The sequence below is a fragment of the Paenibacillus sp. ALJ109b genome, from assembly GCF_010747435.1.
Taxonomy (GTDB): domain Bacteria; phylum Bacillota; class Bacilli; order Paenibacillales; family Paenibacillaceae; genus Paenibacillus; species Paenibacillus taichungensis.
In genome coordinates this window covers 1-110,254 of the sequence record NZ_JAAIFP010000033.1, presented here as the reverse complement: position 1 = coordinate 110,254, position 110,254 = coordinate 1, and the positions used below count along the sequence as shown (strand labels likewise).

The 110,254-nt window shown below is 46.5% G+C and carries 102 protein-coding genes, 3 pseudogenes and 1 other annotated feature; of the genes and pseudogenes, 23 read left to right on the top strand and 82 right to left on the bottom strand.

Annotation, left to right across the window (positions count from 1 at the left end; translation table 11 throughout):
* Nucleotides 1-81 precede the first annotated feature (81 nt).
* Entirely contained in the window at nucleotides 82-1,146 is a 1,065-nt protein-coding gene (gene spoIIP, locus G3352_RS27485) for a stage II sporulation protein P (protein ID WP_240343249.1), read from the bottom strand.
* A gap of 162 nt (nucleotides 1,147-1,308) precedes the next feature.
* Nucleotides 1,309-2,310, bottom strand: coding sequence for a GPR endopeptidase (gpr, locus tag G3352_RS27480; RefSeq protein ID WP_163761281.1), 1,002 nt, complete (start codon nucleotides 2,308-2,310; stop codon nucleotides 1,309-1,311).
* Between the two features lie 175 nt (nucleotides 2,311-2,485).
* Here gpr and rpsT point away from each other — a divergent pair, with 175 nt between their 5' ends.
* Nucleotides 2,486-2,758, top strand: a complete 273-nt coding sequence (gene rpsT, locus G3352_RS27475) for a 30S ribosomal protein S20 (protein WP_024628504.1) — start codon at nucleotides 2,486-2,488, stop codon at nucleotides 2,756-2,758.
* 168 nt (nucleotides 2,759-2,926) lie between these two features.
* Here rpsT and holA read toward each other — a convergent pair whose 3' ends face one another.
* The 3 genes from holA to G3352_RS27460 all read right to left on the bottom strand — a co-directional run bounded on the left by holA (nucleotide 2,927) and on the right by G3352_RS27460 (nucleotide 6,005).
* Nucleotides 2,927-3,943, bottom strand: coding sequence for a DNA polymerase III subunit delta (gene holA / locus G3352_RS27470; RefSeq protein WP_076288065.1), 1,017 nt, complete (start codon nucleotides 3,941-3,943; stop codon nucleotides 2,927-2,929).
* Between the two features lie 257 nt (nucleotides 3,944-4,200).
* Nucleotides 4,201-5,460 (bottom strand): zf-HC2 domain-containing protein, encoded by a 1,260-nt coding sequence (locus G3352_RS27465; RefSeq protein ID WP_163761280.1) that lies wholly within the window; start codon nucleotides 5,458-5,460, stop codon nucleotides 4,201-4,203.
* The gene (locus G3352_RS27460; protein WP_024628507.1) at nucleotides 5,457-6,005 is read right to left on the bottom strand and encodes an RNA polymerase sigma factor; all 549 of its coding nucleotides are present in this window, start codon (nucleotides 6,003-6,005) and stop codon (nucleotides 5,457-5,459) included. Before G3352_RS27460 ends, G3352_RS27465 begins: the two co-directional genes overlap by 4 nt.
* Before the next feature lie 459 nt (nucleotides 6,006-6,464).
* Between G3352_RS27460 and G3352_RS27455 the strand changes: the two genes are divergently transcribed.
* Nucleotides 6,465-6,767, top strand: coding sequence for a hypothetical protein (locus G3352_RS27455; RefSeq protein ID WP_053781298.1), 303 nt, complete (start codon nucleotides 6,465-6,467; stop codon nucleotides 6,765-6,767).
* Between the two features lie 623 nt (nucleotides 6,768-7,390).
* Here G3352_RS27455 and G3352_RS27450 read toward each other — a convergent pair.
* The 3 genes from G3352_RS27450 to G3352_RS27440 form a co-directional block, all read right to left on the bottom strand.
* A complete protein-coding gene (locus G3352_RS27450) occupies nucleotides 7,391-10,252 on the bottom strand; it encodes a ComEC/Rec2 family competence protein (protein WP_163761279.1) in 2,862 nt (953 codons plus the stop codon).
* Nucleotides 10,253-10,356: 104 nt separating this feature from the next.
* The gene (locus G3352_RS27445) at nucleotides 10,357-10,878 is read right to left on the bottom strand and encodes a deoxycytidylate deaminase (RefSeq protein WP_163761278.1); all 522 of its coding nucleotides are present in this window, start codon (nucleotides 10,876-10,878) and stop codon (nucleotides 10,357-10,359) included.
* A 95-nt stretch (nucleotides 10,879-10,973) separates the two neighbouring features.
* A complete protein-coding gene (locus G3352_RS27440; protein WP_240343248.1) occupies nucleotides 10,974-11,561 on the bottom strand; it encodes a ComEA family DNA-binding protein in 588 nt (195 codons plus the stop codon).
* A 186-nt stretch (nucleotides 11,562-11,747) separates the two neighbouring features.
* Between G3352_RS27440 and comER the strand changes: the two genes are divergently transcribed.
* Nucleotides 11,748-12,593 (top strand): late competence protein ComER, encoded by an 846-nt coding sequence (comER, locus tag G3352_RS27435; protein WP_163761277.1) that lies wholly within the window; start codon nucleotides 11,748-11,750, stop codon nucleotides 12,591-12,593.
* Here the strand turns inward: comER and leuS are convergent.
* The 17 genes from leuS to spoVAC form a co-directional block, all read right to left on the bottom strand.
* On the bottom strand, nucleotides 12,574-15,018 hold the full coding sequence (leuS, locus tag G3352_RS27430; RefSeq protein ID WP_163761276.1) for a leucine--tRNA ligase: 2,445 nt from the start codon (nucleotides 15,016-15,018) through the stop codon (nucleotides 12,574-12,576). The two genes, comER and leuS, sit on opposite strands and share 20 nt — an antisense overlap.
* A gap of 71 nt (nucleotides 15,019-15,089) precedes the next feature.
* Nucleotides 15,090-15,356: a binding site (T-box leader), on the bottom strand.
* A gap of 98 nt (nucleotides 15,357-15,454) precedes the next feature.
* On the bottom strand, nucleotides 15,455-16,411 hold the full coding sequence (locus G3352_RS27425) for an aminoglycoside phosphotransferase family protein (protein ID WP_163761275.1): 957 nt from the start codon (nucleotides 16,409-16,411) through the stop codon (nucleotides 15,455-15,457).
* A 176-nt stretch (nucleotides 16,412-16,587) separates the two neighbouring features.
* On the bottom strand, nucleotides 16,588-17,358 hold the full coding sequence (locus G3352_RS27420) for a class I SAM-dependent DNA methyltransferase (protein ID WP_090998008.1): 771 nt from the start codon (nucleotides 17,356-17,358) through the stop codon (nucleotides 16,588-16,590).
* A gap of 139 nt (nucleotides 17,359-17,497) precedes the next feature.
* Complete coding sequence (locus tag G3352_RS27415) at nucleotides 17,498-18,403, bottom strand: CvfB family protein (RefSeq protein ID WP_163761274.1); 906 nt, start codon at nucleotides 18,401-18,403, stop codon at nucleotides 17,498-17,500.
* A complete protein-coding gene (gene rsfS, locus G3352_RS27410) occupies nucleotides 18,400-18,747 on the bottom strand; it encodes a ribosome silencing factor (RefSeq protein WP_072734522.1) in 348 nt (115 codons plus the stop codon). The genes G3352_RS27415 and rsfS overlap by 4 nt, the downstream gene beginning before the upstream one ends.
* Before the next feature lie 22 nt (nucleotides 18,748-18,769).
* Nucleotides 18,770-19,336 (bottom strand): bis(5'-nucleosyl)-tetraphosphatase (symmetrical) YqeK, encoded by a 567-nt coding sequence (gene yqeK, locus G3352_RS27405; RefSeq protein ID WP_163761273.1) that lies wholly within the window; start codon nucleotides 19,334-19,336, stop codon nucleotides 18,770-18,772.
* Nucleotides 19,320-19,910, bottom strand: coding sequence for a nicotinate-nucleotide adenylyltransferase (locus tag G3352_RS27400; protein ID WP_063567270.1), 591 nt, complete (start codon nucleotides 19,908-19,910; stop codon nucleotides 19,320-19,322). Before G3352_RS27400 ends, yqeK begins: the two co-directional genes overlap by 17 nt.
* A gap of 15 nt (nucleotides 19,911-19,925) precedes the next feature.
* Nucleotides 19,926-20,219, bottom strand: a complete 294-nt coding sequence (gene yhbY / locus G3352_RS27395; RefSeq protein ID WP_063567269.1) for a ribosome assembly RNA-binding protein YhbY — start codon at nucleotides 20,217-20,219, stop codon at nucleotides 19,926-19,928.
* Nucleotides 20,220-20,310: 91 nt separating this feature from the next.
* A complete protein-coding gene (aroE, locus tag G3352_RS27390) occupies nucleotides 20,311-21,174 on the bottom strand; it encodes a shikimate dehydrogenase (RefSeq protein WP_163761272.1) in 864 nt (287 codons plus the stop codon).
* A gap of 41 nt (nucleotides 21,175-21,215) precedes the next feature.
* Nucleotides 21,216-22,343, bottom strand: a complete 1,128-nt coding sequence (gene yqeH / locus G3352_RS27385) for a ribosome biogenesis GTPase YqeH (RefSeq protein WP_024628522.1) — start codon at nucleotides 22,341-22,343, stop codon at nucleotides 21,216-21,218.
* Nucleotides 22,340-22,867, bottom strand: coding sequence for a YqeG family HAD IIIA-type phosphatase (locus G3352_RS27380; protein WP_076288052.1), 528 nt, complete (start codon nucleotides 22,865-22,867; stop codon nucleotides 22,340-22,342). The genes yqeH and G3352_RS27380 overlap by 4 nt, the downstream gene beginning before the upstream one ends.
* A 109-nt stretch (nucleotides 22,868-22,976) precedes the next feature.
* Nucleotides 22,977-25,190: a DUF4129 domain-containing transglutaminase family protein gene (locus G3352_RS27375; RefSeq protein ID WP_163761271.1), complete on the bottom strand. Its 2,214-nt coding sequence runs from the start codon at nucleotides 25,188-25,190 to the stop codon at nucleotides 22,977-22,979.
* Entirely contained in the window at nucleotides 25,187-26,362 is a 1,176-nt protein-coding gene (locus G3352_RS27370) for a DUF58 domain-containing protein (RefSeq protein WP_240343256.1), read from the bottom strand. The genes G3352_RS27375 and G3352_RS27370 overlap by 4 nt, the downstream gene beginning before the upstream one ends.
* A gap of 75 nt (nucleotides 26,363-26,437) precedes the next feature.
* Complete coding sequence (locus G3352_RS27365) at nucleotides 26,438-27,394, bottom strand: AAA family ATPase (protein WP_053781313.1); 957 nt, start codon at nucleotides 27,392-27,394, stop codon at nucleotides 26,438-26,440.
* Nucleotides 27,395-27,600: 206 nt separating this feature from the next.
* Nucleotides 27,601-27,951, bottom strand: a complete 351-nt coding sequence (spoVAE, locus tag G3352_RS27360; protein ID WP_163761269.1) for a stage V sporulation protein AE — start codon at nucleotides 27,949-27,951, stop codon at nucleotides 27,601-27,603.
* A 3-nt stretch (nucleotides 27,952-27,954) separates the two neighbouring features.
* Nucleotides 27,955-28,971, bottom strand: coding sequence for a stage V sporulation protein AD (gene spoVAD / locus G3352_RS27355; RefSeq protein ID WP_076288049.1), 1,017 nt, complete (start codon nucleotides 28,969-28,971; stop codon nucleotides 27,955-27,957).
* Nucleotides 28,968-29,471, bottom strand: a complete 504-nt coding sequence (gene spoVAC / locus G3352_RS27350) for a stage V sporulation protein AC (RefSeq protein ID WP_240343247.1) — start codon at nucleotides 29,469-29,471, stop codon at nucleotides 28,968-28,970. Before spoVAC ends, spoVAD begins: the two co-directional genes overlap by 4 nt.
* Before the next feature lie 615 nt (nucleotides 29,472-30,086).
* Here spoVAC and G3352_RS27345 point away from each other — a divergent pair.
* The 3 genes from G3352_RS27345 (at nucleotide 30,087) to G3352_RS31520 (ending at nucleotide 31,819) form a co-directional block, all read left to right on the top strand.
* Complete coding sequence (locus G3352_RS27345) at nucleotides 30,087-31,160, top strand: M42 family metallopeptidase (protein WP_163761267.1); 1,074 nt, start codon at nucleotides 30,087-30,089, stop codon at nucleotides 31,158-31,160.
* A 202-nt stretch (nucleotides 31,161-31,362) separates the two neighbouring features.
* Nucleotides 31,363-31,680 (top strand): hypothetical protein, encoded by a 318-nt coding sequence (locus G3352_RS27340; RefSeq protein ID WP_163761266.1) that lies wholly within the window; start codon nucleotides 31,363-31,365, stop codon nucleotides 31,678-31,680.
* 16 nt (nucleotides 31,681-31,696) lie between these two features.
* The gene (locus tag G3352_RS31520; protein WP_275898463.1) at nucleotides 31,697-31,819 is read left to right on the top strand and encodes a hypothetical protein; all 123 of its coding nucleotides are present in this window, start codon (nucleotides 31,697-31,699) and stop codon (nucleotides 31,817-31,819) included.
* Nucleotides 31,820-31,897: 78 nt separating this feature from the next.
* Here G3352_RS31520 and G3352_RS27335 read toward each other — a convergent pair whose 3' ends face one another.
* A complete protein-coding gene (locus tag G3352_RS27335; RefSeq protein ID WP_163761265.1) occupies nucleotides 31,898-32,605 on the bottom strand; it encodes a metal-dependent hydrolase in 708 nt (235 codons plus the stop codon).
* A gap of 287 nt (nucleotides 32,606-32,892) precedes the next feature.
* Between G3352_RS27335 and nirB the strand changes: the two genes are divergently transcribed.
* The 4 genes from nirB to G3352_RS27315 all read left to right on the top strand — a co-directional run bounded on the left by nirB (nucleotide 32,893) and on the right by G3352_RS27315 (nucleotide 37,374).
* Nucleotides 32,893-35,322 carry a nitrite reductase large subunit NirB gene (gene nirB / locus G3352_RS27330; RefSeq protein WP_163761264.1) on the top strand — a complete coding sequence of 810 codons (2,430 nt, stop codon included), beginning with the start codon at nucleotides 32,893-32,895 and terminating at the stop codon, nucleotides 35,320-35,322.
* A gap of 70 nt (nucleotides 35,323-35,392) precedes the next feature.
* On the top strand, nucleotides 35,393-35,719 hold the full coding sequence (gene nirD, locus G3352_RS27325; RefSeq protein ID WP_076288043.1) for a nitrite reductase small subunit NirD: 327 nt from the start codon (nucleotides 35,393-35,395) through the stop codon (nucleotides 35,717-35,719).
* A gap of 54 nt (nucleotides 35,720-35,773) precedes the next feature.
* Nucleotides 35,774-36,556 (top strand): formate/nitrite transporter family protein, encoded by a 783-nt coding sequence (locus G3352_RS27320; RefSeq protein WP_163761263.1) that lies wholly within the window; start codon nucleotides 35,774-35,776, stop codon nucleotides 36,554-36,556.
* A gap of 188 nt (nucleotides 36,557-36,744) precedes the next feature.
* Nucleotides 36,745-37,374, top strand: a complete 630-nt coding sequence (locus G3352_RS27315) for a YfbR-like 5'-deoxynucleotidase (RefSeq protein WP_163761262.1) — start codon at nucleotides 36,745-36,747, stop codon at nucleotides 37,372-37,374.
* A gap of 52 nt (nucleotides 37,375-37,426) precedes the next feature.
* Here G3352_RS27315 and G3352_RS27310 read toward each other — a convergent pair whose 3' ends face one another.
* On the bottom strand, nucleotides 37,427-37,654 hold the full coding sequence (locus G3352_RS27310) for a helix-turn-helix domain-containing protein (RefSeq protein WP_256716752.1): 228 nt from the start codon (nucleotides 37,652-37,654) through the stop codon (nucleotides 37,427-37,429).
* A 76-nt stretch (nucleotides 37,655-37,730) separates the two neighbouring features.
* On the opposite strand from G3352_RS27310, the gene G3352_RS27305 reads away from it, so the two are divergent.
* Both G3352_RS27305 and G3352_RS27300 read left to right on the top strand, forming a co-directional pair.
* Entirely contained in the window at nucleotides 37,731-38,156 is a 426-nt protein-coding gene (locus G3352_RS27305) for an Rrf2 family transcriptional regulator (RefSeq protein WP_063567255.1), read from the top strand.
* Nucleotides 38,157-38,295: 139 nt separating this feature from the next.
* Nucleotides 38,296-39,153, top strand: coding sequence for an SDR family oxidoreductase (locus G3352_RS27300; RefSeq protein WP_163761261.1), 858 nt, complete (start codon nucleotides 38,296-38,298; stop codon nucleotides 39,151-39,153).
* 193 nt (nucleotides 39,154-39,346) lie between these two features.
* Here the strand turns inward: G3352_RS27300 and G3352_RS27295 are convergent, their stop codons facing one another.
* The 27 genes and pseudogenes from G3352_RS27295 to G3352_RS27165 form a co-directional block, all read right to left on the bottom strand.
* Nucleotides 39,347-39,883 carry an RNA 2'-phosphotransferase gene (locus G3352_RS27295; protein WP_163761260.1) on the bottom strand — a complete coding sequence of 179 codons (537 nt, stop codon included), beginning with the start codon at nucleotides 39,881-39,883 and terminating at the stop codon, nucleotides 39,347-39,349.
* Nucleotides 39,884-39,966: 83 nt separating this feature from the next.
* Complete coding sequence (imm48, locus tag G3352_RS27290) at nucleotides 39,967-40,410, bottom strand: Imm48 family immunity protein (RefSeq protein ID WP_163761259.1); 444 nt, start codon at nucleotides 40,408-40,410, stop codon at nucleotides 39,967-39,969.
* Nucleotides 40,411-40,551: 141 nt separating this feature from the next.
* Nucleotides 40,552-41,454, bottom strand: coding sequence for a nucleotidyl transferase AbiEii/AbiGii toxin family protein (locus tag G3352_RS27285; protein WP_345940813.1), 903 nt, complete (start codon nucleotides 41,452-41,454; stop codon nucleotides 40,552-40,554).
* A gap of 42 nt (nucleotides 41,455-41,496) precedes the next feature.
* Nucleotides 41,497-42,078 carry a hypothetical protein gene (locus G3352_RS27280; protein WP_163761257.1) on the bottom strand — a complete coding sequence of 194 codons (582 nt, stop codon included), beginning with the start codon at nucleotides 42,076-42,078 and terminating at the stop codon, nucleotides 41,497-41,499.
* A gap of 217 nt (nucleotides 42,079-42,295) precedes the next feature.
* Nucleotides 42,296-42,577 (bottom strand): annotated as a pseudogene (locus G3352_RS27275) (RHS repeat-associated core domain-containing protein); the annotation flags it as partial.
* Between the two features lie 128 nt (nucleotides 42,578-42,705).
* Nucleotides 42,706-43,134: a SecY-interacting protein Syd gene (locus tag G3352_RS27270; protein WP_163761255.1), complete on the bottom strand. Its 429-nt coding sequence runs from the start codon at nucleotides 43,132-43,134 to the stop codon at nucleotides 42,706-42,708.
* Nucleotides 43,135-43,548: 414 nt separating this feature from the next.
* Nucleotides 43,549-44,067 (bottom strand): hypothetical protein, encoded by a 519-nt coding sequence (locus G3352_RS27265; protein WP_163761254.1) that lies wholly within the window; start codon nucleotides 44,065-44,067, stop codon nucleotides 43,549-43,551.
* A 12-nt stretch (nucleotides 44,068-44,079) separates the two neighbouring features.
* On the bottom strand, nucleotides 44,080-44,532 hold the full coding sequence (locus G3352_RS27260) for a hypothetical protein (RefSeq protein ID WP_163761253.1): 453 nt from the start codon (nucleotides 44,530-44,532) through the stop codon (nucleotides 44,080-44,082).
* A gap of 148 nt (nucleotides 44,533-44,680) precedes the next feature.
* The gene (locus tag G3352_RS27255) at nucleotides 44,681-45,331 is read right to left on the bottom strand and encodes an RHS repeat-associated core domain-containing protein (RefSeq protein ID WP_481856338.1); all 651 of its coding nucleotides are present in this window, start codon (nucleotides 45,329-45,331) and stop codon (nucleotides 44,681-44,683) included.
* Nucleotides 45,332-45,601: 270 nt separating this feature from the next.
* On the bottom strand, nucleotides 45,602-46,105 hold the full coding sequence (locus G3352_RS27250) for an SMI1/KNR4 family protein (RefSeq protein WP_062330035.1): 504 nt from the start codon (nucleotides 46,103-46,105) through the stop codon (nucleotides 45,602-45,604).
* A 27-nt stretch (nucleotides 46,106-46,132) separates the two neighbouring features.
* Nucleotides 46,133-53,572: an RHS repeat-associated core domain-containing protein gene (locus G3352_RS27245; protein ID WP_240343253.1), complete on the bottom strand. Its 7,440-nt coding sequence runs from the start codon at nucleotides 53,570-53,572 to the stop codon at nucleotides 46,133-46,135.
* Nucleotides 53,573-53,618: 46 nt separating this feature from the next.
* Nucleotides 53,619-54,095: a DUF4280 domain-containing protein gene (locus tag G3352_RS27240; RefSeq protein ID WP_163761250.1), complete on the bottom strand. Its 477-nt coding sequence runs from the start codon at nucleotides 54,093-54,095 to the stop codon at nucleotides 53,619-53,621.
* Nucleotides 54,092-54,628: a hypothetical protein gene (locus G3352_RS27235; protein ID WP_163761249.1), complete on the bottom strand. Its 537-nt coding sequence runs from the start codon at nucleotides 54,626-54,628 to the stop codon at nucleotides 54,092-54,094. Before G3352_RS27235 ends, G3352_RS27240 begins: the two co-directional genes overlap by 4 nt.
* 44 nt (nucleotides 54,629-54,672) lie before the next feature.
* A complete protein-coding gene (locus G3352_RS27230) occupies nucleotides 54,673-55,806 on the bottom strand; it encodes a pentapeptide repeat-containing protein (RefSeq protein WP_163761248.1) in 1,134 nt (377 codons plus the stop codon).
* 48 nt (nucleotides 55,807-55,854) lie between these two features.
* Nucleotides 55,855-57,381, bottom strand: coding sequence for a contractile injection system protein, VgrG/Pvc8 family (locus tag G3352_RS27225; RefSeq protein ID WP_163761247.1), 1,527 nt, complete (start codon nucleotides 57,379-57,381; stop codon nucleotides 55,855-55,857).
* Nucleotides 57,378-58,004, bottom strand: coding sequence for a hypothetical protein (locus G3352_RS27220; RefSeq protein ID WP_163761246.1), 627 nt, complete (start codon nucleotides 58,002-58,004; stop codon nucleotides 57,378-57,380). Before G3352_RS27220 ends, G3352_RS27225 begins: the two co-directional genes overlap by 4 nt.
* Nucleotides 58,005-58,031: 27 nt before the next feature.
* Nucleotides 58,032-58,808 (bottom strand): DNA and RNA helicase, encoded by a 777-nt coding sequence (locus G3352_RS27215; protein ID WP_163761245.1) that lies wholly within the window; start codon nucleotides 58,806-58,808, stop codon nucleotides 58,032-58,034.
* 38 nt (nucleotides 58,809-58,846) lie between these two features.
* Nucleotides 58,847-61,492, bottom strand: coding sequence for an acetate and sugar kinases/Hsc70/actin family protein (locus G3352_RS27210; protein WP_163761244.1), 2,646 nt, complete (start codon nucleotides 61,490-61,492; stop codon nucleotides 58,847-58,849).
* Nucleotides 61,493-61,540: 48 nt separating this feature from the next.
* Nucleotides 61,541-62,230 carry an iron-dependent peroxidase gene (locus G3352_RS27205; protein WP_163761243.1) on the bottom strand — a complete coding sequence of 230 codons (690 nt, stop codon included), beginning with the start codon at nucleotides 62,228-62,230 and terminating at the stop codon, nucleotides 61,541-61,543.
* On the bottom strand, nucleotides 62,227-63,540 hold the full coding sequence (locus tag G3352_RS27200) for a normocyte-binding protein (protein ID WP_163761242.1): 1,314 nt from the start codon (nucleotides 63,538-63,540) through the stop codon (nucleotides 62,227-62,229). Before G3352_RS27200 ends, G3352_RS27205 begins: the two co-directional genes overlap by 4 nt.
* Entirely contained in the window at nucleotides 63,540-65,384 is a 1,845-nt protein-coding gene (locus tag G3352_RS27195) for a SpoIIE family protein phosphatase (protein ID WP_163761241.1), read from the bottom strand. Before G3352_RS27195 ends, G3352_RS27200 begins: the two co-directional genes overlap by 1 nt.
* Nucleotides 65,385-65,424: 40 nt before the next feature.
* Nucleotides 65,425-66,282, bottom strand: coding sequence for a PP2C family protein-serine/threonine phosphatase (locus G3352_RS27190; protein WP_163761240.1), 858 nt, complete (start codon nucleotides 66,280-66,282; stop codon nucleotides 65,425-65,427).
* Nucleotides 66,283-66,290: 8 nt separating this feature from the next.
* A complete protein-coding gene (locus G3352_RS27185) occupies nucleotides 66,291-66,824 on the bottom strand; it encodes an FHA domain-containing protein (RefSeq protein ID WP_053781358.1) in 534 nt (177 codons plus the stop codon).
* Between the two features lie 42 nt (nucleotides 66,825-66,866).
* Nucleotides 66,867-67,418, bottom strand: coding sequence for an FHA domain-containing protein (locus G3352_RS27180; protein WP_163761285.1), 552 nt, complete (start codon nucleotides 67,416-67,418; stop codon nucleotides 66,867-66,869).
* 42 nt (nucleotides 67,419-67,460) lie between these two features.
* Nucleotides 67,461-67,922, bottom strand: coding sequence for a J domain-containing protein (locus G3352_RS27175; protein WP_163761239.1), 462 nt, complete (start codon nucleotides 67,920-67,922; stop codon nucleotides 67,461-67,463).
* Nucleotides 67,923-68,048: 126 nt separating this feature from the next.
* Entirely contained in the window at nucleotides 68,049-68,474 is a 426-nt protein-coding gene (locus G3352_RS27170) for a hypothetical protein (RefSeq protein ID WP_053781361.1), read from the bottom strand.
* 182 nt (nucleotides 68,475-68,656) lie between these two features.
* A complete protein-coding gene (locus G3352_RS27165; protein WP_064636265.1) occupies nucleotides 68,657-70,825 on the bottom strand; it encodes a hypothetical protein in 2,169 nt (722 codons plus the stop codon).
* Between the two features lie 578 nt (nucleotides 70,826-71,403).
* Here G3352_RS27165 and G3352_RS27160 point away from each other — a divergent pair.
* Nucleotides 71,404-73,470 (top strand): VWA domain-containing protein, encoded by a 2,067-nt coding sequence (locus tag G3352_RS27160; RefSeq protein WP_240343246.1) that lies wholly within the window; start codon nucleotides 71,404-71,406, stop codon nucleotides 73,468-73,470.
* Between the two features lie 180 nt (nucleotides 73,471-73,650).
* On the opposite strand, the gene G3352_RS27155 is transcribed toward G3352_RS27160, so the two are convergent.
* From G3352_RS27155 to G3352_RS27100, 12 genes are all read right to left on the bottom strand, one after another.
* On the bottom strand, nucleotides 73,651-75,243 hold the full coding sequence (locus G3352_RS27155; RefSeq protein ID WP_163761238.1) for an FAD-dependent oxidoreductase: 1,593 nt from the start codon (nucleotides 75,241-75,243) through the stop codon (nucleotides 73,651-73,653).
* Nucleotides 75,233-76,186: an ROK family protein gene (locus G3352_RS27150; protein ID WP_163761237.1), complete on the bottom strand. Its 954-nt coding sequence runs from the start codon at nucleotides 76,184-76,186 to the stop codon at nucleotides 75,233-75,235. Before G3352_RS27150 ends, G3352_RS27155 begins: the two co-directional genes overlap by 11 nt.
* Nucleotides 76,187-76,214: 28 nt before the next feature.
* Entirely contained in the window at nucleotides 76,215-77,042 is an 828-nt protein-coding gene (locus G3352_RS27145) for a MurR/RpiR family transcriptional regulator (protein ID WP_163761236.1), read from the bottom strand.
* The gene (locus G3352_RS27140; RefSeq protein WP_205525092.1) at nucleotides 77,029-77,736 is read right to left on the bottom strand and encodes an N-acetylmannosamine-6-phosphate 2-epimerase; all 708 of its coding nucleotides are present in this window, start codon (nucleotides 77,734-77,736) and stop codon (nucleotides 77,029-77,031) included. Before G3352_RS27140 ends, G3352_RS27145 begins: the two co-directional genes overlap by 14 nt.
* A gap of 17 nt (nucleotides 77,737-77,753) precedes the next feature.
* A complete protein-coding gene (locus G3352_RS27135) occupies nucleotides 77,754-79,307 on the bottom strand; it encodes a DUF4127 family protein (RefSeq protein ID WP_163761235.1) in 1,554 nt (517 codons plus the stop codon).
* Between the two features lie 27 nt (nucleotides 79,308-79,334).
* Nucleotides 79,335-80,153, bottom strand: coding sequence for a carbohydrate ABC transporter permease (locus G3352_RS27130; RefSeq protein WP_163761234.1), 819 nt, complete (start codon nucleotides 80,151-80,153; stop codon nucleotides 79,335-79,337).
* Between the two features lie 26 nt (nucleotides 80,154-80,179).
* Nucleotides 80,180-81,061, bottom strand: a complete 882-nt coding sequence (locus tag G3352_RS27125; protein WP_090903667.1) for a carbohydrate ABC transporter permease — start codon at nucleotides 81,059-81,061, stop codon at nucleotides 80,180-80,182.
* A 69-nt stretch (nucleotides 81,062-81,130) separates the two neighbouring features.
* Entirely contained in the window at nucleotides 81,131-82,444 is a 1,314-nt protein-coding gene (locus G3352_RS27120; RefSeq protein WP_345940811.1) for an ABC transporter substrate-binding protein, read from the bottom strand.
* A 253-nt stretch (nucleotides 82,445-82,697) separates the two neighbouring features.
* The gene (locus G3352_RS27115; RefSeq protein WP_163761233.1) at nucleotides 82,698-83,687 is read right to left on the bottom strand and encodes a serine/threonine protein kinase; all 990 of its coding nucleotides are present in this window, start codon (nucleotides 83,685-83,687) and stop codon (nucleotides 82,698-82,700) included.
* 156 nt (nucleotides 83,688-83,843) lie between these two features.
* Entirely contained in the window at nucleotides 83,844-84,713 is an 870-nt protein-coding gene (locus tag G3352_RS27110; RefSeq protein ID WP_076288017.1) for an alpha/beta fold hydrolase, read from the bottom strand.
* A 195-nt stretch (nucleotides 84,714-84,908) separates the two neighbouring features.
* The gene (gene rnhA, locus G3352_RS27105) at nucleotides 84,909-85,571 is read right to left on the bottom strand and encodes a ribonuclease H (RefSeq protein WP_163761232.1); all 663 of its coding nucleotides are present in this window, start codon (nucleotides 85,569-85,571) and stop codon (nucleotides 84,909-84,911) included.
* 76 nt (nucleotides 85,572-85,647) lie between these two features.
* Nucleotides 85,648-86,139 carry a HEAT repeat domain-containing protein gene (locus tag G3352_RS27100; protein ID WP_163761231.1) on the bottom strand — a complete coding sequence of 164 codons (492 nt, stop codon included), beginning with the start codon at nucleotides 86,137-86,139 and terminating at the stop codon, nucleotides 85,648-85,650.
* Nucleotides 86,140-86,340: 201 nt separating this feature from the next.
* Between G3352_RS27100 and G3352_RS31320 the strand changes: the two genes are divergently transcribed.
* Nucleotides 86,341-86,487: a YetF domain-containing protein gene (locus G3352_RS31320; protein ID WP_163761230.1), complete on the top strand. Its 147-nt coding sequence runs from the start codon at nucleotides 86,341-86,343 to the stop codon at nucleotides 86,485-86,487.
* A 238-nt stretch (nucleotides 86,488-86,725) separates the two neighbouring features.
* On the opposite strand, the gene ssuD is transcribed toward G3352_RS31320, so the two are convergent.
* A complete protein-coding gene (ssuD, locus tag G3352_RS27090; RefSeq protein ID WP_163761229.1) occupies nucleotides 86,726-87,886 on the bottom strand; it encodes an FMNH2-dependent alkanesulfonate monooxygenase in 1,161 nt (386 codons plus the stop codon).
* Between the two features lie 230 nt (nucleotides 87,887-88,116).
* Between ssuD and G3352_RS27085 the strand changes: the two genes are divergently transcribed.
* A complete protein-coding gene (locus G3352_RS27085; RefSeq protein WP_163761228.1) occupies nucleotides 88,117-88,719 on the top strand; it encodes a TetR/AcrR family transcriptional regulator C-terminal domain-containing protein in 603 nt (200 codons plus the stop codon).
* A gap of 222 nt (nucleotides 88,720-88,941) precedes the next feature.
* Here the strand turns inward: G3352_RS27085 and G3352_RS27080 are convergent, their stop codons facing one another.
* Complete coding sequence (locus G3352_RS27080) at nucleotides 88,942-89,709, bottom strand: ABC transporter ATP-binding protein (RefSeq protein WP_063568424.1); 768 nt, start codon at nucleotides 89,707-89,709, stop codon at nucleotides 88,942-88,944.
* Between the two features lie 2 nt (nucleotides 89,710-89,711).
* Nucleotides 89,712-90,788, bottom strand: a complete 1,077-nt coding sequence (locus G3352_RS27075; RefSeq protein WP_205525089.1) for a FecCD family ABC transporter permease — start codon at nucleotides 90,786-90,788, stop codon at nucleotides 89,712-89,714.
* Between the two features lie 273 nt (nucleotides 90,789-91,061).
* Here G3352_RS27075 and G3352_RS27070 point away from each other — a divergent pair, with 273 nt between their 5' ends.
* Nucleotides 91,062-91,484 carry a MarR family winged helix-turn-helix transcriptional regulator gene (locus G3352_RS27070; RefSeq protein ID WP_163761226.1) on the top strand — a complete coding sequence of 141 codons (423 nt, stop codon included), beginning with the start codon at nucleotides 91,062-91,064 and terminating at the stop codon, nucleotides 91,482-91,484.
* Between the two features lie 53 nt (nucleotides 91,485-91,537).
* Nucleotides 91,538-92,371 carry an alpha/beta hydrolase gene (locus tag G3352_RS27065; protein ID WP_163761225.1) on the top strand — a complete coding sequence of 278 codons (834 nt, stop codon included), beginning with the start codon at nucleotides 91,538-91,540 and terminating at the stop codon, nucleotides 92,369-92,371.
* A 25-nt stretch (nucleotides 92,372-92,396) separates the two neighbouring features.
* Here G3352_RS27065 and G3352_RS31315 read toward each other — a convergent pair.
* From G3352_RS31315 to G3352_RS27035, 7 genes and pseudogenes are all read right to left on the bottom strand, one after another.
* Nucleotides 92,397-92,666: pseudogene (locus tag G3352_RS31315) on the bottom strand (sigma factor-like helix-turn-helix DNA-binding protein); the annotation flags it as partial.
* Nucleotides 92,667-92,866: 200 nt separating this feature from the next.
* Entirely contained in the window at nucleotides 92,867-93,568 is a 702-nt protein-coding gene (sigK, locus tag G3352_RS27055; RefSeq protein ID WP_064636235.1) for an RNA polymerase sporulation sigma factor SigK, read from the bottom strand.
* A 129-nt stretch (nucleotides 93,569-93,697) separates the two neighbouring features.
* Nucleotides 93,698-93,877 (bottom strand): hypothetical protein, encoded by a 180-nt coding sequence (locus G3352_RS27050; protein WP_063565447.1) that lies wholly within the window; start codon nucleotides 93,875-93,877, stop codon nucleotides 93,698-93,700.
* Nucleotides 93,878-93,926: 49 nt separating this feature from the next.
* Nucleotides 93,927-94,136, bottom strand: a complete 210-nt coding sequence (locus G3352_RS30965; RefSeq protein ID WP_205525087.1) for a hypothetical protein — start codon at nucleotides 94,134-94,136, stop codon at nucleotides 93,927-93,929.
* A 148-nt stretch (nucleotides 94,137-94,284) separates the two neighbouring features.
* Nucleotides 94,285-95,358: a DUF3298 and DUF4163 domain-containing protein gene (locus G3352_RS27045; protein WP_163761224.1), complete on the bottom strand. Its 1,074-nt coding sequence runs from the start codon at nucleotides 95,356-95,358 to the stop codon at nucleotides 94,285-94,287.
* 153 nt (nucleotides 95,359-95,511) lie between these two features.
* Nucleotides 95,512-96,762: an MFS transporter gene (locus tag G3352_RS27040; protein ID WP_163761223.1), complete on the bottom strand. Its 1,251-nt coding sequence runs from the start codon at nucleotides 96,760-96,762 to the stop codon at nucleotides 95,512-95,514.
* A 25-nt stretch (nucleotides 96,763-96,787) separates the two neighbouring features.
* Entirely contained in the window at nucleotides 96,788-97,711 is a 924-nt protein-coding gene (locus G3352_RS27035; protein ID WP_163761222.1) for an ADP-ribosylglycohydrolase family protein, read from the bottom strand.
* A 524-nt stretch (nucleotides 97,712-98,235) separates the two neighbouring features.
* Between G3352_RS27035 and G3352_RS27030 the strand changes: the two genes are divergently transcribed.
* Nucleotides 98,236-98,904 carry an HAD family hydrolase gene (locus G3352_RS27030; RefSeq protein ID WP_163761221.1) on the top strand — a complete coding sequence of 223 codons (669 nt, stop codon included), beginning with the start codon at nucleotides 98,236-98,238 and terminating at the stop codon, nucleotides 98,902-98,904.
* Nucleotides 98,905-98,951: 47 nt separating this feature from the next.
* Nucleotides 98,952-100,124 (top strand): mannitol-1-phosphate 5-dehydrogenase, encoded by a 1,173-nt coding sequence (locus tag G3352_RS27025; RefSeq protein ID WP_163761220.1) that lies wholly within the window; start codon nucleotides 98,952-98,954, stop codon nucleotides 100,122-100,124.
* A 138-nt stretch (nucleotides 100,125-100,262) separates the two neighbouring features.
* Here the strand turns inward: G3352_RS27025 and G3352_RS27020 are convergent, their stop codons facing one another.
* The 3 genes from G3352_RS27020 to G3352_RS27010 form a co-directional block, all read right to left on the bottom strand.
* On the bottom strand, nucleotides 100,263-101,150 hold the full coding sequence (locus G3352_RS27020; RefSeq protein WP_163761219.1) for a hypothetical protein: 888 nt from the start codon (nucleotides 101,148-101,150) through the stop codon (nucleotides 100,263-100,265).
* Between the two features lie 142 nt (nucleotides 101,151-101,292).
* Entirely contained in the window at nucleotides 101,293-101,946 is a 654-nt protein-coding gene (locus G3352_RS27015; protein WP_163761218.1) for a YkyA family protein, read from the bottom strand.
* Nucleotides 101,947-101,987: 41 nt separating this feature from the next.
* Nucleotides 101,988-102,890: a polysaccharide deacetylase family protein gene (locus G3352_RS27010; protein WP_256716748.1), complete on the bottom strand. Its 903-nt coding sequence runs from the start codon at nucleotides 102,888-102,890 to the stop codon at nucleotides 101,988-101,990.
* Between the two features lie 229 nt (nucleotides 102,891-103,119).
* Between G3352_RS27010 and G3352_RS27005 the strand changes: the two genes are divergently transcribed.
* From G3352_RS27005 to G3352_RS26990, 4 genes and pseudogenes are all read left to right on the top strand, one after another.
* Nucleotides 103,120-104,064 (top strand): DMT family transporter, encoded by a 945-nt coding sequence (locus tag G3352_RS27005; RefSeq protein ID WP_163761217.1) that lies wholly within the window; start codon nucleotides 103,120-103,122, stop codon nucleotides 104,062-104,064.
* A gap of 99 nt (nucleotides 104,065-104,163) precedes the next feature.
* Nucleotides 104,164-105,000, top strand: coding sequence for a sulfurtransferase (locus tag G3352_RS27000; protein WP_163761216.1), 837 nt, complete (start codon nucleotides 104,164-104,166; stop codon nucleotides 104,998-105,000).
* A 665-nt stretch (nucleotides 105,001-105,665) separates the two neighbouring features.
* Entirely contained in the window at nucleotides 105,666-106,931 is a 1,266-nt protein-coding gene (locus G3352_RS26995; RefSeq protein ID WP_163761215.1) for a hypothetical protein, read from the top strand.
* Between the two features lie 172 nt (nucleotides 106,932-107,103).
* Nucleotides 107,104-107,226, top strand: a pseudogene (locus G3352_RS26990) (sulfurtransferase); the annotation flags it as partial.
* A gap of 62 nt (nucleotides 107,227-107,288) precedes the next feature.
* Here the strand turns inward: G3352_RS26990 and G3352_RS26985 are convergent.
* From G3352_RS26985 to G3352_RS26975, 3 genes are all read right to left on the bottom strand, one after another.
* Complete coding sequence (locus G3352_RS26985; protein ID WP_163761214.1) at nucleotides 107,289-107,876, bottom strand: imm11 family protein; 588 nt, start codon at nucleotides 107,874-107,876, stop codon at nucleotides 107,289-107,291.
* Between the two features lie 136 nt (nucleotides 107,877-108,012).
* On the bottom strand, nucleotides 108,013-109,053 hold the full coding sequence (locus G3352_RS26980; protein WP_163761213.1) for an NAD(P)/FAD-dependent oxidoreductase: 1,041 nt from the start codon (nucleotides 109,051-109,053) through the stop codon (nucleotides 108,013-108,015).
* A 361-nt stretch (nucleotides 109,054-109,414) separates the two neighbouring features.
* On the bottom strand, nucleotides 109,415-110,254 hold an 840-nt coding region (locus tag G3352_RS26975; protein WP_275898462.1), incomplete at its 5' end, for an exosporium glycoprotein BclB-related protein.

The following is a 110,254-nucleotide window of genomic DNA, read 5'->3' as shown; positions in this document are numbered from 1 at the left end:
GTTGGGAGAAAGGGTCTGGTTATATTCACCATTGTTGGCCCCGCCGCCGTCCTTGCCCCAGACCCCCCGAGACACCCCTGGCTATTTTGCTTCTAGTTTCTTATGAATTTTGGCCGCAAAGGCTTCATTCTGCTGCCAGTTTGGATTTTCATGTCCTATAATAAAATATACTTTGGCATAACCCAGATTATTAATGGTCGTCGTTGTTTTGTTATGACGTTGTGAGTCACGGTGGATATCGATGAGATACGTAAGATCGTCATTTTGAGCGAGTGCAGTTTTCACCGTCTGACGAGAGTATTTATAGGAATAATTCCAGTTATAATCCTTGACCTTGGTTGGATAATCTTCTTGCGCATGTTCCACCCCAATTCCCAGCTTCTCCAAACTGTCGGACAAGTAGGTTCCCACTTGAAAAACATTGCCAGTCGATTTACCAGAGGAAGGATTGTCACTCTTCGTGCCCAAGAGAGGATTGTATCCTTCACGTGGATGGGAATGGTACACAAGAATCGCTTTTTTTCCTGTCGTTGGTTTGCTCGGTTCATCTTTACCGCCACTCTTCGGTGGGGGATCACCCTTTACTTCACCATCACCCGGATCCTGCGGATCAGATGGATCGGGGTTATCCTGACCTGGTGGGATATGCTGCTCGCCACCTGATTTCCCTCCGCCTGCCGAGGCCGTATCAATGAGTCCAGGACCCGGCTGATAATCTTCTGGAGCTTCAGCTTTTTCATTTCCCGAGCCCGGTCGCAGCAATACGGGTTGATTGGAACCCATGCCAGGCATTTCTCTAGCGATCAGGCTTTTGGGGTCTTGCGGATTCACATTCGTCAGCAGTTGGAATACAAACGAAGTCAGATTTTCACCAGAAAATGCAGATGCTTGTTCTTTCTGAGTTAGATGCGGCATTTCCATGCCGAGCATGTCCACAAAAAAGCTGCTTGAAACGGCTCCCGCAAAACCTTTCATAGAAGAAACAGGTGAGCTATTCAAACGCTTCTCTGCCATGCCCCCCAGACCGAGTACAACAAAAAACAAAGCAGATATGATCATAAGCAACAACAACGTACGGCCCATGGCCAGCACGTGCAAACATCTCTTTTTCCATTTACCAATATTCCAGGCCAATATTTTGTTCATTGCTTCTGTCTCCTTCCCTGCTGGACAACGCTTATACTTCAACTCTATGAGCCTGCCAGATTTGATAGAACAGGAAAAAGAAGATTGCACAAAAAAAGAAAGTCCGATAGATTCGGACCTTCTTCACAGGAGTCTCAAGCATTTTAAATTTCAAAATGTTAATTAATGGGTGTAGGCAGCTACATTCTCAGCATTTACCGCTTCATGGAGCGCTGCATTCAGACCTGTTGCAATAATATTGGCAATATCTTCGACAAATTCATCGATTTCTTTGGGGGTAACGATCAGATCATGACCTAGTGGCTCCAACACCTCTTTTACCAAACTGAGACGGTCATTTTCGCCGATATCGTCCAGCATGCCCATAATCTGTTTCGTTTGATCAGTCTCTTGCCGGAAATGAGTACGCATCATTTCGATGACGTTATTCACGATGGTCGATGCATAACATACGGTAGGTACACCGATGGCAATGCAGGGAACACCCAATATTTCACGTGTCAGTCCACGTCGTTTGTTCCCAATACCTGAGCCAGGATGAATGCCGATGTCTGCCACCTGAATCGTTGTATTAACACGTTCGAGGGAGCGTGAAGCCAGCGCATCAATCGCAATAATCGCATCCGGCTTCGTTCGATCCACGATCGCTTGTACGATGTCACTGGACTCAATACCTGTTGTACCCAGCACACCTGGCGCAATAGCACTGACTTCCCGATAACCTGGTGCAACCTGATCCGGTACAAGCTCAAAATACTGGCGGGTAACCATCAGATTCTCTACTACCAGCGGACCAAGTGAATCAGGCGTGACGTTCAGGTTGCCTAAACCCACAATCAGCACCTTGGACGTCTTGTTAATTCCCGCTTTGGCCAAAAAATCTTCCATCTCTCGCGTGAATTCTGCCGCCACCCGCTCCTGAAGATCGGTATCCCCGTTACGAAGCGATGGAACCTCCAAAGTGACATAGTGCCCCTTTACACGCCCAATTGCTGTAGCGGCTGCATCATCAAGCACATCAATACGTGTGATTTTGATACCGTCTTTCTCATCCACATCCTCCCGCAGCCCGGGAATCGTCTGTTTCTGCCCCCCTTGAGCCATCTCCTTGGAGTCAATTGCCAAGTCGGTACGAACTGCATAATTTTGCAAATCCAGTGTCATCTGTCCCTGCCTCCCTTACCGCATTTGAGCATATTGTGTGGGAAAATGGTGTGCTTTATGCAGCACTATCGAACATCATAGGAAAATCTGTTGCAATTTGCATGCCAGCGTGCTAGAATATTTTAAGTTGTGAAACGTTTGTATTCATGCAAATGCCTTACAGGAGGTGAATGTAATGCCAAACATCAAATCCGCTGTTAAACGCGTAAAAACGAGCGACAAGCGCCGCGCACTCAACGCTTCCCAGAAATCTGCACTCCGTACAGCTGTTAAAGCTGCTGATGCTGCTCTGGTAAGTAACGAAGTTGATACTGCAAAAGCTGCGATTCAAGCTGCTTCCAAAAAGCTGGACAAGGCTGTAACTAAAGGTCTGGTTCATAAAAATGCTGCAGCCCGCAAAAAGTCTCGCTTGGCGAAAAAACTGAACGCTCTTTCCGCACAAGCGTAAGAAGCGTTACTTATACGATCTAATGGAAAAATCCTGAACAGCACGAGCTTTCAGGATTTTTTAGTATCTGATTCTATAAGCACTTTATTGAAACGGAGCGGCCTTTATTCCGATGATCTCACCATCAACGGAATAAAGGCTGCTTTGTGTTACCGTTATATCTAAGTTTTAGGCTCCGAGCCTTAACAAGAAAAGCTCCAGTCCGAGCACTTTATCCACTGCCCCGGTCTTCATCTGATAATCCAGTTCACTGAGGTGACTAAGAATCAGCCTCAAACGTTCTGCCTGAAACTTGCGAGCCTGTTCACCAGCAATTTTAACAGCATATGGATGCAGACCAAGCTGGCTGGCAATTTGCTGTTGGGAGTAACTCTGCTGCCCTAACTCTTTTACCTGAATCATAATTCGAAATTGACGGGCAATCAAGGCAGCAATTTTGATCGGTTCTTCACGCTGCTTCAGCAACTCATAAAAAAGACCCAACGCTTTCTCCAGCCGCAAGTTAGCAAGCTCCTCTACCAGCGCGAACACATTCTGCTCGGTACTTCGCGCCACCAGTGATTCGATATCCGCGCGTTTAATCGTACCTCCGTTACCAGCGAACAAACATAACTTGTCCACTTCCGCAGATAACGTCTGTAAACCTGTTCCTGCATAACTCACAAGCGTGTCTGCCGCTCCAGCCTCAAATGATACATCCCGTTGCTTCGCCAGCTTTACAATCCAACCCAGCAGCTCCTCACCACTTAACGGAGCAAATGCAAGGACAACGGCTTGTTTCTTGGCTGCCTTCACTAGTTTTTTACGCTCGTCCAGTTTATCTCCTTGGGCCAGAAACACAATCGTACTATAATCTGCCGGATTGTCCATATATGTAAGCAGCCGATCAATCTGGTGATCAATTTTGGAATCCTTGCCTGCTGTAAACAAATTAGCATCGCGAACAATAATGAGTTTACGTGGAACAAGAAAAGGAACCGTCTCCGCTTCTTCAATGACCACCTCCACAGGTGTCTCAGAGAGATCATATGGAATGATCGCAAATTCTCGGTGCTCTTCTTCAATTACCTGTTGTTTTAACATATCCGTAAATTGCTGTATCTGATATTTCTCCGTTCCGTACAGCACATATACCGGAGCCGTTTCTCCATTACGTATTGCCTTTGTCGCACTCTTTACATCCATCACGGCGCCCCCTTATCCCTCTTATCCTACCAGAAAACGTGACAGACAACAAAGGGGCCTTACATCCGGTTAACGGATGAAGGCCCCTGTCCTACATCTATATAAACGCTGACACCAACAATTCTAGAAAAAGCTGGTGCGCGGTCATACGACGTCAGTTATGCCAACTGAGATAGGACGTTGTTGTTACTTTCAATATATTCTTGATACAACAGAAATGTTCGGCAAGTCTTGAGGCCAAACGTATAATTTACAGCCTATTTGGCAGAGGTTCCGCTTGAGGCAGTGGACACGTTAAACGATTTTTTCACAGTTGTTCCATCTTGATCTGTCTCGTAATTAAATACAGCGCTATCCTGAGACCAGCTCGCAGATTTTAGTGTACCCTCCACATTACGTTGCTCGACCAGATTAAGCACATCCGAGTCAGTGGTAGGTTTAGAGTAGATGCTGATCTGATCGCCGAGCAGCATGACCAGATAGGAGCCATCGGGTGACTTCCATTCTTTTGGAGTCGTGGTGCCAAGTGCACCTGAATCCGTAGCAGCCAATCCCTTATTTCCTCCCGCTGCATCCATGCCTGTCTCGGAATCAGGACTCGTCACTCCCTCTGTCGGCTCTTCTACCTTAACATCAGGCATATCCTGAGAAGTAGTGAATGATTGTGCATCCCCATTTTCAGGCTCTGTTGCTCCGCTCTCAGTAGAACCTGCCAAAGGTCCGGTAGCAGTTCCCGAATCCTGACTTTTTTGCTGATCTGCACTCTTGGTACTATCAACAGGATTGGAACTGGAAGGGGCGTTTTTCCCTGTATCACTTTTGTTCAACTCTGAACCCTTATCCGGCTGTTTAGGAGTTTGGTCTTCCTTCAATTCAGGTTCCTGCACCTTCTCTGAAGGGTCTTCTTTAGGGCCAATCTCTTGAGCTTGTTTATCTTCAGCGGATGGCTTACTTTCCGAACTATCAACCCAGACACTGTTATCGCTCTGTAGAGAGGAGGAAGGATCTTCATTGTTGATCTCTCTGCTCAGTGGATTTTGATCCAGATTCCCGCCTTCTTGAGAACTTCCCGTACTCATCATTACTTCAGCATTTTCTACTTTCTCTGGCTGATATCCAAAGATTGCAATTCCGAGTACAACAGCAGCAGCTGCTGCACCCATGGACATTCGGCCTGCCATGGAATTCAACCATTTTTGCTTCGTTTTCCGTTCACTTGAACGCTGTAAATTCTCAAACGCAGCAGGGACAGGACTCATTTCCTGTATAGTACTGCTTTGTTCCCTCTTCGCTTCGTCAATTGCATCCAATTGCGGCATAATGGCATCAACCAGACTGAATCTTGGGGTCACCTGCGGCAAATCTTCCAGTTCTCTGGAGAGAGCTCTGAGCAAACTAAAATTTTCGGCGCACTCCGGGCACTTCGCCACATGCTGTAGCATTTGCGCAGTTTCCGCCTCGCCCAGATCATGATCCAGATACCGGTGCATCCATTCCACCACCTCTTCGCATTTCATCCTGTCACACCACCTTTCTGATACTCCTGTAGTAGATTCTGTAATTGCTGTCTGGCTCTAAATAAATAAGATTTAACCGTATTCAACGGAAGATCAAGGCAATCCGCAATTTCGTTATAGGATAAGTCCTGCAAATATCTTAGAACAATAACGGTACGATGATGCTCAGGCAACTTGTTAATAGCATCCTGAATATCCTTTGCCACATATGTGGACATCACTTCGAATTCCACATCCTGATTGTCCTGAAAAACCATATCATGCTCGTCAATGGAGACAGACGGTTTGGTTCTTCTGAATTTATCAATACAGATATTCGTGACGATGCGTTGAACCCATGTCTTAAACTGGGCTTTTTCCTCATATGAATTAATCTTGGTGTAAATTCGGATCAACGCTTCCTGAGCAGCATCCAAAGCGTCCTGTTCATTATTTAGAATGTAATATGCGGTCCGATAAACATGCTGTTCAATGTCCCGCAATAGGGTAATTAGAGCGTCGCGATCGCCCGATTGAGCGGCTCTGATGAGTTCCGGCTCTACCACAAAGGATCCCCCTCTCCCTGCAACCTTACAGACGTGACCATCAATAAAATTGTTGCAAAGTTAAGTATTTTTTTTAGATATCATAAAGTAAAACTTCGGAGATTCCGCGTCCTGATATTGCGAGAAAAACTTCCACTAAACGCGGTCTGTCTCCCCTGGGGTACGTGGATAGACGTTTTTCTTATATTGCCATAACAAAATAACGGCTTATGTATTCGGGCCGCTGAAATCTTCTCTTAGAATAACAGAAATTGCATAATGAGTCATCAAGCCAGCTCAAAAGTCATTCCAGTACTTACACGACTCAATTTAATGACAATGGCATACATTATAGCTAACCACACTTATAGCATTGAAAATAAAAAAATTCCAATTTCGTACAAATTTAAGCTCATTTTAATGTAATTTTCATGAAAACAGTGTATTGTAAATTTACATTCATAACACGAGGTGATGAGCATGCCAGCTCTTGCAAAAATTCAAGCGTTAAAAGAACAAATGCCCAAAGAATATCAAAGCATATCCCATTTTGTGGAACATGCGTTGCAATCTATTGATACCCTGGTTGAGGAACATCGGAAATACACCGCTGCACAGGCATTATACGGCGATAAAATCGTCGGATCGGAAGAACGCTTGTACAGAGAAACCGTGCTTGATGTCAGAGCACAACTCTTGCTTACGCTTGAGAAAACCGTAGAAGATCTGTTGCACAAAGGCGACAAACATTGGAGTAAACACTTCAAAGATGGCGTTGAATAATTCATTGTTATAAGTCATTCCAAAATTAGCCCGCTTTCCGGCATTCTCCCCGAGGAGTATACCGGAAAGCGGGCTTTTGGTTTCATTCTACGAGCAAATGAAGTGCTTCATACAGAAAATTAATAAATGACAATTAGTTGTGGACTGGGAATGTGTAGATGTTATCTTTATAGAGCGAGCATCAATGAACACAGAAGTATTACACATCTTACACGAAATTTTACATTAGTTTCACATAAAATGCATAATTAATCCCATTTTATAACTTATAATAGAAAATATAGGTACGTAGAGGAGATAAATCAGACAACTAACGGAAAATCGGGACACTATTTTTATAGTAATTCAAGCCGCACAAACAAGAAATAGAATCCACAACGGTGCAACAAAATTTATAAACGGATATGAGGCGGATTTATGAATTTGAAAATCTTCTTAAAATACTTCCTAGGATTTTTTCTACTCTGTAGTCTATCATTTATTCTATTCAATATGATAATACGCCATAAAAATTGGGATGAAATCGATCACACGCTTAACTTATTCAGTGCGACTATAATTAGCTTAATAGTCGGTATTTCAAAAAAAGAGAGTAATCCATTTTAGTCAAGTCCCACAAAAATTCATGAATCATCCATCGTCAACTTGTAGCGCACATCAATCTTCCCATCTTTGATCTTCATCTGAATCTCCCCCATTTGATCAGTACGATAGATATCTGTACCCGAATCAACAAGACGTTCAAGCACACCAGGATTGGGATGTCCATATGTATTGTTGGCCCCAGCAGATATCACGGATGCGGATGCATTCCAGTACTGTAACCAAGCTTCGGTTGACGATGTTTTACTACCGTGGTGTGCAACTTTTAATACATCTATGGTAACAGGAACCTCATGTTTCTCCCCCGAGTGACGTGTGAACATCTCCTGAACAGTACCATCTACTAATGTAGCATCTGCATCGTACTGTCCAAACGAGGCTGCAAGCGATCCATCCTGAATCATAAAGAGCAGATCCTGCTCGGCTGCAGCATCCATGTCTCCCGTGAACAATAAGGAGGCGCCTGCCATTTCCAGCATAAAGACAACCGAATCATGATTCTGATGTTCTGAGACGGGCAATCTTTCTCCTGTATCCATCGCTTTCTCCAGATCCGGATATATAAAATGTAGTCTGGTCTCCCCATCAGGAGCGTAGGACATCCCTTGGCGAATGGCATATAACGGGATCTGCTTGTCTATAACGGTGTCCAGTAATTTCTCAAAATTTGCTGTACCACTGGTTGTCCCATTGAACATGAATCGTTCCACCGGAATCTGTTCGAGCACGGCCTGTAATCCCCCAGCATGATCCTGATCAGCATGGGTTACGATTACGGCGTCCAGCCGATGAATGCCCCGCTTTTTCAATAAAGGAACTACCACCTTAGCCCCTACTTCGTATGGATCACGTCGTGTCTTCCAGGATTGTTCAGACTTCCCGAATTGAACTGTACCTCCACCATCGACCAATATATGTTTACCTTCAGGTGTTGTAATAAGTGTACTGTCCCCTTGTCCGATATCCAAAAACTGCACCACTCCGGTCCCCGCAGGCTGCGGTGTCTGGTACGCCCACCATAATCCCACCACAAAGCTGAGAGCTAGCAGCGCACACATCCATTTGTGGAAGACGTTCATCCGTTCACCAGAATAAAAACCCGCCCCTCGCGCAGCAAATGCACTTGTATACTCCGGCCAGGCAATACTTGCACTTAATGTTGTCATCGAACCAGGACTAGCCTCGCGTCCACCTTTGTTTAATCCTTGTGATGATACATTAGACAATCCAGACAACCCCAGAGCCGCATTAGGCGTTCCCCCAACATATCGGTGATTCAGCGGAGCCGTATCCTCTTCTGTGCTCTGAACAACAGACTGGTCACCTTGACCGCGATGAAGGACTCGCAAAAGTGCATAGAGAACGACATAATATGCTGCAATCCACAGTAGCGAAGGGGTAGCCCAGATCAGCACAAAACCAGGCAAACTATTCATCCACTCGACACTTACAAAGGTCAATTTGTTCAGCATAATAGCAATCCACGCCAATGGTTTAGCCAGAGGTATCCAAATAAACGATAAAATCAGAGCGACCGTTCCAAGAGGAAGTACAATGGCACTGATCAAAGATACAAGCAGGAAGTTTGCGACAAATGAAAGCAGTGAAAACTGGTTGAAATACAGAATCGTGACCGGAAAAGAAATGAGCTGTGCGGTTACCGTCACCGAAGCTGTTGCTGCAAGACCCTTGGGCCAACTGCTAAATATCCGATTAATCAATGGCATGTAAATCATCAGCCCAGCTGTTACAAGAAAAGATAGCTGAAAGCTCACGCTTAGTAAAAAATACGGGTTCCACCACATCATCAACAACGCTGCTGCACTGATCATCTGCAATCCATCCCTCGCAAGCCCGCGCCGGGCCATATACAAACCAATCATGGACATGATACCCGCACGAATGACCGATGGCGAACCGCCAGACAACAGTACATATGCAGGTATTAGCAGCAACACAATGGTGAGCGAGGTTTCTCGGGTTAACCTAAGCCAGGATAAAAGGAGCAGCAGCGATGCCACATACACCGCGACATGTGTTCCGGAGATCGCCAATATATGAGTTAAACCAAGCTGTGAAAATTGTCCATATGTATCCGGATCGATATCATTAGCCATCCCGATAATCAGACCTTTCATATAGCCCGCATGAGGTTCGGGAAAAATCCGTTCTACCGCTGCCCCAAGCTTATACCTGACGATGTCATTCCACCGAAGGATGTTGAGTTTCCCCAGCCCTTCAGGCGGAACGGTGGTTACTGAACTGGCCCCCTTCACTTTAAACAACCAATGGATATGACGAGTCTTTAAGTAATTTCGATAGTCAAACCCACCAAAATTTCTGGCTTCGCCGGGAAGCGCAAGCGCACCCGTTAACGTGATCGAATCTCCTCGCTTCCAACCTGCTGCTACTTGCTGTTCTTCTTCCTCAGCCAGGCGAACTTGTACCATTAGACGTTCTCTCACGTTAGGCGCAGTTCGCGCTTTCGACACTGGTGCCGAGGATACATCTGATAGTGGAAGCATTGACGTGACCTGCAATTCAAAATCGGCCCTATCCCCATCTATGCGTACATCCGACATAAGGTTTCCTTCGAATGTAGCTGCATAACCATCCAAATCCTCCGCAGCCGTATGTGTGATATCGGGCAGACTGCTCCGATTCCGCGCATCATTCCATTCCCAGTGCACAGCACCGCCAACGAGTGCTCCGATCAGTAACAAGATGGACCAACCTCGTATATCAATCCATCGTAGTAAAAGAGGCAGACAAACGAATGCCCCGATCATTCCCACGATCAAGGACCAACCCGATAATGCACATGCCATCCCGCTACCGCATAACCAGCAGACGGTAAATACCAGTAAAGGTCTGCCTTTCATTTTCTCCCCCTCCTTTGTGTCACCCGTATGAACGCAGAAAAACCCCCGGCAGCTGATACAGCAACCGGAGGTTCTTCCCCGCAAATTTGAATATTATATTGGTTCTAATTACTTACCGTCATCATCGTCTCACGTGGAGGCTGGTAATTTTCCAGCTTACGAAACGTAATGCCTTTTTGCTTCATCATATTTGTCACCTTGCCTGTGTCCTTGGGATACGGGCGATGAAACACGATTTCTGTAATACCGCTATTCGCGAGCATATTGGAGCAAGTCCAGCAAGGTTCATCCGTGACATATACAGAAGAGCCTTCGCGGTCAATCCGATCAGTGAACAAAAGCAAATTCTGCTCCGCATGAATGGTACGAATGCAGCGCTGCTTTTTAACCATTTCCTCCTGACCGTCGGTTACCACCAGCTCATATTCTTCCGAGATCATGCATCCTGCTTCAGAGCAGTCCGGAACCCCCATGGGCGCACCGTTATAGGCTGTTCCAAGCAGTTTCTTCCCCTGCACAAGTACGGCGCCAACATGACGGCGTGAACAGCGGGAACGGGTAGAGACCATATATGCAATGTCCATGAAATACGTATCCCAGTCTTTGCGTACGTCTGCTGTACTCATAACCGTTTCCCTCCCATCTGATACAAGTTGAACCCATACATCGTTCTTATGTCATTTCCAATTCAACTTATATCCTAATATTTAATATTGCGTGATTACCTGATCTGCACATAAGGAGCCATTTTCTCCAGCATCTTCATTCCGATTCCTTTCACCTTGGTCAGATCACTGACTTTGGTAAAAGGACCATGGGAATTACGATAATCAATAATGGCTTGCGCCTTTTTCTCCCCAATTCCAGGAAGGTCCATAAGCTTCGCTGCCGGAGCTGTATTGACATCAATTTTGCCATTGTCGACAGCTTCATTGCTCACCAAAGCTTGGTTATTGTCTGGTAAAACAACCGCTGCCTCGGATTTCGTTTGTGTCCCATCCGTAGGAGTATCCGTTTGCTTAACTTCAACTGTCTTATCAGCCACTTTCCCTACTGTGGCATCAACCAGATTAGTCTCTACTGGGGCCTCTGTTGTTGACGATCTCTGTTCTGCATCGGAAGGCTTCGTTTGTTCCTGAACCAAAGTAGCCGACTGTACAGCAGGGGTTTCCTGCTCTATCGTCGGCTTCTCGGTGGCGAGCTGCATAGGTTCCCAGCCAGAAGGCGGCTGTTCACTTTTGCCCGACCATAATATTAGTATACATCCGACCACCGCCGCAGCAATGGTCATCCCCTTGTTCCATCTCATTTCTTCCACACCTCTCCCTGGATTCAAAATAAATCTATTCTGAACACGGGCGGTGCTTCCGAACCGTTGGACTTGCCTGGTAAACCAAGCTGTACTATTTTCATGTCATGTGAAGCAGGTCCTGACGCATACACTAGAGGGAAAGAACTGCGCCATTACCGTAAAGCATGAAAGGAGGCCTGAACAATGAAGGTTGGATTTATCGGAACCGGCAGCATGGGCAGCCTGCTGATCTATGCCTTGATTCAATCCGGTGCACTTGAGCCACGGCAGATCACCGCCAGCAATAGAACCCCTTCCAAAGTACGGCAGTTATCCCTCCGTTACCCCGGTCTGCATGAATCACAGAGCAACCGGGAAACCGTCATCCGCAGTAATATCATCTTTTTGTGCGTGAAGCCACTTGAATTCAAACATGTCATTGACGAGATCCTGCCTGTCGTGAATCCCAATCATATAATCGTCTCGATCACCAGTCCCGTGCAGCTGCGCCATCTGGAATCTTCACTTCCTTGCAAAGTCTCCAAAGTTATCCCCAGCGTTACGCACCAGGTCGGCAGCGGAGCGTCCCTGTGTATTCACGGTGAGCGAATGACTACCGAAGACCGCGCTGTGCTGGAAGGGCTGCTCAGTCATATCGGCAGACCCTATCAAGTGGATGAAGCTTGTACCCGGATCACATCCGACTTCTCCAGCTGCGGACCTGCATTCATATCGTTCTTTCTGGAGCAATGGATTGAGAGTGCCGTCAAGCTTACAGGCATCAAACGAGCCGACGCCTGCGCTCTTGCCGGCGAGATGCTCCTGGGAACAGGCAAGCTGCTCACCGAAGGAGGATACACCCCGCAAGAACTTCAGGCTCGCGTGGCTGTACCTGGCGGCATCACCGCACAGGCACTTGCCCTGCTAAAGGTCAGTCTGAATGGTGTTTTTGACAGCCTAATCCAGACGACTCATGACAAATATGATGAAGATTTGTTGAAGCTGGATGAACTATTCAAAGCCGGCGAGATTAACCGGCAACAATATTAACCAGTTTGCCTGGAACGGCAATGACCTTGCGAATGGTCTTGCCTTCCAGTGCCTGTTTCACAGGTGCCAGTTCCATTGTAAAGTCCTGCATGCCCTGTGCGTCCAGATCCTTCGCGATCGTAGCACGGGTTACAATTTTGCCATTCACTTGAACAACAATCTCCACTTCAGCATCTACCGTCATGGACTCATCATACTCAGGCCAAGCTACATAAGAGATTCCACCTTCATGACCGAGACGGCTCCACAGCTCCTCTGCCATATGCGGTGCCAGCGGTGACAACAACTGTACAAAGTTCTCCATGGCTTCACGCGGCAGCGTATCTGCTTTGTATGCATCGTTGATGAAGATCATCAACTGGCTGATCGCTGTGTTGAAACGCAAATGTTCCAGATCCTCTGTAACCTTTTTGATTGTCTTGTGTGCAGTCCGCTTGAACTCATCGGTTCCACCATCGGCTGTAATCTTGTCATGGATTGCACCTGTATCTTCATTGATGAACAGACGCCATACACGGGACAGGAAGCGGTGCATGCCCTCAACCCCGTTAGCGTTCCACGGTTTTGTCGCCTCCAGAGGCCCCATAAACATTTCATACAGACGCAATGTATCTGCACCGAATTCATTGACGATCTCATCCGGGTTAATAACATTACCACGGGATTTACTCATCTTCTCATTGTTGGTTCCCAGGATCATACCTTGGTTGACCAGTTTGTGGAACGGCTCTTTGGTATGCACCACACCCAGATCATACAGCACTTTATGCCAGAAACGAGCGTACAGCAAGTGAAGCACCGCGTGCTCTGCTCCCCCGATATACAGATCAACCGGCAGCCACTGCTGCTGTTTCTCTTGAGAGATCAGTTCCTTGTCATTGTGCGGATCGATAAAGCGCAGGTAATACCAGCAGCTACCGGCCCATTGTGGCATTGTGTTCGTCTCGCGACGTGCTTTCATTCCCGTTTCCGGATCTACGGTGTTAACCCATTCCGTAACATTCGCCAGCGGTGATTCGCCAGTGCCCGAAGGTTTGATCTGGTCAATATCCGGCAGCAGCAAAGGCAATTGATCTTCCGGCACCGTCTTCATCGTTCCGTCTTCCAGATGCAGAATCGGGATTGGTTCACCCCAGTAACGCTGACGGCTGAACAGCCAATCGCGCAGACGATAGGTTACCTTGCCTTGTCCCTTACCGTTCTCTTCCAACCAGGCGATCATTTTCGCAATCGCTTCTTCGTTGTTCAATCCGTTCAGGAAATCGGAGTTCACATGCGGTCCGTCTCCGGAATACGCTTCTTGTGTCACGTCGCCACCCTGTACAACCTCGATGATGTCCAGACCAAACTGTTTTGCAAACTCCCAGTCACGAGCGTCATGTCCCGGAACGGCCATGATCGCCCCTGTGCCGTATCCAGCCAGAACATAATCGGCAATCCAGATTGGCACCTTCGCTCCGTTTACCGGATTGATTGCATAAGTTCCTGTGAACACACCCGTTTTGTCTTTAGCCAAATCAGTACGTTCCAGATCACTCTTGCGAGCAGCCTGTTCCTGATATGCCTTGATTGCTTCACGCTGTTCAGCTGTTGTAATGACTTCAACCAGCTCATGCTCAGGTGCCAATACAGCATAACTTGCACCAAACAAAGTATCTGCACGTGTCGTAAACACTTTAATAACTTCTTCATAACCCTCAATGGCAAAAGTAACTTCTGCCCCGGTTGATTTGCCAATCCAGTTGCGCTGCATATCCTTGATACTTTCCGACCAGTCCAGCTCTTCCAGGTCTTCCAGCAAACGCTCTGCATATTCCGTAATTCTCAATACCCATTGGCGCATCGGTTTACGAACGACCGGATGTCCACCGCGCTCACTCTTACCGTCGATAACTTCTTCGTTCGCCAGTACCGTTCCCAAAGCTTCGCACCAGTTCACAGGCACTTCATCTACATAAGCCAGGCCTTTATTGTACAACTGGATGAAGATCCATTGCGTCCATTTGTAATAGTCAGGGTCTGTTGTGCTGATCTCCCGATCCCAGTCATATGAGAAACCCAGTGATTTGATCTGGCGACGGAAATTGTCAATATTGCGGAATGTAATATCCCGTGGATGCTCACCAGTATCCAATGCATGCTGCTCAGCAGGCAGGCCGAAAGCGTCCCAACCCATTGGATGCAATACATTGAAACCGCGCATACGTTTGAAACGGGATACGATATCCGTTGCCGTATATCCTTCAGGGTGACCTACGTGCAGGCCTGAGCCAGATGGATACGGAAACATATCCAGGGCATAAAACTTCGGTTTAGCCGGGTCTTCACCCGTTTTGAACGTTTTGTTATCATCCCAGTATTGCTGCCAACTTTTCTCCATGTCTTGTGGCTTATAGCCGTGTTTCGGCTGTTGATTCTCACTCATCTATTGTTCCTCCTCTGGTTATTCGCATTTATTGCAACAAAAAAACCTCAGCATCCCGTAGCGTTTGCAGCGCTAGGGACGAGAGGTTGAATTCCCGTGGTACCACCCTAGTTAGCGGACGATCGTGCTTCGTCATCCACTCCCTTTGGACCTGTAACGGCGGTTAACCGATGCGGATTTCCATTCCTGAACCTGAGTGTTAATCAGTCGGTTGCAAGATGGTGTAATCACCGCATTTCTCCAAGGCGAGTTCGTGAAATACTGTCAACCGACTTGCACCAACCGCCGGCTCTCTGTCATGTACAGGACTCACTACTGATCCTTATCATCGAAATATGTATACGATATGATCGGAAACATTATATAAAAAAGCAGCATTAAAGTCAATATTACACTGTCTGTTGAGTATAAGCAATGCTATGCATCAGTATACACATTAAGACGACTGGAATCGCTTGATTCCTTCTTCTAGGTTATCAATCGCCCACTGAATGTGTTCCTTGTTATCGTATTGACGATATGGACACTCGATTCTCAGCGCCAGATCAAAGTACAGATCATATAAACTTCTTCTTTTTCGTTCACTGTCTGTTGTAACTGTTCTACCATATCCTTTGAGGAATCCCGGTGTATTATTAAAATGACTGAAGTAATGCTCCATCAGAGGATCTGCCCAAAGGGAACGTTCAAAATCGATAATGGCCGTGATTTTCCCCGCCTCCACAAATACATTCCCATCCCACAAATCCCAATGTACAAGCACAGGCTCTTTGACATCATCCAGCACATCCGATTTTTCTTGAATCAAACGCTCCAGTTCCTCATAACGAATCGCAAAATCCACACCCGCTGCTTTGCTATCTGTAAGCATATCATCCATTAGGCACAGGAAAGCTTCTTTCCACGTCGTATAATGCGGTTTCTTTGAGGAAAAGTAACCAAACTTCTCTCCTTTAATTTCATTGATTCGACGATTGTAGGCACCCAGCTGCTGCTCTATGGATTCCTGCTCTTCTGCACTGTACTGATCTTTAACTTTGTTATACGGCGTTCCCGGCATGTACTCCATAATAAAATATTCTGCCGGAACCAGGGTAAGCGATGGATCATAGGCCAATACCCGTGGAACGGGTACATCCTGAAGTTCTGCCACAAGTCGTAGTGCCTCAACCTCAGCAACCATAACTTGCTGTTCACAGCGCATCAGCTTAACGCCATTAGAAGGAGCTATTTTGAGTACAACCTTCTGTCCGTCTTTCTTGGTGATAAAGTAAGCGTGGTTTGCCCACCCATCAATCATCTCTTTGTATTCTTGGATACCTGTGTTAAAGTGCTGCTGCACAATTCTGTCTAATTGTTCGGATGTCAGCCTTGTTTTGTATGTACTTTCCATTCTGCACCCCACCCGGAATTTTAATTTTCAGGATTCTAACTAATTAGAAAACGTTTTCCATTCAACTATTATGGCTTCCTTTAACCCCACTGGCAATAACTTTTATTACATATAAAAAACATTCTTACACAAAGAACTGCCCTTATACATCATAAGGACAGTTCTATATCATACTCCTATTTCACGGCTACATAGAATAGACGCTGTGCGCCTTCTCCCGCCTCTTTCCACTCAAAATCAGCATATACACGTACATCTCTGAAGCCTGCCTTCGTGAGCTCAAGCTTCATCCAGTCCGGATCATACGCACGCTGAACATGAACCTCTTCAAACCGTTGGTACATATCCTTGCCGCTCTCAGCCACACGCGAAAAGATACTTAGATGATGCTCAATCTCACACCGATCATGATCCATATCACAGGTCCAAATATACGATACGGAGCGTTCGTCCAACACAAATGGTTGCTCCTCTTCGTATCGAATAAGGGTATTCGGATGATGTACATCGAACAGGAATGTGCCCTCCGGCTTTAGCATCTCGTAAGTACGCTGAAAGGTACGAACGACATCCTCTTTTTCAAGCAGATAATTCACGCAATCACAGAACGATATCACCGAGTCCACAGGCTCCGGAACTCTCCAGTCCCGCATATCCTGCTGCACCCAGCGGACACTGCCTTCCCGATATAAGCGGTGGCCTTGAGGTGTGGCCTCCATTTTACTGCGCGCAACAGACAACATGTCCGCCGACAGGTCAATACCTGTAACTTCAAAGCCGGAGTTCACCAGTGGGATCGTAATTGAGCCGGTTCCACAGCCCAGTTCAGCCACACTTTTCGGCATGCCATGCCGTTCCCAAGCCGTTCTCGCAAACCTTATCCAGTCCGGATAAGGCATATCCTCCATTAATTCATCGTACACATAGGCAAATTTCCGGTAAGACATGTCAGGCACCGCACTTTCAATTTCATTTTTGAATCTCTTTTGAACAAAAGAAAAAGCAGGGGCGTCCGGAGTTCACCCAGCCTTGCCCTGCCTTTACTTGTGGATTCAAGCGCATACTTGATCCATGATACCCGTTTGTCTACTTTTCCTCGTTCTGATCCTGAGGTACAGACTCTGTCAGATAGGTCCAGTTTTCCTTTTGAGTTACCAGACCGTCCTTCATCAGTTTGCCCAAGGCCCGCTTGAAAGCGGATTTACTGATACCAAAGCGCTGCTTGATGATGTCCGGCGGGGTTGCATCCGAATACGGCATGCCGCCCGTAGGGCGCTCTTTCATGAAAGCAAGCAGTTTGTCTGCATCTTCATTGCGACCAACCTCTTTGAGAGGAGACATCGCCAGATTGACACGTCCATCTTCACGTACCATGGTTACCCGGCATTTCACCTTTTCACCCAGACGCAGCATACGATTTCGTTCCGAGGAATGAATCATGCCAATAGCGCCAAAGCCCAGCACACCACCGTCAACAAGTACAAAAGTACCCATCTGAAGTGGCTTGTACACCGTTGCTTCAACCCATTCGTTGACCCAGGAGGTTGGTGCATGGAAGGACAATGGTGCAAGCTCACGTTCCCCAGCCAATTTCGCCCGCAAACGTCCTTGCTTGTCATGCTCCATAAGGACAAAAACTTCATCGCCTACATGAGGACGTAATTCTTCCAACTCAGGCAATTCACGAATCGGGAGCAGCAATTGCCGCCCAAGCCCCATCTCGAGGAAACAGCCGAGGCGTGGGTGAATATCAGCCACAACCAGACGTGCCATTTCGCCAAGAGTGAGATATGGTTTTTTCATGGTTGCCGCCAGGCGATCTTCCGTATCAAAGAACAGAAAGACCTCCAGCGTTTCTCCAATTTTCACGTCCCGTGTGAGCTCCGTATAGTGAAGCAGTACATCTTCCGATCCTGTCGTCAAAAAGTAGCCAAACGGAGACACTTCACGTGAAACCGGCAAGTTGACGACTGTTCCTGCGATCAAACTCATACCGTTTCCACCACTTTGGCATCAGACCACAGTCGTTCAATGTTGTAATACTCACGCTCGTCGCGGTGGAAGATATGAACAACCACATCACCCATATCCATCAATACCCAACGTGCCGAATCCATACCTTCGATGCCTTTGATGTTCACGCCGGCAGCATGCGCCTGTTTACGAATCTCTGTTGCAATCGCCTGCACCTGAGTATCGGAATTCCCGTGACAGATAACAAAATAGTCCGCTACCAGCGAGATACCAATCAGATCCAGCGCTACAATATTGGATGCCTTTTTATCGTCAGCGGCCGCAACCGCCATATTCATAAGTTCTTTCGATGATACTGTCATGAACCAACCTCCATAATCTAATCTATAAATGTGCAATCAAGTCATTCCGCGACAACATGGTCAAAGGGTAAATGACACGGCGCTGCGAGATCAATAAGCTGATCGTCGAGTCAAAACCGGCAATTAAACCTTCTTCCAGACTGTGCTCAGCCTGTTCGCGAATATGATTTACTCCCGGGAAGTCTCTTCCCGGTTCAATATAATCCGCAAGACATACCACTTTATCCAGCAGGCTCATGCCTACTCGACCTGAGGTATGCCAGCGAATAGCATTAATAATTTCTTCATCATCAATGCCGTAGTCACGCTCGGCAACAAAGGCTCCCACTTCGGAATGCCAGAGCTGCTTGTCATGCTGCAAAAGTTCTTCGTTCAATCCATTGTCACGGATGACCGCTTCCATCTCGGATACGGGCCAATACTTGACCACATCATGCAGTATGGCTGCCAAATCCGCTTTTACAGGATCAGCACCATATTTTTCGGCCAATAACACTGCCGACTCCATGACACCCAGGGTGTGCTTCCAACGCTTCTCCGGCATTTGACCGGAAACTGCGCGGATCAGTTCGTCACGGCTTAGTCCCATATAAACCGCTCCTTACAATGTATTGGTGCACCTCATCAGGAATCATGAAACGTACCGAATGACCTTTGGCAAGACGTCTGCGTACGGCTGTGGATGATATATCCACTAGGGGCATCTCAGCCAACAATACCCGATCCTGCAACGCGTCCGGCAGGTCATCCAGATGTAACTGGAATCCCGGTCTTCCCACACCGATGAAGGTTAAACGTTCGGCGAGCTCTTCGATCTGTTCCCATTTGGGAAGATAGTTCACCATATCCGCTCCAACAATGAAGTAAAATTCATGCTGCGGATAGCGGCGCCAAAGCTCCTTCATGGTATCAATGGTATAGGACACACCGCCAAGTTCCATCTCGATACCCAGCACCTCATATTGCTGCACACCTTTCACAGCCGCTTCCGTCATTTCGAGACGTTGCTGTCCCGAAGCTCCGGCGCCGCGTTTGTGAGGTGGAACATGGGAAGGCATGAACCAGATCTCATCCAGTGCATGCGAATCCCTTGCCGCTTCAGCTGCCAGGAGGTGTCCCATGTGGATCGGATCAAACGTACCACCCATGATACCGATCTTCACCCGCGTCACACTCCCTTATCTAGGTAGTTCGATTTGTTTGTTATCGCGCGATTCTTTGTACAGGATGATTGTGTTACCGATGACTTGTACAAGCTCACTACCCGTTTCACGGGCAACTTCTTCGGCCATCTCTTTTCTGTCCTCGTCATTGTTGTTGAGCACTTGCACTTTCATCAATTCGCGCTTCTCAATTGCATCTTCGATGTGACGGAACAGGTGCTCATTCGTTCCCCCTTTGCCGATTTGAAATACAGGGGTCAGATGATGTGCCTGTGAACGCAAAAAGCGCTTTTGTTTACCGTTTAACATGAATACTCCATACTCCTTATGGTGAGCAAGCCTCAGCAACAGCACAATGACTGTCGGGGCCTGACCGTTCAATTATATTTTCACAACAATATTAAAAACTGTCTAACACAGCTCGCCGCATCATCTCCACGGGCGCCGGGATGCCGAGCCAGTGCTCGAAGGCTACCGCGCCCTGGTATATAAACATACCCAGGCCACCATGCACAGTACATCCATGCTCCCTTGACTCGCGAAGCAGGCGTGTTTCCAGCGGATTGTAGATCAGGTCGCTTACTGCTGCGCCTGCTCGAATGAGTGCAGGGTCGACAGGTACGTCATCTACATGCGGATGCATGCCTGCGGCCGTCGTGTTAATCACGATATCTGCCGAAGCCAGTACCGCAGCAGCCTCTTCCATTCCACTACCCGTGATGTCGCCCAGTCCATGAGCCCGCAGATCGGAAGCAAGGGCAACGGCTCTGTCGGCTGTACGGTTAAGAATACTAATCTGTTCAGGCTTTTCCAATGCAAGGGCGTATATCACACCTCTCGCTGCTCCGCCAGCCCCCAGTACAGCGATACGTTTGCCTGCGAGTTCAGGAACAGCTTCTTCCTTCAAGGAACGCACATAACCGATGCCATCCGTATTATACCCGGTCAGCTTGCCTTCTTCATTAACAATGGTGTTCACCGCGCCAATCAGGCGTGCACTTTCATCAATGACATCAAGATACTGCATGACCTGTTCTTTGTGCGGAATGGTTACATTCACACCACGATACCCCAGCGCCACAATGCCTCGAATGGCTGATTCCAGCTGCTCGGGACGAACATGCAGTGGCATATACATTCCGTTCACTCCCGCAGCCTGCAGAGCCGCATTATGCATGGCAGGCGATTTGGAATGTGCAATGGGATCACCCATGACGCCAAGCAGGACAGGGAGTGAAGGATTTGTTTTTTTCTGTTCCGACATACTTCCGCCTCCGATCTGATGAAAATGCTGCTGTGATTACATTAGATCAAGGATGGGCGGATCAGTACACGAATACCTTTTGGAGCATGAACAGCTACAAGGGCCCCATTCTCACCGTTAACCTTAATCCAGCCCAGTCCGGAGATGAATACATCCGACTGACTGCCACGTTTGATTCGGAATTCATGTCTGGTCCATTCAGGCATATCTGCTGCATCTTCACGCGTTGGTGGAGACAGCAACTCACCCAGATGGTCACGATACAAGTCGTCTGCACGTTCCAGCTTCGTCCGGTGAATATCAAGCGCAGTGCTGATAAAACAAGTGAAGGACTGACGATCCCCCTCCACAAAGTCAAAACGAGCCATGCCGCCAAAGAACAGCGTCTGACCAGAATTCAATTGATAAACGGCGGGTTTAAGCGGTTTTTCCGGCATAATGGCAGCCAGATCCTTACGGGATACAATCTCACTGAAACGCCAAGGGTATACAATTCCCGGTGTATCAATAATAGCTTTTCCATCGTCCAGTGGAATATTAACCATATCCAGCGTCGTCCCCGGATAACGGGATGTTGTGAGTTCCTGCTCGAGATCACTGTAGTCACGAATCAGACGGTTAATCAGTGTGGATTTGCCCACATTGGTACCACCAACCACGTATACGTCACGATCTCCGCGATACGTCCCAACAAGCTCAAGCAGTCGGTCGAAGCCCTGATTTTGCTTCGCACTGCACAGAACGACATCTACCGTACGCAAACCTTGTTCTTTGGCCTGTTTCTGCACCCAGTTGCGAACCTTGTTCCAGTTGGTTACTTTTGGAAGCAAGTCCGTTTTGTTCACGGCAAGCAATACCGGATTGTTGCCTACAAAACGCTGCAAACCAGAGATGATACTGCCATCAAAGTCAAACAGATCAACGATATGGATGACAAGTGCATCCTTATCCCCGATTTTGCTCAGCAGGGCCAGGAACTCGTCCTGATCCACTGTAACGGATGATGACTCATTGTAATTTTTGATACGGAAACAACGCTGGCAAATGACGGGTTCACGATCCAACGCTTTTTCGGGGATAAATCCTGGTAATTCCGGGTTTTCCGTTTGCAGATGCACTCCGCATCCGCTGCACCTTACGGCAATATTGCCGTTATGCGGTTCTGTCATTTCTTCTTTTCCTCCTCAAGCCATAAGCCTTTCTTGCGCAAACTCGTTAGAGCAATCCGTTCCACGCGCCGATTGAAGCGGGTCATGAAGCCTTCATCTCCGATGGAGATAGGCAACACCAGAACCGTATAAAGTCCCAGTCGATTACCTCCAAAGACATCTGTAAGCATCTGATCGCCTACGACAATCGTTTTTTCAGGAGTTAACTCCATCATCTTCATAGCTCTACGAAACGGAACATTCGATGGTTTGCGTGCACTATGCACAAACTGGATATCCAGTGGCGTCGCAAACAGGGATACACGATTCAAATTGTTATTGGACACAATCATGAGCTGGAAACCAGCCTCTTTGACACGTGCGAACCACTCGATCAGTTCGGGCGTGGCGTCAGGAGCTTTGGCCCCAACGAGTGTATTGTCCAGATCAGTTATAATTCCACGGTAGCCTTGAGCGTATAGCTCTTCCAGATTAATGTCAAAAACCGTGTCTACACGCAGCTTGGGCATTAACATTTCAAACAAAGAAGTCACCTCAGTTTCATACGACACACTATATCACAAATCCGTCTTTCCTGAAAATGCATACAGCGCCTGATGGCATAGGAAAAAAGGAAAAACGGGACGGGCGACATTACGCCCGTTCCGCTTTAAGTTCCTTACGCAGCTTCGAAGCAGTCTGATAGACGGCCTTCCAGTCGTCCGCGGTTACAGACGCTGGACTATAGCGAGTCTGTTCAAACTTCGCTAGAAGTTCATGCAATGTCGCTGCTGCAGCTGGTTTCGCCTGGCTCCAGCGGGTTACGGATTCACGAAGTGTCTCGTCCCCGCTCCGGGTCAAACCTTTGCGCTTCGCATAACGTATCCAGCGTTCGGTCTCTGCCACTACCTTTTGTTCAGGCGTTAGCGGTCCACCTGTCCGCAGACGAAGCACGAAGAATCGAAGCGAGAGGCGGTTTCGCCAGAACATATAAGCCACCCACAATACGATGATGGCTCCCGCAGCCCAGATTACAAAAGCCGGGATGCTGGATGAAGCCTGTTCAGGCGCAGGAGTCTGCTCTTCCTCTTTTACCGGTTCCTCTTCAGGTTGTTCTTCAGGCTCATCTACAGGCTGTACATCTGGTTGTTCCGTGAGCAGCGGCATGTCAAAGCCCGGCGTCGCTTCAACCGGAATCCAGCCATACTCGCCAAAATAAACTTCAGCCCAAGAATGCGCATCTGCATTCGTTACAGTGTACGTCGTCTCGATCTCAGCCCCAGGTTGGCGCGGAGCCTGCATGTCAGAATTCAGTGACAGTTGTCCAGGCGCGTACCCTTTCACCCAACGAGCGGGAATACCCTCGGAGCGTGCCATCATAACCAGCGCAGTCGAGAAGTAATCACAATACCCTTCACGAATGTCAAATAAAAATCCTTCCACAAAATCACTGCTTACTTTTCGGGATAAATCCGGATTGTTTGTGTAATCAAAATTTTGTTGTAAATAGTTTTGCAGTAATGCCACTTTTTCATACGGCGTATTTGCTGATGCTGTAATTTCAGCGGCCAGGTCCGTCACCCGATCAGGGAATCTGGATGGCAGCTGCAGGTACATATCATCTGCCGGGTCGCTCGTATACAGATCATCAAAAGATTTGGTACGAAGTTCATCTTCCACAATAACTGGCGCTTCGGATACAATCGTATACGTCTTCGGATATTGTGGTTGCTGACGGTCTGTTACGACATGAAGTTCTGCCTGCTCTGGATTCCATAACATCCGGTTCGAATTTGCTTCACCATTGACAGATGTCACTTCCGAGATGGAATAGGCTCCAAAGAGAATCGGATACACGTTGTCATTCAACATCGTCACTTTCTGAGTGACTTGCTTGGTGGTTACATTTCCAGATTCGTCATTCTCCAGAGCCTGTCCCGCCTCAACATCCTCTGTCGCACCTCGTCCGCGATCATCCCAGCCTGTTCCTGTATACTCTGCGCGCGTCTCACCACGCCAGTAACTGCGCTCATTGGTAGTGACGGACATGACAGGTGTATAGTCAAAGTTAAATCCTCCGCCAAGCTGGTTGTCTTCCCTGCTGTATCCTGACTCGGTAGCTGCCGGAATGTCCAGTGTTCCGTTACCTGTCTGACTCCCCGAACTTCCGGTGTAGTTACGCCACGCAGTATAAGGATCAGTAAGGGTAGGAGGAACTTCCGGCATATTCACACTGGCTACGATAATCAAAGAAAATATAATTGCAATGTTGGCCAGAATTTTATAGGGATATCGGATAATACGCTTCCACCCTTGTGGATATTGCAGTTGGAAATTACGGAAGTGCTGACATACCAGCCACCCCATTCCCGCAAACATAACCCAGGCGATTTCAATCCAGAGTGGAAACTGGGTAAAAGAGTCCAGAATTCCCATCGAGATAATGTTAATGCCCAGAAAAACGAGAATTCGGCGCGTTGTAGTCACCAGACGAAGGGCAGCTTCAAGCATTACCCATGCGCACAAGGCGAACCAGATGTAAGGTGTCAGGTGCAGCACAAATTGCTCTGTACGCTCCATTAACGTGCCGTAAGGAATATAAACCGTGTAGTCGATTAATGTCTTATGCAAAATATATACAAGGACAACCGCCTTGATTATGGTTCGAATCATGATTTTGAAAGGCAGTATCACTTCCAGAATGCTGACCGCTGCGAGCGTCCACAGCACCAATGAAGTGGTCTCGGTATACCAGGATTCCTGTGTAAATGATATCCACTGCATGCCAATCAGGAAAATCCAGAGCAACGAAGCCGCATGATACCAGGATCTTCTCCCCACTGTCAGCTCTTTGCCTTTAGTACTCATACACTACCTCCCCCCATAACCGTTGGAAGCTCCTGCAAATGGGAAACGGTAAAGGATCTTGTTCCTCTTCCACGCAGCATCGCATTCCACTCGGAACTCCGGCGGGAATCAGTGGGTTCAATCAGAATATGACAAGGAGTCATCCCCCGTGTGTCAGCCCATCGGAGCAGTTCGAGAACTTTTTCATCTTTCTGGGGAGAAATCACTACAAAATACGCGCCTTGAGGAAACTGACGTGACATCTTCTCGACACCTGGCAGCAGCCGATTCTCCTGGCCGTTATATTGGATATCTACCAGATGATGAATCATCTTCTGCCGTTCCATCGGACTTTCGCTGGGAGCAAAAAATGATGTCTTCTCCGACAGTGTCAGCAGCCCCATACCCATTCGTTCTCTTGTGCCATATTCCAGCAGGGAGGCAGCCGTGGACACAGCCAGTTCAAAGGCCTCACCATGTTCAAAGCTGCCTGACAGCGCATCCAGCACCAGAATCGTTTTCGGCACTGACTCATGTTCAAATTCCTTGGACTTCCACGTTCCCGTCTTAGCCGTTGCATTCCAGTGAATGCGGGAAAGGCGATCCCCATAAACGTAGTCACGCACGCCGTTAATCTGGGTCGTTTCCCTGCGCGAGCGAGTCAAGGCTGTCTGTGGACCAGATAACCGTGATTTGCGGTCATACAGCTGCCAGTACGGTATAAATACCGTGCGCGGCAGCACCCGGAATTCCCCTTTAGCTTTGAACGTTCCCCGATGCTCGATCAGACCAAAGATGTCCTCGCTGGCACATTCCGTTTCAGAAAAGACATACTTTCCTCGCTCCAGCGGTGGGGTCTGAAATGACAATTCACCATACCCTCGCATGCTTGGAATGAGGCTTTCTTTGAAAGACCAGGATTCTCCGTTATGCCGATGCAGCATTTCGCGTACAACCACATATGGAAGTGGTAAAAATCCCGGGATGTTCAGACTTAACTTTACCTGTACCTGATCACCCGCATGCAGCAGCTCTTCATGATCCTGACCAGAAGAGAGCTTGCGCACGCCATGAGTACGCCGTACACCGCTAAAACCAGAAATCGCAAGGTAAACACAAAGCAGAGTCACCATCGACAGCAACATCAGGGATGTCTTCCCGCCCTGAAACAAAACATAAGCCAAACAGCACATCCACACCGCCGCGATGCTCCATACGCGGGGGTGGCGTATTCCCCTTCTGACTGTACTCAAAAGCGGCTTCATCAATTATTGCCCCATGGAGACGGGCACTCGAACCTGCTGAAGTACGGAATTTAATACAGCTTCGGAGCTCATGCTGTCCAGTCTCGATTCGGGACGCAACACAATCCGATGGGAGATGACATAAGGTGCCATCGTTTTCACGTCATCCGGAAGCACGTAGTCACGTTCTTGCAAAAAGGCAAAAGCCTTCACGGCCATCATAAATGAAATGGCTGCCCGTGGGCTGGCGCCCAGCAATACGGATGGGTGGGAGCGAGTTTTGCGAACGACATCAAGCAGATAATCCATGACCGGATCACCGATGAATACTTCCTTGATTTCCTGTTGAATGGCTGATATCTGATCCATATGGGTTACGGATTCAAGCCGATCAACAGGCTGACCCGACTGATGCTGTTTCAGCAACGTTTTCTCGATATCCTTGTCGGGATAACCCAGACTTATTTTCAACATAAACCGGTCCAATTGCGCTTCCGGTAATGTGTATGTTCCTTCAAAATCGATTGGATTCTGGGTTGCACAGAGCATGAATGGATGAGGCAGATCATACGTATCACCATCTACTGTCACACTCCGCTCCTCCATGACTTCCAGCAAAGCGGACTGCGTTTTCGTTGTTGCCCGGTTAATCTCGTCTGCCAGCAAAATGTTGGTCATGACCGGACCTGGACGGAAGTAAAAACGCTCATCACGTGGATGGAACACGGATACCCCTGTGATGTCACTTGGCAAAATATCAGGATTACATTGAATGCGGCGGTATTCTCCGCGCATGGATTTCGATAACGCTTTAACCAACTGCGTCTTGCCTGTTCCTGGTACGTCTTCAATCAGAACGTGTCCGCCTGCAAGCAAAGCTGTGAGCAAAAGTTGAATTTCAAAGGATTTCCCCATTATGCATGATTCCAGATTAGAACGAACTGCTGATATGATTTGGATCGACTCTTTGCGCACAGGCATGTGGTCTAACCTCCTAAATAAGCATACAGATTTCCTTTTATTGTACATGATCCACGGGCGCGAGTACACTCGAAGGAACTCATAATTTGTTTCCAGCCGTCAGATTCACCGCAGTTATCGCATGATTACAACAAAAAGAGGCTCGGATAAAAGTTATCCGAAGCCTCCGTTGAATCCATATATATGACTTGCTCTACCATACGCTGTTACCCTTTGGGCCGAACTACTAATGCCGCGAGAAAAGAAAAGATAATCGCTGAGGAGATACCCGCCGCGGTCAAATCGAATATCCCCGTAATGACACCGATCCATCCATCTTTCTCCAGTTCCGTCAATGCCCCGTGCACGAGGGAGTTACCAAAACTGGTAATGGGGATGGAAGCGCCTGCCCCTGCAAATTTGACGAGTGGATCATACAGCCCAAACGCATCCGCAACCGCACCAGCCACAACAAGTGTACTCATCGTATGTGCAGGAGTCAGTTTGACACCATCCATCAGAAGTTGTCCCACGACACATATCAACCCGCCAACAATAAATGCCCATAAAAACTGCATCCTTTAACCCTCCTTTTCTATGGCTACGGCATGCGCAATACAAGGAATGCTCTCACCCTGCTGATATGAAAGTGGAGACAACAGTGCACCAGTAGCGACCACCAATACCTTATTGAGTTCACCCTTTTGCATCCGGTTCAAAATATGACCGTAAGTAACGGTCGCTGAACATCCACAGCCACTTCCTCCAGCCACAACCTGAGGCTGCTTTTCCAGGTTATATATCATCAGGCCACAATCATTGAAGACCGTTTGTTCCATTGGAACACCTTCTTTATGCAAAAGCTCTTTAACAATGGGTAATCCAACCGAAGCAAGATCACCCGTAACGATCAGATCATAATAACCCGGTTCCAGACCTGTATCCCGGAAATGCGAAACAATGGTATCTGCTGCCGCAGGAGCCATCGCAGCTCCCATGTTAAAGGGATCTTTGATACCCATATCCATAATTCGGCCAATTGTCGCTTTGGTAACTACCGGGCCTTCACCAGTACGTGAGACTACACCACAGCCAGAACCTGTGACTGTATACTGCGCATATGGCGGCTTCTGGGAACCATACTCTGTTGGATACCGAAATTGCTTTTCCACCGTACAGTTGTGACTCACCGTACCTGCCAGTACATAATCCCCTGCACCCGAATCCACAATGAGTGAGGCTAAAGCCAACGTTTCCATAGAAGTTGAACAAGCACCAAATACCCCCAGATAAGGTACACCCAGCTTACGGGCCGAAAAGGAACTACTGATAATCTGGTTCATCAGATCCCCGCCAACAAAGAACTGCAGCTCTTCCTTCGTGATATTCGCATTGATTAATGCCATTTGAGAAGCCTGTTCGAGAAGCTTGCGCTCTGCTTTTTCCCAAGTCTTCTCTCCAATCTCCAAATTGTCATATACATAATCGAAATCAGATACCAAAGGCCCTTGGCCTTCATCTGGCCCAACGACTGCTGATTTGCCAATAATCCGTGGACGGTTCTCAAATTGCCAGGTTTGTTGGCCCAAGCGTTTCATAAATGTCCTCCTCCAAAGCCGAGAATGGCGTATACGATTCCCACGATAAAGGCAGCAACAACACCAAACACGATGACCGAGCCTGCCAGTTTGAACATGTTGGCACCAACCCCAAGCACCAGTCCCTCGGCACGATGCTCCAGTGCTGCCGAGCACATCGAGTTGGCAAATCCCGTGACAGGTACAGCCGTCCCTGCACCAGCCCATTGCGCCATTTTATCGTAGACACCGAGACAAGTCAGGATGACTGAAATAAGGATCATGACCGCAACGGTTGGACTGGCAGCTTCCTTTGATGTCATGTCAAACCCGGCTATAAACGCTTCCTGGATAGCCTGTCCAATGACACAAATCAATCCGCCAACGAGGAATGCCTTAAAACAGTTCGCCCAGATTGGACGGGCAGGCTCATGTTTTTTGGCGACTTTTTTATATTCCTGTTCACTGATGGACAGGGATGATGATGATTTTTTACTGCTACCCTTAGTTTGAGCTGGCAAGATACTGAACCTCCTTGTAATGAAAATGAGCCAACAGATGTGACTGCAAGTACTGTGTGTAATCCTGTATTCATTGTTTGTTAAGGTTGGGAAAGTTATGTATCCGGCGAAAGACAGCATTTGTTTCCAGCACGATGAAGCTGCTGAATCAGATGAGTCGCTGAGCGTCGGATCAGAGGTCTGGTGAAATTTATAAATAAAGCAGAATGATTACGAGCAAAATAAAAAGGACGATACAAAGCATGGTTTCATTGCCTTCATCGGGTGGCTTCATCTATTGTCCCAGCTCCTTCCTTTTGTCAGGCAAGTGAAATTAGTATCTAATTAAATACCTCATGGAGATAGGTTAAGCACAATGGTTCCTCACTCTATGCATATTCAATGTTGCTGCTTGTCGACTGTGTTTGGTGCAGATTTAATGACCCTATGAATCATCAAACGATCAGGCATTTATGCCTGAAATACGTGACATAGCCATGGACAATTACTTTCGCAAGGTTCATACTGTAGTGTGACCAGTGGTTAAATAAAACGTTCTTCTCTTTCGAAGGACAACAGTCCGGCAGCCGTTCTGCTGAGACCTGATCTACATACAAGCAGAGGAGTTGTCGACACATGAATCAAAAAACGTTGGAAATGTTTCGGACGTTAACGGAATTCCCTTCCGTTTCAGGGTTTGAACGCGAGCTTCGCGGATGGATGAAAGAACAAATGTCTGCTTATACGGATGAATTTGTCCAGGATCGCCTGGGTAGCCTTTTTGGTGTATTGCGAGGAGAAGTGTCTGGACCCAAAGTCATGGTTGCAGGTCACTTCGACGAAGTTGGCTTCATGACCACAGGCATTACGGAAACAGGCATGATCAAATTCCGCCCACTCGGTGGATGGTGGAGTCAAGCTGTATTGTCCCAACGTCTGGAACTCATCACTCCGGATCGCCGGATTCCAGGGGTTGTCGGTTCAACACCTACTCATCTTCTCGATGAATCCCAGCGCAACAAACCGGTTGATCTTAACCATATGTACTTGGATATTGGTGCAGATAACCGTGCAGAAGCAGAGTCGTGGGGCATTCACCCAGGCATGCAGATCGTGCCGATCTGTGAGTTCACACCGATGGCTAATCCGAAGAAAATTATGGCAAAAGCATGGGATAACCGTTACGGCGTAGGCCTTGCACTTGAGCTGATTGAAGCATTGCATAAGGAAAAATTGCCAAATACCCTCTATTGCGGTGCAACAGTCCAAGAAGAATTGGGGCTACGCGGTGCACGCACGGCGGCCAATCTGATTGAACCGGATATTTTCTTTGCACTGGACTGCAGTGCTGCGAATGATATGACAGGAGACAAACAGTCATTCGGACATATTGGACAAGGCGCTTTACTGCGTATCTTCGACCCGGGTATGTTCACCCATCGCGGTATTGTTGAATATGTTCAGGACACAGCATCATCCAATCAGATCAAAATGCAATATTTCATCTCCCCTGGTGGTACGGATGCCGGAGCGGTACATTTGAGCGGTATCGGTGTACCTTCCACGGTAATTGGCATCTGCGCCCGCTACATTCATACTTCTTCTTCCATTATTCATACGGATGACTATGATGCGGCAAAAGAGTTGCTCGTGAAGTTGGTAAAGGGTCTGGATCAGACTACACTGAACACAATTATCGGAAACGCGTAACTTTAGATTCAAAGCAGAATCTTGAGCTACATTTGCTTCATTGCTTAACTTCATTTAAATTAATAAGTTCAAGAGATATCCTGGTCATCAGGGTGTCTCTTTTTTTGGTGCAACTAGTTTAATAGCTAGAACATTTATAGAAAAGATACATAAGATACAACAACGGAAGAAGCACTAAACACCAAGCAGTGGGGGACCTGTTATGGCAGTGGGAAGGAATGGAAAATCAAATAAAGGTTCCAAAAAAACAAATGCTGCAAATACCCTTCTCAACGGCAACCTAAAAGGAAAAAACCTGGAAATTATCGTTGCAGCATTGCTCGTAAGCGGTAAATTAAGAGTGGATGCCGTTACGTTGTTTCGAGAAGCCACACTTGTCGTTGAGCTAGTTGGACAGTATAAAACACTTAAAAATATTACACCGTCGAATGCAGATAAATTAGTCCAATTTCTTGACGAAATCGGCGACGTGACTCTGGATGATGTTATACGGGCTTTTCAGAAAAGAATAAATTCCTGAATGGAATGAGGTTGGAATGATGTCTGATTTTGACGGCACGGGCTTCGCCGAACTGCTAATTGTAGTCATTCTTGTTGTGTTGTTTGTATTTGGTTCTACAGATATTGATGGACTGACCGATTCACCATCGTCGTCCTAATCAATAGGCTATCATTAATTAAAGAAATAACTACAAAACGCCAGTCCCATAGTTGTGGACTGGCGTTTTTTTTTGAAATTACAGAAATAAAGGGGAGAATGCAATCCAGGCCACAATAAGAGCCAGCACAATGCACACATTTTCCACAACGGCCCCATGTTTCGTGCCCGTACTCATGAGATTAATCCTTATACGCCACTTAAGTGGTGGCAGTGGACGAATGCCGCGATTCGTCAACGAATCTGCCAATAGATGCATGACATAGGCTGTACCTCCGGCTACCCAGATCTCTGGCCCCTGCAAATGAGTTGTACTGTAGAGCAACCCAGTCCATACGGCGGTTCCATATAATGTGTGTGTCAATCCCCTGTGGGTTAACGTGGTACAGAGCATTAACAGACTGCCAGCAATTAGATTCCATGGTGCGAAGGCATGCCCATAGAATACAAGTCCCAATCCGATTGCAAACATCAACACTTTGCGCAGAGAACGCGACGGCAGGAATGATACCATCGCAATCAAAATGGCGAGCAGCAGATTCCATGGTTTCGCCTGAACATAGAAGTACACAAATACAGCGACAGGCAGCAGGATTGTCTGTAACAGCCGAATGAGGCTGTTCGGCAATGCTTTGGATACCAATAGCGAATTCGGCTCATCAATGTCTGGCAGCAGCGAACCGATCAGAGCCACGGTAACCGCCGGTGCAGTCACAGGCATACCGGCCAATTGCAGAACAGAGAGGGATACAGTGGTCCCGATAATCAGGTGGGATCTTCCCATCATGGTGCAAAAACTTCCTTTCGAAGAAATAGGGAACATAAACCGTCCACTCCAGATTTTACAACGAAAACTATATAAGAACAATAGTTCGCATTTCTTATTTCAATTATATTCTTCCTCCATCGAATACTCCTGCGCACCTTTACTATAGATATTCTGAACAAGCCTGCTTTATTATCATTATTAGTGAAATTAATCACATATAATGTCAACATTGAACGGTATGATTTAAATATAATCCACTAAAAATGCTGGTAACGTAAAGTGTCCACTAAAGGAGGCATACAACCATGAACGGAAATAAAGAAAAACTGGTTATCATCGGTAATGGTATGGCAGGCATAAGTACAGTTGAACAAATTTTGAAATTGAGTTCAAAGTTTGAAATTACCGTCTTTGGCACAGAGCCCTATCCCAATTACAATCGGATAATGCTGTCCTATGTATTGGAAGGAAGCAAAACAGTTGATGATATTGTGCTCAATGATCTGCATTGGTATGAGGATTATGGTATCACCCTCCATACGGGTACAACCATAACACGGATTGATTCCAAGAGCCATGAAGTTGTAACTGCGGAAGGCTTACGCTTCCCTTACGATAAAGTCATCATCGCAACCGGCTCCAGCTCTTTCATTCTTCCTGTACCGGGTCATGACAAACAAGGAGTAGTTGGCTTCAGGGATATAGCGGATTGTAACGTCATGCTGGAAGCAGCGAAACAATATAAAAAAGCGGCTGTCATTGGAGGAGGTCTTCTCGGCCTCGAAGCTGCCAAAGGCTTGGTCCAGCTCGGCATGGAAGTTACAGTCGTGCATCTGATGGAGGATTTGATGGAACGCCAGCTTGACCCTCAGGCGTCCGCGATGTTAAAAGCCGAACTTGAGCGTCAGGGCATCCGGTTCAAGATGGGCACACAAACCGCAGAGCTTCTTGGTGGCGAACGGGTAGAAGGTATTCGTTTTGCGGACGATTCCGTGCTGAACACCGATTTTGTTGTCATGGCCGTAGGCATCAAACCCAATACGGGTGTAGCCCGGGAAAGTGGCCTGGAAGTTAACCGCGGCATTGTAGTGGATGACTATATGCAGACGTCACTAAATAACGTGTATTCCGTCGGAGAATGTACCGAACATCGCGGTGTATGCTACGGCCTCGTTGCCCCACTATTTGAACAGGGCATGATTCTGGCCAAACATATATGCGGTGTTGATACAGCTCCCTATGAAGGTTCTGTGGTATCCACTAAATTGAAAATTTCGGGCGTAGACGTCTTTTCAACCGGTGAATTTATCGACAGTCCCGAACATACGGTCATTGCACATAAAGACGACTGGAAACGCACATACAAAAAAATTCTGCTTCGGGATAATATCATAGTTGGCGCTGTACTTTTTGGTGATATTACGGATTCTGCCGAATTACAGAAATTGATTAAACAACAGGCTGAGATGACAGATGAACTGTATGCTTCACTGATGGGTACAGGCTGCGGTGGGCACAAAAAAGCCACATCCGTGGAAACCATGGCTGAAGACGAAATTGTCTGTGGATGTAACGGAGTAACCAAAGGAACCATTGTCGATGCCATTACGAATGAGGGATTGACCAGCGTAGACGAAATAAAAGCCTGTACGGGTGCAACCCGCTCTTGTGGCGGCTGTAAACCGGTTGTTGAACAGATTTTGCAATATGTGCTTGGAGACAACTTTACAGCGGGTGCCAAACAGGGAATCTGCGCTTGCACCTTCCTCAGCCGGGATGAGATCGTATCGGAGATTAGACAAAAAGGATTGCAAACGACCAAAGAGGTCATGCATGTTCTGGGTTGGAATCAACCCGAAGGGTGTTCCAAATGCCGCCCGGCCATTAACTATTACCTTGGTATGATTGCACCAGATACTCATGTGGATGAAAAGGAATCCCGTTTTGTCAACGAACGTATGAATGCCAATATTCAAAAAGACGGCACGTATACGGTGGTACCGCGCATGTATGGCGGCGTCACAACGCCGGAAGACTTGAAACGCATTGCCGACATTTCCGTCAAATACGATGTAAAAGCCGTCAAAGTGACTGGAGGTCAGCGGCTGGACCTGATTGGAGTCAAAAAAGAAGATCTGCCCAAAGTCTGGGCTGAATTGGATATGCCTTCAGGCTATGCATACGCCAAATCGCTGCGTACAGTCAAAACATGTGTCGGCTCACAATTTTGCCGCTTCGGCACGCAGGATTCCATGGCGATGGGTGCTCTGCTAGAACGCAAGTTCGAACGTCTCGATCTACCTGCCAAGTTCAAATATGCCGTAAACGGTTGCCCTCGTAACTGTGCAGAGTCGTGTACAAAAGATATCGGAATCGTGGGCAATGACGGCGGCTGGGAAATATTTATTGGAGGCAATGGCGGCATCAAGGCCAGACTGGCTGACTCTCTGTGCAAGGTGAAGACCGATGAAGAACTAGTTGAGCTTTGTGGAGCGATCATGCAGCATTATCGGGAGACAGCCAACTACCTGGAGCGGACTTCCGAATGGGTGGAACGTGTTGGGCTGGAGCAGATTCGGGCCGTTGTTGTCGAAGACGTAAAAGAGCGCAAGGCGCTTATGGAACGAATCGAATTCGCTCTTGAGCAAGTGGAAGATCCTTGGAAAAAAGCACTGCGTAACGAGGAAGGCCAGAACAAACTTTTCCATGGCATAGAAGTTTCTGCTCGACCGTAGTCCTCTGTCTCTGCCATTATGATATATATTGACCCTGTAACGTAAATGTGATAATGAAGGAGATGTTCATATGACAACACAGCAATCGGCCATCTACTATCCTGCCGGAGAGATCGAAGAATTTCTGCCGCAGATAGGTAGAGTGGTTGAGATCAAAGACCATGAACTAGCTGTATTTCGCACCTCAGATGGCACCATCTTTGCTGCAGAAAATAGAAATCCTCATCCCAAGGGTGGACCGCTGGCGGAAGGGATTGTCTCCGGGTATTATCTGTACGATCCACTGTATGATTGGAAAATCGACCTAAACACAGGTCTTGTGCAGGCCCCCGATCAGGGACAAGTGCAGATGTATCCCGTGAAGGTCGAGAACGGACAGGTCTGGGTCGCTTTATAGCAATATAAGATTTTCACTGTCAACGACAGATGCACCATAATGGGGGAAATCGTCATGTATACATCAAATGTTGAAGGAATTATTGAAGCAGCGGTTAAAAAACGAGATCAAATGAACGCAAGCCTGCCACGTTACATGGTTGCCGCTTTGATGGCTGGCGCATATGTAGGCCTTGGCATCATTCTGATATTCAGTATCGGTGCCCCACTGCTTGCTGCTCAGTCCCCACTGCAGATGATGCTGATGGGCATGTCTTTTGGACTGGCCCTCACACTCGTCATCTTTGCTGGATCGGAGCTGTTTACTGGTAACAATATGTTCTTTACAATGAGCACACTAGCTGGTCGGACTACTATTCGGGATACTCTCAAAAACTGGGGACTCGTCTTCCTTGGCAATCTGATCGGTGCCGTTCTGCTCAGTCTGCTTATTGTGGGCAGCGGTCTCTTCAAGACTGCGACACAGGAACATCTGCTTTTTGTCGTTTCTGCCAAAAAGATGGCTGCTCCCGTTAGTGAACTTTTCTTCCGTGGCATCCTCTGTAACTGGCTGGTCTGTCTAGCGATCTGGATGGCGGCCCGTTCAAAAGAAGATATTGCCAAACTCGTCCTCATCTGGTGGTGTCTGTACGCCTTTATTGCGAGTGGATATGAACACAGCGTCGCCAATATGACTTTGCTCTCCTTGTCCTGGTTGTTGCCAAACCACCCGGAAACAATTACTCTGGCAGGCTGGATGCATAACATGATTCCGGTCACGCTCGGTAATATTATCGGCGGTGCGCTGTTTGTAGGTATGGCGTACTGGTTTGTTTCGCCCGTGAGGAAGAAAGGCTAGCCCAATTCCCATCTTCTCAACAAAAGCTATCACGTTCTCTCATTCTACATTCGGGAGGACATGATGGTTTTTTGCTATTTAGCGATTCGACTTCTACTTTACCTTCGGCTGTATCAGGGTTAATCTGTAGTTGACATAATCAAGTTATAATTAGTGCATACTTATAACTAAAAAGGATGATTGCACACATGGGAATTCATACGTACTTTAGATCACTCAACGATCTCGAACGCATTATTCGTACCCCGGGAAAATTCAAGTTCGAGGAACACAGCGTATCCGCCCACTCCTGGAAAGTCGTGCAGTATGCCAAAACACTCGCCGATATTGAGGAACAGCATGGGGTCGCCATCGATTGGAAGAAGCTCTATGAGATCACCAGCAGTCATGATTATGGCGAAATTTTCATCGGTGATATCAAAACGCCGGTTAAACATTATTCACTGGAGCTTCGTTCGATGCTGCAGCAGGTAGAAGAAGGCATGGTTGAGCATTTTATTAACGAAAATATTCCTGAAGAGTTCCAGCCTATTTTCCGCAGACAGCTGCGTGAAGGCAAAGATAACTCAGTCGAAGGACTTATTCTGGAAGTGGCCGACAAAATGGATCAAGTGTACGAAGCGTTTGCTGAACTGCAACGTGGCAATACAGAAAAGGAATTTATCGTGATGTACCGATATGCCCTGATCAAAATCAAGAATATTGACCTCCACTGTGTACACTATTTCCTCGAATATATTCTCCCCGACATCATTGAGGAAGGCAACCGGTCGCCATTTGATATCCGTCAAATCACGGAAGATGCTTTGTCACAATAATTAGCTCCAGTCATCGTGGTTCTTCAAGAGCCATGGACAGGGCTTTTTTTCGTTATTGTAACCTTTGGCGATACTCGCTCGGATACAGTCCCGTCTTGTTTTTGAAAATACGGCTAAAATAATGGGAATCACTATATCCCACCGCTTTACCTACTGTCTTGATATCCATATCTTCAAAGGCCGCGAGCATGCGCTTTGCTTCGTTGATTCGAAGCCCAGTCATGTATTTGAGCGGGGTTTCACCCGTCACCTTTTTGAAACACTTCCCCAGGTAATCCACACTTGGCTACTTCAAAATCTCTCATTGACATCGAGTTAATTTGTAACTATTATAGTTACAATGGTGGTGATTATCCATGAAACAAATCAGCAGCCGCTTTTCCATTGCGGTTCATACGTTGTCCCTGGTCGCTGTTGTGCCCAATGAGTGCACGGGAGATTTTATCGCCAAAAGCGTGAATACCAATCCCGTCATTATTCGGCGCATTATGTCCAAGCTGAAACAGGCCGGCCTGATTGAGGTCAGACCCGGTGTTGGCGGTGCTTCTTTGTTAAAGGACCCCGCGGACATTACCCTTTTGGATATATATCGTGCACTTGAGGTTGTGGAGGATGGCGAGTTGTTTAACTTCCACAAGCATCCGAACCCAAATTGTCCGGTTGGCAGCATGATCGAACAAACCTTGCGTGCCGAACTTATTGAGGCTCAGCTAGCTATGGAGCAGCGTTTGAAACGTGTAACGATACAACAGATGATGGATCAGGTTCACGTCTCTGAATAAAAAAAAGCTCATTACGAGCTTTTTTTAAACCTTTCGTTGTAATCACACCTGTTATAACACATACGATTACATCCATTCATGTAGATTGACATTTCACATTAGTGTCGACACAAAACATACCTTATAGGAGGAAAATACAATGAAAATTTTAGTTACTGGAGCAACAGGTCACTTGGGTTCACTGGTCGTAGAAGCACTGTTACAAACGGTATCTGCTGGGGATTTGGCTGTAAGTGTACGCAACCCGGAGAAAGCGGAAGCATTGCGCGCTCAAGGTGTTGACGTTCGTCAAGGTGATTTCGATCAACCGGAAACGCTGGAAAAAGCATTTGCAGGCGTGGATCGGCTGCTGCTGATCTCCACAGACGGTGACAATGAAACCCGTATTCGCCAACATCAAGCTGCAGTAGACGCTGCCAAAAAGGCAAGCGTTGGATTCATTGCTTATACCAGCGTTGTGAATGCGGAGAAAAACAGCCTTTCACTGGCTGAAGTACATCGTGCCACAGAACAGGCTATCCGCGAATCCGGCATTCCTTATGCCTTCCTGCGCAACAACTGGTACCTGGAAAATGAAGCAGGCAGCGTTCAAGCAGCTACCCAGGGCGCACCTTGGGTGCATGCAACTAACGCCAGCCAAGTGGGCTGGGCTACTCGCAGTGATTATGCGCATGCTGCCGCTGCAGTACTGACAGGTGAGGGACATGAGAATTCAGTATATGAGTTGTCTGGTAAACTTCGTACTCAAGCTGAGCTTGCAGCCATCGTTGGGGAAGTGCTTGGACAGGATATCAACGTGCAAAACGTGGATGATGCTGCTTACGCTGACATTATGAAAGGTGCAGGTCTGCCTGACTTTGTAGTCTCCATGCTCGTTGATATGCAAAGTGCCATCCGTGAAGGCGCACTGGCTGTAGAGAGCGATACATTGGAAAAATTGCTTGGCCGTTCAGCTCAACCATTGAGTGAGGGTGTAAAAGCAATTGTAGGCAAGTAAGTCTAAATAGAAGATAATAGAGTGGGAATCACAAAGGGACACACCAATGAATGTTGGATGTGTCCCTTTTGGTGTTATAAAACAATCTTTAAAACGATATAGCAGTTAATCGGATAACTGTACATTGAACCGGTCCGATTGCGACTTGAATTCTCGATTTAGATATCGGTAGTCTCAATAACCGTTACATCGATTATTGCTCGATATATCGTGCCGGAATGTGATCGGCCAGCCAAATATTTTCGTTTCCATGATAGAAAAGAATTCCGTCCTTGAACGCTTGAGCCGCATTAATTTCCAGTATTACCGGCCGGTCATCACGTCTTCGTCCCACCTGTTTGGCGGTGTCCATATCTGCGGACAGATGAACATACTGCCTCTGCCGAGGCTGCAAACCTTGCTCCATAATGGAAGCAACCGACCGCAGTGGCGTGCCATGATAGAGTATCTCCGGTGGATCGGCAGGTGTTTTGGATATCTTTTGCGGAGTCGAATGACCATATAATGCCCGGATGCGGCCAGAACAGATTTCATGTCTCTTTTTCTCAGAAGCTTGAATCATCTGCTCCAGATCCGCCTCCGTGACGTCCTTCCACTGTGGACTCTCATGTAAAGCCACCAGCAATTGCGGAATCTCCACCCAACCCTCTTCGTCCAGCTCCAGCTCATACTCCCAAGGGGCGTGACGCAAGGCGTAGGAAAGTTCCTTGCTTAATTTCATCAGATCCATTGCGATCATCTCCCAATAAGTTAACAATTCATTAGACATATACTGTCTGTACCACTACATGAAAGGGTGAACGCTCTGCTTCTTCAGGTTCTCTCCGGTTGTACCGCCGCTAAAATCTCCTGAATGTTACGGCTCAACCCTTCATCATCTTCCTGATTAAACTGGCGGTGTCCATCGATCCCACGATGAATAATCGTGTTCATCACCGGATGAACTTCCCGGTCGGAAGCCACCCGGATCAGATCATCGGCAAAATCTACAGCCTGCTGCTCACTATAGTTAAACGGTTTAATCAGCATACGGATGCTCAGTGCATGAGCCTGTGGCTCCGCCAGCTGATCCCGATGAGTGATGCCATATACCGCACCAAATCCAAAAGCAGCAATTACCTGACGCTCCAGTTCCGTTGTCTGTTCCAAAGGCGTACCGATCAGTTCACATATTTTGCCCACCATCTGCTCCAACTCTGAAGCCGCCGCAGCCAAAATCACGTCGTTAATATCGTCAGCGTTGATAAAATCAGTCATATTGTAATTCTCCATTTCTGAGCCGTATTGAATCCATTCTCTCAGACTCTATGAGAACATTGTATCGGAGATAGGGTGTTCCTTTCAAATTCATCTACGGTTAGACAAACAATGATTCAGCTTACTTGTAAATGAGAAGCTCTATTTGTGCGTAGTACAACTTGGTAAATGATCATACGCGTAACTATTAATCCCGGCGAGATTCATCGTTTTGCGGAGCTCCGAAACAAACTCCATAAAGTACACTTCAGGACTGCGACTTCCGGCATAATATTGCAGGTCATAATCGTAATTTAACCTCGAATACACATCATGCAGATCGTTAACCAGTACCTTTTTCATATCCTCTCTTGTAATTGCTGGATCCATATTGCACTCATTGACCAGGGTCTGTAGTGTCTCCTGCAGAGCCTGTTGATCGTATGACGGGTTAGACAACAGATGCTGCAAATCATACAAGTCTTTGAATCGGGGCCTCACTATCGTTTGATGCAGCTTCCAAGCGATTTGAATGGAGAGTGGCACGGTGTGAGGAACGACAAAAGCTTCTCCAACCATAGGTTGGTACGATAGAGCGATAGACTTCTCATTCAATTCGAGGTTAAAGGATATATCAAGATGCAGCTCATCCTCATCTTCATACTCATTTTCGCTCCTTGGTTCACTATCAATATAAAAGGCAAGCTCCGTGTTCACCGTTGGAAAATCATCCGCCATCGCGTAGTCAATTCTGCGCCAGAAGGCATTCTCACTAAAGCTTCGGAATACGATACCGTCATTCAGGTCCATCTCCGTTACCCGGATCATCCAGTCTGTAAATATTTCATTGGCCTGGTCCTCGGTCTCAATTCGACCTAAATACAAAAAGTCGATATCATCAACATAACGAACATTGGGATTCTCCAAATACTGTCTTGTCAATAAGCTTCCTTTTAATACAAATGGACTATTCACCAGAGAAGCACGCTTCAATAGAGCTTCTAACACAACAATGAATCTCTCATCCTCATTCAAGCTATGTACTTGTACATTTTTCCCAGACACCTGTTCTCCTCCTCTATTCATCTCATCGTACTCAACATTCAGTTAGATCCATCCACGATCCAGTTCTTCCCGACTGTCATAGATGCACAGTTCATATTGCTGTTTTAACAGTTCGATTTTGTTCTGCTGTAAGATATTATGTATCTTCTCTACTCTGCTGTAGAATTTTTCAGAACTATTGTATTCTCTGACCGTAACAAATCTAATTTTCCCATTCGCATTCAGCGAGTTCCGTGAGATATGCCCACCATCGCCTTCACATAGCTCCTTTAATCTTTCTACATCATCCACCTGTACTTTGCCATGCCATTCAAAATACGGGGTAGAATGCGCAACTATTCGCTGATGAAAATACTTCTCTTCCTTCGCTGGAACCTCTACCTTTGTTCGTACAACTGTAAAGTCGTTACCTTGGAACCTTGTGACCAACTGTTTAATGATGCTGTTCACTTCATCAAAATCAGTACTATGTATTAAGCCCGTAATCATTGGCTGATGGATGTATTCACCATGATCCAGCTCGATCATAACCGGTTTAACTTGCTCCACCTGACACAGTTCAATAAAGCTTTCCTTCTCTTCAAACGTTAAATCATTCACTGTAATATGAAACTCAAATTCCATTTGCTCACTCCCTGTCATTTCTCTATGATGCTATATGTAATTGTTTTTTGTCATCGAAGTTTCTGAATAACCTTCTAAATTATTCATCGGTTTCCTGTTTTATATTGTTCAGCTATTTTCATAATCTTAATTATATTAAGTCATCACAACATAGAACTTCGTATATTCTTTATTCAAGTGTTGGCACTCCGTAGTATAGAATTTTTGGAGACAAAAACTAACTTGCCGTCTTGCATTTCTCCCGTATATTAGAAACGGCTTGCTTCCCCTTTACCTCACACATATACCCACTCGGGTCTACATATCGGATCGGGTTGTTAGCCACATAAGCATATAAGTTCAGACCGTCTCTACGATACGTGTCTTCCTGCGTGAACCGAGCAATCAGCGGGTTATAAAACCGGGCGCGCAGGTAGTAATGTCCTGTCAGCGCATCCTGCATTTCTCCCGCATAACGGAACGAATTTCCGCGTTGCTCTCTTGCAGAAAGCATGTTCCCGAAGGCGTTGTACGTGTATGTATTTGGGTTCTATCTCTTTTATCCTGTTCGTTGCGGCTCAATTTAAAGCAATAATGAGAGCTTAGAAGGTAAGTGTAATTCTACTCCCTAAGCTCTTATTATTGTTTTTATTTGGTTATTCGAAGACTATCAATTAATTCTGATAAAGAGGAGGATACTGGTAAACGTTCATTAGTCTCGTAATCTTCTCTAACTATTCCCCCAGTTCTATTATCCAATAGCAAGCCTTGATCATCTGGAGAAATGTACCCTATAAGAATATAATCAAACTTTCTCTGTGCGCTTACTTCAAAATTCTTTTGATTGATAAAAAAAGCACCAATATCCTTGTTTGGAGTCACTTCTTCTAATGTGATTCGATTAGGTCCGTAAAATCCTTGTAGGTTTAGAAACCAAAATGAGTCAAAATATTCTTTAATTGAAGAGTGCAACTTCATTCCTAATTCTCTTTCTATTAAAGTAAAATCTTCTTTAGTTGTTTTAAGTCTTGGCCTCCATTGGATACTTTCTTCCTCATCCGGTACTCCAACATACATCCAACTTTCAATAATTTTTCAAAAGAGATCTTAGGAATGCTTGAGAACTGATCCTCCCAAAAAAACAATAACTTATTGAAGTAATGTTCCATTGCTTGGGTTACTTTCATTTTTTTAACCGCCTCCTAGATTTTCATCAATAAATGCTTGAAGCCTTCCCTAAAAATTCTGATCCTCTCCCCATATCCATAAATTTTTCTTATTATTGTGTATGCCTCCACTGCCTCCACTCCCTGGATGCAAAGGTGCAGGAATTTCCATAGACTGACCAACACCATCAATATGATGATCTAGTCAAGGCTCGGCTTCTCTATACTCTTCTACTTATTGGTTTTATGAAAAGAAGCCTTGAGATGTAAAAATAACAAGTCAAGGCATTGCAACTCTCTTATTACTGAAATAATGCTACTTCTATTAACGATTAGATTGACTCCTTGAGTCACTCAAATGTGGTACACCAGAATACATTATTTTAGGCATTTCAGTTAATTGATTGAAATATAGATAAATTTCCTGCTGATCACCGCGTATTTTTGAATCAGGCAAGTTACTGAAAACAGTGATATGATAATACCCATTATCAAGACGAATGACTTGCTCACCTGGTAATTCGCTAGTCCATTCCATTAAATCATACAAGTCTCTAATACATAATTCGTGATTGCGTACTTCTAATCCCAATCTCAAAACAAAGTCAAACTCATCTAGAATTTTTTCATCGGGATACCCTGTCCTAACCCGTAAATTATAATCTCCCGGTGATCCTGTTGAAAACCCAACAATAGTTCCTCGATTGACATGGTCTGCTACTTGTTGAGCAGACATATAATTTTGCGTTAAATAATCCTCTTCTTCATTAATATGTACTACTGAAAAGGGAGAATATACAATAATACCAAGCCCATCAATTTGGATATTTATATCTTTATACATCTGATTGATCCCTCATTCTTTTTTGTGGTTATTTTTTTTATATTCTGCTCCCCATTCTAACAATTTTGTATATGCCTCACCAGGAGTAAGTTTATCACCAACGATTAATTTACTGTCTGGAGTCCGTAACGCCCCTAATATCCCTTCTAACTCTGAATCATTGTAGGCCGCCTCATACTTTTTCAAAAGTACATCGTCAGTTAAAGTGGGATTCCCTCCCCTTAATTTTATCCCTGCTTTCTTAGTAGAAGCATGAAGCCTGATATGCGCTTGACCAGCGTTTTCTGGAGATCCAGCAGGGTAGAACCTTGGAGTGTTTTTTTGATCAAAGTGTTCAAAATCAAGTCTATTTCTCACATTTACTCTTTCAATCAAGTGTGCTCCATCCCCATTTACTGCAAGTGTCCAACTTTTTGCTGGTAGAGTTCCTGCTGGTAGAGTTCCGTCATAATCTGCATCACCCATAATTTTAATTGTTGTAACAAAATAGCTGAATAAAAAACAGGTTAATCATAGTAGTATTCACCATAATCAACCTGTTAAATTTTATAAAATCAGATTATACCTGTCCAATGATAGCTTCTAGCGAGAATAAGTTATAAACCACCTGCTACTAATCCAGAAGAATTCCTTCTTTGCGTTGCTGTGGTACCTGAACCATGTGTGCACCCTTTTTCACACAAGACGCAGGACTTGCTCCACTTGCCGCTTTGGCATACCCACTCGGGTCTACATATCGTATCGGGTTGTTGACGACATACACATACAGGCTCAGACCGTCCCCACGGTACGTGTCTTCCTGCGTGAACCTCGCTATGAGTGGGTTATAAAACCGGGCACGCAGATAGTAATGTCCTGTCAGCGCGTCCTGCACTTCTCCCGCATAACGGAACGGATTGCTACGTTCCTCTCTTGCCGATAGCATGTTCCCGAAGGCATCATACGTGTACGCGTTCAGAATCTGGCCCTGTGGTCCGGTCAGGTGAGTTACATCACCGTGGATATTATTTACATAATAAGCCACATCGCCCTGATCGTCCAGTTGTGTTAGCCATTCATGACCACGGATATATGATGCCTGCACCCGTGCCGCTTCGTCGAGTTCGTTGACGACATGCCAGCCGTCATGTACGAAATGGCGTACAGTTCCGTTCGTATCCAGTCTGCTTCGCAAACCTTCCAGGTCGTAACCGTGCTGTATAACACCGCCATCTGCTTGCTCGACTCGAATGGTACGGTTGAATGCATCATAAGTGTAGGTTATTCGTCTGTCTACAGCATCACCGAATTGAGTTCAGTTCTGAACCACAGATTATAAAACAGGCCTATCCCTAATAGGAATAGACCTTCGACATAATAAAGTGATTGCTTGATCAATTAAAATTTCGAGCACATTTTGCGCTTCATACTACAATCAAGTATCAACTCAATGTACTTTCTGAACGGAAGATATATTAACTATCTCTTCCTATATAAAAATCTAAAGCAGACAAACAACACAAGTGATATTTATAAACCGTACCACGTTACAACTCTATTCATTCGTTAGATTATCATATGCGTCTCCTAATGGTTCAAAATCATCTTCATCCCAAAACCATGTAGTCCCTTGCCCCTTCGTTTCAACAAGATTACTCAGTAATTCTGTAAAGCTATTAGAAATGATCGCACAACTTCCTGCAACAGCATGTGTATCCCAGTGACTATCGTAACATCTTCCTAATCTATCTTTATGAAGATCAATTGTAAGAAAATCTCCATTACGATCATCAGCTATAATGTACCAATTAGAAGAAATATCATATTCGCACAACTCATTAACTATGACCGGGTTTGCCAAAACAAATTTTTCTGGAGAAACAATATCAACTCCAAAATCTTTCCCTTCAAACAGTTTTATCCCTCCACATATTTGATAAAACTCTTTCACATCTTCAGGAAGTATATGGTTCTCACTGAGTCTAGGTAAACCTATAGGAGGAGAAATCATACAATCATCGAATTGTTCAATTTGTTTAACAATTGTTTTTATTTTCATTTATTATTCTCCTTTGTGATTGTATTTTCACCTATAAATTAGATCCCTTATTTGATTTGAAAATTCCATTTTCTGAGTCCTACTCGTTACCCCAGACGAAGGTAAATTGTACAAAAATTGATTCAACGTTCTGTAATATTCTCTACGTGCAGAATCGGGAGTTTTAGAAGCATTAAACATATCTTCAGAAAGTTTTTGAATTTGTTGTGGAGACATCTTAGTCCATTCAATCTTAGCCCCAACTGGTCTACCGTAATTTTCTCTACTCCATTCTCTAAAAATCTCTTTGGTCAGCTTATGGTTGTCTACACTTAAAGCTACTGTAGGAGACACGTTTACAAATGTAGTATATCCCGGTACATTTTGTTTAGCCCATTCATTCATTACACCATGATGATTTTCAAGCCCATATTTCCCAGTTGTCGGTCTATAGGGTACCACATCATACTCTTTAACAACTTTATCTTTTGGATTAGCATACGTTTCACCCTTCACCTCACACATATACCCACTCGGGTCTACATATCGGATCGGGTTGTTGGCGACATACGCATACAGATTCAATCCATCGCCACGGTACGTGTCTTCCTGCGTGAACCGAGCAATCAGCGGGTTATAGAACCGGGCGCGCAGATAGTAATGTCCCGTCAGCGCATCCTGCATTTCTCCCGCATAACGGAACGGATTGACACGTTGCTCTCTTGCAGACAATGTGTTCCCGAAGGCATCATAGGTATACGCGTTCAGGATCTTGCCCTCTTGTCCGGTAAGGTGGGTTACGTCACCGTGAATATTATTTACATAATAAGCCACATCCCCCTGATCGTCCAGTTGTGTTAGCCATTCATGACCGCGTATATAAGATGCCTGCACTCGCTCCGTTTCGTCCAACTCATTGACGACATGCCAGCCGTCATGCACGAAATAGCTTACAGTTCCGTTCGTATCCAGTCTGCTTCGCAAACCTTCCGGGTCGTAACCATGCTGTACAACACCGCCATCTGCTTGCTCGACTCGAATGGTACGGTTGAATGCATCATAAGTGTAGTTTATCGCCCGCTCTCCTTGATGCTCTCGGATCAGGTTTCCATGCGCATCATATTGATAACGGGTGTTGCTCGGGGTTATTGGTTGTTCCCCATTTTCTTTCTGCAATGCTTCCTCAATCAGGCTGAGCAGGCGGTTCCTTGTATCATAGGTATAGCTTGTCCGTTGTCCGTTCCAGTCACGAGAGACTCGGTTTCCTGCGGCGTCATAAGCGAGTTGCTCCGTGCCGTATCCGGCATACTGGGCTTCCACCAGTCGATCTAGTGCATCGTAACGGTATTCCGTGCGATCTTCCATTCCATAACAGCCAACCGTATTCCCGCTTTGGTCATACGCATATCGGTTGTCTAGCAATACTGTTCCATCCGCTGCACGGGTGTGGAGCCGCGATACTTGTCCTTCTGGCGTATACTCATACGCCGTCTGCACACCGTTGCCGTACAGCATGGACGCGATTCGGTTGCCTGCTGCATAGGTGTACTGAGCCAGGTCTTTCTCACCTTGCCGGATGGCAACAACCCGCCCCACCGGATCATGCGCGTATTCGACACGCATTCCGCCAGCATCCGTGCGGGCCACCGTTTGGCCTTCTGCATCATACTCGTAGCGCAACACTAGACGCGGAGTGGTGTCCTTTGCCTGTTTCGTCAGGTCACCGATTCGGCTCTGATATTTGGCCGTGAGCAAACCGTCTTCGTTATAGTCGTAGTCATAACGCACTTCGCTATTCGCGGCCGAGATCAGCAGGCCATCTTCGCGGTAAGTGTACGTTTCTTCTTCGCCGCTGGACAGCTCCCGTCTGCGGACGAGTTGGTCATTGAAATTGTAGACCATGTCCAGTACCCGCTGGTTTCGATCCTGCTGCTTTGCCAGGCGGCCTTCCCGGTCATACTGGTACGTCATGGGTAAGCCGTCCGGGCCTGTTATCGCAGACACTTCACCCAGGGAATTATACGCATATTGAGTCGCATGTCCCTTCGCATCCGTAGAACGAGTCAGGTTACCCGCAACGTCATAGTCATAGTGCTCCATCGTGCCGTCCGGCCGCGTCAGTGCCGTAATGTTGCCCCATCCGTCCAGTGTACGGCGCGTCATTCGCCCTTCGCCATCCCGAACCCCTACGACATGTCCTGTGGCATCATACTCATATTCCTGTCGTAGCACCATGGTGCGATCTGGGCCATTGCCCCACACTTGATGTACCTGACCAGCCAGCGTATAGGCATACCTCGTTTCGACGCCGTATTCCGTCACGGCTTCCTGCTCCCCATAACGGTTATAGGCATGCTGCTGAATGATCTCACCCAGCGGGTTCCGAATGCAGGTCAAGTGGTTCAGCACGTCATACATATATTCCGTTCCTGCCCCATCATCGCTCGCTGCATCGTACAATCCGGGAGTGACCTTCTTCGCCAGTTTCCCCTCGGCAGTGTAGAACAGTCTTGTCATGCCGCCACGCTTGCCCACATAACGGATCGGACGGTTCCTGACATCGTAGGCATACTTCACCCGATGCCCCAGCGTATCTGTTTCTTCGGTCACGTTGCCGCTGCGGTCATACTTCAGGTACATGGAACTGGCCTTCGCTCCTGTATGCTCCCGGCGGCTGATCTGTACGATCCGGTCTGTGCTATCATAGCTAATCTCCGTTTCGTACCCTTCGGGCGAACGTATATACGTAATGTTCCCGTTACGATCATACCCATATTTGGTCTCTGCCGAGACCGTTCCCTGGCGTTCATCACGCAGGTCTTCCCCATCGAGTACATCTAGCTGGCGCAATAGCCTGCCCGCTTTGTCATATTCGTAACGGATGTATCGCTCCTTGCCTTCACTCAGCTTATAACGTTCGGAGGTCCGCTGATTCAGACAATCGTATGTATATCGAATGTCCGCTCCTGTGTCATCCGTGATGCGAGTTACACGCAAATTACGATCATAGGCATACGTAATACCATGATACGTCGCCGGATATCCCTCCCGTGTAACAAACTCCGACGTTCGTTCTTCCTTCACCAGGTTTCCGGCAAGGTCATATTCATAACGGGACAAGCGGTACATCACCTGCCCAGATACCGCAGGCTCACTCTCAGAGGATATCCCTTCCTGAACAGGTTCCCGTTTTTCGATTAACCATCCTGCCATATTGTAACCATACAATGTGCCGAACCGTTCGGCATCTTGGTCACCACTGTCCACTGCCTTGCCGTCCATTTCTTTGATGACCCGTCCTGCGGAATCATAGGCGTACCGCCGTTCGATGTGCCCTTCTGCATTGGTCACCTGAACCAGACGGTCCATGGCATCATATTCGTATTCCGTTCCCAGGCCATCATCCGTCGCTGGGTCATATTGCTCTAGACCGATGGACTTCACGAGATTCCCGGCGGCATCATATTTGAAGCGCTGAATCCCTCCATCGGGCAATATGGTCTGGATGCGGTTTCCACGATGATCATATACATGCTCCGTGCCTTGACCATCATCCAATACCGGATCATATTGGTTCGGCTCCACCTCTTTGAGCATATGATCGTACATGTCGTAGTGGTACCTTTGGGTTTGCTGAAGCGGATCGGTGATGCGAATGAGATGATCCAACGCATCGTAGCGGTACTCCGTTCCTTTACCGTTATCGATTCGTTCCACGTAATCATTGGGCTGCACCCGCTTGATCATGTTGCCCATCTTGTCATAGAACATCAGCGTAGTATTGCCCTCTGCATCCACAATACGGGTTCTTTTGTTCAGATCGTTGTACTCGAATTCAACGGTTCCATACGCTGTCGTTATGCCGGTGACCCGGCCCGCATCATCCAATGTATATCGATACTCTTGGCCCTCGGCATCCCTAACATAAGATGGTGTATCCGTATGATTGACTTCATAAGCATACGTAGTCACGTGACCCAGCGCATTCTGGCGTGTGAGAGTCCTTCCGTGTGCATCATAGGTATAGGCAGTGACAGCCCGACGCTCCGCATCAATCGCTTGCGTCTCTTCCAGTACGCGTCCGAACGTGTCATAGGCATACGTCTTTTCCACGATATTATTGACTGACACGGAGATACGGTTGAATTGTTCATCATAGACCTGACTATGCTGTGTGCCATCAGCTGCAATCTCCGTCAGTAGCTGCCCATTAATATCATACTCCCACCGAGTAGTCCGGCCACCTGTATCCGTATGTGCACACTTGAATTGATACGCATCATACTCGAAAGTTTCGTGTGTCCCATCCTGATAGACGATATCGGTTACAAGGTAATCTGTATTATAGCGATACGTCTCCACGACATTCGTCGCATGGAAAGTAAATGTCGTTTCAGAATCAGCATCATTATAATAGATATCGGTCATTTGATCGTAAGCATCCCTTTGCCGGATTACTCTACCAGCAGCATCATAGATGTTAGTCACATAGGTATTTCCGTTCTGGTCCGTTATGCTCTCAAGATAGTCTTGCTCCGTATACGTATATTGAATGTTCCCCTGATTGGGATAGGTTACCTGCATGAGGAGGTCGCCATCATATTCATAAATCACGGATCTGCCAATATTGTCGGTCATCCGTATTAACAAGCCATCCCGGCACTCCATCAAGACAGTCTTTCCGCCCGGTGCAATCAGACGGCTAATACCGTTATCGTTATACTCCAGTCGCGTCCGATTCCCTGACCGATCCGCAACGCTGCGCAAACGCCCTGTCTCGTCATACTCGTACGTTACCCTGTCCGGTCCGATGAGTGCATACCCCGATGCATCCTCATATTCGATCAGACGATAGTCCTGCTTACCTCCAATCGCATTGATCCAAGTGCCCTCATGAAACATAAATCTCTCGTAATGGCTATCCGGACAAATGATGTAAATCCGATTCCCCTCTCGCTTGAGGTAGGATTCATATGTAAAAATAAACCCTCGGCCCGTCAGTCCCTTGACTGGATAAAGTGAATTATAGTTCCGTACCATTTCGATCGGAGAACCAATATCAAGCACGATCATGTCTTTGGCAAAATAATGAAAGCCACCTCTCGTGACGTCCACGGGATCACCAGTCTTAACCATAGTAGCAAGGCTGGCAACCGACACTTTCTTTAACGTATCCCATGTCAGAGAATGGTTGACGTTCCCGTTTCGCCATAAATCCTCCGCCATAGCTCCCCCCATGCCGCCTGCTACGGAGGAAACATAATCGGTTAGTCTGTTTTTGCCTGTAAAAGAGAAAAGCCCCCCCACTACATTAGCCGCCAAATTCGACGTGAGGCTTGTGCTTCCCGTGTTCATCATGTCCTGCGTCATGCCGCTGATTGTACCGCCTGCTACCGCTCGGCCATAGATATTGGCAAAATTGCTTAACCCGGTACCGCATTTAATACCAGTCATGAATTTACCCATCATGGCACCACTCAAAAATCCGTTCTGGAAGCTCTTCATATAGTGGCCGATTAACGTCTCTCCTGGTTGTAACGCAGGATCGAAGATTGCAGTGATCGCAACGTTCACTCCTCCACCAATGGATGGAAGAATTAGCGCTGAAGCCCCGCCACCAGTCAATACGGAGAGTCCCCCAACAGAGACAATGACCGATCCATATTTGACCATATCGTACAGTTCGGCATTGCCGCCCAACACCGTATCCCGCATAAAATTGTGCGACTGAGACAAGTCGCCTACCCTGGCCTTGGCTATATCCTGGCTACCTTCTGCCATCTCGCTAGCTGCCAACACCATTGTGGTGGTACCCGCAACCAAAGTTGCTCCTGCGGCAATAACCAGAGGTGTTGCTGCCCCACCCGTAAGAACGACCGCCGCAACACCTACGGCCGCTGCGCCGATCAGCATGGCGATTTTGCCAAAGCCGATTTTGCTTTTGCCCGCCTCCATTTTGTCAACCAGTGCCTGTCGATATGCAAGAGCATTTCCGTTGATCTCTTCCATGATGCTGGCATCTTGCGCTAGGAGCTCAGAATCGTCAAACGGGTCTGCCGGCGGCTTGCCTGGAGTCCCATCATAATATATGGTAGCTGCCTGTATATCCGTAAGATCGGCGATGTAAATATATTGATCCAGATTGATGCCTTCCATCGGGCTTCTGGAGATAGCCACCATTTCGCCTGCAGTCATTTCAATTTGTTTCGGAGCAGGCATGTCCCCTTTAACGTCGATCAGGAAATCCTCCAGAGCAACAACGGCTATATCCGTATTCGCTAAAATTTCTATCGAACCGTCTCCGGCCAGTTTCAATTTGACGGTTTCTGCTGCATCTGCGGCAAATACGATATCTTCACCCGTCAGCTTCATCTCCTGATCCGAATCGTTCGTTAATGACTTGATGGCAGGATTGGACGACTTTTGGCTGTATTTGCTCTGTTCGACTCCTCGGCGGACCGAACTCGTCGCAATGGCGCTCTTCTCGGATGGGCTGGGAAAATGTAACTTCACCGGCGATCCCGGCTTGGGCATCATGTACGCACTCTGGTTATCCATACCTGTCGAGAATGGGAACCAACAGGCGTTATCCGTTTCGGCTTCCTTATCAATATCCAGATGCAATTGGACCTTATTGCGGGATATTTTCGTGATCTTACCTTCAAGCGATAAGCCTTGTATGCCGTAAGGCAGGATTTTGGTCAATTTGGCCTCGGCTTCGGATAGTAGCGTGTAGGTATGAATTAGTTCACCGTGGGCCACCGTCGATTCAATCTCATAAACGACAAAAGGCAGTCGCTGAATCTCCATTTGGTTTCCAAGCCGGTACACCTGCCTGCTCTGAATCTGATAGCGAATTTCCTGTGTTTCCCGATGTGGAACAAAACGAGACTGCATCGTATACGCCTCAAAGGCCAGCTCGTTCTTCGCCATTTCTTGCGGGATTCCAAAGGCTATGGCAGGCGCATCATCAACTATGGGCACGATTACCGTACCCAAGCGGGAAGCAAGGCGAAGAATGAACTCCCAGTCTGTTTCCTGATATTGCAGCAACATTTGCCCCGTTACCGTAGCCGGTAATGCATTGATCAAGGAGGCACCTGCATATTGATCAATCACCTTATGGATGACCTCGGAGTAAGTCTTTTGCTGATTTTGATACGAACGCTTCCTCCATTCAATATCCAGCTTGTACGTATGTGATACTGCCACCAATTCCAAATAAAAAATGCCTTGAACATGCTCGACCACCGCCTGTTGAACCATTCCGGCAAACAGGCACGTTTTCTTTTCCCAACCATCTTCAGATGCTATGTATGCCTTCACTTTGTCGTCTGTAGTAAGCTCATGAGCACTTTCGCTTCCCTTTTCATGTAGGACAGCCCTGATCCGCAAGTAAGAATGTTCATTCATTCGATGCATGATCTGTATATCTTCAATTCTGACCAAGTTACAAGGAATTTCAATAATCATTCCTGCATAAACCATTTCCACAATTATTTCTCCTCCTTCCTATGACCATCACGGAATCCGACTACTCTCTCTGACCGTTATGAACTATCGTGATATCCCCACGCCCGCAAATACAAAAGTTTTTGCAGGTGTTAAGCAAAGCATCTCCAGTACTCACCTTGACGTCATCTTTGCCGTCCAACCACGGAGCAATAATTTGAGGCGTACACATGGCCACACACTCAGGTGGCGGAAGTTCTTCCAACGGAACATCCTCTTCTTTAGTAAAAAGGGATTTGAACCAACCAATATCCTGCTTAGGAGGTTGGACCGCTTCTACGATTGCCTTCATCTCAGCCTGTACTGCCGGATTGTTAAGGCTTGTACACAAGCCAAACGGTCGGATATTGGTCATCGAAAGGAAATCATTCACGTTTAATTGCGGTTGCTCATGAATGTAATCACCGTGACTGGCAGGGATCACCAATCTCGCGGGTCGTGTCCCGAATGTGCATTGGGCATAAGCCCCATGTACCACATAGCTTTTGTCATCGCTCATATTTCCTTTTCCTCCTTCGACTCCAGCGGTTCGAGCGATATCCCCCACAAATCTCGCCGCAGTATGCTTTCAGCAATGTCCAAATTAATGACCAGTCGCTGATCGTCAATGCCTGCAATCCGAAATACGGCATGACCTTTGGCCATCTTCCGGTCAATGATTATTCGGCTCGGCCTCCCCCAAGGATCATATTCCGTTAGATCAGACAGACATTCCAATCGATCTATCAGCAGCAACCAATAGGTTTGTTGCATTTCTTCCTCAGGATGGGCAAGTACCACACATTTGAAGAGAGCATCGTCATCGTACATTTCAACGACCTTTTTTAAAGGATCGGACATGAGAACAACCGGACGGTCAATCAAATCCGGAATAATCTTGTCCTTTCCTTCGACATACACAACGGTGAAATCTTTGATCTCCTGTGCGCGTTCTTTCGAAACCTCCAACGTTCTAAAGGCAGATCTTAAACCATCAAACATGATCATATGTTTATCGAGCAGTCGATCCTGTGTCATGATAAAATAATCCATTTATATCCTCCTCCCTCATTTTGGTATCCATCCACCGTTTTCGTTTAGGAGTAAATTTTCAAGCCTTCCCGCTGTTCTGAACTCAATTTTATTGTTTTAAGATCCTTTTCAAGAAAATGAGCCCCATCTAGGCGACACTGCACAAAGCTTGTTCCTTCGAAAACAGCCCCTTTGAAGTCGGCTCCTCTCAGATCAGCATTCACGAATATGGCATTGGTCAGATCCGCTCTTTCAAACCGCGTGGGGCTGAACGCCGGAATATGAAATTCTTCACAGGTTGGTGTGACATAACTTGCCTGAACTTCCTCGAACTGTGCCCCGGACAGGTCAGCCCCACCGAAATCCGCCCCATGAATGAGGCTATGCCCAAAATTAGCGTGGGACAGCTTCGCATTTCGAAAATCAGCTCCAATCAGTGGGCAACCGACGAGTAAACTGCCGCTCAAATTCGTATGAGTAAAGTAGGCATAACAGAGATTCACTAACTTGAAGTACATATCGCTCAAATCAATATTTCTGAAGTTGCCATGCACATACTCATCCAGCTCGTTAGGGATAAGTTTTTGCCTAATATCTTCCGTATCGGGAACGTAAGCATTGTATTTATATATCAATTCATTGAAATCCCTGTGTTCACCTGACCGGATGTACAGTTCTTCTTCCTTGTCCAACTGCAGGAATGTCTCTTGCTCTACAGCAACCTTCATGACTTGCCTGAACAGATTGGTAATATAGTGCATGTAGAGCGAAGCTTCCTGTCTCATCAGAAGAAGCAAGTCTGCATCCAGTATTTTGCCGATGTATTTTTTGCTTTCCTGCAAACTCAACTCATTGAATTTCATTAAGTATCTGAACGCCCAACTTGCATCATATTCGATGAAGCACTCCAATGGATCGGCATAGAGCGCTTGGTCGTACCAATAGATCCTGCACCGAAAATCCTGCCTAATAATACGATTTCTGAAAAATGTGATATGAATGTGTCCGATCTTTCCTTTACGTCCCAACCTTTGCATTTGCAATGCTTTGGAGCAACCCTCTGTAAATACGTGCAAAGCATGCTTGTGCAACTCCTCCAGATGTACTTCCAAGCTCTGATGCAAATCGCCAATACAATTTGCTCTGAATGGCGGAACCCATTGCTGACGAAGTTCATTCAAAGCTTCCGTCCGTTTCATGACATCCATCACCTCCTGCGAACAATAAAAGATGGTCTGATTTTACGCTTAGCTATTGGTGAACACCTCTGTGCCAGCCATTGTTGCGTTACCCGACTCATCCAGTGTGATTTTCCCGCCTTTGTCGCTACTTATTACAATTTGGTCCTGGGCCGTCAAAAGCAGTGTCTTTTCAGCACGGATACGAACATTTTCCTGTGAATGAAGAGAGACTTCCTTTTGTCCCATAATGGTTACTGCACCGTTAGACTCCAACATAATAATGGATTTACCGTTGTTAGCAGATATTTGAACGTTATCTGGCGTGAGTTTAACTTCCATTCCTGCAGGATTGCGGAAATAACGTACGTTCGGATCGGACATGCGATCACCGGAGGAAGAAGCACTTGATCCGCCACCGCTTCCAGAGGAAAGCATCGCCCCGCCCTGGTTCCCGGTGCTTACAGCAACCGGCTGAGATAGTGCCGTTTCCTCCGAATAGGTATTAACAGAGCTGATGGCATAAGCCTCGGTTTCTCGGGAGCTCGGAAAATGCACCCGGACACTATCCCCCTTCTCTGGCATGCAGTACCATCCACTACCATCTTCTGAAGCGTAAGAAGTAGCATACGGGAAGGAATAGGCCGTACTCTCTTGACCTTGTTCATCAATCTCCAAATGTACTTTGACGGTGTCTCGTTGAATGGCAAGAACACGTCCTCCAATGGAAGCGCCGCGCATACTGTCATTGTAGAGAGCAGCTTTATTCATACCTTTGCGGCTCGTTATTGTATAACGGTGCACAAGGAGACCTTTTTCCATGCTAGATGTACATTTTTGAATGCAATAAGGGCGCCCCTTGAACCGGATCACATCGCCCAGATTCAAGACGCGATGCGTTGTCACTTCATAATGCACAAAATCGGATTCATGGACGAGGGACTGGCTGTTTCGGGATTGATACAGGTAGGAGGATAGATCTTTTTTGACGACATAGTTATAATTCTCTAGATGCTCATCCGTGTCATCGTCGGGCACACCGAAGTAAATCTTCACGCTGTCCAGATGTGCTGCCGGTAATAGTACCGTATTCATACGGGCAGCCATCCGTTTCAGGAAAGTCCAGTCTGTTTCATAATATTGAAGAACAAACTTGCCGATGCTATCATCACGTCCGACAGCGTATATGACGTCATATCCTTTATGGCTTTTTCCGACTTCTTTAGCCAACGCATTATAATTAAGTGAAGGATTCTGAAATGAACGAGTATTGCGTTTGAGATCGAGCATGTACGAATACGTATGGGCTTCTGCTTGTAAATAGTAAACATCCTGTACCTTGCGCATTTCCAACATGGTGATTAATCCACAGAACAACTTTTTGGTATTACCATTTGACATGACCTGCAACACATTCACCGGAGTAAGAGATTGCACAGTCTGCATATACTCATCATGTTGCTCTTTAGTGATCGTTCCGGATAGAGATATCTTGCCATGCTCGTTCACCATTTGTTCGATCGAGAACTGTTCCAATCTTATCTGGTCAAACGGAGTGATTTTTATGTTTTCGTAAGTCAAAGCTTCTGAGCTCATAAATCTGTCACCTCCAGCGAAGATATCATACCTGTAATCACCGGTTTCCAATGACTCCATCGGTCCAAATTACCGTTTACATTAAAAATGAGCTGATAATCGCCTTTTTCTATAAAAGCTTGATAGTTGAATACGTGCCCATTGGCCACGGAACTGCTAAACACACAATACCTGGTTTGCAAGTCACACGGAACAACATTCCCGTCCTCCATCCAATTCATGCCCAGTTCCATGGATCGAAACTGTTGCTGCATAATCTCTTTGAATTGCCCCATCGACATGGCTTTTACAGGTTTGATCCATTGCATCATCAAGTTCATTTCAAGCTTCTCGTTACTATAGACCAGATGTTCTGACGTTCCCAAGGTCTGCACGAATTCTTGAGGCAACCTGATGCAAATGCCCGTGCGCATAAGGCTTGTTTTATCAAAAGATACCTCCGTTCCTTCCACTATGAGCGTCCCTTTTAGAATACCTTCCATAATTTCTTGCGGGGATGGAGTTTCCTCCAGTTCAGGATGCTCTCTCAAGTTCTGGTGAATCGTATTTCCTTGTTTTTTCTCCCGCTCTTCCAGTCTTCGCTGCTTTTCAAGCTTGGCTATCTCCTCATCCAGATAAGACAAAACCTCCGCCTCCCTTCCGTAAGTAAATCAATCTACAATCATTCTTCCTTTGCGGCCATTGGCCCATGGCACTGCCGTCTTCGTATTACGACCTGACTCATCCAATATCATGGACAGTTGCCTATGCAGCTGAACATTCGAATAATCCTCGCAATTCATTCCGGTTTTGAGATAGATATACTGCTCAACTACTTGACGGGATACCCTTTCCGAATTCAAGCAGGTGAACGAAAAAACATGATCCTGGACATCTCCTGAACGAAATTGCAACATCTCATAGGCAAAAAAACGCAGGATATCCGGTCTCAGCGTAGGTGTTGAAATTGCGGAGTAAGGAGCATGTAGATCGCACCATGTATTAAATTCAGTATTCATATCCGCAAAATCTTGATAATCAGATCGAAGAACAGCACCCGGCTTTAACTTGAATCTTCCCAATTCCACCTCATCAAGCCCCAATGACTCTTCGCCCTCCAATACAATTTCGGCATGATGTGCCGTAAAATCGGGCCTTCGGGTCGGTTCAAGAAAAATCATTTTCAATACGGCCACCCGGCCAGTAGCCATATATGGAACCGAAAAATCATCTTCAAGCAAGTAAAGGCGCCCGGCATGTTTGAGTATACCTTTACCCACAATAAGAACCTGATCTTCCACGCTTACCTTTAATCCTGTCAATATCCCATCCGAATAATCTTCGAATCGAACATCTAGAAAAGTCCGTGGAAAATCCCTAAGATTCTCTAACATTTCGGTACGTAGAATGCGCCCCTTCTCAAATCGTGGAACGATGTGTACCAGCATAGCCATCCCCCTCTCTCTCTTTGCTTCAAACAAGCAAATCACTTTGTGCCATCGAAGAAATCAAGTTCGGATGATTCCAGTTCGAAGGGAAAAAACTTTTTGGGACCTAAGTAGAGCTGCTCTTCATTTCGTGATACGGGGACGACGACAAATCCCCAATGCTGTTCCCCGGTAAAGACAAAAAACCTGGTTTCGCCATTACTAATCGAGTCGGTGTCGTCTTGCAGGATAAACCTTCCGAACTTCACTGCGATCTCTTTATAAGACTTGATCTCATATGCGGCTAGTTGATTGTGATATACATAGCGTCCCCGTTGTTTTCCATCGATTGAAGTAAGATAAAATTCGATCTCTGAAGCATGAGAAGGGCGGGATATGAATCCGGAGATTTTCTTTTCATTCAAGCCTTCAATGAGATTCTTCTCCGATCCCGAGTGAGTTAAGGAACTGATCGTATACGGAATTACTGGAGATTGATGCGTAATCTGTGGATCAATCATCCCCATCTTTTTTGAATTCAGATAGCGAATAGCTCCCTTAAGACATGCCATTTTTAATTCTGGTGTTTTCTGGCTTACTTCAGCCTTTTGCTTAAATTCAATGCTTTTCCCCGGGACGAATTCTTTTAGCGCCTCGCGAAACAGATCAATTCGGCAAGACTGCCCTGTAAGCTTGATAATCGAATAATCTTGCAAGCGTCCATTATGATAGAATTCATCCAGAAATTTGCGAACAATATTATAGATATCCGCTTTAAGCAATTGATGAATCTCCCTAATATTGAACACAACTCCTGGAAGATGATGCTCATCCCTGAAACGGCCATTTTCAACAACAGATATCAGCCATCGATCCATTACCTCGATATTTAGATCCGTTTCTGTAGCGGTGCCACGCTCGGATTCAAATTTGCTGCGCAATATGCCTGTTCGATGAAAAAATTCCTTTTTCATGTTTTCTGCAGCACCCCACAGAAGGTGAAAATTATTCAAAACCCTCTGATATTCTTCACGTGTCGCGCTCTCATAGTTCTTAAATGCGGTCGGCAGAATTTGTCCAGCCTCTAAATACCGTTTTTCCAATCTTTCGTAAACCGCATCTACTCCAAATTCATCAACATGTCGATACAAATCTCCTCCAGGTATGCTGATTAATGTATCAATATCCGTATCGGAGTAACGTCCATCCGTTGCATAATAATCTGCAAACACAACTTTCATGAATTGCATGATCCGGTAAGTTAGATTATTACCTCCAAAGTTCATATCCCCGTTTTCAAAGTTTGTATGGATATCGAGTTTGTAGGCTATCCTCCCATCCTCAATCCGAAAGCGGCACGAAGATAGATCCGTTGTTCCTCCCCCGCAATCCATGACAAGCGCCTGATATTCTTCACCGTCTGCAAAAGCTCCTCGATCCATCTGATCAGCCAGTGTATTATACAGAACAGCCAGACCTTCATCCAAAACCTGATCTTCAACGATTTTGTAATCGGGAAGAACATGTTTGAACATCTCAATGAACTGTACCTGCAGTTTGGCCGGAGCGGTAAAATGAAGATTCTTGAATCGGCATTTGAATTGCTGTTCTGCTGTACCTATCACATAACGGAGGAAGCCTCCGAGAATTTCACCGCGATCAACAACGGCTGTATTCCCTACAGAATCGATGATCTCTTCTTTGGCTTCATAGTTATTGATCCACCTTTTTATTCCACGGAAAACACTCGCCCGCGTTCCTCCAAATTCGTGATCTCCTAGTGCTTCTTCACCATAAGAATAGACAACATGTTGCGAACTGGAGCACTCCACAATACGAACTGCCGTTGGTAATACTTCTGTCCATTCCTGTCCCTTTCGCTGCGGAAACGAAACATAGTTGATTGAATTGATTTGAACTGAAGAATGAACGCCTCTCTCCGGCTTCGAAACATATTCATCATCTAAGTATGCTCCAGCTGTTGTATTGGATGTCCCAAAATCAATTGCAAGTACCGCCTCTGTTGTTTCCGTATCCCTTATGACTAATTCGGAGACGGGAACACAGGCAGCCTGAAATTTCAATGGAAGCATGGGCCGATCATTGTAATATGCATGATAGAAATAATCTGAATCTTGTTTTTTTAAGAACAACAAACGATAGTCCCGATTGGATGTTTCCCTTAGATCTGTATCTTCATCACGCGATAAATAGAAGCATCCTTGGCGATTCTCATCTTTGAGAATATTCATGATGCCGCACAACTGCCCACTCCCGTTTACCAATAAAACATTGGAATTATTGAGCCACACTTCATCGGATTGGATCAGATAACGATCATTCTTGCCCGTTCGCACGCCCTGATATAAAGTAATTCTGGCGGGAACACGAATCGTCGCTTCCTTCGGCCTTTGGTCCTTCCAATATTGTTGCAGAATGGTTTCGATTCTTTCGAAACCGCCATCGTGATGACGTGTAATTAAAAAGTTTTCCTCGTCACTCCTGAATTTTAAAATTAGGCTGATGAGTGAATTCCGATCCAGACGGTTGGCCAAACCTTCTACAAGACGCTGCTTATGACATATTTCTTTCAACTGGAAAGTTGTCATTTGTTCAAGCTCCACTCTTGCATATCTGGTTGCGAATGGACTACTTTTATCATCTGTGTCCGGTTGATGCAGCCTATACTTATAAGGTCCGTTCATCATTCACGTTTCCTTTCATTCAACGAGGTACCACTTTTTTCAACCCACTTAGTAGAGGGCTATTCCTTCAATCCTCATGGTGGTTTCCTCTTCTAAAATCCCAAAATGATGACTCCAATAGATCTCGATCGTGAAATCGAGTGGTAAAAATAATCCCATAATCAAATCGACTTTGGAATTGGTATCATCTGTTTTCTTCTGCCCCATATAAATCAGTAATTCATTTTTTTCTTCGCAATTAGCGTAAATAATGGATTTTTTAAATATCTTGCTCATGGTCTGTTTCAGGAAATGAATCAATTCTCCTGTTTCGTAAACCATCAACAATCCCTCGCAGATCTTGTCCTGCTCCTCTCTATTCAGATCTTTAAAAGTGGATGCAATTCTGCCTCCATACACGCCATCACATATATCCCTCTTTAGAAAACGAATATAATACTCACGTTTGTTCATTCCCTGATGTAAATCAATCGTTCCCAAGAAGTGAAAAAGGATATCAAAAAGATTCTCCCTCAGCTCGTAAACTTCTTCATCATCCGGAAGAAAGAGATTCTTGAATATGGAGTAAAATCGATAATAAGGATTCACTTCGATGGTCTGATCGATTTCTCGCACATTCAGATCTTCCAAACTGAGCTCCATATATGGCGAGTAGTTCTCCGCGGGTGCAAACTTTATGCTACTTGCATCCATGCCCTTCAACTGTGAATTCAACATGACATCCCATATATAGTTCACAGATATGCACCTTCACATCTGTAATCGGGAAAATACCTCTGGATTTCGGCAACAATATAACTTAATACATCCACCTCTAAAAATTTCGGTATTCTTTCCCTGCCGCCTGCCTCAAATCTAAAACCCAGTTTCATGACCGGCTTACCATGATCGGTTCGTATACCGTCACTCACAAATGAATTTAATGAATAGGTCAAGGAAGATGTATCACCCAACATTTGACCGTTTTTTACTGGATCCAAAATTTGAATTTCGACCAATTCAATTCCTTCAGCTGCTTCAAGAGAACTAACAATTCGCAGAATCTCTGCCTTAGAGCGAATGATTTGTCCCTTGTTTTCGGCTAAACGGACAGTGAACTGTTCCTTACGCCGATTTGAAAATGTCGAATACGGGAAATGAGTCAAATTCGTCAAAGAAGGTTTAATGATTTTCACAAGCCCCCATTCACCTGATTCATTGCGGGGAGTTACGATAACTAATCGTTCCTCGGATCGCAAAATATATCTAACATCCGCTTCGCTGGCATCGACCAAATATCCATGTTCAATTCCTTCTTGTCGTAAAGAAAGTGTATGTTCAAAATTAATTCGGTCTATGGCCGGCATCGGGAAACCTGTATTACGTTGACTTATTCGTTCCAAATTCCACAACGGAATAACGCCTGAACGTTTATAGACGTCATACTCCTCCAGTGACAAAACAATTTCTTTTACCTCTTCATGTATGGCAGGTTCTCCTTCTCCTCCAACAAGCACACAATTCACAAACTTATAAATATACGGGAGATTAATCGTCCGCCAGTTCATCCCGTTCAACATAAACGAATGATAGAGCTTCTCTATTTCGTTTATGTACGATAGGTTTTGTTTTAACTTAAAAAATAACGGATACTCGCCTGCATTCGTAATCATGGTGCCCTTAAATATCCGTTCACTTGAAAGTAAATCCCAAATCTGCTGGGTACCCATTTCCAAAAACAAGGAGAATAAAGGAATTTCCCCTCCATTACGTACAAGTTCTGCAACACCACTGATATCTAGAACTTGATTGTTCAAATCGGAACTTAACATCGGTCGGAGAAATTCATGGATGGGATCATAATCTTCCCGGTCAATTAATGTGATGTGGAGTTCATACTTTCTCTCCTGATTCTTCACCTCGTCAAACACCCGTTGCTCGATCTGTTTGTTTAGCGTCTCCTGATACTCCACCAGATTAAGAAAAACACCTGTCATGAGGTCTTTGAGTATGCGACGTTGTTCCAGATCCTCCATCTTGTTTAGACGGTCACGAATAATATCTTTCATCACGAATCTCCTCCTTCCGTTGCTTCCTGTTCATTCGCTTCAGCCTCGGTGGTGTCGGTGCTTCCTTTAGCCTTTGAGGCGGAATTAATGCTAGCATTGCTTGTCGTTTTCTCCGAAGAAGACCCGGAGCCAGAAGCATCCGCAGCCCCACTTCCGGCCGAAGAGGAATTACCCGTGGAAGAAGTGCTTCCCACTGAATTGCCTACGCTCATTCCTCCCGCATTCCCGGTCCAGTCCGAGTTCAAACCAGACGTATCTGTTGTTCCTAACCCTGCCGCATCCTGAGTAAGATCAACCGCCGGTACAGGCGGATTCAGTTTCTCATCCAGCTTATTTATTTTCCGCTCCATAGCCAGCACGCGTTCCAACATATCGATCTCCTGATAAATTTCCTGTGCCGATGCATAGGCATCCATGGCGCCACTATAATCTCCGGCTTCATTGAAGCGGTCACCCTTCTGTTCCAGCGTATCGGCCTGAAGTTGTCTGGATTGGCGCTTGATATCCGCCCGTTTGGTTTCGGCCGTCTCCAGTTTGGTGGCAACTTCCTTCAGAGCTTCCTTATATGCTGTTTCCGTAGCCGCTGTTCTGGCCCTTTTATACAAAATGATTGCTCCACTGTAGTCTCCGTTCTGGAGTTTCAGATCCCCCTCGGTGATCCAGTCTTGTACTTGCTGAAAGGTGGTCATCTGTTCCAAACGTTCCTGAATGACTTCACGGTTGAACATATTGTAGGACTCAGACAATTCCAGTGCTTTGGTGTAACTGGCGGTTGCCTTGGGAATATCCCCTTCTTTCAGATGAGCCTCGCCGTCAACCAATGTCTGAGCAACAGCCATCTTCGAAGTCAGCAACTTTTTGTGCACAGGGTCCTTTACTTTGATCGAATTGTTGCGAGCAAGACTGTAATCTGAGACGGCCTTGGCGTACTCCTGTTCCTTCACGTACTGGTCAGCGTTCTGTTCGTATTGCAGCATATCTACGACCAGCTCGGCTTTTTTGGCTGCGCTTTTCACCGCGTAGAATATGCCGGCTCCTCCAAAAATCAGGAGCATAATCAACATGATGGCAATCCGTTTAATCCACTTCTTACGGTTCTTGGGTTCTTCATGAAAAATCTTGTTCACATAGATGGCTGCCGCACTATAATTCTCGATTCGTGAACGTTGCTTGCTGAGCATCACTTCTTCCAACGTGTCGGCCAGCGCCTGCGGGTCATTGGCACCTTCCACCGCATCAATCATCTCGGCATCCTGCACGCCTTCCCATAATCCAGGGGTGCATAGAACAAGCACATCACCATCGGCAAGCTTGACCTTATCGGATACATACGGTTTGATCATGCCAGGTTTGCCCGCGTATTCATTCAGATTGCCGCGTTCATCATGCTGATCCACACGATCCTCTGCAATCTGACCTTCCGCTGCCAGTTGGGCGGCTACGCTGTGATCTTTGCTTTTTAATGCAAGTCTATTTCCCCGGAAATGATACAAGCGGCTATGTCCGGCCGATGCCCACACCATGCGTGTATAATCCGTTACAACAATAACGAATCCCGCTTTGAGCCTGACCCGGCGGCTTTCATACTGCAACCATTCATGTGCGATCTTGATATATTCCGTCAGTCTGCGCTTGGACATGGTTGGCTTTTCCAAAAAGGATTCCAGAATGGTCTGTACTGTGATCTGTGCACTATTCACTTCCGTATCGGTGTCCAGGCCATCTGCAATGACATAACAAGCCCAGTCTTCCAGTTCAACGCAGCCGTAGAAATCCCGATTTTTCAGGAAAGACCCCGCCTCTGAGACAAAAGCCGTCTTGAATTCACTGTTCTCCTTCCTCATCCGTCTCCCCATTTCCCGTCCCTGTGCGTTGCCCGATCTGTTACCATCCTTGCTCCAAAATGATAATCGTGGCGTTATCCTGATGCACGAGCTGTTTTTCTTCAATCAAATCAATGATGGCCTGGGCTGCATCAAATGGCGGAATATCTTGCGCCAGAATGGTCTCCAGTTCCATCTCCGTGAGGGAGTTGTATACCCCGTCACTGCATAACACAATCTTGTCCGCCGGCTGCAGTGCAAACGGCTCGTCCGCGATTTCCATTTGTTTAAAATGGTCGTACCCCAAATAGTTGACCAGCCTTTTGCGCTGCGGATTGTCAAGTGCCTCCTGCTCTGAGATCTCTCCAGACATATACTGTTCTTCAAGTTGACTTTCCAGTGTATGCTTATGATTGATGGCAAGCAGCTCTCCATTGCGAAACACGGCCAAGATGCTGTCTCCTACCGCACCCCAATACAAATCCCTGCCCTTGATCATGGCAGACACCAACGTTGTTCCTCCGGGAACGCCCAGCAAATTCCGAAGGATGGCCTGATTTGCCGCATGGGAAGAAGCATCCCAAAACTCTTCCGGATCAGGAAACCGCTCCAACTCTTCAAACTCCCGGATAAATGTTTCCACGGCAGTCGTACTTGCCACTTTTCCACCGGACAATCCACTGATCCCATCGGCAAGTACAGCAAGTACACCATGTGGCTGCACGGCACAGGCAAAATAATCGTCCTGTTCATTGCGAGCACCAATGGTCTGTCCATTGCCAATCTGAACTCCAACCGGTCTATCGTCACGCTGCCTTACCGGAATGCGGCTTCGTGCGAATAACAGCAACCAAATCAACAAACAGCCACCCGCAAGAACCCAGTAGGGCGTTAGCTCCTTGTCGTTCCACAAAATCATGAAGGTGTTCACTGTTGCTCCCATTCAAAGTGCACACCGCACAATGGAATGAAAATGAATTTGCTGCGTCCCAATTGAATAACATCGTAGGCAGCCAGTTCCACCGGAGAATAGACCGCTTCATTGTTGTGATATGCGAGGCCAGAAGCATCGCCGGGCAGCAAATAAAAATTCCGCTTTTTGGGATCGTACACAATCACCGCGTGATTACGCCGAGAAATGGTGTTATCCCCGAGGATGCGAACATGCATCTCTTCCGAACGTCCAATAAAGTTCTTTTCAGCCATTATTCGATAATCCTGGCCCATCTGCGGACCCTCGATGCACACCATCCATCCCGTTACCGGTTCAATTCCTGTCGTTTCGCCCAGGTATGGCATCGTTCTGTCATCCTCTGCCGTACGAGGTGCGCGTGGGATTGCTCCCGCTGCCTCACCATTACTGGTAGCTGGCGATTCAACGGCCAGATTGCAATATGGACACGTATTGCCGTGCCGTCTCGTGCTGAACATATGTCCGTTTCCACATCTAGTCAGACTCATTTCGTTTCATTCCCCCGTAAGCTTGTATGATGTACGCCAACGTTATTTCACCAAAATGCGGGTATTGGCAATATAAATTAAGTCCCCTGCCTCAATCTGGCTGGGTTCTTCGATTTCCAATTTGGATGCTCTGCTTTGATTTCCTTTACGTACACCAACCCCACTGGCCGAGTCGATATCCTCGATAAACCATTGACCCGAGGCTTTGTTCAATACAGCGTGTTGCGAGCTAATGAGAGACGCATAGGGTGTGTCGGAGAGATCGATGTCAGCCTCGCTGTTCTTCGAACTTTTCCCGATCAAAACACTCGTTTCGCCCTGAATATACCATTCCTTCACACTTGTGCCGTCGTCGTCCAGGAGGACGAGCTTAACAACACGTGAAGACAATTTCTTCTTTTCCGCCTTGGTGGCTGGCTTGTATTTAAAATACAGGTATGCTCCTCCAGAGAGGACCACGATAATTCCAGTTACCCATTGGGCACTCATATCCCGGTTGATGATAAATATGTAATACAGCACGGCTAACGAAATCATGGCGACGCAAGCGTCAAGCCCCATCGTCAATACCGACCTTCCTCGTTTCACTTCCATAACCTCCGCCTGAACCGGCATGATCCATAACGAGCTACCGGTCTACTTTTTTCGAATTCCGAAATATCGGTCAAACATGGCGGACATATCCATTCCTTTATTGGGACCGGCTTTGCCACCGTTTGGACTTTCCTTGCCTTTGGGGTGATAGCCAAAAAATTGTTCGAACTGTTCCTGCATCCGCGATGGATCCGTCCATACCTTCTCGGCATTTGCACTCCCGGACTTCGCATTGCCTTTACTGGATCTGGCTGTATCGGATGCTGAACCCTTCGCTTGACCTGTATTACGTCCAGTGCGAAGCTGCTGATCATATGCTGCTCTAAGCTCGGAATTTCCGAGTGTACTGTATGCCTCATGTACTTGCTTGAAACGCGCTTCTGCCTGTGCATCTCCCCCATTGACATCCGGGTGAAATTTCTTCGCCAATTGACGATAAGCCTTCTTGATCTGCTCCGGTGAAGCTTCACGTTCCACACCAAGCACGGCATAATAATCTTTCATGGTATTCTTTCCTGCCTCCCTGCCGTATTCGGGCGTAAATAAAGATTAAGGGGCACCAGGGCCCCTTAACTTGACAGCGTTGTTCTGGACTAAAACGAACTGGCCCAAGACAACAGTTGTTCCCTTTTATACAGGGAAGCCGCCCTCAATTTTAGTGAATTCAGTTTTATCTTTTTTCTGTTTGATGAACAGGCTGAATTCACCTACGCCTTCGGTATCACCGAAACGCTCTGTGTAATCCACAACAAATGCGTTAGGCAAGTAAATTTTGCGTACCACTTGATCTGCTGCAACCACTTCCAGGGTTACTTTGCGGTAGCAATCCGCTTTTTCAGCAGGCACGAGGGACCACAAAGCAAGTTTCATCGTGTCATCTGCATTGTCACCGTCGGTTGCAGTGATAATTTTGCCGCTGATGCGAAGTGTTGCGCCTACATCTGTGGATCTAGCGTTGGAATCATCTGGTGTATCCGTGTCATACACAACTGTACGGATATTATCCATTCCCAATTCGATTGTTTCTGCGCCTTCTACTTTCAATACAAAACCCATTAATAAAAACCTCCTTAAGATTAGGAAAAAATGTGCCCGGTATGCTCTCCCTCTCGGGAGAGGTACCGGAATATATGTATAAAGGCAAGACGATGTAGTCTGCCTCTAACACCAAAATAAATGTCTATAATACGTTGTTTGATGAATCATATTTAATAATCAGACTTGTTCCAATGGTTTTCTTACACTTTCATCGCACTGGTGCCTTTGGTAATCATGACCTCCAGGTTCTTCACGTTGCCGTTGAATACCAGGTCAATGTGGCACATGTTGCTCTTTTCATCGATGATAAAGCTCATGTCGTCGCCTTCCTGAATGATCGAATTGATCGACCCTCGAGTTCCCAGCCACCGGCTCTTCTGACTGCTCGGATTGTTGCTGAAGAATTTGACGATATTTTCATGCTTGAAATCACCGGTTTGGAAACGGAGCAAGCGCTCAATGTAAGTACTAACAAGTGTTTTGTACAAGGAATCGAAACCATCTTCGGACATCGCCATGCTTCTCGCTTTATAGACCGTGATCCGTTTGATGTCGCTATCCTGGATTTGGGCATTTTCCGATGAGAAAATAAATCCAAAGTTTTTTCGGTTAATCAAATCCTTGATGGTATTTGTAAATCCGGAAATTTCTTTGGTCATCGTTGTTACAACACGCAAGCTGTTGTCCCCTGCCTCAATGTCAAAACGCACACCTGGATAATCACGGTTGACGTTCTTGAAAGCCCCTTTCAGGTATTCCGGACACTGATACGCAGCAACAATCCCTGCAGATACATAGGACGCTCCAACATACACGCCTTCAATCCACAGTTTCAGTATGTCTTCCTTCTCCTTGGAAAGTTCCACACCATTCTCCGTCTGAAGCATGCGACTGTCGATAACGACACCCGACTTCTCCTTGGGAATAATCGTGAAGTTTGGAGCACTCGGAATGGCAAACTCGCTGTATTCCTTACGGGTCAACACCGAACATTTATCGATATACTTATCAATACCTGCGGTAGCCATGCTGCTGAACGTGGTTTCTTCCCCGGATTCAAAGCTGAAGAACACCTGCACCTTGTAATCCTTAACGACCTGAAGAAGCATTGCCAGAGATTCCATGCTGTTTCCGTCTTGTTTAACCACTTTCTCGTTACCACGGAAACGGGCACGGCTGACTTTGACTTGGCCTGTATTTTCCAGTTCTACGGAAGGAACGATACCGAACCAGATCGTATCGGTAAAATCATTCTTCGCGTTGACAGTGTTGAGATATGTCTCAAGCCGCGGAATATTACTGCTCTTGACGAGCATATCCAGTTTGGCATTTGAGATCAGCATGGAAGGAAGCATGCCTTTGTTCTTAATCGCATATTGGTCAAAGAACATTTTGACACCCAATATTTTCTCGACCAACGGTTTTACCGTTTTCACAAAATCATCCTTGGCGTTTTTGTAAAACTCCAGGTATGTATTGTAATTCTGCACTTCAACAGCAGTATCCACTTCAGACTGTACCGCAGGAAGCGGGCAGAATGTGCGGACCACCAGATCCTGTACATACGGCGAAGGTGTCTCGGAAAGTGAATCGTAATCTTCGGCAAATACTTGCGTCAAATCAGTGCTTGTCGCTTCATCAAGAAGCATCAGCTCGTTGTTATCACTCTTCGGAGCTTCGATAATTTTCAATTCTCCGCTCTCACCAATCGTAAGTTGCCCTACCTGAATCGCTTCTGAAGAAGTTTCTTCTTGTGCACGGCCCAGCAACAAACGGGTCTTAATATCTTCAATGGCGAGTGGAAGCATGGCCATGACATTGTTATAGTTCCGGCTTGCATCTTCAAACATGACGTTCAGCTTATCTCCGATATCCAGCTTCTTCGGATCGCCGTCATCCAGCTTCTCATGCTGGCCATACATGTAATGGATTTCCTTCCGGACCTGACGAATGTCATCCATAACTTTTTTCGGTGAAATCATATCAAGGAGATTTTCAAACTTGAAATCAACGTTCGTAATACCTTGACTGCGCTTGGTATCAATCAGGGTGAACAGCATTCTCAGAAAGTCGTTACTATGGTCGATCTTGATCTCCGAGATAGCTTCGTCCGGGATACCTTCCGGCTTTTTAAGCGTATACATGACTTTCTGGTTTACCGCATTGAAAAAGGAGTACACGCTAGGTGAGAACTTGTCCAGGAACTCATCGAAGCTACGAACAAGCAGATGTTCGTTAATCTCCTTGATCTTATCGTCACTCAGACTGTCGATGCCCTTCACATCACCAACAATGGTGATCAAGTCCAACTTCTCGGGATTGATTTCTTCAAAAAGCATCGTTCGGTTCGTTTGATTAATAATGTCCATTCAGGCAACATCCGCCAAGATGATGATTCATGCGGGCGAATGCTTCCCCCCCTCCATCAATTTTTGACACTCCGCACGTCTCTATCAGCCTTCGGTCATGATTCAGGAGAATCACTACTCCCAGCAAACACAAGACCAATAGAACGAGCTGTCAACATACGACTGGAACTTATGTACCAGATTATGCCGTTTGCTTTGGAGATTTATGGAATTCATCTTAATCATCAGCGATATGCTTTGTCAATATTACCCACTATAGGTCTAAAAGCTCATTTTACAACCTTCGATATACCTATAGAACTAATTTTTGGAATTCGCTTCACTTCCTTACGGATCATGCCGATGATATAGAATATCCTATAATTTGGATTAAGTTGAATGATTTAAGACTAGTGGGGTTTTCCCCCTAATCAAGAGTAAAAATACTGAAAGTATGCGGTGTTGCATTATTCTCAATTAATGAAAACTACGCATAACGGCGTGATATCGTGATTAAGCAAAAGTTTTTAAAAAAAATTTAATATTCCCCAAAAAGTGTACCGAAGTTTTCAAACCAGAAAGGAGATTCGAAGCCTCACATGATATTAATTAAATGCAAAAAAATACTGCTTTCCCTATTGGTGATTAGCATTTTGATTCCTGGAGGGAACATTGGCAGCATGTACGCGGAATCATCTGTCAAGACCCACGCGTATGAAGGGCTCGATGCCATGTTTGTCCTGGATGTTAGCTACTCTATGAATGAGACCGACAAAGATCGCATCGCCGAAGAAGTTATACATATGTTTATGGATATGAGTAGTGGACCTAAGACCCGATTGGGATTCGTAGCTTATAATGATCAAATCACTTCATCCGTACCTCTAATGGATATATCATCCTCTGGGGCACGAAATAACCTTCGTAATCGTGTTGATGGCTTAAAACGCTCAGGGTATACAGATCTTGGACTTGGCTTGCGCCGAGGTGCGAGCTTGCTTGAACAGTCCCATACGGACAAACGAAAGCCATTTATGATTTTGCTCTCTGATGGGGAAACGGATTTGCGTGGCTCGTCGAGCAGAACACCAGCTGATTCATCCAAAGATGTAGACAAGGTGATTGAGATGGCTCAAAAAGCTAATTATCCAATCTATACCGTCGGACTAAACCGCGATGGTACGGTTAACCCCGCTGAACTAGAGCGGATTGCTCAGGAGACGGGTGGATCTTCCTTTATCACGGGAAGTGCAGACGACTTGCCTGAAATTTTCAACCGGATTTTTGCAGATCAGATTCAATCTGTTCTTGTATCTGTGGCGGCAGTAACAGCAACAGGGGCAATGCAGGAGGTAACTGTGGACATCCCCAATTCAAGCATGGCGGATGCCAACATTATCATGCTCTCTGATCATGCTGTCTCTGAAGCGCAGCTGTATTATCAGTCCAGCAATGTCAGCTTCATCCGATCTGATAAATATGCTCTAATGAAGATCATTCGTCCGGTCAAAGGACAATTCAAGCTGAAATTCAAGGGGCGCAGCGGAGATTTAGTGAAGATCAACCTACTTGGAAACTACAACGTGTCTGCGGTTGCACATATGGCAACGGAACAGCCAGTAAAGGGGAAAAGCATCACATTTGAAGCCTCTCTCTACGATCAGGCTGTGGACCCTAAACCCATTCAGGATTTGAATGTTTACAAGGGACTTGAAGCAGAACTCATTGTGACCCCGTCTGATGGAAAAACAGAGCATATCCCTTTGACCAATACAGGCAGCGGATTTACGGGAAAATACACTTTTCCAAAATCGGATCTATATACATGGGGTCTTCGAATTGATGGTCCTGACTTTTATCGGGAAATCACTCCCGTTGACGTAGATATTACGAATCAGGCCCCTGTAGCTACCGGGAAGTCCATGGTGTTATCCAAAGACGATAGCAATACAGAGGTTGACCTAAGCAACTATTTTAAGGATGCCAATAATGATCCATTAACGTATGCCCTCACAGAAGGTGGGAGTAAGCACAAACTCGGAGATGCTGTCATTGAAGGCAATATACTGCGTTGGTCTTCTCTTCACACCGGTAGTTCATCTATCAAGGTGACCGCAACGGATTCCGAAGGCGCGAGTGTAACCGCAGACATCCAGTTGAAAATTCATTCTTTACGTGAAAAGATACTGCTATATACGGGACTCGGTCTCCTCGCAGCCGGTGGCATCTTCGCCCTGTATTGGTTTGTACTGAAACCAAAACCTGTATTTCGCGGAAGATTGGAAGGATACTTCTTGGCCACTGCAAACGGAGAAGATATTCCCGTGACGAATTGGCCACTGACTTCATTGGAGCGACGGAAAGTAAGTCTCAGTGAACTATTTGATCGTATGGACATTGGGGTTAAGGTACCGGAGTCGGGACGAATTTGGCTGGAGGCTGGTAAAAAGGAAACGTTATTGGTACGGCATGACACGAACTGCACAGTCGTCCGGGGACGAACACCAGTGAAACCCAGACATACAGAAGCTCTGGAGTATAATGAAAAGTTGTATATTACGTTTGAAGATGGTGTCACGGAGATTGAAATTCGATACAAAGCCATCAAACCAAGTACTAATATCTATGTAGGACAAAAGAAAGATCCACAGCAGGCCATGGGATAATCATCGCAGTGTTGATGAGAACGATCATCTGCAATGACACTATTGTAAAAACAGATGCACAAAGAGAATTAATCGACTTATAGAAAATGATTCCTGTTCAGAACAGGAATCATTTTTTTATCCCTTGGGTATCTCTAGTGCTTATGAGTTGTGAAGATAGCAACGTTCATAAAAGTCTATCTAACACTCCCCTGCCAGCTCCGCATCTGTCCAATGAAGCTGAACACCCTGGCGAATCAGCTGTTCCTGATAGTCGTGAAGATGCTTCGCCGAAGCCCTCACCTCTGAGGGCTCTACTTGCTGTGCAATCGCATAAGCGGCAAGGGTTCCGGCAGCCTCGCCAATATTCCATTCGGTGGGATGCAAACGGTAACAACCGTTCGCAATCTGGGTCATGGAGATATTTTTGCAAGCCGGAAGCAAGTTCTTGACTCGCACCGGGATGAGTGCACCCAGTGGAATCTCATAGGGATGGTTCGGTATATAAAAAGTCCGCTGGCTCACGGTTGTTGGATGGAGATCCAGATGATAACTGCCGACACCCACACTATCCTCGTAACGTTTGGCTCCCTCTGCTCCGCGCAATGCCTTGCTCACATCCTGCTCGGTAATGGTATATACGCCTCGGATTCGCCGTGATTCCCGAATATACGGCGCTTTCGCGAGACCGTCTTCCGTACCGAGCACATCTCCACGCAGCCTTACTCCCGGATAACCCTTTCCGCCGTCCAGTCGGGGAGCTGCTGTCTGAAGCCAGTATACTAAGGAAAGAGTTAGTTGCCTCGCCGCTTCCAGATGCCGCTCGCGTTCCTCCGGCGATACGCCAATGATCGGCCCGGCGTAATAATCGTTCAGTGCCCAGTTGAGCAGCGTGACTTCACCATCATTCAGTGACTCTGCCCATATAGCCGGGTCAACGATCCGCCGATAATCCCACAGAGGGGTTATGCCCTGATCATTCGGGAACATCGTGAACTCTTTCAGCTTGGAGGTATCATTGGCATCCGAAGCGTACCAGCTCAGGATCGGATACAGTGAGAACGAGGGAACATACTGACGCCAGTAATCATAATCCCTCGGACGAGGGATCGTGAAGTCTCCTCCCGGCACATAATCCACTGCCGCCACATGGGTAATCGACTGCATGTCTAGCGGGTTCGCTTCATCCAGGGCATGTGGCTCACCCGTATCCCGCCGAGATTCCGCTCCACTTACATACTCTACTCCCGCAAGGGGAAGCAGATCACCGCATTCTGTAGCATCCAGATAATAGGCACCCTGGAGCTTAATTAATCCCCCATTTCGTTCTTCACGCACAGTCACGCCAGTCACCCGGTCGCCTGCTGTATCTACCTGAACTGGCACAGTATGATAGAGCACCTCGATTCGACCGGTGTTCACGTAAGGCGCAAGCATCTCATGCAAAACGGCAAGCGCGACCTTGGGCTCATGCGCCAAGCGACTCACCCAGCCATTACCGGGGTTAAGAACAGGATCGCTCTTGGCGACATCCGTAAGCGGGTAGTTCCGTCTGTAGTAATCTCTGACTCGGCTGCGAAACTCACGATACGATGTTGTACTGCCAGATTGTTCAATCCAGCGGTGCTCATCTGGCGGTACTGCCTGTGAGGTCAATTGACCGCCAAGCCAGTCCGTCTCTTCCGTCAAAAGTACCCGTAGCCCTGCCTTGGCTGCAGCCAGCGCAGCCGCAGTCCCGCCAAGACCACCGCCAATAATGACGATATCACTGTGTTTCTCCTGTTCAATCCCCATGCTTTGTCTCCTCCCTGTCACTGCCTTCAGACCAGCCAATGCCGTCCTTACGCAGGTGTTCCAAGGCCAGCTGCGCCGCCCCGATACAGCCTGCCCAGTTACCGAGTTCAGCCACTGCAACCCGGTCTGTCAACCCGACACTGGATAACTTAGCGGTCAGCATCGGCCACCATATACCCTGATCATGGGTCACACCGCCACCAAGAATAATCAATTCCGGATCTATCGAGGCAGATATATTCGCAATAACCACGGCCAAATCAGATATGTAACGCTCTAGAATGTACAACGCTATTGCTTCTCCCTGTCTTGCAGCGGTCATAATCTCTCGGCCGTGAGTATACGTGTTGTCCTTCTGTTCCTGCGCCAGCCGCATCAGTGCAGTACCGGAAATGTATTGCTCCACGCAGCCGCGTTTGCCACAATTGCAGGGCCGACCGTCAGGCACCAGCACACTGTGCCCCCAGTCCCCACCGCGCCAGTCTACTCCCCGTAACATCCTGCCACATGCCATATTGGCCCCACCGACCCCAGTTCCGAGTGTCAGCATAACCTGGTTCTGCTTACCGCGGCCGGTACCAAGCCACGCCTCGCCGAGCAGTGCAGCATTGGCGTCGTTATCAGCAGTTGAAGGCAGGCCAAATTCCGCTGTTGCCCACTGTGTCAGTGGCATTCCCTGCCAGCCAGGTAAATTGTTCGTTGCGTGGATCACTTCACCCGTTTCCACATTCACCCTTCCTGCCGAGGCAATACCCAGGGCCTTCACTTCTTCACAGCTAGACAACAGTTCACTTACTAACCCGTGCAGCTGGCCAAGTATAGCCTTCCGGCCCAACCGCGCCTCCGTTGCACATGTAGCCTCCACCAGAACGACTCCGGCTTCATTGACTACAAGCCCTTTAATGCCTGTGCCACCTACATCTACGCCAATGACCTGTGGCATTTGCTTTCCCCCTATTCACACAAACCCTTCAATAAATACGGTCGATAACGGCCCTGGCCGTTAATTCCTTCATCTTTTTAGTCTCTTCGCCATGCTCGCGCTCCAGTCCCTGGCAGAGCAAGTCGATAATAAACAGCTGAGAGATTTTAGCTCCTACAGAACCGCCTTCTAGGGGAGACTCCTTCCCCGCGGTCAAGAGCAAGATATCCGCAATAGAAGCAATGGGGGATTTGGCATAGTTCGTCATGGCAATCACCTTAGCACCGTTTTGTTTGGCCTTCATCAGCATATCGTTGGTATCCAGCGTACTGCCGGACACGCTGATGCCAAAAGCCACGTCACCTTCTCCCATCGTTACCGCCATCATGGACTGAATATGGCTGTCGGAATTCGCTTCCGCACGTCGGCCGATGCGCAGAAAACGGTTCTTGGCATCCATAGCGGTAATGCCTGACGAGCCCACGCCGAAGAATTGCACATATCGTGCGCTGTCCAGACACTTTACTGCCTGCTCCAACTGGCTACGATCCAGCATACCCAAGCTGGATTGCAGCACACCCACCATCGAGGCATATAAATGGTCGGCGTAATCGTCTTCTCCCTGCTCGCCGTCTGGCTGGTTCTGCCGTTTCGGCAGCCCTTGGGCCAGCATCAGCTTGAAATCCTGATAGCCTTTAAACCCGATTTTACGGCAGAATCTCATCACCGTGGTCTCTCCGGTACCAGCAAAATCAGCCAGCTCAGTCACAGAAAAATAGATTATATTATCCGGATTGTCCCGTACGCACCTGGCCACCTTCTGCTCCGACTTGGTCATGGAAGGATAATACGTATTAATTCGGTCATTCATCTCCATTACTCTTCATCCTCGCTTTTCTGGTCACTGCTGCGAACTGTCGGGTAATTAGCTGTGGCCGAGTTATTGCGGAGCCCACCACAACAGCGTATGCCCCCAGATCAAGCGCCTCTTCTACCTGAGAGGGTTTACTAATCCGCCCTTCGGCAATGACCGGAATCTTCAACCGCTGTGCACACATCCCCAGCAGCTCCAAATTTGGACCTTCCTGCTGTCGCGAATACGGTGTATAACCCGATAGTGTAGTCGAAACACAGCTGACTCCAAGTGACTCAGCGTATAAAGCTTCCTCCAGAATGGAGATGTCTGCCATGGAAACCACCCCATTTGCGTTCAGATAGGCGGTGATTTGCTCCAATGTATAATTTTCCGGCCTGCTCTGGCGGGTCGCATCAAATGCAATGATATCTGCTCCGGCCTCCAGCAGCTCGTCAATTTCTCTGAGGGTTGGGGTGATATATACAGCAGAATCCGGGTAATTGCGCTTCACGATGCCAATAACCGGCAATGAGACGGTCTGCTTGATCGCACGTACATCTGCTGCACCATTCGCACGGATACCCGCGGCCCCTCCTTCCTGAGCAGCAGCTGCCATACGGGCCATCGTCGCCGCGCCATGCAGCGGTTCGTTAACCAGCGCCTGGCAGGAAACAATCAGTCCCAAATGCAGTTTCTCCAGCACTACCTTTGTCAGGGTTCTCACCCTCTCTCTTATATTCTGCTTTCCTTACCTGGGTTGGATGGTACGAATCGTACAGACAGGCCCACTTCGAACATCCGGTTCCATGGCATATAACAATCGGTAATCTGGATACTCCCTGCTGCAGTATCGATCCGCACAGCAAGCTCTTGACGCAACCTTTCCTCTACTCGGGCGGCAACAAGGCCACGAGACCCATCCAGCAAGTACTTGCCATAGCCCATCTCCTGCACCGGGCCATTGCTAAGTTCTCCCCGAACGATTGAACAATAGCAGACATCCTCAGCATAGCGGAGAGCGAGGAAATCAAGATGCGATTGTGTACGACCATAGAGCAGGTAGATCATGGCCTGCGAAATGACGGTTCCCAGCGAGTTGGAGCTGGTATTCCAGGCGGCATATCCAGCCAGATCAAATAACATGTCTTTTTGCCGCAGCATCTTGACCAGCTTCTGATCCCCACCATTGGCATATCCCACATCCGCTACAGCCACCGGCTTGTTCTTGCTCCTGAGCAGAAAGTGTCCATATTCCACCAGTTCCATCAGGTTTCGGTATACATCATAGCTGTAAAAAGAATGCTGCTGAGACACCGCTTCCGCCATCGTCTCTCCGGGTGTGCTAATCAACAGCACCAGATCTGCTTCAGTCTCACTGGATGCAATTAACCCACCTGCAGCCAAAATCTGATATTTCAGCGTCTCATAGAAAAATCGATCCTCGAATAGCGGAGTAACAAACGCCCCCTGAACAGATGATAATCGTGGGTACACCAGCGGCATCCGGCCGCGAGCCTTGTTCATCATTCTGGAGAGCAGTACGCAACCAACTTCGTCCGCACCAGGATACATGTAGACTTTAAGTTCCAGATCAAGGGCGGTAATCCGGGCTCGCACTTTCTCCTGATCCTTGGCTGTATGTCCATAAGGCGCCGAATCATCCTGCGGCACAATCATGAAGTCGATAATTCCTTCCTTGACCAGAGCCAGCACTTGCTTGTTAGCTTCAATATTTACGGCCCTGCGTCCCAGGTAATCTTCCAGCACTTCCATTGGTAGACGGTTATCGATATCGGCCAGCTCGTGGATCTCATCATCAGTTGCAATCCCCAACTCCAGCCGATGGCTGATGAAACCTTTGCGAAAAATCTCTCTTCCCCAGTCGGCATAATAATCCGGCTCCTCATCGGACAGGGAATATTGCGGGCAGCGCATAATCAGTTGAAACGCATACAGGGTTAGCTGCGGGTACCGCTGCTTGATCCCCCGAAGGCGCTCCAGACGGGCCGTCAGTTCATCCGGCTTCAAATGATGCAGCCGGGAAGGAATAATCCCGCCGTAGAGCAACGTATCCAAGGCAACGATTGCTCCATCTGCCCCTGCACAACTCTCCTCAAACCAGGTCCATAACTGTTCCACATCGCCCGGACGTTTTTTCAGGCCCATGATTTCAAGTGGGGGACGCTCCACTGTGAATTCCGTTCCCTGTGCCAACAAATAAGGAAACTCATAATTGCAAGGCCGTTCATCTAACGGAACAAAGGTTAGCTTATACTGCTTCGGCATGAATGCGTTCACCCTTTCTGTGTTTTTTTATCCTTTAATTGCTCCGGCGATGCCTTCCATATAGTATTTTTGGGTGAAAAGGAACACGATGATAATCGGCAGCACCGAGATCATGGTGCCGGCGGCAATCCAGCCGAAGTTATACGAGAACTGACCGTTCAGATACGTCAGGGCCGCAGCCAATGGATATTTCTGCGGATCATCCAACACCACAATCGGCCACAGGAAATTGTTCCAGAATGCCATGACTTCAAGCAAGCCAATGACGGCAACCCCTGGTTTCACCAATGGCATGACAAGCTGCACGAAGATACGGAACTCGGAGGCTCCATCCATTTTGCCAGAATCCCGAATATCCGTCGGTATGCCCAGAAACGTTTGTCGCATCAGAAAAATGTTAAATACCGACACCGCGGCCGGAAGCACAACCCCAAGAAACGTATTGCCCAAGTGAAAGGCCTGGATCGTTAAATAATGCACAATCATCGCCGTTGCCGAAGGGATAATCATGGTCGAGATTAGCAGCGTGAACACCAGATTACGTCCCCTGAACCGAAAGGTCGCGAGTGGATACGCCGTTAGGCAGGACAAGAAGATGTTAAACACTACCCCAAGGATCGTAATCACCACCGTATTTATGATGTAGCGTGGAAAATCCATGAACTCCCACACCTGCACGTAGTTATCGAAAGCGATGAAGGTAGGGAGAATTGCTGGTGGATTCGCGAACACATTACGACCAGGCATCAGCGATACGCTGAGCAGCCACAGAAAAGGACCCATCATAAACAGGGCGAGCAGAATCAACAGTACATAAATGATCAAATGACGAAGGGCTTTTTTCATTTTTTTAGACGAAAGCGTATGCCGAATCAATAGGTATTCACCCCGCCTCTCCGGTTCAGCCGGAACACCAACACACTGAGCGCCGCTACCATCACACTGACGATAAGCCCAAGCGCCGAGGCATACCCGAAATTGAATTGCTCCAGCCCCTTTTGGAAAATATATACGCTCGAGGTCAGCGTCGACGTTCCCGGCCCGCCCTTGGTGAGAATATAGACCTCATCGAATACACGAACGGCACCCATCACCGAAATTACGGTGCAAAAGAGAATATGCGGCCGCAGCAACGGAAGCGTCACATGAATAATCAGTCTCAGTGGTCCTGCTCCATCCACTCTGGCGGCTTCGTATAGATCTGCCGGAATTCCCTGAAGCCCAGCCAGATAGAGCATCATATAATAGCCGAGACCCTTCCACATGGTGATGAACATCAGCACATACAGCGCCGTACTGCTCGTGGAAAGCCAGGAGACCTGCTCACTAAGAATGCCAACCTTCAGCAGCAGGTAATTGACCACGCCGTTATTGCCCAACAGCCAGCTCCAGATCAGCGCCACTGCGACCATGGAAGTTACAACCGGTATGTAGTAGGCTGCCCTGAACATTTTGACACCTGGAATTCGGCTGTTAACCAGAATAGCCATGAGGATCGAGATGATTTGAATCACAGGTACAACCAGCACATACACCAGCGAATTCCACAGCGAAATCAGGAAATTATGATCTTGAAAGGCCCGGGTAAAGTTATCCAGACCAACGAAATGTGTCTCCGTAATGACAGAATAATCGGTTAATGAGAGGGGTATCCCGTAAATAATCGGCCAAAAGGTGAAAATCGCCAGAAACAACAATCCCGGTGCCATAAACGCCCATGCAGCAAAAGATTCGGATCGAATCGCCTTGTACACGGCTACGCCTCCCTCTCTTCTAGGATTGAGGGGGAGTGTGCCCCCCTCATCAGACTGTACCGCCTAAGTTCAGGAATCTTGGTTAAGAATTTGGTTAACTTCCTTCTCTACTGCGTTCAACGTTTCTTTAATATCTGCTCCGTTCATCAAAATTTCCTGCAAGCCCCGTGCCAATGCGGAGTTGATATCTCCTGCATTCGGTACGCCGACCATGTAATCAGTGGCTTTATCGAGACTTTGAGAGGAGGCTACCTTGGCTTCGGCTTCCAGTGAACCGTCGGATTGTGTAAAGAACGGATCTTCAATGGAGGCTTTGCTCGACGGCAGCGTGTTGGCTACCTTGGAGAAGGCAGTCTGGTTCTCTGCATTGGTAATAAAAGCGGCAAATTCCACCGCTTGCTCAGGGTTTTTGGATTTCTGTGGTACGACGAGATCCATGGAATTGGAGAGCCGCAGGTTCGCTTTGCCCGTTGGAAGCGTTACTGCAATCGTATTCTTGTAAACATCCGGTGCAGATTTCTTGATGAAGTTGATAAAGGTTGGACCCGACAATTGGAAAGCGACCTGCTCCCCGGAAAAATACTGGATCTGCTTGCTGAATTCCGCATCCTCCTTCAGCACCACGCCTTCGGCCATCAGATCACGCATTTGAGCGATCATCGCCTCTGCTTCTGGCCTATTGAAAGCGGCGGCCGTTTTGTCCTCATTTAGAATCGGGATGCCGTCGATTGGAAACAGCTTGGAAATAAGCTGCTGCGCATAACCGGCCACTCCGGTCTTTTCATGGACCTGACGGGCCCACTCCACGAGTTCCTCTCGGGTCTGCGGCGGATTTGCCGGATCAAGGCCTGCCTCCTTCACCAGCTTGGTATTCATGAACAGCACTTCGGTACCTGTGTACCAAGGAAGCGCGTAAGCTTTGCCATCCAAAACAGTAGAATTATAAATGCCTTCAAAGTAACTCTTCGCTTCCTCATCTGTCAGGTATTCATTCAGATTCAGCAGCGCTCCCTTACTTCCCAATTGACTGGCGAATTCGGTATTGAGGTTCACAACATCAGGGCTTTTGCCACTGGCCGTACTGGTCAATAAACGCTGTGAAATGGCATCATAAGGATAATCCTTCCACTCGACTTTCACGCCAGGATGACTGCTCTCATACTTGGCAATCAATTCATTGAAGTAATCGTTGAACGTTGGCTGTAAAGCAATCGTCCAAAACTCCAGCGTCACCGGCTTTCCAGCTTCCGTACCCGTCTCCCCAGTGCTTCCCGGGCTCAGCGTACCAGCCGTATTGTCATTTCCTCCGCAGGCGGCAAGCAGCATAGACATCATAACGACTAGCAGCAAAGATACTGTGAAGCCCTTTCTGTTGGTGGTCACACAACATTCCCCCTCAGTTTGGTATAAGACGGGAGCCGGCGCTTACGTCAGATTTCCTGGCTAATTACTCCATCTTTCCAATGGAGTATATGCAGACACTGGAGTTAGAATGAAGTATTCTTCCAAAAATAAATTAAAAAAAGAAATAATTTTTCTTTTAGGCTAAAAAAACACAAAAAACAAGCCAGTTCGATCCGTGAAAGGACCAAACTGGCTTATTTGTTACGACTATATGTATAAGACAAGGCTGCAATCAAGCCGTCTCATGCTGTTTCTTCGGCTCTGCTTCATAGACTTGGGTATGTTCATTTTCAGTTAGAGCCCATTCTACCGTGCCAGGTTTGCGTATTTTCCACATCCAGGCCTGTACTTGAAGTGATCTCTTAACCCATGCGAGGGAAGCACAACGTTGCTCGGAACGAACCGATAATCCCCAGTGAATAACGCGTGCGAGCCACCGGTTCACATACTCATTATGAGAACGTACAGATGGCAATTCATCGCGGAACAGTCGCTGTTTTACATCCATAGGGGGCTGCCCGCATGTCCAATAATGAAGCAACGCTGCCAGGCTATATATGTCTGACATCGGTCCCTGACTGGATTTCTCCGAGTAGAACTCAAGCGGCGAATACCCGGCCGATGTAAAGATCGCCTGTTTTTCCCCGGATTGTACAGGCCAACGAGCTGCTGAACCGAAGTCCAGTAGTTTGGGCGTACCGTCTTCCATCACCATAATATTGGATGGCTTCACATCACGATGAAGAATTCCCTGCTTATGAATATAGTCCAGTGTATCTACCAGCGGGAGCAATGTCTCCGTAATAAATGCCGCGTCCAGTGCATGATTTCGCTCAATCAGATATTCGGTTAAGGTTACCCCTGTACAATATTCCATAACAAGATACCCTGTGTCATTTTCTTCGAAATGATCCACGTACGACACAATATGAGGATGATTCAACGTGGATAACAGCTCTCCTTCTACCAAAAATGCAGCAAGAAGTTCCTGATACTGACCACTGAACCCCCGTGAAGAACAGAACACTCCCCGTTTGTCAGCCTGACGTGCTGCCAGCCTTTGGGGGAAAAACTCCTTAATCGCTACCTTTGCACCTGTATTCCGATCTCTTCCTGCATATACGATAGCCAACTCACTGCTAGCCATAAGATGTCTTACCTGATATGTATCATTTAAAATTACATTGCGTTGCAATGCCATTTTGCAATTGTCCTTTTTCATAACAGACCCTCTTTTCAACCTTGTCGATCGGAAGACTTGCCGCATGTTGCATCATTCGGTCCAACCAGACAGGCGTTTTATCGCCAACCATGTATATAAACCAAATGATGCAATTTGAATCACAACCATGCGGAAATATTAAAAAAATTTCTATATTTAATAATTCTTCTGTAAAAATTGCTGAATTTCTTGGTTCATCTGCTTCAACACGTCTTGAGACGGAAAATGACCTGTGTCGTATTTGATTGCTTTGACATTCGGAATAATCTTCTGAGCTCTTTCAATGACCTTATCTGCAGGGAAAAAGACATCCTTTTCTCCCACCAGCAGCAGTGTTGGCGATGTATAATTCACCAATTCGTCCTGCTCCGTAAGCTTGGGCATATCCTGCTCCAGACTGACGTATTTGAAGATTTTCCCGATTATATTTTTATCTATTTCTTTCATACAACTGCATGACATGATATCCGCGATCTTTTGCAAAGAAGTTGGAGAAGAAGTCATTTTGTACGTTACGAGTGGCAACACGATATCCTGAGCCATTTTAATTTTGGATCCTACGGCCAGTCCAGCGGGTGCTACCAGAACAGAACATGCAATTCGGTCCGGAATGTAAGTTGCCAGTCTTAGGATAATTCCGCCTCCAAAGGAAGGACCGATAAACGCACTTTTTTCGATCTTGTAGTGATCCAGCAAATCAGAAATCCACAAAGCCAAACTATCAAACCTTGCCGAAATTCGTGTTTCTTCACTGTAGCCTGGATGACCGATCGTATCCGGCGCGATAATCCGGTAATCTTTGAAAAGAGAAGAGAACCATGACAACGTCATCGGATTCACACAATTTCCGCCCTGGAGAATAAATAGCGGCTTACCGTCTTCTGGACCTGTTAATAAAACATGCGTTTGTCCAAAACGTGTCTCGACGTACTCTCGTGTAAAACCTTCGCCCAATTGCTCAACATACGCTTCGTATTCCTCAAGTATGCTGCTCTTGCCTTCTTCACTTCTATAAATGGAACTCATGTCTGCCTCCTGCAAAGTATACTCTTTCAACATTTTATGGATTTTAAGGTCCATAAATATAAAAGAGCCCGCTGATGACAGGCTCCTTCATATGTGTAACTTATCATAATGAACTGATTATAGAATGGAAACTGGAAATTGTAAACATCGTTTCTCATAGAAAATTAATAATACAGAAATTGTAGAGAAATAGGGCTATTTTCGGCCGTAATCCGCCTTGATTTCGCCCCACTGCTTGGTCTGCCATTTTAGCACTTTATTGCTGTACGTATTCGTACGCAGCCACTGCTCGGCACGGTCAATCATCAGCCAGATCTCTTCGGTGGAAGCATCCCTTGCGAGTGTGGTGGATACCGCTTTTTGCTTCAACCATTTCATCGCATTGACGGAGTCCGTATAAACCGACTTACTACTGCCTTCTTTTTTGAGATACGCCAAGGCATGTACGATTGCCAGAAATTCCCCAAGGTTGTTTGTACCTTTGGAAATTGGCCCAACGGAGAAAATAATCTCACCCGTGCGGGTATCCACGCCTTTATATTCCACTGGCCCTGGATTCCCACGCGTACCAACATCAACCGAGATGCTGTCATAGTCAATTTCTGCGGAGGTCTCCATGCCCGCGCTTCTTCCGCTACTGCTAGACTTCGTCTTCGAAGAAGCGCCTGAACCACTGGCACCCGTACCCCAGTTTCCTTTCCATCCTGCACGATATGCCTCTTCGGCGGCAGCTTTCGATTCATACGATTTATATTTTGCTCCGGTAAAATGATCCGTTTGTGCTTTGCATTCCGCCCATGTGCTGTATACGCCAGGCTGCTTTCCTGCCCAGACGACATAGTATTTCTGCTTTGCCAATATGACCCGCTCCTTCGTATGCTGCATTCAATTCCTTATTGTAAACGATAGGGAGGTCAGATTGAAAGAAACGTGTTCATCTAATTTCTTGATACCTCCATTTCTTCAACATGTCTAATGCTACTTCCAGAAGCTTGCTTTGGTTATGTGAGATTTGCATTTCAATAATTGTTTGACACCTAAGGTTTTGTAAATCCGATAACCTATCCATCATCTGCTCCAGCAACATAAATGACTGCGCGCTCACTTCCAGACTGGAATCACCGATAAATGGAATAATGTTCTCAATATGTACTATGTAATCCAGATTTTCAAGAGCGTATAGCAATGTGCCTCTACTTCCTGATGTCTTGGAGTCGGTGATGACTTCAATTAACGGTTCGACTGCTCGATCATCTCCAATGTCAGATAAAGCGATAGCAATTGTGTTGCGTAGTATGGCGTTGTCCGTAGATTTCAGGAGTTCAATCAAAAAAGCGAATTGAGTTATATCCTTTTTTTCACCAATATATGCTATTTGTTTAACAACGCCTTCCATATCTCCTTGGGAAAGATGCTTTTGTAACATGTTTGTATACATTGTACGTTGTATCACTCCTCATTTTTTAGAAGAAAGCTCTCCATAATAATATCGGTCATTTCCTTATTTTAGGATGTAGTATAATGGTCCTTATAATGTCGGGACTATTTTCCTTATCCACATCTCTTCTCCTAAGCAGTTGTATATTTCAACCAGATCAGGAACAGGCTAAGAAAATACGAAACATGATTGGGTACAGAAAGGAATACAACCAATGGACTGGATATGGAATTCCATCTTGGGATTACAAGTATTGCCGATCTGGAAACGGCCACGATGGAACCAAACGGGCAACTCGGTTATGTGCTCAAACGGCACGCACGCCCAGTAACATAGGCGATTTGGAAGCACTCCTGAAGCAAGGTACGTGGCCCACGGAATCCAAGGAACTGTTCCAGGAGGTCATCCAGGATGGACACTCGCGTCCAATTGACTCCAAGATACATTAAATGAAATAGTTGAATAGAATATAGAGATGGCTGGCCGCAGGTGGCCCCTTTCTACAGCATGAAAAAAGACACCCGAATGCCTTCAGGTGTCTTTTAGTTGTCTTAATCTGCAATCCGTTATGAAATTAAGACTTAGAGGTAACTTCAGTTTTGACCATGTGGTCCGGAATGTTGTTATTGGCAATGATTTCTCCAAATGGACCAACAAAGGAATGATCGCCGCTTTCTCCATGTTGCGAGTACTGAAGCTTTGGAAATAATAGCTCCGCGGTACGATAACATTCTTCCAGATGCGGATAACCGGATAAAATGAAGGTCTCGATCCCCAGTTCTTCATACTCTCTGATTCTGGCTGCCACCTGATCGGGATCACCGACAAGTGCGGTTCCGGCACCACCTCTAACCAAGCCGATGCCCGCCCACAGATTGGGGCTAATCTCTAGATTGGAACGATCACCATTATGCAGCTTGGCCATTCTCTGCTGTCCTACGGAATCCATGCGAGCATAGATCTTCTGGGCAGCGGCTATCGTCTCCTCATCCAGCTGGGAGATCAGCTCATTAGCGGCCTTCCATGCTTCGTCTGCTGTCGGACGCACAATAACATGCATACGTATGCCAAAACGAATACTTCTTCCTTTTTTTGCAGCCAGCTCCCGCATTTGATGAATTTTGGCTTCCACCTGACTTGGAGGCTCACCCCACGTTAAATACACATCGACATGGTCCGCTGCCACTTCCATTGCGGCTTCCGAGGAACCTCCAAAATAGAGTGGGGGATGTGGCTTTTGGATGGTCGGATACAGGACAGAGCCACCCTTAACCTTCAGATATTTGCCTTCATAGTCAACCGCCTCTCCCTCCAATTCCTTGCGCCAAATGGTCAGAAATTCATCGGCTAACGCATAGCGCTCATCGTGGTCCAGGAACAGCCCTTCTCCCTCAAGCTCAATTGGATCTCCACCAGCCACCACATTGATCAGCAGCCTTCCTTTGGAGAAACGATCCAGGGTTGCGGCCATGCGTGCAGCTGTGGTTGGCATCATCAGACCTGGACGCGCAGCGACAAGAAACTTGAGCCTTTCCGTGGAAGAAATCAGCGATGAAGCCACAATCCAGGCATCTTCACACGATTTTCCCGTAGGTAACAAAACACCGGCATATCCAAGTTCATCCGCGGCTTGTGCCACCTGCTTGCAGTAATGATAACTGACTGCCCGGGCTCCTTCTTTTGTTCCAAGATACCTACCATCCCCGTGTGTGGGAATAAACCAAAACAGTTCCATAGGTATGACCTCATTCCTATCTTTATATTTTATTTTTCCGATTGATTTGGTATGTTTTATTTATTATGATAGCTATTATCCGTTGGATATCAACGATCAATTAGGCAGAATCTGACGGTTAAGCAACGCATTTGACCGATGTGTTGCGAAATGTCTTATTAATCTACATTCCTAAACCATTTGAAGGCTCAACAAAGTTGATCAATCCGTTGTTTTCGAGGTGATGAGAAGTGAATGAATCCCGTGGAGTGGATCGAAGAATTTTACGGACCCGTGTGATGATTTCCAAAGCTCTCCTGAAAATTCTGCCACAGAAAGCCTTTACCGAAATTAGTGTCGTGGACATCGCCGAACAAGCGAATATCAATCGATCTACCTTCTACGCCCACTTTCTGGACAAGGATGATTTATTGGATAGCATGGTGAATGAGAAATTTCAACTGCTTGAGCAGTTACTGGCGGAACGGAATGCTCATCTTGGGAGCCTAAATTCATTTAACGAGCCAGATCCCATTTTTGCAGTATTGTTCGAGCACATACTAGAGCATGATGAATTCTATCGGGTGATGGTACTCATTAATCCTGCCGGGAATTTCAACAGGCGGTTGAATGAAGTGATTAGAGAGATGTTTTTGGATCGGATATCCCAATTAGGTATGGAGCAAAAAGAAGTGCCTCTGGATATTTTGCTGGATCACATCAGCTTCTCCACCATTGGAATTATTCACAAATGGCTTGCTGACAATAAGGTAAATTCACCTCATCATATGGCTCTTCAACTAACCCGAATTGCCCTGTTGGGAACATATAAAGCAATGGGAGCATTGGTTTAGAGGGAGTAGCCCCGCCTTCAAAAAAGGTGAGGCATGGCATCTGAATACACGTGACATGTGACACTTGACTCTAGAACAAAAAGAACTGTCATTTAAGCATATATTCCGCTTAAAGACAGTTCTTCTTTTGCTACTTACTCCATAATTGCCTGTGCAACCGGAGTTATAGTGGAAGAGATAATGAGAGAACATTTGTGAGTTTCAGCTAAGACAGTCCTTGTCTCACCGTGTACTCAAATAGGCAATACCCAAGCCACCGGTAACCGGATTTTCGTAGATTTCACATTCCACGTCGAATACTTCACCAATCATTTCACGGGTCAGGATATCGGCGGGTTTGCCATGAACCACAATCTGTCCCTGCTTCACAACATAGAGGTAATCACAATACTCTGCGGCGAGTTCGAGATCATGAAGCGCAGCCAATATGCCGATATCCAGACTCCGCACAATGTTGAGGATCTGAAGCTGATATTTGATATCCAGATGATTGGTAGGCTCGTCCAATATCAGAAATTCGGGCTGCTGCGCCAGCACTCGGGCGAGGACCACACGCTGCTTCTCCCCGCCGGACAGGGACACGTAATTGCGGTCCGCATGTCCGGTCAGATGTACCTTTTCCAACGCCTGCTCCACGATTTCATAATCCCGTTCATTATCCGTCTCCAGCAGCTTCTTGTGAGGAGTGCGACCCATCATGACCATTTCACGCACAGTAAAATCAAAGCTCAATTCGTTAAACTGACCTACAACGCCCATATGCCGGGACACGACCTTGGGACTGGATTTCAAAATGTCCGTATCATCGAGAAATACTTTGCCTTGCTGCGGTTTGATCACTTTATAGATGCTCTTGAGCAGCGTTGATTTGCCACAACCGTTCGGGCCAATCAGCCCGACGAATTGCTTGCCTTTTACCTGTAAAGAAATGTCCCGGATAATATCCGTGTTCAGCACCGATATGGATACATTTTCTACATTCAGTTTCATGTTTATTTTCCTCCAAAACCGTAGCCTTTTTTGACTAACATATACATAAACATCGGCGCACCAATCATCGCTGTAATGATCCCGATCGGCAATTCAACGCTGGAAATCAGTGATCGTGCAATAACATCCGTCCAGATCAGGAAGATGGCACCGAATAGTACGGATACTGGCATGACTTTACGATGGTCAGATCCAACCAGCCCTCTCACAATATGCGGAATAATCAATCCGACAAAACCGATCATGCCGCAGCTTGCCACCATTACGCCGGTGACGAGAGCCGTTAACAGCATATACAACCTGCGATATACACTGAGATTAATCCCTAGCGTAACCGCAGCTTCGTCACCCAGCAGCATCGTATTAAGGACCCGGGATTGCAACAGGAAGAACAGAATGGCTACGAGCACAACGATGCTAATCAGCGGAAGCTTGTTCCATCCTGATGAGGCAAGACTGCCCATGGTCCAGAATGTTACGGTCTTGATGCCTTCAGAATTGTTGGCAAAATAAATGATAAAGTTCGAAAAGGCACTGCACAGTGCATTAATGACCATCCCGGCAAGCACCAGCTTGACCGATGTCATTTTCCCCCGAATACCTGCGAGAGCCAGGACCAACAAGGATGCACCCATCGCTCCGGCAAATGCCCAGAAGGCCACCCCGGTCTGACCAAGCCAGCCAATCGCGCCAAATCCGATCAGAATGGCAAACGTAGCCCCGAGTGAAGCTCCTGAGGAGATCCCAAGTATATACGGGTCTGCAAGTGGATTCTGCACGGCAGCCTGCATAACTGCACCACACAGAGCTAACCCGGCACCGATAAACATGGCCATCAGTACACGCGGAAAGCGAATCTGCCAGATGATATCCGTAAAGGACCCCGCCTCAATCGGCGTAGAGCCGAATTGAAATCCGGTTAATTTGTACAACAGAATACGATAAGACTCGGCAAGCGGAATGCTCACCTGTCCAATGGATACAGCAATCCCAACCGAAACAACCATTACGATGACTAAAGCGGCAATTAATACTGCAAAACCGGATTTGCTGTGAATCAGGGACTCCCTTTTTCCCATACGCTGCTTCTGAATCTGAGCCGTCTGTGCCATCTCTTCCCCCATCAATTTCACTTGAATTTGAATAATAAAAATTTAGCTATTTACAAAGCATTTTCTCGGATTATAATTGAGAATGATTATCTTTGTCAATTATAAATATACAAAAAAAGGGACATTCGAACACAACCAAAAGAGCAGGAAATTATTCTAGCTGCTCTTTTTTATCTCCTTTACACACCAATATTGAAATCCGAGCTTGACATTAGTTTGATAACAAACTATATTACTCGTATGAAAACGACAGACGCTATATCACTCATATCCAAAATTAAAGAGAAGGTCAACCGCTTCATTTTATCCGAGATGGCTGAACAAGGAATCCAGGATCTGGCCACGTCCCATGGGGATATCATCTACGCCCTGTACAATAATTCTCGAATGACCATGGCTGAGATCGCCAAAAAAATCGGTAAGGATAAATCCACGGTCACAGCGCTTGTAGACAAATTGGTGCGCAACGGTTATGTCGCCAAAGAACGTGATGCAACAGATTCACGGATTGTCCATGTGACATTGACTGCAAAAGGAGAAGAGCTTAAACCGGTATTTGAACATATTTCACGTCGTATGCTGGACGCGTTTTATGCGGATGTTACTGAAGCGGAGAAAAAAGAACTGCTTCGAATTTTGATGAAAATTCACGGCAACTTCTAATTTTTTTTTGGAGTAATAGTTTGATATAAAACTAATTTTGGAGGTTTGTCCTAATGATCGATTTTACTCAATTGCTACCTAAACATGAAGTCAAGACGATAGGAAAACATGATTTGCACCTAGAAATATATGAAGCTGATACGGCTCCCCACTCGGTAAATTCAGTAACAAAGCCACCTCTCTTGTTTGTTCATGGCGCATATACAGGCAGCTGGATGTGGAGCAAATATATCCCCCACTTCGTTGAACAAGGCTGGACCTGCTACGTTATGAACCTCAGAAGTCATTACAAAAGCCGGGTAATAGACATGACGAAAATTACGTTTGAGGATTATTTGGAGGATATCCGCGAAGTTCTGGCAGAGTGTACAGCGCCCCCTGTTCTCATCGGCTTCAGCATGGGCGGAATACTCAGTCAGAAGATTGCCGAGACGATTGCTTTAGCTGGATTGGTCGTGATTGATTCCAGTCTAAGCCAGGAAGTTCATCAATTGATTCCCTATCCTGAGAGTAATCGAATTACACCTGACATTGTCATCCCTCCCCCGGCCCGCGAAGAGCACAGCAGTATTGATGAATCAGCGGAGGATATTGCATTTCAGCGTAAATATCTGCAGATGGAGTCATCGAAGGCATTTCTCACGTTCTCGGCGGCATTTGGGTCAAGCGGCGGTGTATCCATCAACGGCAATTTAATTACATGTCCAAGTCTGGTCATCAAAGCCGTAGAATCCGATGATGAGGAGCGAAGAGGTCAATTGACTGCAGGACAGCTTGGCGCTGAATATGCAGGGCTGTGGGACACCACCCATACCGGATTGCTCGTCGGCCAGCGATATTTGGAAGTTGTGGAGATCATCCTGAAATGGTTAAATCGGGGGAATTAAAGTTAAAGCGAGCAAAAAATGCCCGCTACTCAATGCGTGATACATGGGAGCGTGAGCTGCCAGTTTCCTTGGCAATCCCGCGTTGAGTGCGCTCCTCCCCGCCTGCTTTAGGCTGAATTGATCAATAACAACATCCTTCTCCCAATCTTCTAAGATGTCGAGATTGCGATAAATTTTATTTTACTCAATCTTGAGTTGCACCTTTTCTACAACTCCGTCGGCTTCTGTTCCGAGAATATCGGTAATGGTGATTTCCCTCTTTGTCCGTTCCTATCTAATCATGAAGGGACGCATCTTATATGTTTTCTTCATGGTGCGAGGCAATTAGTCATATGCAACTAATATAACGCGCAAATCCCTGCCACGTCTCCAGTGGTACGCAGTACTCGTACTCGTTGATTTGCGCAGCAACTAAAACAAAAAAGCAACTCATCCGCAGACAAGTCGCTTCCTCTAAACGCTATTGTTAGCTCTACTACCTTGTAGCTTGTAATCTCACTGCTTCGCCTTATAAAACTCGTGATACAGCTTCATAAGCGCCCTCTTCTCAATCCGTGATACATAGGAGCGTGAGATGCCAAGTTCCTTGGCTATCTCGCGCTGGGTGCGCTCTTCCCCGCCTGCCTCAAGGCCGAATCGGCCAATAACAACTTCCTTCTCCCGATCATCCAAGATGTCGAGATTGCGGTAAATCTTGCTTTTTTCAATCTTGAGTTGCACCTTATCTACAACGTCGTCGGCTTCTGTTCCGAGGATATCTATAAGGGTGATCTCATTTCCCTCTTTGTCCGTTCCGATTGGATCATGTAGAGATACGTCTTTGCGTGTTTTCTTCAGGGAACGCAAATGCATAAGTATTTCGTTTTCAATACAGCGGGCAGCAAACGTAGCGAGTTTAGTCCCTTTGCCTTGTTGAAAACTTTCGATCGCCTTAATCAAACCAATCGTTCCGATCGAAATCAAGTCTTCCTGGTCTTCGCCAGTATTGTCAAATTTCTTGACGATATGCGCGACGAGGCGCAGATTGTGTTCGATAAGCAAATTACGTGAATGTGCGTTGCCTTCAGCCATAAGGCGTAAATGTTTGGCTTCATCATCCTCAGCCAGTGGCTGGGGAAATGCATTATTTTTGACATACGAGACGAGTAACGTTAACTCTTTGATGAACAGGGCAATTGCGGTAAACAATCCGGGCACAGATGACACCTCCTGCAGTTTTACAACGATCTGGCCTGAGCACATGTGGGAACAGGGTCGATTTATTGTATGTAGGCGTGTGCCCAGAAGTGCACGTACACTTGAAAAAGGGAAGTTATTCGCGAAGATTTATACACTCACTGAAACAATAGAGCCCACCTTTTGAAGGATGAGGAATTCTTTCTCGACACTATCGATAAAATACTTCTTCTCACCAAATATCACGACATCATTCTCGGCTAATTGAACATCGCTTTTGAAATAAATAAAATTGTCCGTTTCTCTGAACGCACCTTTGTAGTAGTACAAGTTGTCACCTTCTCCTTGGAAAAATGAATGATTTCAACTACTATATTTACTATTCTTTCCGTTTAAAACACAGCTTGTAAAGCATAAGCCCCATCCCAGATGAACAAATAAGATAGCCAAAGAACAAGAACAGTAAATAAATACCATGAAGATCTTCTGGAATTTGATTTACACCTTCAAACCACGCAGAACGAATAGGATAAAGTAGCGCTACCCAAATGATCAGCAAGATCAGAATATAATTAATTATTTTTCTCACAATAACGATCCTTTCAAGTCTGAGTGGAAACAGGAAATAATATATAGCAACTCCTACAACGAAAGTAAAAAAGCCGCTAGATTAGCGACTTCCTATGGTACAATGTTTCCGCCCCAACACTTGGAGAGTACAAAATCAGCATCTTTTCTTAGTAATGTGAGATGGTAATGCCATGAATGATTCCCTCGGTTGAATTGGAGGCGAAATGGACTCGGGTGTCCCCAAAACGATAGGAGAGTAAATATTCTTCTTGAATATCAGGGTTCTCACCCTTTTGACCTTTTCCCAATATCTTCTCAATGTCACTGAAGGTTTTCATAGGGAGAGTTTTCCAACTCAAATAAATATGATCAAGACGGTCTGTGTCCCCCTCCCCAAAATTAAAGGAAGCATACTCTACCCCTTCAAATATCCAGAAAAGTCCTCCCATTTCCGGTTCATAATAGGGTTCACTATCCGAACTTTTCAGCGCTTTCGATACTTCCGCTTTTGTTTGTCCAAAGCTTATATTTTCAAAACCCGGTATTCTTCCACTCTTCAACTCTTGAATGGAGTTTTTATTTAAATCAAAAAATGGCCTGTTCAGTTCAGACTGAATTTTGGAGAAAGGAACTTTTACCTCTATAAATCCCGCCACATAAGGCCCGACTTCGTATGGATTGAATACCATGACAATTCCTGTGTTTTGGTAGTAAAAGCTAGATGTATTCGACAAGGGAAAGTTATAAAAACTGTCCGGGAAAACATTCTCATTACTCTTTAGGCCTGATTCAATACCCTCAGCTAGATTAACAGCTTGTTTATTGGTTTGAACCACTTGGTTCAAGTAGAGGCGCTTTCCTGTTGTTAGATCATAATTATAAGTCGTTACTTCTTCATACCCGTGCGCGCCGCCTCTGAAATTATAATCTGTATATACAATAGATAGTAGGTTGTTTTGATTGTATTTAGTCTGTGCAGTGGTATTCCAGTAAAAGTAATCTTGCTGTTTTTTTAGATATGTATTCTCTTTAGCGGCATTTACGGCATGGATTTTGAGTGTTTTATTTATTTTATCCCTGACCTTTTGTTCGCCGCCAATAATTTGAACATACTTTTGCCCTTTATACGAGTAAATTTTTGTCGTTACTGTGCTCGACCCGGCTGCATTCGCATCACTTATTGGGATTATAAATAGAAACACCAATAAGAAGCTTATTAACATAGCAAATGTTTTATTCAAATTGAAATCCATCCTTTCTAATTATTATGATATACCAATAATACTGTAACTTGGCTGGTTTGTCTTTTTCTAGTTGAAACTGTAATCCAGCCATAGAACAGCCTCCATCCCACACGTTAATGCGGAGTGAAGGCTGCATCTACCTATCTTTATTTAATTCACCGGTGCCGGCTCTACAGCATCGGCGATTTCCGGCAATCTCGTTTTGCGTTCCATTGTCACGCTAATAAATAATCCAACAAGTCCAAGTGCTGCAATAACTGCTGCATACAACGGTACTGAGATAAGTCCGGTATGCGTAATTGCAAACCCGCCCAAATAGGCACCACCTGCGTTGCCCAGATTAAAGGCCGAGTGACTCGACGTCGTCGCCAGCAGCGGTGCTTCGCGAGTCATATTCATAATTCGAATTTGCAACCCTGGCATAATACCAAAAGCCGCAACGCCCCAGCAGAAGATGGTGATTACCGCGAGATACGGATTGTCCAGCGTCAACGTTAAGGCCGCCAACAAAACTGCCAGTATACCAAAGTTAACCATCAAGGAAGGCATCAGCTTCCAGTCTGCCAGACGACCGCCAAGCATATTACCCAATGTAACGCCGACACCGAACAGCACCAGAATCCAAGTCACGCTCTGCTCAGCAAAACCACTAATATCGACAAGCATTGGTGTTATATAGGTGAACACAGCGAACAGACTTCCACAGCCCAGCGCACCAATCAGCAATATTAATAACACTTGAGGGCGAACCAGATTCCGGAATTGCTGGCCAAGGTTTGCTGGCGGTCCCTGCTGAATCACCGGAATGAAACGAATGATACCAATCAATGAGATGATGCCAAGAATGGTAATGGCTCCGAACGATGACCGCCATCCGAGCTGCTGCCCAATGAAGGTACCAAACGGCACACCGATAATGTTGGCAATCGTTAATCCAGCCAGGACTACGGATACTGCCCCTGCCCTTCTCTCCGGTGCAACCAACCGCGTTGCCATCAGCGAGCCTACACCTAGAAACGTACCGTGGGCGAATGCCGTTAGAATACGTGCCGAGATGAGCAACCCGTAAGTTGGTGCAATAACAGACAATGCATTTCCGATGATAAAAATACACATCAGCAGTACCAGCAGTTTTTTCTGCGGTATCTTGTGCGTGAACACGGTTAGTATAGGCGCACCCACCGCCACACCAAGCGCGTAACCCGTAATTAACTGCCCTGCTTGGGGGATGCTCACATTCAAATCCGTCGCTACATTGGGCAGAAGGCCCACAATAATAAACTCTGTCATGCCAATGGCAAAAGCCCCTACCGTCAGACATAAAAGGGATAAAGGAAACGTCCCTCGTTTAGCAGATTTCGTAACTTGCGATTCCGTTTGAGATGACTCTGTCTTACGCATATGATGTTCTCTTCTCCTGTCTCTTCTATCTAGCTTCGGCCTTTGACCACAATGCCTCTGACAATTCGCTCAGCGTATCCTGCATGGCCAGCTTCTCTCGCCAGTGTGCCGGAATGCCACTTAATCCATAATACGCTCCGGCGATTTGCCCATATACCGCTCCCGTGGTGTCCGCATCATCACCCAGATTCACTGCCAGCAGCGCCCCCTCTTCGAAGGTCGATGATTGATGGAATGCCCATAACGCTGCTTCCAGTGAACGAACAACATAGCCGCTTCCCTGAATATCTGGCGGTGCTTTATCCCGGTATGATCCCTGGACAATTTCTTCAATCGCTGGTGAAAAAGATTTCTCTTCCCTCCACTGATGGCAGGTATCAGGCCGTAATATGACATCCTTGTCCGCTCCGCGCAGTCCTGCAACCAATATTGCAGCCAGCACTTCACATGCTTCAACACTTTCAACAGCAGCATGTGTCGTTCTGGAACTCAACCCAGCATACCGTACTGCTTGATCCGGCTGGTTGGCATATGCCATGGCTACAGGTGCGAGCCGCATAATTGATCCATTCCCAGCAGTCATCGGGTTGGTTGAACCACTATACGCTTCACCGGTTGCTGCAAACCGTTCAAGGGCACTGCGAGTAGCCCCGCCAATATCAAAGCAGGTTCCCGTACTGCTCATATAACCCACCTGGTACCAATTCGTATATCTGCGCATCTGGTCCCCGGGATCAAAGTTCTCTTTTCTCACCAGGCTTTCTGCCAGACACAGGGCCATCGACGTATCATCCGTCCACTGTCCAGGCGCCAGACCGAATACCCCGCCGCCAACAATATCGGTAACAGGCTCAAATGTGCCGGGACTGCTGAATTCCACTGTGGTTCCCAGTGCATCTCCCGCGGCAAGCCCAATGAAACAACCTTGGAAACGATCCTTATGCAGCATCGTCGATCCCTCCTCCGCGATTTAATTCTCAAATGACTTCTTCCATTCTCCCACATGGCTTGATATGGCGTAAAGAATTTTAATAGGTTAGTTCGATTGCAAATTTATTTTAACCTATGCTGAGTTGCCTTTCTTCTATTATAAAAGTGTCGAAAGCTGTTGAACGGTTGAATTATCCAAAATTTCTTAAAAAAAGTTTGATACGTTTAAACTGAAAATACAGGTTTTCCAGTACACCGCTTACACGCAAAGGGTATAACGTTTTTCCACTTTTACAATTTTCTGAAAACACATCATCCATGTGCAAGTTTTACATGTAAACAATCATAACGCGCTTGACCCTTCCGTTTGTCCTATGTTACGGTTTTATTAGCTTATACACCTGTTTTTTCCCAAATTAATATTTATAACTTAGCTTTCGCGTTAACTAATGTACCGCAAGTCAAAAGATTACGGAGTGTATTTGCAGAGAAATTCATTTAGCTTTATCCCAAAACTAATTCTGAAACAGGAGGAACAAATTTATGATTAAGGCACTGGTTTTTGATTTCGATGGAACGATTATTGATACGGAGACAGCGTGGTATGTTGCTTTTCGTGATGCCTACAAGGAACAAGGCGTAGACTTAACCCTGGAGATGTACTCGCAATGCATCGGTACCAGTCTGAAAACATTTAATCCTTATGAGTACCTCATCACAGATTTGAATCTTCCGATCGATCGGGAAGCGTTCAGGGAATCCGTTCAGCTGCAACATGCAGCATTAATGAACAAAGAACAGGTAAGACCCGGTATCCAGAATTACCTTAAAGCTGCATGCAAAGCTGGATTGAAACTGGCTGTGGCGTCAAGCTCCAAACGAGAGTGGGTTGAACAGCATCTGGAACAGCTCAAGCTGAAGGATTACTTTGAAGTCATTCGCACCGCAGATGATGTTGCACATGTGAAGCCTGATCCTGCATTGTACAATCAAGCACTTGAAGCCCTTGGAGTAACTGCAGACGAAGCCGTAGCGATTGAGGATTCACCTAACGGCGCGCGTGCAGCTGCTGCGGCTGGTATTCACTGCGTTGTCATCTCGAATACCATTACCGGGACACTTGATTTCGATATGCCTCACCAACGGCTGTCATGCCTGACCGACCTCGAATTTAACGATTTGATTTCGAAACCACTCGTCACTACGGTCTAAAGACTGAACGAATTTCGCATTTCAAACTTTAAAGGGGGAGTTCACACATGAAAGCTGTACATTTTGGTGCGGGCAATATTGGCCGCGGATTTATCGGTCATATGTTGTCCGCTTCCGATTATGAAGTCTGCTTTGTCGCACGTAACCCGAAGAAAATCGCCATGCTTCAAAAGAGGCAGGAGTATCCCATTACCCTCGCAAATGCGGATCAGGATACAACGATTGTGAATAACGTAACCGCCATTAATGTCGGCGAACAGGATCGCGTTGCTGAAGTGATTGCTTCGGCAGATCTGATCACAACAGCCGTCGGTGTATCGGCGCTGGAAGATATCGCTGAACCGATCGCCAAAGGCATCTATCTGCGTATGAAAAATAATAATTCTGCACCACTTCACATTATCGCTTGCGAAAATGCCATCGGAGGCAGCACTCGGCTGAAAAAACGGATATATCCGTTTCTGGATGTAGAAACCCGTGAAAAAGCAGAGCGCTATGTCTCATTCCCCAATGCAGCGGTTGATCGTATCGTCCCCGCTCAGGATCATAAAGACCCGCTACAAGTTACCGTTGAGCCTTTCTATGAATGGGTGGTTCATCGCCCTGCACTGCTGGAAGGATTTAAGGAAATTGAAGGTGTGCACTACGTGGACTCTCTTGAACCTTATATTGAGCGCAAAATGTTTACGGTGAATACCGGTCACTGCGTTGCCGCATACTTCGGATATCTTGAAGGATTTAAGACGATCCGGCAAGCTATGAGTCATGCACCTCTTCGTGCCAAGGTACGCAAAGTGATGGAAGAAACCGGAGCCATGCTCATCGCCAAGCACGGTTTTAATCCACAGAAACACAGCAAATATATCGATACGATTCTCGAACGTTTTGCCAATCCGAACCTGACGGATCAGGTAACCCGGGTCGGACGTTCACCCCTTCGCAAGTTATCGCCTTATGACCGGCTTGTTCGCCCAGCGATGCAGGCCAGCGAATTCGGAATTGAAATTCCTCATTTAACTTCCGCTATGGCAGCCGCAATGCTGTTCAATCATGAACATGACGAGGAAGCCATAAAGCTCCAACACCTGATTCGCGAAGATGGCGTCTCTGCCTTCATTCGTGAGCGCATGGGAATTCCCGACGAACATCCCGTCCATCAGCATGCCGTTGCCCGTTATGAAGAGCTCAAAGGGCGACAGGAATCAACCATCTTAACCTGATTAGCAATAGGTCAAAGGGTTTGATCCCGCAAACTGAATAGACATACGAACAAAAAGCCGGGAGGAACCTATGCTTAGCGCATCGTTCCTTCCGGCTTTTTCAAATTCACGACATACCTATTTAATATCGAAGCACGCTTACTCGTTCATGATGGAATTGATGGAGGCATAGACCATAGGCATGAAACCCTCTGAGGGTTCGCCAACCGGTGCATGGATATGGAAAGCGAAGCCATTGCCATCCAGCTCTTTTACGATGAAATACTCTGTTTTCTTATTGTTTTGAGACATCATGAACAATTTTGCCTCTTTCATCGGGCCATTGCTAAGCTTTTCCTCACTTAATTGCTTGACCTCTCCGGTTTCTGACAGCTCTTTCTTCGCATCCACTTTCAGTTCATTCAGGTTATAATCCGAAGGCAGTTTTTCAATCTCGACCTCGTAATCCGGATCAATCTTCATGGTCAATTCATGATCATCCGCATCGTAAACCATCGGTTCAAACACATATAATGAGTACCCTTTGCCTTGAGCCAGTGTAACTGGGCGCTTTTCAGTCATGCCTTCCACGGTCACTTCCAGCTCGGATGTTTTGGCACGATCAGATGTAACATTACCACCTGCATTCGTACCGTTACCGCCATCGGACTCGACCTTGGTGATTTCCGTAAGCACCAACTGTTTGATCGTTGTATCGCCTTCAATAGCTTTCTCTACATATTTGAATTGAACGGAATCTTCATCGTCAATGTCATCCAAAGATTTCTGCAGATCTTCACCCACCTGGAAAGACATCGGTTCCTCTTTCACACGAATTTCAACCGTGTGCGGATCTGCCCATCCGGTCAAAATTCCTTCCGCTTCAATCACAGCACTTTCCTCAGGCTGCTTCCCTGGTGCCGGTGTCTGTTCTTCTGTATTATTCGCGGGTGGCTGAGCAGTAGGGCTACTATTGCCGCAGGCAACAAGCGAGAATCCCATAACCAAAACAAGTAATGATGCACTAATATTCATAGTATTTCGCATATGAACACCTCCGTTAGCTTATACGCAATGATGTTTGTCCATGTTGCCTGACTTGTTAACTTGACAGCTTAGTATTACTTACACGGCTGACCCGTCGCTCAATCATAGAAAGTGTTCAATGCTTCTTTGACACCATGAATACTCAACCGGCTTGCTCCATTTGCACAAGCTTCGCGTTGGCTCCGTTAAAAGCTTTTGTCTGCTTGTTGAACTGCTGTCTTAACTCGGCAACTTTGGCATATTGGCTGTTCCGTTCCCGAATCGCACGTTTGATTTTAACCAAATTTGGCTCCACATTTCCTCTCATCAATGCATATAATTGCTCGTCCGCATCGAGACTCTGCTTGTAGGAGGCAACAAAGGCTGCAAACGACGCAGCTCTCTGCTCATATTGATCCAATACCGTGTGGGCCTGAGCCAGGTTCTCTTCCTTCTCAAAGGATAACTGATCCAGCGAAGTTCGCAGCTCTTCCATCTGCTCTTTTGTTCTGCTCATCACCGCTTCAGCTTGTTCCAGCAGTGTTCTTCGCTCGGCAATATGACCGTCTGCCTGATCGAGCAAGGCCTCCAGATTACTGTTTTTGTTCTTTCCTTTACTCAGTATCGATCCGTATAATTCCATGTCTTCCCGTTCATGATGAACAAGCTCCTTCAGGCTCTGGTTCATCTCCTGATCGGTAAGAATTAATTGATTAACTTGATTTGCCGCAGGTTCCTGTGGCTGACCGCAAGCACTGACAAGCAGAGCCAGCAATATGCTGACCCCGGCCAGAGCTATCTTTTTTCTTCTAAGCACCTCGGGGTGCCTCCTCTCTTGCAACTGCTATGTTGTTATTCTTACAGTCGGGTGTCTGCGCTAAAATTGGATACCCAATGTGCATTCGGATCGTAGACCTCAAACTCATAACCCCGATCTTCAAGCAGCTTCAAAATGCGTGGCAGTGCCTGTACCGTTTGCTCGCGCTCATGCATCAGAATCACTTCCTTATCCCGATGTACACTACTGCTAACCCGTTCCACGATTTTGTCCGGCTGACCTGGAAGATTCCAGTCGAGGGAGTCGGTGGTCCAATCCCACATTTTGAATCCGGCCGCAGCAATATCGCCCCTGAAGTCTTCTCCGATCTGGGGACTACTGCCGTACGGAGCACGAATCAGATGCGGCGTAAAACCGATCAGATCCTTGACCATCTTCTGCTCCTTTTTGAACTCCTTCACAAAGTTAGAGGAGCTTCCGCTCTTATACAATTTGTTATAGTTATGTGTCATGCTGTGAAGCCCTGGATAACTGCCCTCTTTGACAAGCCGCTCCACTGCTTCCTTGTGTTGATTCAACTGACGTCCAATCATGAAAAAGGTTGCCTTTGCCTCATGTTGTTTCAAAATATCCAACAGTTGATCGGTATATACACTTGGTCCATCGTCAAACGTTATGTATGCCAGCTTGCGCACCTGACCCTGGAACCGCGCAGGCTCCTCTTTGGACTCCGGTGTCATGTCAATCATGCCAAGCTTGGTTGGCTGTTCAATCGCAGCTACTGGCGGAGGTGCTACATAATCCTTGATCCAGTGCGTCATGCCAATGAATGCATATGTTAAACCGATAATGAGCAGTGCCAGAAGCGCCAGCGCAGCACTCAGTCTCCCATACCGGATTTTTCTTCTTCCATGCGTCTTGGTTCGGCTTGTTCTATGCGGAATGCCGCCACTCTCTCCCGCTCTCTGTTGTTGAACTCTCACTTCCAGGCCACTTCCTTACTTTCATTTTTTCCCGATTATTGGTACATTATATCGTTTCATGTCTCTATATAGAAGATTAATAGAAAAATGGTCCTGGAGAATGACAGAATAGTTACAAGCCCGGTTACAATCTACTTATCTATTTCTTCTCTTATGCTTTTCCTGCGGATGCATTCTCCTGTATAATAAATTGATTTACGCCATTTGACTTCAAGAAGGAGCTACATCCATGACTAGCTTGAACCGTGCCGGCAGATCGATCTTTCTGCTATTCTTTGTCGGCATTATTGCCATTTCGTTTTCTTCCATCTTTGTACGCTGGTCCACAGCCGACGTCGCCGTCATTGCGATGTACCGACTGTTTCTCACCAATCTGCTAATGCTGCCTTTTGTGTGGAAATACCGGCATGAGATGATGCGTTTAAACTTCAGACAGTGGGCTTTACTGCTCGCATCCGGCGTGATGCTTGCACTGCATTTCCTGCTCTGGATGGGATCGCTTCGGCTTACGAGTGTAGCCAGTTCAACGGTCATTCTTGCTTTGGAGCCTATACTGATTCTTGCAGGTTCCGTCTGGCTGTTCAAAGCCAAAATCAACCGCATGATGATCATCGGTATGGGCGTTGCCCTGCTCGGATCGATCGCAATTGGAGCTGGAGATTTTCAGTTGGCAGGCACTGCGCTGCGAGGGGATATTCTTTCTTTGCTCGGAACAATCGCTGTGGCGGTACACATGCTGCTTGGACAGTTTTTGCGTGCCGGACTAAGTGCCTTCTCCTATAACTTCTGGGTATTTTTCGTAGCTGCCTGTACGCTTGCGGTATATAATCTGGTTAATGGTCACCCGTTTGGCGGTTATGCGGCTTCTGAGTGGGGAATTTTCCTGTTGCTCGCAATCGTGCCAACGATCTTTGGGCATTATCTCTTCAACTGGCTGCTTCAATATATGAATGCTACGACGGTATCGATGGGGGTACTGGGGGAACCTGTATTTTCCTCTCTGCTAGCCTGGATGCTACTCGGTGAATCCCTCAACGGGCTTCAGATGTCTGCCGGGGTTGTCATTATTTTCGGGGTATGGATCTTCATTCGGTATGGCAAAACCAAACCACAGCCCATTCCCTCAGATGCTCCTGTAGCTGGAAAAGGACCAGTCGAACCTACAGTGGTGTAACTTGCGTTTCTAATAGGATATTTGTAAAAAACAACTGGGACCTGCATCACGCAGATTCCGGTTGAATCCATCCCACTACATATAAGGCGGTGTGTTTTCATGAAAAATATTGTATCCATGCGCTGGCTGCTCGCCAGAATGTATGAAACAGATGTCGTCATTGCCGATTGCCGATTCCTGCTCGGTCAACCGGATGCCGGAAGACAAGCCTACGAGGCTGGACATATTCCAAGTGCCGTTTATCTCGATCTCGAAAAAGATCTATCCGCTCCCGTATCTGCGCACGGAGGACGTCATCCGCTTCCTGATCCGGCTGTTCTCGCAAGTCGTCTCTCCAAAGCTGGCATCGGCTCGAATGCACGCATTATTGCCTACGATGACCAAGGTGGTATGAACGCATCGCGGTTGTGGTGGTTACTTCGTTATCTGGGACATGACCAGGTGTATGTCATGGACGAAGGCTTCTCTGCCTGGCAGAACGCCAAGTTTCCAGTGACTACGGATGTGCCGGTTCAGATTCCGGCTTCGTTTGAGGTAAATGTGCAGCCAGGACTGTTGGCGAGTGTTGAGGATGTACAACAAGCCTCTGCTGATGGCTCAGCTGTGCTCATCGACTCTCGGGATGCCCGTCGCTATGCGGGACTGGAGGAACCCATCGATGCCAAGGCTGGACATATTCCAGGTGCGGTGAACTACTTTTGGAAAGATGTGCTCGACTCGGAAGGACGCTGGACAGGTGCTGGGGCGTTAGAAGAACGTTTCAGTAAGCTGGACAAGGATGGTGCAATTATCGTGTATTGTGGTTCCGGTGTCTCCGCTTGCCCGAATGTAATTGCACTGGAAGAAGCGGGATATTCAAATGTGAAGTTGTATTCCGGAAGCTGGAGCGACTGGATTAGTTATGATGAGAATCCGGTGGCTACCGGGGAAGAGTAACATATAGTACAGTGATAAAAAGCCCGCTAAGAACGCGGGCTTTTTTGGGTTGTGGTGATTCGGAAGTGCACGGTCAGAGGTAGCAAGGTAGGCGGCCTTCTGATATGAATCACATCGCTTTTCAGCCATTTCCACAAACCTTTCCAAATATTTATCTCGGATAAATATTCGAAATAAAAACCATTTTTTTATCGGGCTGGCATTGTGAATCCGTCCATTGTCCAGAGTTATGACGAGTTTTCCCAAAAGATAGGCGGCTGGCACTAGCTTTAGAAATCGCTGGAACGCCTGGGTATCGTATACGTCCCCTTGTCGTTGGACTCGAACAGAAAGGTATTCCCTATCGGTTGTCCCTACCGTTTAAGCCAAGCTCGAAAAGCCTAACTACATACACTGTAGAAAATATGTTTTGCTTGCCTGGATCCGATCCATCAAGCCTGCGGTTCTTTTTTCAACATCTAAGAGAACCCCCTTTAAAACAATAAAGGTATTCAAAATACACGTTATCAGCCAGCATACTGGCGTGTAGAATCCTAAGTTTTGACTTTTACTTCATCCATCCCGACCTTATTTTTTACATTTATTCCCTTGCTCTACCTTATTCTGCTCCATATAATAAGAGTCGGAAATGAGGTTTCCATATGGAAAAAAGAGGAGTAATAGCGATGAATTTAAAACGTTTCAAGTGTACCACCACAGCACTGGCAATTCTGCTTGCTGTGCAACTTCTGGTAATTGGCAGCTCTTCCGCGTCTGCCAAGGTTATCGAGCAGTCGTTGCCTGAGCCAGAATGGATCTATAAGCTACCAAAGGGGTATACCTTATTCACTACTTACAATAGTATACAGAGCAAGGACCGTGTGTTCTTTCATTTACAGAAGAAAGTGGCTCTCTCGCCTTCCAAATTCAAAAATACTACTTTTGTCTATGGATCTGTCGATCGCAAGGGGGATGCCCATTGGCTATACGACTATTATGACATCGCCAAAGATAAAGCATTCAGCGGCTCGGACCCATATTACAGTAAGGACGGTTACAGCTATTTTTACAAAAGAAACGTTAATGGCACTGAATATATTCTCTCGGGAGTCGATCCAAACGGCAAGCTGAAGTGGACGAAAAAAATAACTAATCCGTTCGATATGTTTGTGCTGGATAGCGGAAATATCTTAATTTACTACACTATCTATTATCCATCAAGCAAGACCTCCATCCGTTTTTTTGAGGAGTACACTAATAACGGACATCAGGTACGGAAGCTCAAAATCGACAAAGGCGGGTTAACTACAGGGACACTTAAAGTGCTACCGAATGGCTTCATTATGCATTCTTCAGATCAAGGTCAAACCAGGATTTACCGGAGCCTCAATGCTCTGAAAACTCCCTTAGCTCAATACAACACCAATAAAATCGAGGTGATGCCATTTAGCGGCGGGTCCTTTTTGGTATACTTGTCCAGCAAAAAAGAAGCAACCGTGACCGGGTTCAACTCCGACGGCAAAAAGAAATGGGTGCGTACCCTTAACCCCAAGGATAAGATCAGCATTACCGGCAACAACTATCTTATCCAAAGCAACAACGTATATAGCCTTTTCAGCAAGGACAACTTGCTGCTTGGGAAGCAACAATTCGGGAAAATTGGTGATACCGACTGGGAATCCCATATCACATCTTCGGGCGAGATTACTGTAGAGAAGCAGTATCAGTGGCAAGAGCGTCCATCTGTCATCGACGAAAATAATTTCAAAGGGGATTCGGCTAAAGAGGATTTCTACGTGCTTGACCCCGAGGATTTGCAGATTAAATACCACCTTACCACGTTGTGGTACGACATAGATGTTGGACACGATTATATTTATGCTGGTAACGGTGAGCTCTATCTTACGGACCGATGGTACCGCAATACCCTTACAAAATATATACTGAAATAGCACCGCTATAAAGACTCCTGTACCGGCTTGGGCCTGCTCCCAACTGGTTTTTTATTAATTTCCAGCTTGATTAACCCATAAGAACATCGGTTAAGCTAAGACAGCATGAAGACTTCCAGTTCCCAAGCAACCAGGCTTCTCTATTAAAAGGACTATAAGCAGGAATTACTTCAGCGCCTGCCCGAATGTGATTGCGCTGGAAGAAGCGGGATACACGAATGTGAAGTTGTATTCAGGAAGCTGGAGTGACTGGATTAGTTATGTTGAGAATTCGGTAGCTACCGGGGAAAAATAAAAACTAAGAGCCCGCGTCAAACGCGGGCTTTTTTTGTGCCTTCATTATATCCATGTAAAATTTTAGATGCTTAAATTTCCGACTTCTGTAACGTTCAGATTCAGCTTATGTTTTCGGCATACCTCGTAAAAATCTTTTGAAATAATGGGTTTGAAGATATTTATATAATCCAACATAAAAAATTCATGCTCGCCAATTCGCTCTTCATGAAGGCAGATTTGAGATACAACTTTGACGATCTTACGTGGAGGCTGTTGTACAGATGCAGCAATGACCGCTTTGCGCCCATATTCCGAACGTTCATAATCGAAAACATCCAAACGATCAAGCTGATGTGCAAGCCAATATGTTTTTTCAACCGAACGACCGTCGTGGTAACACACAGTTGTCGGAATAAACTGTGTGTTTGTATTAGTTTCCTCCAACAGCGCTTTAAAACGATCTGATACGTGTCTCGTTCCTGTGATCGTCTCAAAATAATCTACTTTCAGGTTGCGCACCGTAGACAGTAACTCAACCTCTGCCGTTGTCCCCTCTGGCAGCGGATTCTCTATCGCCAAATAATTCATACCTAATTCGGGAGTGAAGGTCGTTCCGCCACTAATAAACCCTCTACGTGGATATTGAGATTCCAGAAAATAATATTTCATAGAATGATGCCTCCTTTCCGAATTAAGTGCTTTTCAATCAATTATACGGGTCAAAAGAATTAAGCAGCTAAGCACTATGTAATATAGAGTACATCGGTCATATGGCGATGTACTCTTTTGTCGTTTTCGTATGGTCCTAAAATCGGGAGAGTCGACAAGGTTCTAATTCAATTCTTGATTCCTGATCGATGATTTCACTCGCAGCCAGACGTGCAATCAGCGGCGCCAGCGTAATTGCAGAATGCATCACGGTTAGATAAAGTCCCTTTACGTGATCTTGGAAGCCCACGATCGGATAGCCGTCTTCAGGCATGGGTCTCCATCCAACCTTTATACTTTCCAGTTCCAGTTGATTTCCATGTTTCAGACTACTACGTAATGTGTCGTACGCTCGCTTACCGACCGCCTGCGGTCCGTTTTCCTCCGACTCGTCGATATAATCTTCCGCAGCCAGCAGCGTATATTCTGTCAGTTGACGCGCTTCAAATTGCGCATTGGAGATTAATGTATGGATCAGTTTATTCGCAGTTTTCATCCGAATCAGAATGGAAGGCGACGGCGTTATTGGAACAGGACAACCTAACGGGTTGCAAAGTTCGGGGACGCCTGTACCTGCGGCCAATACTACGACATCCGACTCCAGAAAACCGTTGGACGTATGCACGCCGACCAGGCGGGAATCTTCTTGCTGAAGCTGTGTAACGTTGGTATCGAACTGAACCTTTGCTCCGTACTCCCTCGCTTTGTTCAACAACAGCTCCGTTATCCCTATGGGGTCTACCGCACCTTCTTCGCTGACATACATCGCTTCGTCCGGATAGTCCAGCAGATTCGGCTCCAATGCCTCAAGCTGCTCCCGGTTTAATTTTTGAAAGTGGGGTTGCTCCCTTAGGGGCGGAGTGTCCCAAGTTAGCGCTCCATGCCAATGAATTTTCAGTTCGGGTAACTCTTGCTGAAGCGCATGATATTCTTCCAAAGCTGCATCGTACAAATGCCAGTAATCGGGAGCCACCCTATGAGTCGTATGTATCCAGGCAAAAGATTTATCCGTGACTTCACGCGCCGCTGCAGAATGCCGTTCAATAACGGTTACATCTTGATTTCGTTTGGCCAGATGATAGGCCATAGACGCCCCGACAATCCCTGCGCCAATAATCACAATTTTTTGTTTAATCAATAATGACTCCTCCTTTTTCACCCTATTGTAACATAGGCTTATGATAATCAGACGTTATAACATATGAGCGGAGCTGGAGCGACTCGAATAGTTCTAAGGAGAATCCGGTTGCTGTTGAAGAGGACTAACTTGAGGTAAATCAACTCTTCTAGCAAATAATGCCGCAATTTCATCCACTGTCGTTTCTATCCAATTGACTGTAATACGAAATAGGACGGACAGGATGCACACTGTATACCAGACGAAACCTGCGATTTGAACTAATAGTGCTATGCTCTAGTAGTACGCTCACACATAGACAGGGACCTCTCCGCCATGATCGGCAAGGGGTCCCTGTTCCTGGACTTGATATAAAGCAAAATTAAGTGATGGTAAGACTTCCGCTTGCATATCCAGCTATGGTTGAAGCCACATCAATTCCGGCTGTTACTGATGCTGAGAAGACCAAAAGCAGGCGGTCACCGGCGGCTACCGGAATACTCAGTCCAGTAGTCAAACCGCTAGATATTGTACCCAGTGACAAAATGCCGGTCAGTGGAGGCGCCAAGGTTACCACTGCACCCGGTACAACCGTAAAGGAGTTATTAGGTGTAGTGGAATGGTATAATTGTGCAGTTATGGTTACTGTAGATCCAACCAAGCTAAGTCCAGCTGTTGTACTGAAATAAGCGGCCAGTGAAGTAATCGTTCCTGCACGCGATGCCGAGAAAGCAAAGTTAAGCAAGGTTCCTGCAGCGCCTGTGAGATCAATTATCCCTCCGTTAACACTTACTCCTGTAGCACTGCTGCCAAAACCAACTAAACTGGAGGTATTTAAAAGTCCACCTAATACCGTAGTCAATGCAACTGGAAGTCCTGATGCATAAGGAATGATTGTACCAGAACCTGCCGCTCCCGTTGCTCCGGTTGTCCCTGGTGTGCCTGTTGCCCCCGTCACTCCGGTCGTGCCTGCTGTACCTGGCGTGCCTGTTGCTCCCGTAGCTCCGGTTGTACCAGCTATGCCCGTTGCTCCCGTTTCGCCTGGTGTACCTGTCGCTCCCGTGACTCCGGTTGTTCCTGCTGTGCCCGTCGCTCCCGTAGCTCCGGTTGCACCTGGTGTACCTGTCGCTCCCGTAGCTCCGGTTGCACCTGGTGTACCTGTCGCTCCCGTTACTCCGGTTGCACCTGGTGTACCTGTCGCTCCCGTTACTCCGGTTGCACC

What these genes read in the sequence shown, in the direction of transcription:
- spoIIP (WP_240343249.1), bottom strand. Translation starts at nt 1,146, where the DNA reads ATGAACAAAATATTGGCCTGGAATATTGGTAAATGGAAAAAGAGATGT.
- gpr (WP_163761281.1), bottom strand. Translation starts at nt 2,310, where the DNA reads ATGACACTGGATTTGCAAAATTATGCAGTTCGTACCGACTTGGCAATT.
- rpsT (WP_024628504.1), top strand. Translation starts at nt 2,486, where the DNA reads ATGCCAAACATCAAATCCGCTGTTAAACGCGTAAAAACGAGCGACAAG.
- holA (WP_076288065.1), bottom strand. Translation starts at nt 3,943, where the DNA reads ATGGATGTAAAGAGTGCGACAAAGGCAATACGTAATGGAGAAACGGCT.
- G3352_RS27465 (WP_163761280.1), bottom strand. Translation starts at nt 5,460, where the DNA reads ATGAAATGCGAAGAGGTGGTGGAATGGATGCACCGGTATCTGGATCAT.
- G3352_RS27455 (WP_053781298.1), top strand. Translation starts at nt 6,465, where the DNA reads ATGCCAGCTCTTGCAAAAATTCAAGCGTTAAAAGAACAAATGCCCAAA.
- G3352_RS27450 (WP_163761279.1), bottom strand. Translation starts at nt 10,252, where the DNA reads ATGAAAGGCAGACCTTTACTGGTATTTACCGTCTGCTGGTTATGCGGT.
- G3352_RS27445 (WP_163761278.1), bottom strand. Translation starts at nt 10,878, where the DNA reads ATGAGTACAGCAGACGTACGCAAAGACTGGGATACGTATTTCATGGAC.
- G3352_RS27440 (WP_240343248.1), bottom strand. Translation starts at nt 11,561, where the DNA reads ATGAGATGGAACAAGGGGATGACCATTGCTGCGGCGGTGGTCGGATGT.
- comER (WP_163761277.1), top strand. Translation starts at nt 11,748, where the DNA reads ATGAAGGTTGGATTTATCGGAACCGGCAGCATGGGCAGCCTGCTGATC.
- leuS (WP_163761276.1), bottom strand. Translation starts at nt 15,018, where the DNA reads ATGAGTGAGAATCAACAGCCGAAACACGGCTATAAGCCACAAGACATG.
- G3352_RS27425 (WP_163761275.1), bottom strand. Translation starts at nt 16,411, where the DNA reads ATGGAAAGTACATACAAAACAAGGCTGACATCCGAACAATTAGACAGA.
- G3352_RS27420 (WP_090998008.1), bottom strand. Translation starts at nt 17,358, where the DNA reads ATGTCTTACCGGAAATTTGCCTATGTGTACGATGAATTAATGGAGGAT.
- G3352_RS27415 (WP_163761274.1), bottom strand. Translation starts at nt 18,403, where the DNA reads ATGAGTTTGATCGCAGGAACAGTCGTCAACTTGCCGGTTTCACGTGAA.
- rsfS (WP_072734522.1), bottom strand. Translation starts at nt 18,747, where the DNA reads ATGACAGTATCATCGAAAGAACTTATGAATATGGCGGTTGCGGCCGCT.
- yqeK (WP_163761273.1), bottom strand. Translation starts at nt 19,336, where the DNA reads ATGGGACTAAGCCGTGACGAACTGATCCGCGCAGTTTCCGGTCAAATG.
- yhbY (WP_063567269.1), bottom strand. Translation starts at nt 20,219, where the DNA reads ATGTTAAACGGTAAACAAAAGCGCTTTTTGCGTTCACAGGCACATCAT.
- aroE (WP_163761272.1), bottom strand. Translation starts at nt 21,174, where the DNA reads ATGTCGGAACAGAAAAAAACAAATCCTTCACTCCCTGTCCTGCTTGGC.
- yqeH (WP_024628522.1), bottom strand. Translation starts at nt 22,343, where the DNA reads ATGACAGAACCGCATAACGGCAATATTGCCGTAAGGTGCAGCGGATGC.
- G3352_RS27375 (WP_163761271.1), bottom strand. Translation starts at nt 25,190, where the DNA reads ATGAGTACTAAAGGCAAAGAGCTGACAGTGGGGAGAAGATCCTGGTAT.
- G3352_RS27370 (WP_240343256.1), bottom strand. Translation starts at nt 26,362, where the DNA reads ATGTGCTGTTTGGCTTATGTTTTGTTTCAGGGCGGGAAGACATCCCTG.
- G3352_RS27365 (WP_053781313.1), bottom strand. Translation starts at nt 27,394, where the DNA reads ATGCCTGTGCGCAAAGAGTCGATCCAAATCATATCAGCAGTTCGTTCT.
- spoVAE (WP_163761269.1), bottom strand. Translation starts at nt 27,951, where the DNA reads ATGCAGTTTTTATGGGCATTTATTGTTGGCGGGTTGATATGTGTCGTG.
- spoVAD (WP_076288049.1), bottom strand. Translation starts at nt 28,971, where the DNA reads ATGAAACGCTTGGGCCAACAAACCTGGCAATTTGAGAACCGTCCACGG.
- G3352_RS27345 (WP_163761267.1), top strand. Translation starts at nt 30,087, where the DNA reads ATGAATCAAAAAACGTTGGAAATGTTTCGGACGTTAACGGAATTCCCT.
- G3352_RS27340 (WP_163761266.1), top strand. Translation starts at nt 31,363, where the DNA reads ATGGCAGTGGGAAGGAATGGAAAATCAAATAAAGGTTCCAAAAAAACA.
- G3352_RS31520 (WP_275898463.1), top strand. Translation starts at nt 31,697, where the DNA reads ATGATGTCTGATTTTGACGGCACGGGCTTCGCCGAACTGCTAATTGTA.
- G3352_RS27335 (WP_163761265.1), bottom strand. Translation starts at nt 32,605, where the DNA reads ATGATGGGAAGATCCCACCTGATTATCGGGACCACTGTATCCCTCTCT.
- nirB (WP_163761264.1), top strand. Translation starts at nt 32,893, where the DNA reads ATGAACGGAAATAAAGAAAAACTGGTTATCATCGGTAATGGTATGGCA.
- nirD (WP_076288043.1), top strand. Translation starts at nt 35,393, where the DNA reads ATGACAACACAGCAATCGGCCATCTACTATCCTGCCGGAGAGATCGAA.
- G3352_RS27320 (WP_163761263.1), top strand. Translation starts at nt 35,774, where the DNA reads ATGTATACATCAAATGTTGAAGGAATTATTGAAGCAGCGGTTAAAAAA.
- G3352_RS27315 (WP_163761262.1), top strand. Translation starts at nt 36,745, where the DNA reads ATGGGAATTCATACGTACTTTAGATCACTCAACGATCTCGAACGCATT.
- G3352_RS27305 (WP_063567255.1), top strand. Translation starts at nt 37,731, where the DNA reads ATGAAACAAATCAGCAGCCGCTTTTCCATTGCGGTTCATACGTTGTCC.
- G3352_RS27300 (WP_163761261.1), top strand. Translation starts at nt 38,296, where the DNA reads ATGAAAATTTTAGTTACTGGAGCAACAGGTCACTTGGGTTCACTGGTC.
- G3352_RS27295 (WP_163761260.1), bottom strand. Translation starts at nt 39,883, where the DNA reads ATGGATCTGATGAAATTAAGCAAGGAACTTTCCTACGCCTTGCGTCAC.
- imm48 (WP_163761259.1), bottom strand. Translation starts at nt 40,410, where the DNA reads ATGACTGATTTTATCAACGCTGACGATATTAACGACGTGATTTTGGCT.
- G3352_RS27280 (WP_163761257.1), bottom strand. Translation starts at nt 42,078, where the DNA reads ATGGAATTTGAGTTTCATATTACAGTGAATGATTTAACGTTTGAAGAG.
- G3352_RS27270 (WP_163761255.1), bottom strand. Translation starts at nt 43,134, where the DNA reads ATGTATGTTGGAGTACCGGATGAGGAAGAAAGTATCCAATGGAGGCCA.
- G3352_RS27265 (WP_163761254.1), bottom strand. Translation starts at nt 44,067, where the DNA reads ATGTATAAAGATATAAATATCCAAATTGATGGGCTTGGTATTATTGTA.
- G3352_RS27260 (WP_163761253.1), bottom strand. Translation starts at nt 44,532, where the DNA reads ATGGGTGATGCAGATTATGACGGAACTCTACCAGCAGGAACTCTACCA.
- G3352_RS27250 (WP_062330035.1), bottom strand. Translation starts at nt 46,105, where the DNA reads ATGAAAATAAAAACAATTGTTAAACAAATTGAACAATTCGATGATTGT.
- G3352_RS27245 (WP_240343253.1), bottom strand. Translation starts at nt 53,572, where the DNA reads ATGGTTTATGCAGGAATGATTATTGAAATTCCTTGTAACTTGGTCAGA.
- G3352_RS27240 (WP_163761250.1), bottom strand. Translation starts at nt 54,095, where the DNA reads ATGAGCGATGACAAAAGCTATGTGGTACATGGGGCTTATGCCCAATGC.
- G3352_RS27235 (WP_163761249.1), bottom strand. Translation starts at nt 54,628, where the DNA reads ATGGATTATTTTATCATGACACAGGATCGACTGCTCGATAAACATATG.
- G3352_RS27230 (WP_163761248.1), bottom strand. Translation starts at nt 55,806, where the DNA reads ATGAAACGGACGGAAGCTTTGAATGAACTTCGTCAGCAATGGGTTCCG.
- G3352_RS27225 (WP_163761247.1), bottom strand. Translation starts at nt 57,381, where the DNA reads ATGAGCTCAGAAGCTTTGACTTACGAAAACATAAAAATCACTCCGTTT.
- G3352_RS27215 (WP_163761245.1), bottom strand. Translation starts at nt 58,808, where the DNA reads ATGCTGGTACACATCGTTCCACGATTTGAGAAGGGGCGCATTCTACGT.
- G3352_RS27210 (WP_163761244.1), bottom strand. Translation starts at nt 61,492, where the DNA reads ATGAACGGACCTTATAAGTATAGGCTGCATCAACCGGACACAGATGAT.
- G3352_RS27200 (WP_163761242.1), bottom strand. Translation starts at nt 63,540, where the DNA reads ATGAAAGATATTATTCGTGACCGTCTAAACAAGATGGAGGATCTGGAA.
- G3352_RS27195 (WP_163761241.1), bottom strand. Translation starts at nt 65,384, where the DNA reads ATGAGGAAGGAGAACAGTGAATTCAAGACGGCTTTTGTCTCAGAGGCG.
- G3352_RS27190 (WP_163761240.1), bottom strand. Translation starts at nt 66,282, where the DNA reads ATGATTTTGTGGAACGACAAGGAGCTAACGCCCTACTGGGTTCTTGCG.
- G3352_RS27185 (WP_053781358.1), bottom strand. Translation starts at nt 66,824, where the DNA reads ATGAGTCTGACTAGATGTGGAAACGGACATATGTTCAGCACGAGACGG.
- G3352_RS27180 (WP_163761285.1), bottom strand. Translation starts at nt 67,418, where the DNA reads ATGGAAGTGAAACGAGGAAGGTCGGTATTGACGATGGGGCTTGACGCT.
- G3352_RS27175 (WP_163761239.1), bottom strand. Translation starts at nt 67,922, where the DNA reads ATGAAAGATTATTATGCCGTGCTTGGTGTGGAACGTGAAGCTTCACCG.
- G3352_RS27170 (WP_053781361.1), bottom strand. Translation starts at nt 68,474, where the DNA reads ATGGGTTTTGTATTGAAAGTAGAAGGCGCAGAAACAATCGAATTGGGA.
- G3352_RS27165 (WP_064636265.1), bottom strand. Translation starts at nt 70,825, where the DNA reads ATGGACATTATTAATCAAACGAACCGAACGATGCTTTTTGAAGAAATC.
- G3352_RS27160 (WP_240343246.1), top strand. Translation starts at nt 71,404, where the DNA reads ATGATATTAATTAAATGCAAAAAAATACTGCTTTCCCTATTGGTGATT.
- G3352_RS27155 (WP_163761238.1), bottom strand. Translation starts at nt 75,243, where the DNA reads ATGGGGATTGAACAGGAGAAACACAGTGATATCGTCATTATTGGCGGT.
- G3352_RS27150 (WP_163761237.1), bottom strand. Translation starts at nt 76,186, where the DNA reads ATGCCACAGGTCATTGGCGTAGATGTAGGTGGCACAGGCATTAAAGGG.
- G3352_RS27145 (WP_163761236.1), bottom strand. Translation starts at nt 77,042, where the DNA reads ATGGAGATGAATGACCGAATTAATACGTATTATCCTTCCATGACCAAG.
- G3352_RS27135 (WP_163761235.1), bottom strand. Translation starts at nt 79,307, where the DNA reads ATGCCGAAGCAGTATAAGCTAACCTTTGTTCCGTTAGATGAACGGCCT.
- G3352_RS27130 (WP_163761234.1), bottom strand. Translation starts at nt 80,153, where the DNA reads ATGAAAAAAGCCCTTCGTCATTTGATCATTTATGTACTGTTGATTCTG.
- G3352_RS27115 (WP_163761233.1), bottom strand. Translation starts at nt 83,687, where the DNA reads ATGAAAAAGGACAATTGCAAAATGGCATTGCAACGCAATGTAATTTTA.
- G3352_RS27110 (WP_076288017.1), bottom strand. Translation starts at nt 84,713, where the DNA reads ATGAGTTCCATTTATAGAAGTGAAGAAGGCAAGAGCAGCATACTTGAG.
- G3352_RS27100 (WP_163761231.1), bottom strand. Translation starts at nt 86,139, where the DNA reads ATGTTACAAAAGCATCTTTCCCAAGGAGATATGGAAGGCGTTGTTAAA.
- ssuD (WP_163761229.1), bottom strand. Translation starts at nt 87,886, where the DNA reads ATGGAACTGTTTTGGTTTATTCCCACACACGGGGATGGTAGGTATCTT.
- G3352_RS27080 (WP_063568424.1), bottom strand. Translation starts at nt 89,709, where the DNA reads ATGAAACTGAATGTAGAAAATGTATCCATATCGGTGCTGAACACGGAT.
- G3352_RS27075 (WP_205525089.1), bottom strand. Translation starts at nt 90,788, where the DNA reads ATGGGAAAAAGGGAGTCCCTGATTCACAGCAAATCCGGTTTTGCAGTA.
- G3352_RS27070 (WP_163761226.1), top strand. Translation starts at nt 91,062, where the DNA reads ATGAAAACGACAGACGCTATATCACTCATATCCAAAATTAAAGAGAAG.
- G3352_RS27065 (WP_163761225.1), top strand. Translation starts at nt 91,538, where the DNA reads ATGATCGATTTTACTCAATTGCTACCTAAACATGAAGTCAAGACGATA.
- G3352_RS27040 (WP_163761223.1), bottom strand. Translation starts at nt 96,762, where the DNA reads ATGCGTAAGACAGAGTCATCTCAAACGGAATCGCAAGTTACGAAATCT.
- G3352_RS27035 (WP_163761222.1), bottom strand. Translation starts at nt 97,711, where the DNA reads ATGCTGCATAAGGATCGTTTCCAAGGTTGTTTCATTGGGCTTGCCGCG.
- G3352_RS27030 (WP_163761221.1), top strand. Translation starts at nt 98,236, where the DNA reads ATGATTAAGGCACTGGTTTTTGATTTCGATGGAACGATTATTGATACG.
- G3352_RS27025 (WP_163761220.1), top strand. Translation starts at nt 98,952, where the DNA reads ATGAAAGCTGTACATTTTGGTGCGGGCAATATTGGCCGCGGATTTATC.
- G3352_RS27020 (WP_163761219.1), bottom strand. Translation starts at nt 101,150, where the DNA reads ATGCGAAATACTATGAATATTAGTGCATCATTACTTGTTTTGGTTATG.
- G3352_RS27005 (WP_163761217.1), top strand. Translation starts at nt 103,120, where the DNA reads ATGACTAGCTTGAACCGTGCCGGCAGATCGATCTTTCTGCTATTCTTT.
- G3352_RS27000 (WP_163761216.1), top strand. Translation starts at nt 104,164, where the DNA reads ATGAAAAATATTGTATCCATGCGCTGGCTGCTCGCCAGAATGTATGAA.
- G3352_RS26995 (WP_163761215.1), top strand. Translation starts at nt 105,666, where the DNA reads ATGAATTTAAAACGTTTCAAGTGTACCACCACAGCACTGGCAATTCTG.
- G3352_RS26985 (WP_163761214.1), bottom strand. Translation starts at nt 107,876, where the DNA reads ATGAAATATTATTTTCTGGAATCTCAATATCCACGTAGAGGGTTTATT.